This window comes from Microbacterium sp. CGR1 (genome assembly GCF_051062835.1).
Classification (GTDB): domain Bacteria; phylum Actinomycetota; class Actinomycetes; order Actinomycetales; family Microbacteriaceae; genus Microbacterium.
The window spans coordinates 1587758-1700274 of record NZ_JAOTPG010000001.1 but is presented as its reverse complement, the minus strand read 5'-3'; the positions used below and the strand labels follow the sequence as shown (position 1 = coordinate 1700274).

Here is a 112517-nt window from a genome sequence, read left to right as displayed (position 1 = left end):
ACGAGATGGTGCGCGTCTCCCGCGGCGAGTGACCGTCATCTGATCGTTGTCGGCGTCTCGCGTGTCGGGGCGTCGCCGTCCCTAGGCTGGGCGCATGCGACTGCGCTCTCTCCTCGTGCTCGGTACGGCCACTCTGCTTCTGGTCTCCGGATGCGCTCCTGAGCCGGCTCCGTCTCCGAAGCCGACGGCGTCCCCGTCGGCATCCGTGACGCCGACGCCCGACCCGATCGTCGATCCGGAATCGGCGTTCGACGTGACGTGCGACGATGTCGCCGCCGAGATGAGCGCGCTCGTGGGGGAGCCTGAGACGCCTGTCGAACCGGTGCTCTCGTTGCTGCCGGGGATGAGCTGGATCCCGGGACCCGCGCAGCACATGTTCCAGCGGGCGGGCGGAATCGCCTGTTCTGCGGGTGTGACGTATGAGCGCAGCTGGGAGGTCGTGCTCGTGCCGGGCGCGGAGGCCGTGATCGCGGGTGCGACCGAGCGACAGGGCTACCGGGGCGAGCAGGCGCGCTGTGAAGACGGGTCCTGCTCGTTCGAGTTCCCCGACGGGGACGTGCTGCTCACCGCTACTGTGTACGAGCCCGGACTCGGGAGCGCGGACACCGCACGGATGGAAGAGACGATGCGGCGTCTCGTCGCGTCGGCCGCCTCGACTCTCCACGAGGTCGAGTACCTCGACAGCGAGATCGTCGGCACCCCGTGCGAGCGGTTCATCACCGAGCAGGAGGTGAACACGCTGTTCGGCGTGTCGGATGCGCGGCTCATCACCGACTTCGGAGGGTGGAGCATCCCCGCAGAGGTGTACGAATACGTGAACGGATCGCGGATCTGCTATTTCCGGACTTCGGCGAGCGAATACGAAGGGGCGGCGTACCTGATGCTCACCATGCTCCCGGCGGGGGCATGGGCGTTCGAGAAGCTCGACGCCGCACCGGTTGAGGTCGAGGGAGCATATGCGGCCAAGGCGAGCTCCGGAGAGTACGGCGAGAACATCCTCGACGTGCGGGTGGGCATCGACTGGCTCAGATTCGTGACCTACGACAACGGCTCGGGGGCGGCTGATCCTGCTGCTCTCGCAACGACGGCTGTGCGCAATCTCACGGTCGGACACACCGCTCCGCAGTAGTCGGGGAGGGGTCGGCTAGCCTGGCCGCATGCCTGAGTGGACAGCGGACGTGCTCGGTGACGAGTTCGAGCAGCTGACGCTCGAGCTCGCTGCCGACGACGAGGGGCCTGTCGTCGCCACGCTCGTGCGGGCTCTGCCCCACGTGCAGGCATGGTGGGAGCGTCTACGGGGCAGCCGCCGCCTGCTCGAGGACATCGACGTGCTGTACGTGCACGGGTGGTCGGACTACTTCTTTCAGAAGCGGCTCGCGCGGTTCTGGACGGCGCGGGGCGCGCGCTTCTACGCGCTCGACCTGCGCAAGTACGGGCGCAGCCTGCGCGACGGCCAGACGCCCGGCTACATCACCGACCTGGCGGCCTATGACGAGGACATCGCCGCTGCCCTCGGGGCGATGGGGCGGGGCGCCGAAGGCACGACATCCGCCCGTCGTCTCGTGCTGCTGGGGCACTCCACCGGAGGGCTCACGCTGAGCCTGTGGGCGTCGCGACACCCGGACACCGCGGCCGCCGTGATCCTGAACAGCCCCTGGTTGGAGTTCCAGGTCGCGTCGGCGCGGCCGTTGATCGCGCCGGTGGCGGAGCTGCAGGCGCGCTGGGCCCCTCGGGAGGTCGCCCCGCAGGTTGATCTCGGCTTCTACACGCGCGCGCAGCAGGAGGTCGCGGATCCCGACGACCCCGTTGAGGTCAACCTCCTCTGGCGACCGGCGCAGACGATGGCCGTGCACGCCGGGTGGTTCCACGCCGTGCTGTCGGGGCACGCCGCGGTCGCAGCCGGCCTGTCGATCGATGCACCCGTCTGCGTGCTGCTCTCTGCCCGCTTCGCGCCTCCTACCCGGTGGTCAGAGGACCTCACCCGAGCAGACTCGGTGCTGGTGGTCGACGACATCGCCCGCGCAGCGCTCAAGCTCGGACCGTCGGTCACCGTCGAGCGCATCGACGGTGCGCTGCACGACGTCTTCCTCTCTCGCCATGAGGCGAGAGAGGAAGCGTATCGCCGCCTCGACAGGTGGGTCAGAGGATGGTCGGCAGCGCGCCGATGATGATCAGGCGCCGCGCCTCACCGCTCGATCAGACGTAGTGCATCTGGCGGACGAGGCGCTCGGCCTCGTCTGCATCACCGCTCAGCACCGCGGCCCGGAAGTCCCGATAGACCTGGAGCATGCGCTCTCGGTCGCTCTCGGGGACGTTCCATCCCCGCAGATTGCGGAACAATGCCAGGCTCGCGTCGTTGATCAGCACCTGGTGCTGGACGTTGCGGCTGCGCTCGCTGAGAAACGAGAACACCGACCACCGCGTGTTCGAGATGTGCACATCGTCGTCGAGCCCGATGTACATCTCCTCGACGAGCGCCGCGAGGCTCTCTCGTTCCTGTTGTGTCATCCTGGCGACGCCCATACGCGCCGCCATTCCCGCCTGGTATCCGGCGAACTCGAGAGTCTGCTCCACGGTCTCCGGTGTGACCGCGGTGACCTCGGTGTATCTGCTCGGGTACATCGTCACGAGACCGAGGCGCTCGAGGCGCTGTAACGCCTCTCGCACCGGAGTCCGCGACACATGCAGCTCTTCGGCCACATCGACATCGCGGATGCGATGCCCTGGTTCCAACACGCCGTTCACGATCTGCGCGCCGATGTGCTGGAACACCTCCTCTGCCAGAAGCTGCTTGCTTTCTCGGATACTCGTCATCGAGTTGTTGCTGTTCATGGACCGCCCCCAGTTACTTTCCAGATCCGGGCCCCCCATGATGTGCCCGGACGGCCACTACATCACGAAGTAGATCGCGATGCCAACAATCCACAGGCGCATTTCTCGGCAGGCGCATGGGCACTCGCCGGCAGTGCGTGATCTCGGGATTTGGTACAGAAGATTTTCTGTGGCCGGCGAGTGTTCAGAACACTCGCCGGCCACAGACGATGGCGTGCACGGAGCTGACTGCGCCCAGTCCCCACAAGGCGGGAACCGCGATCCGCGAAGCGCGGAACCGTGGTTCGGCAGCGCGTCATGCATCGCCGCATCGTCTGTCGCATCGGGACGCGACTCAGTCCAGTCTCGGGCACCCGCACCCATATATCAGAATGCGATTGGCGGGCACAGCGAAGGGGACGGAGGCCGAGCATCCGTCCCCTTCGTCCTCCGGGCTCAGCGGTAGTTGATGAACTGCAGGTCGAGGTCGAGGTCAGCGCCCTTGAGCAGTGCGATCACCGACTGCAGATCGTCACGGCTCTTGGACTGCACGCGCAGCTCGTCGCCCTGGATCTGGCTCTTCACGCCCTTCGGGCCCTCGTCGCGGATGAGTTTGTTGATCTTCTTCGCGTTCTCCGACGAGATGCCGTCCTTGAGCGAGGAGGTGATGCGGAACTCCTTGCCGCTCGCGAACGGCTCGCCGGACTCCAGGCTCTTGAGCGAGATGCCGCGCTTGATGAGCTTGGTCTGGAAGACGTCGAGAACGGCGTTCGCCCGCTCCTCGGTGCCGGCGATGATCAGGATCTGCTCGCCGCTCCAGGCGATCGACGCGCCGGTGCCCTTGAAGTCGTAGCGCTGCTCGATCTCCTTGCGCGCCTGGTTGAGGGCGTTCTCGGCCTCCTGGTGATCCACTTTCGAGACGATGTCAAAGGAACTGTCAGCCATGAGCAAAGTGTATCGATAGCAGTGTTCTCCTGCGCCTTTGGAAGCGTTTCCACAACGATCCGGTCAGAGGGGCCCGGTCACAGCTTGATATCGACGCGGGTCTCCGTTGCGATTCTCGCCGATCTCGTTGCATACTGTAAGCGCTTGCAGTCCTGCAGGTCACAGCATTCAGAGAGGCACACACCAATGAAGGTGAACAAGAGGGGCATCGTTGCCGCCGGAGCCATCGCGCTCGTTTCGACTCTTACCCTTGCCGGTTGCTCGACCGGCACCGACGGCGGCGACTCGTCGTCCGACGGTGAGAGCAGCGGCACGCTGACGGTCTGGGTCGACGCGGAGCGCGTCGACGCGCTGCAGAGCGCCGCCGACTCCTACGAGGACAAGACCGGGGTCAAGGTCGAGCTCGTCGGCAAGTCGGTCGACGACATGAAGGACGACTTCATCCAGCAGGTTCCGACCGGCAAGGGCCCTGATGTGGTCATGGGTGCGCACGACTGGCTGGGCGAGCTGTCGACGAACGGCGTCGTGGCGCCCCTCGAGCTCGGCGACTCGTCGTCCGACTACCTTCCCGTCGCCCTCCAGGCGGCGACGTACGACGGCACGGTCTACATGCTTCCGTACGCGGTCGAGAACATCGCCGTGCTGCGCAACGCCGACATGGTCCCCGAAGCCCCCACGAGCTTCGACGACATGGTCGCCAAGGGCACGTTCGTCGTCGAGCAGGGCACCGAGGGCAACCCGTACCACCTCTACCCGTTCCAGACGGCGTTCGGTGCTCCCGTCTTCGGCACCGACGACTCGGGCAGCTACGACTCGGCCGACCTCCAGCTCGGCAGCGCGGGCGGCACGGCATTCTCCGACTGGCTCGCAGCGCAGGGCGCAGCGGGCACGCTGAACACCGACATCGACGGCGAGATCGCCAAGCAGCAGTTCCTCGACGGCACCGCGGCCTTCTGGCTGACCGGTCCGTGGAACGTCGGAGCGGCCACCGAGGCGGGCATCAACGTCGCGATCGATCCGATCCCCAGCCCCACGGGTGAGACAGCCTCGCCGTTCGCCGGCGTGAAGGGCTTCTTCGTGAGCTCCGAGTCCAAGAACAAGGTCGCCGCGAACGACTTCCTCGTCAACTACATCGGCACCGAAGAGGTCCAGCTCGAGCTCTTCAAGGCCGGCAACATCCTCCCCGCCCTGACCGCGGCCGCCGACTCCGCGGCATCCGACCCGATCATCGCCGGCTTCCAGGCCGTCGGTGCCGACGCCGTGCCGATGCCCGCCATCCCGGCGATGGGTGCGGTCTGGGAGTTCTGGGGCGTCGCCGAGGCGGCGATCATCAACGGCTCGGATCCGGCGACGACGTGGCAGAAGCTCGTCGACGACGTGACCGCGGCGATCAAGTAACACACCCAGCACCATCCCTGCCGGGGCGGACGTCGTCCGCCCCGGCAGCTCGACGACGGGGACGAGATGACAGAACTCGCTGAGCCCACGGCTCCACTCACCACGCGCCAGCGCCAGGCGGCGAAGATCGCCGAGGCCGCATCCGGACCCATCGGCTGGATGCTGCTCAAGATCCTGCTGCTGGCGGTCGTCGACGCGATCGCCCTCTATGCGGCGTTCGTGCTCTTCGGCCAGCAGGAGTGGCTGGTGCTCGGCATCGTCGTCGCCGTCACCGTGCTGGTCAACTACATCTACTTCTCGCGCAGGCGGGTGCCGGCGAAGTACCTGACGCCCGGGATCATCTTCCTGATCGTCTTCCAGGTGTTCACGCTGCTCTACACGGGGTACATCGGCTTCACGAACTACGGCACCGGCCACAACGGCACGAAGGATCAGGCGATCTCCTCGCTCCTCGCCTCCGCCCAGGAGCGGGTCGAGGATTCCCCCACCTACCCGGTGACGGTCGTCGAGCAGCTCGGCACCTACGGCCTTCTCGTGACCGACCCCGATTCCGGTGACGCCCTGCTCGGCACGGCCGAGCAGCCGCTGCAGGAGGTCGACGCCGACTTCGAGGGCGGCCAGGCTGTGGCCGTCGACGGGTGGACGACGCTCCCGCTCGCAAAGGTCTTCACCCTGTCCGAGCAGCTCGAGAAGCTCTCGGTGCCGTTCAGCGACGACCCGAACGACGGCAGCCTGCGCGCCCCCGACGGGCAGAAGGGGTATCTCTACGTCTCGACCCTCGAGTACGACGCGGATGCCGACACCATCACCGACACCACGACCGGCACGGTCTACACCGACACCGGCGAGGGGGCGTTCACCGCCGAGAACGGCGAGGCGCTGCTGCCCGGCTGGCAGACGACGGTCGGCTTCGACAACTTCGTGCGGGCGGTCGCCGACGAGTCCATCCGCGGTCCGCTGATCTCGGTGACGATCTGGACCTTCGTGTTCGCCCTGCTGTCGGTCGCGACCACGTTCTTCCTCGGCTTGCTGCTCGCCCTCGTCTTCAACAACACGCGGATGCGGTTCCGCAACGGCTATCGGATCATCCTGATCCTCCCGTACGCGTTCCCCGCCTTCCTCTCCGCCCTCGTCTGGGCCGGGATGATGAACGAGAGCTTCGGATTCATCAACCAGGTGATTTTCGGGGGAGCGGACATCCCGTGGCTCACCGATCCGACGCTCGCGAAGGTGTCGGTGCTGCTGGTCAACCTCTGGCTCGGGTTCCCCTACATGTTCCTCGTCTGCATGGGCGCACTGCAGGGCATCCCCGAGGACGTCAACGAGGCGGCGGTGATGGACGGCGCGAACCCGTGGCAGGTCTTCCGTCGCATCAAGCTGCCGCTGCTGCTCGTGACCGTGGCTCCACTGCTGATCTCGTCGTTCGCGTTCAACTTCAACAACTTCAACCTGATCTACATGCTCACCAAGGGCGGACCGCGGTTCGACGACGTGAGCATCCCGGTCGGGCACACCGACATCCTGATCTCGATGGTCTACAAGGTGGCGTTCACGGGCCAGACCCGCGACTACGGCCTCGCATCCGCGTTCACGATCCTGATCTTCATCGTGGTCGCGACGATCTCGATCATCAGCTTCCGCAAGACCAAGGCCCTCGAGGAGCTGAACTGACATGAGCACCACGGACACTCGCGCCGCCGCCCCCGCCGCCCCCGTCGCGGTCGAGCGGAATCTCGGCCCCCGTCGCCGCTCCTTCGGCGGCTGGTTCGCAGACACCGGATGGCGACATGTCGTCGCCATCGTCGTCAGCGCGTTCGCGCTGTTCCCCCTGCTGTACGTCGTGTCGGCATCGCTGAACCCGCGCGGAACGCTGACGGGGTCCAATCAGCTGTTCTCCGCCTTCGGATTCGACAGCTACGTGCGCATCCTCAGCGACCCCCAGAATCCCTACGGACTGTGGTTCCTGAACACGCTGGTCATCGCCGTCGTCACCGGCGCCGTGACCGTCTTCATCGGCGCGCTCGCGGCATATGCCTTCTCGCGCATGCGATTCGCCGGACGTCGAATCGGGCTCGTCACGATCGTCGTCGTGCAGATGTTCCCGCAGTTGCTCGCCGTGGTCGCGATCTTCCTGCTCATGTCGACACTGGGGGACTGGTTCCCGGCCATCGGACTCAACACGCACACGGGTCTGATCCTCGTCTACCTCGGCGGCGCGCTCGGTGTGAACACCTACCTGATGTACGGCTTCTTCAACACGCTGCCCATGGAGCTCGACGAAGCCGCGCGCATCGACGGCGCAGGTCACGCCCGCATCTTCTTCACGATGATCCTGCCGCTGGTGGCGCCGATCCTCGCGGTCGTCGCCCTGCTGTCGTTCATCGGCACGGTCAACGAGTACGTGATCGCGAGCGTCATGCTCGTCGACGTCGAGCAGCAGACGCTGGTCGTCGGTCTCACGAAGCTCGTGGCCAACCCGCGCTACGCGGACTGGTCGGCGTTCTCGGCGGGAGCTGTGATGGCCGCCATCCCGGTGATGATCCTCTTCCTCTTCCTGCAGCGCTACATCGTCGGCGGGCTCACGGCGGGTGCGACGAAGGGCTGATCGGCGCGGATCCTCGGCGTTGCGACACGGTGGTTCGATCTGCCGGTCGTAGCGTGGAGGCATGGCACGGGTCGCAGGGCGCAACGTGGCGATCAGCTGGATCGCCGGTGTGCTGTGCACCGGCGTCGTGGGCGCTCTGATCTGGTTCGCGATCCCGATCATGCCCGCGGTGGCCTCTCTCGTCGGAGACACCCTTCGATCCACGCTGCCCTGACTCCCCGACTCCTCGATTCGCTCACGCGTCGCGGGTGCGCGGATATCCGCACGGACATGGGCTGAGCGACACGTCGGCACGCCTCCGGCAGTGGGCGCAGGGGCGGCGGTAACCTCGCAGAGCACACTTCCGATGAGAGGCGCACCCCATGAGTGACCCCGAGGTTCCACAGCCCGAGCGGCCGAAGGACGTCAACGACGTCGTCGACAGCGCGAACGCTGGACTCGACGCCGCCGCCGCAGCGGGTGCAGGTGTCTCCGGCACGCCCGCCGACACCACCGACCCTGCTGACGTGAAGCCGGCTGCGACGACGACACCTGCCGTCGACCCCGACCTCGCCGCGTTCGAAGCGGCCGAGAACGAGCACCCCGGCACCTTCGCCACGCGGGAGCTGAACGACCCCAAGTACCTGGATGACGACAAGGGCGCCACCACGACGTCCTGGAACACCGATGCCGACGCCACCGCGGCCTACACGCCGCCAGTCGCACACGAGCAGTCGGCTCTGGCCGGTGCCGCGTACTCATCGGTCGATGACACCGAGACGCGCATCGTCCCGTCGGAGCCCGCAGTCGCCGAGCCCATCATCGCCCCGCCCCTGCAGCAGCAGCCGATCTTCGTGCAGGCTCCCGAGCCGCCCCGCGAGCGCGGCAACCGTGGCACGGCGGGTGCCATCGGTCTGCTCGCCACCGTAGCCTTCGCCATCCTCTACCTCGGCGCCACGCTCGGCCTCGGTGCTTTCGCCGGCGACGTCACGGGCGAGAACATCGCTGAGTCGGCTCTCGCGCCGCTCACCACGTGGGGCTACTGGGTTCCCGTCGTGGTGTTCTTCCTGGGCTTCTGGCTGCTCGGCGCTTTCATCAACCGCGGTCGCTGGGGCCTCTGGGTGGTCTTCGGCATCATCGTCGGTCTGATCGCCTACGGCGGGCACATCCTCGGAGCTCTGTTCGAGGCGCCGTTCTGGCTGCTCAGCGCGCGTGAGGGCAACGAGCTCGTCGGCGCGCAGCTCTTCCACCCCCTCGCGATCGCCGCGTTCGTATTCGCTCGCGAGCTGACGATCTGGTTCGGTGCGTGGGTCGCACGCAGCGGAGCCCGCAAGACCGAGCTGAACGCCGAGGCGCAGCGCGAGTACGAGCGCACGCTCGAGGCCGGCCCGACGCTGTCGAGGTAGTCACGAACATGTCATCGCCGAACCCCCGTGGACCCGAGTCCGCGGGGGTTTCGGTCGTCCTGGCGTTGGTGCTCGCGGCGATCAGCTTCTTCGCCCTCGCCGTCTTCGGCCTCGGTGCGGTGAGCGTGGCGACCGACAGTGACATCATCTCGGTCCCCGGTCTCGGTCAGGTGCCGGGGGCTGCGGGCATGCTGGTCGCCGTGGTCGTCTTCGCTCTGACCCTCTGGTTCGCTCTGCGGCGATCGCACCCGACTTTCCTCGCCGTTCCCGGCATCGCGATCGCGACGGCGCTGGCGCATCTGATCGCCGTATGGATCGGCGTGGCCACGGCGCGAGGCGATCTCATCGTCGCGACGGCCGTGGCCGGTGACCTCGTGACAGGGGGGCCGAGTGCGGTACTCGTCCTCGCCGCCGCGATCGCGGCCTGGGGTGGCGTCGCGCTCCGGCGCACGCGCGCTCAGCATCCGCAGTGGCCCTGGGAGCGCGAAGACGAGGAGTGACGCCCCGCCGTCATGCGGAAATCGCGGCGTGCGTGCCGCGCGCGCCGTACGCTCTAGGTGTGGAGCGCTCGTTGGAGACGCAGGTCGACCAGGCCGTCGAGGCCTGGCTGCGCTGGGTGCCTCGGTGGGAGCCGGCCACCCATCGAGGAAGAGTCGCGCCCTGTCGGCGGTGTCTGGGGTCGCCGATCCTCTCCGCGGCGGGTATCGGCTCGAACACGCCGCACGGCGTGCAGCACGGACTCTCGACGCGGATCAAGACCATCGTCGACCATGCCGTGGCCGAGTACACCGCCCGGAACCTGCCGATGCTGCAGCGCGAGCTCGACCAGCAGGCCGCACGCAACCGCGCACGCAGCTACCGGCCCGCCGACGGGCTCGATCCCGAGTTCGACGGTCTGCCGCTGGACCCGGAGCCGATCCCCGGGGCGCCGTTCCTGTTCACGATCGCCGGCATGGCCGACGACGTGACGGCGGACCTCCCGCCCCTCCCGCCGCTGAGTGATGAGGCGAAGGTGGCGCTGCGGCAGGAGGTCGCGCTCGCCGACGAGTACGCCAACATGGTGGGGCGCGAGATCTGCAGCATCCTGCTCCGGCACCGCATCTACATCCAGGCCGCGATCTCGCAGCATGTCGAGCCGCAGATCGAGGCGCTGCTGGCCGAGCTCACCGACTCGCTCGACTCGCCGTTCGATCCCGACCTGCCGTAGATCGCGGCAATTCCAGCGGCCACCGGTGGCCGTTGCGCCGCTGCCTGCATATCCGCTGAGAGGTCGCCGTGGGAGTGGCGACGTCGCACGCCGCTAGGTATCGTTTTTCGATAGATACCCATTGGCGATCGATAGGGCCATTCATGCATCCTCGTGTCTCCCGCGTTCTCAAGGCGCTGATCATCGTCCTGCTCGGACTGCTGCTGGCCAGCCAGACCCTGGTCATTCCGGCGGTCGCGCGCATCACTGCGATCCGCAATCCCGACGTCGCGCAACTCGAGATCCCGGGGATCATCGGTGGCGTGGTCTTCATCGGCCTCATCGAGGTGACGCTGGTGTGCATCTGGTTCCTGCTGTCCCTCGTGCAGGAGGGGCGCATCTTCCGGGTCGAGGCGTTCCGCTACGTCGACATCATCCTCGGTGCCCTCATCGCCGCGGGAGCGATCATCCTCGTCTCCTACATCGTGATCGTCGCCAGCCGCGCGGTGTCGCTTTCGCTGTCGCTGCTGGCCGTCCTCGGGATCGTCGTGAGCGCGGCCCTCGCGCTGCTTCTGGTGGTGCTCCGGGGCCTCCTGCGCAAGGCGCTCGAGCTCGAGCAGGACATGTCGGAGGTCGTCTGATGCCGATCGTCATCGACCTCGACGTGCAGCTCGCCATCAAGAAGATGAGCGTGCAGGACTTCGCGGACGCCATCGGGATCACGCCCGCGAACGTCGCGGTGCTCAAGAATGGCAGGGCCAAAGCAGTGCGGTTCACCACGCTCGAGGCGATCTGCCGCGTGCTCGAATGCCAGCCGGGCGACATCCTGCGCTGGGTCCCCGAATCGGAGGAGCAGTCATGACCGTCACATCTGTGACCCCGTCGACACCCGGTTCGCACTCGACGACCTGGGGCGAGGTGCTCGCCCTGCAGCTCCTCGACCACACGAGCTGCCCCGTGTGCCGAGGGATGCTGGACGGCGGATGCTGCGCGCGCTGCGGCTCCGACCTGCGCGGCCCCGTCGGCACCGAGGTCTGGGAGGCATCGCTCGCAGCCGCCGCGGCGCTTCGCGCTCGCGACGAGACGCTCACCCGCGTCCCGCTCGTCACCGTGCCAGCCGTATCGGCATCCGCGTCGGCATCCGCGTCGGCGGGTGCGTCGGCATCCGTCTCCGTGTCCGTCGCCGTGCCGGAGACGCCGCATGCCGGGGCGTCTGCCGAGTCGCAGCAGCCCCCTGCTCCTCCGGGCGCAGGCAGCGGTGAGAAGACCCCGGCATCGCCGCAGAGCAGTGCGACGCTCCAGTCGGTCCTCGCGACCGCCGGCGCCGGCCTGTTCGCGGTCGCCGCGATCGTCTTCACCTACTTCAACCCCGACCTCGCCGATCGTGCCCTGCGCAGCGTGATCGTCGAACTCATCACCCTGCTCTTCCTCGGCGGGGCATGGTTGCTCTCCCGGCGGGGCCTGCGCTTCTCGGCCGAAGCGGTCGGTGGTCTCGGGCTGGTGTTCGCGGGGCTCGACGTGCACGCCGTCGCACAGCTCGCAGCGCCCGGGGTGGATCCCTGGCTCACGGCCGCGGTCGTCTCCGCCGTCGCCTCGATCGTGATGCTCGGCGCCGGCAGGCAACGAGGCATCAGGGTCTGGCAGTGGACGGCGACGGTCACGCTCGCGCTGATCCCGGCGATGCTGGGAGCGGCGGGAGCGAGCTCGATCTCGGGCGTGGCTGGCGCGATCGGCGTCGCCTTCGCCGCAGCGGCCATCACCGAGTTCCTCCGGCCGCCGATGGTCGAGCGCGTCACGCTCGTGGCCGTGCAGCTGATCGCGACTGCGAGCGCACTCGTGCTCGTATGGCGGATCGACCTCGCAAGTGAGACCGCGTCGCTGATCGCCATGAGCGGGATGCTCGCCCTGATCGCGGTGCATGCCGTGATCGCGGCTCGGCGGGTGCTCGGACCTGTCTGGGCCTACGTCGCGGGTGCGGCAGGCTCAGCGGCGATCGTGCTCGTCGTGTACGCCGTCCCCGGCATCCGGGAGCTCTCGATCTCGTGGTACTTCGCGATCATCCCCGCGGCGGCCTCCGTCGCGCTCGTGCTGATCGGCGCGGTGATTCCTCTTCCTGCGCGGGTGCCGCGTGGACAGGTCGCCGGGGGAGCACTGTCCGTGCTCGCTGTGCCGGCCCTCGCTCTGCTCGCCGACGCCCTGATCACCGGCGGCACCACCGTCACCGGCTTCCTCCGGCAGAACGACGGTGCCGGTGCTCTCGGCCTCGCGGGGTGGGGCACCCCCGCCGGACTCGCGGCCGTCTGCGCCGGTCTCGCGGTCTTCAGTCGCCTCGCCCGCGATCGGGACGGCATCCGCACACTCTCCGTCCCCGCCGCGCGGGTGTCCCTCGTGTCCGGCGCACTCGCGGTGCTCGTTCTCGGCTGCGGCGGTCTGCTGGTGCTGCCTGCGGCGATCGCCGTCCTCACGGGCGCCGTCGTCGCGGTCGCGGTGGTGATGGCCCGGACGCCGGAGCATACGGCGGGCAGAGGCATCGTCCCTCTCCTACTCATCGGCGCCCACGTCTCTCTCGTCGCCTCGGTGATCGTCGCCTGGCGCGACGCATCCGCCGTCCCGCTCGCGGGCATCGCGACGCTGATCGCGCTGGGCGCCCTCGCCGCCGTGCGGCCGGTCCGACTGCGCTTCCTCTCCGTCGGCGCGGGCTTCGCGTACGGGCTGATCCTCGTCGCGACGGCGCTGGCCGAGGGCGGGGTCGGCAGCATCGCGCAGCTCTGCCTGACAGCATCCGCGGGTCTGCTCGTCGCGATCTCGGCCACGTATCTTCCGCGCATCGGCGCGAGGTCGTGGCAGGCGATCCTCGTCGTCTCCGCGGTGCCCTTCGGCATCGGAGTCCTGCAGGTCGTCGAGGAGCGCAGCGGCTGGACCGCGCTCTCCACCGGGCTGATGTTCGTCCTCGCCCTGACGCTGCTGCTCACGCGCCGACCGGGACTCACGCGCCTCGTCCGCACAGCGGCGGCAGCGATGCTCGTGCCGACCCTCGCTGTCGTCGTGGTCTGCCTCGGGGCCCAGCTGCTCGCCTCGAGCGGGTCGCCGGTCGCCCTTCCGATCGTCGCGGTGCTCGTCGCCCTCGCCCTCGCGTCGTCCTCCTCGGTTCGTGGAGTGCTCGTCGCGAGAGGGCACGCCCCGGCGACGGCCGATGCCGCACGCATCGCGATCGAATCGTCGGCACTCCTGACCGGGCTCATCGCCACAGGCCTCGCGGTCGGTCGCGAGGCGGCGGGACTCGGCACCGCGCTGATCGTGCTCCTCGTGATCGGGCTCGGCGGCGTCGCCGCCGCTCTGTTCGCCGGTCGCCGCTACGCCTGGGCCGTCGCGGGCGCATCGTTCACCGGAGCACTGTGGTGCGTCTGGGGGATCGCCGGTGTCGACCTCCTCGAGGCCTATCTGCTCCCGCCGTCCCTCGGTGCGGCGCTCGTGGCCGTGGTCGTCACGGTCCGCGGCGGTCGGGCGACCGCGCTGTTCGCCGCCGGAATGCTCGTCGCGATCGGTCCGATCCTCGCCCTCGTCGCCCTCATCGAACCCGACGCGGTCGGTCAGACGGGCGTCTCGTGGCGAGTCGGAGGACTCCTCGCCGGTGCCTGGGTGCTGCTCGCCCTCGACGCTCTGGTCCGTCGCGCCCAGCCCGGATCGAGGCTGCACCGTCTCCGCGAGCTGCGCATCCCGACCCTCATCGTGGCGGGCCTTGCGGCAGTCGTCGGACCGCTCCAGGGCATCCGCATCGGACTCGGCTGGGACTTCGCGCAGTTGCAGGGGCTGGGCCTCTTCGTCGCCTGCCTCGGCGTGAGTGCGGTGGGCGCACTGGTGCTCGCTCTCGCCGCCCGCGCGCTTCGCGCCTCGGTGGGCGTCGACTCGGCGCTGCGGAGAACGCGTTGGCTGGGGGCTCCCGCCGCACTCGCTCTCGCCGCCGGCACCTGGCCCGCTATCGAGCGGGACTGGTTCTCGATCTGGCCGATGTGGATGCTGATGCTCGGCTACCTGATCGCGACGGTCGCGACCGCACGCAGGGTGAGCGTGCGGGCGACGACCGCCCCGCCCGTGTGGTTCCTCTTCGCCATCGCCTTCGTGACCGCCGTCGTGGCGTGGAGCCCGCGTGATCTGCGAGTCGAGTGGTTCTCGCTGCCGCTGGGCGCGTTCCTGCTGGTCGCCGGCGCGCTCGCCATGCGGCGGACCGACGGCGAGAGCACGGGAGAGCGCGGCACGCTGAACAGCTGGCCCGCACGGTGGACCGGCTCCTGGGCGCTGCTCGCGCCGGGCATCGTCACGATGATGATCGCGTCGATCGTCTCGACCTTCACGGACCCGCTCACCTGGCGGGCGATCCTGGTGATGGTGCTCGCTCTGGCGGCGATCCTCGTCGGCTCGCGCAACCGCCTCGCCGCGCCTTTCCTGCTCGGCCTCATCGTGCTGCCGATCGAGAACGTCTTCGTCTTCTCGGTGCAGATCGGCCGCGGTGTCGAGTCGATGCCGTGGTGGATCACGCTGGCCGTGATGGGAGCGGTGCTCCTCATCATCGCGGTCACCGCAGAGCGTCGCACGGGAGAGGGCGGCGGAGTCGCCGCGCGGATGCGGGATCTGCGCTGATCGGATGGCGAGGATGCCGGCGCTCATTTGACCGTCACGTTACGCGGCATTACACTTGGTCAGGTGTGTGCACGTCTCGGCGTGTGCGCTGGGCGTCGGCACCATGCCGGTCCGCCCCCACGGCATACCCACCACCACAAAAGCTCGTCGATTCCGGCGTGCCGGTGGGTCATGATGTGAAACCCATCACGCTGTCACCGTGCAGCATTATGAGGAGAGAACGTGCCAACCATTCAGCAGTTGGTTCGCAAGGGTCGCTCGCCCAAGGTCACCAAGACCAAGGCGCCCGCACTCAAGTCGAACCCGCAGCAGGCCGGGGTCTGCACCCGCGTCTACACCACCACCCCGAAGAAGCCGAACTCGGCGATGCGCAAGGTCGCTCGTGTGAAGCTCCGCAACGGCTCCGAGGTCACCGCCTACATTCCCGGCGAGGGCCACAACCTGCAGGAGCACTCCCTCGTGCTCGTGCGCGGAGGCCGTGTCAAGGACCTCCCCGGTGTCCGTTACAAGATCGTCCGCGGCGCCCTGGACACCCAGGCTGTCAAGAACCGTAAGCAGGCTCGCAGCCGCTACGGCGCGAAGAAGGGCTGAGTCCAATGCCTCGTAAGGGTCCCGCCCCCAAGCGTCCCGTCGTCAACGACCCGGTATACGGCGCTCCGATCGTCAGCCAGCTGGTCAACAAGATCCTGGTCGACGGCAAGAAGTCGCTCGCCGAGTCGATCGTCTACACCGCCCTCAAGGGCGTCGAGGCGAAGAACGGTCAGGACGCCGTCGCCACTCTGAAGAAGGCGCTCGACAACGTGCGCCCCACCCTCGAGGTCAAGAGCCGCCGCGTCGGTGGCTCGACCTACCAGGTTCCGGTCGAGGTCAAGCCGCACCGTGCGAACACCCTCGCCCTGCGCTGGCTCGTCAGCTACGCCAAGGGTCGTCGTGAGAAGACGATGACCGAGCGTCTGCAGAACGAGATCCTCGACGCGTCGAACGGTCTCGGCGCTGCCGTCAAGCGTCGTGAAGACACGCACAAGATGGCCGAGTCGAACCGCGCGTTCGCTCACTACCGCTGGTAAACAGCTTCGTCCGCCCCCGATCACACATCGGGGGCGGACACCCCCCTCTTCGCAGTACGACTGCACAAAAGATAAGGACACTCCTGTGGCACAAGACGTGCTCACCGACCTGAGCAAGGTTCGGAACATCGGCATCATGGCTCACATCGATGCTGGCAAGACCACCACGACCGAGCGCATCCTGTTCTACACGGGCGTCAACCACAAGCTCGGCGAGACCCACGACGGTGCATCGACCACCGACTGGATGGAGCAGGAGAAGGAGCGCGGCATCACGATCACGTCTGCCGCCGTGACCTGCTACTGGAACAAGAACCAGATCAACATCATCGACACCCCCGGTCACGTGGACTTCACGGTCGAGGTGGAGCGTTCGCTCCGCGTCCTCGACGGTGCCGTCGCCGTCTTCGACGGCAAGGAGGGCGTCGAGCCCCAGTCCGAGACCGTGTGGCGTCAGGCCGACAAGTACAACGTCCCCCGCATCTGCTTCGTCAACAAGATGGACAAGCTCGGCGCGGACTTCTACTTCACCGTCGACACCATCATCAACCGTCTCGGCGCCAAGCCGCTGGTCATCCAGCTGCCCATCGGTGCCGAGAACGACTTCATCGGCGTCATCGACCTCGTCGAGATGCGCGCGCTCGTCTGGGCGGGTGACTCCAAGGGTGACGTCACCATGGGTGCCTCCTACGAGATCCAGGAGATCCCGGCCGACCTCAAGGACAAGGCCGACGAGTACCGTCAGCAGCTCCTCGAGACCGTCGCCGAGACCGACGACGCGCTGCTCGAGAAGTTCTTCGGTGGCGAAGAGCTGACCGTCGCCGAGATCAAGGGCGCGATCCGCAAGCTCACCGTGGCTTCCGAGATCTACCCGGTCCTCTGCGGTTCCGCGTTCAAGAACCGCGGCGTCCAGCCGATGCTCGACGCGGTCGTCGACTACCTCCCGAACCCGCTCGACGTGGGCTCGATCGAGGCGCACGACCCCAAGGACTACGACACGATCATCGAGCGTCACCCCGACGCGAACGACCCGTTCGCAGCTCTCGCGTTCAAGGTCGCGGTGCACCCGTTCTTCGGTCGCCTCACCTACGTGCGCGTCTACTCGGGCCAGCTCGACTCCGGTGCCCAGGTCATCAACTCGACCAAGGGCAAGAAGGAGCGCATCGGGAAGATCTTCCAGATGCACGCCAACAAGGAGATCCCGGTCCCCTCGGTCACGGCGGGCAACATCTACGCCGTCATCGGTCTGAAGGACACCACCACCGGTGACACCCTGACCGACCCGGCCTCGCCGGTCGTCCTCGAGTCGATGACGTTCCCCGAGCCCGTCATCGAGGTCGCGATCGAGCCGAAGACCAAGGCCGACCAGGAGAAGCTGGGTGTCGCCATCCAGAAGCTCGCTGAGGAGGACCCGACCTTCCGCACGGAGCTCAACCCCGAGACCGGTCAGACGACCATCAAGGGCATGGGCGAGCTGCACCTCGACATCCTCGTCGACCGCATGAAGCGCGAGTTCAACGTCGAGGCCAACGTCGGCAAGCCGCAGGTCGCGTACCGCGAGACGATCCGCAAGGGCGTCGAGAAGCACGACTACACGCACAAGAAGCAGACGGGTGGATCGGGTCAGTTCGCGAAGATCCAGTTCAACATCGAGCCGCTCGACCTCGACGACGAGAAGACGTACGAGTTCGTCAACGCGGTCACCGGTGGTCGCATCCCGCGCGAGTACATCGGCTCGATCGATGCCGGCTTCCAGGATGCGATGAACGTCGGCGTCCTCGCCGGCTACCCGATCGTCGGCGTCAAGGCGACGATCGTCGATGGTGCTGCCCACGACGTCGACTCCTCGGAGATGGCGTTCAAGATCGCAGGATCGATGGGTATGAAGGAAGCCCTTCGTCGGGCGAGCCCGGCACTCCTCGAGCCGCTCATGGCGGTCGAGGTGCGTACTCCTGAGGAGTACATGGGCGACGTGATCGGTGACCTGAACTCGCGTCGTGGCCAGATCCAGTCGATGGAGGACGCCGCAGGCGTCAAGGTCGTCCGTGCGCACGTCCCGCTGTCCGAGATGTTCGGATACATCGGCGACCTGCGCTCGAAGACCTCGGGTCGCGCCGTCTACTCGATGGAGTTCAACAGCTACGCTGAGGTTCCCCGCGCTGTGGCGGACGAGATCGTCCAGAAGCACCAGGGCGGCGAGTAACAACTTCCTGGGAGCCGGGTTCCGGCCGGGCTCCCAGGTCCCCTACAACTTCACATTCCCTCTCTACTAAACTGAGAACCTAACCCGTAGAGATCCGGTCGCAATCCAGTGCCCGGTGACCTCTACACGACGTCCTGAGGAGGACCAAGTGGCTAAGGCCAAGTTCGAGCGGACCAAGCCGCACGTCAACATCGGAACGATCGGTCACGTCGACCACGGCAAGACCACGCTCTCCGCAGCGATCTCGAAGGTGCTTGCTGACAAGTACCCCTCCGACACGAACGTGCAGCGCGACTTCGCTTCCATCGACTCGGCGCCGGAAGAGCGCCAGCGTGGAATCACCATCAACATCTCGCACATCGAGTACGAGACCCCGAAGCGCCACTACGCGCACGTCGACGCACCCGGCCACGCCGACTACGTCAAGAACATGATCACCGGTGCTGCTCAGATGGACGGCGCGATCCTCGTGGTCGCCGCCACCGACGGCCCGATGGCTCAGACGCGTGAGCACGTGCTGCTCGCCAAGCAGGTCGGCGTGCCGTACCTGCTGGTCGCGCTGAACAAGGCCGACATGGTCGACGACGAGGAGATCCTGGAGCTCGTCGAGCTCGAGGTCTCCGAGCTCCTCGCCTCGCAGGGCTTCGCCGAGGACGCTCCTGTCGTCCGCGTCTCCGCTCTGAAGGCACTCGAGGGTGACGAGAAGTGGACCCAGTCCATCCTCGACCTCATGGAGGCCGTCGACAACAACGTTCCCGACCCCGTGCGCGACAAGGACAAGCCGTTCCTGATGCCCGTAGAGGACGTCTTCACGATCACCGGTCGTGGAACCGTCGTCACCGGCCGCGCCGAGCGTGGCACGCTGGCCATCAACTCCGAGGTCGAGATCGTCGGACTGCGTCCGACCGTCAAGACCACGGTCACGGGTATCGAGATGTTCCACAAGCAGCTCGACGAGGCATGGGCCGGCGAGAACTGTGGTCTCCTGCTCCGTGGCACGAAGCGTGAGGACGTCGAGCGCGGTCAGGTCATCGTCAAGCCGGGTTCGGTCACGCCGCACACCGACTTCGCGGGCACCGCGTACATCCTGTCCAAGGATGAGGGTGGGCGTCACAACCCCTTCTACACGAACTACCGCCCGCAGTTCTACTTCCGCACCACCGACGTCACCGGCGTCATCACGCTGCCCGAGGGCACCGAGATGGTCATGCCCGGCGACACCACCGACGTGACGGTCGAGCTGATCCAGCCGATCGCCATGGAGGAGGGCCTCGGCTTCGCCATCCGTGAGGGTGGACGCACCGTCGGCGCCGGTACGGTCACGAAGATCATCAAGTAAGCATCTGCTTCCTGAAAAAAGGGGTCGGGCCTTCGGGTCCGGCCCCTTTTTTCGTGCTCCCGCGACGCTCCGGCGTTTATGTTCTTGAATATAACGCGAAGTGTCATATGTCGTTGTGAGTGCTGCGTTCCGCGCAGTACGCACGCTCGTGCCCGAGGTCAAGGTCGGTCACGACACCGCTGATGCTCGGAGAGGCCCCACGCCCTCCTGAGCTCGCGAAGCGGTGCGCATGCGGATAGGGGAGTACCTGCACACCGGGGAGTGGCGTGCAGGGTTAAGGGGAATTCAGCATGCGTTCGACCCGCGGGTACCGAGGTCGAGTACACGCTCACGGTGCGCAACGACGGTCCTTCGGTCGCCGACGCGTTCGTCACGGATGTGCTTCCGGAGGGCCTCAGCGCGATCTCGATCGCCGGCGAGGGGTGGACATGCGACGATGCGAGCGAAAGCTGCTCGCAGGTGGGCCACCCGCTGGGCGACAGCACCATCACCGTGGTCGCTCTCGTCGTGTCGAACGTCCCGACGGGCACGGCCCTGACGAACACGGCGACCCTGTCGTGGTCGGACAGCCGGTCGGACTCGCCGCACGAGGACACCGACACGGCGGTGATCGACGTCACGACCGACGCCGATCTGCAGCTGATCAAGACGGCGATCGACGGCGAGGGCGCGGATATCTCCTCCGCGGTGGCGGGCGAGAGCGTCCGCTACCGGGTGGAGGTCGCCAACCTCGGTGCCAGCGACGCGGTCGGTCCTGTCACGGTCACCGACCGTCTTCCCGAGGGCGTGAGCTTCATGGCACTCGCGGGCGACGCCGCGACCGCTGCGACGCCCGTGATCGAACTCGATGCGCTGATCGACCCGACCGTGGTGCAGGGGGCGACGCTGACGAACACGGCCACGGTGTCATCCGGTACGCCGGACTCGAACTCCGACAACGACACCGACACTGCTGCCGTGACGGTGGATAGGGAGGTCGATCTCGCGATCACCAAGACGCATGATGCGGATGCCGTGCGCATCGGCGACCTGCTGCCGTTCACCCTCGAGGTGCGCAACAGCGGTCCGTCCGAGGCGACCGGGGTCGTGGTGACGGATCTCGTGCCTGCGGGTCTCGAGGTCACCACTCTCGTGGGCTACCGGGTGGGCGATGACTGGACGATCGACTCGATCGCGCCGGCCGACGCCGAGGATCCTCTCGCCGGAACCCTGGTGACCGCGCGCTACGCGCTGTCGCTCGCACCGGGAGAGACCGCCGCCCCGCTCGTTGTGACGACGCGGGTGCTGGTCGCGGCGTACTCCGAGGTCGTCAACGTCGCGGATGTCACGGCGACGGAGATCACCGAGGAGCACCCCGACCGCACGCCGGACGACAACCGCGCGTCCGACGCGGTGACGGTGCCTGGCCTCGCCGCGCTCGTGGTCACGAAGACCGCCGTCGGCGCCTTCCAGGTCGGCAAGGTCGGCGTGTACGAGATCGTGGTGCGCAACGACGGCCCGACCGCCGACCCCGGTCCCGTCACCATCACGGATGCCCTGCCCGCGGGGCTCACGTTCGACAGCTCGCCCGATCAGGGTGTGCGGGTCGACGGTCGTGTCGTGACGTGGACGCTCGAAGACGGTCGCGCCCTCGATGAGGAGGTCACTCTCACGCTGCGGGTGCGCATCGGCGAGCAGGCCTACCCGTCGGTCACCAATGCCGTCGTGGTGGATTCGCCGACCGAGCAGACCGATGAGGCGCAGCTCGTCGACGACGCGACAGTCGATGTGAAGGCGGCCGATCCGCTCGCGACGACCGGAGCCGAGACGGCCTGGAGCCTGATCGCGATGGCGCTGCTGATGCTCGTCTCCGGAGGGCTGTTCCTCGCGTACCGCCGTCGACGGGATGCCGTCACCGCCGAGTAGTCGCGGCAGGGAGGGGCGGTCTTCATGACCGCCCCTTTCGCGTCTCTTCCGCCGGGGCGCCGATCCGGGCAGAATGAACGTGCGTCGGGGATCCGCCGCATCCGATCGCATACAAGGGGGCCCGCATGGGTATCGAGGACACCGTCAACAAGGGCAAGGATCTGTACGAGCAGAACAAGGACAAGATCGCCGAGGCCGTCAAGAGCGAGCAGGCCGAGGACATCAGCGACAAGGTCCTCGACGGCGTCGCCGACTTCGCGAAGAAGCTCGCTCCGGGTGCCGCGGACAAGATCGACGAGATCCGCGACAGCGCCGACAAGGCCGTCGGCAACGAGTAACGCTCGCCACTGACACCGAGAGCGGCGGCTCCCTGCGGGGAGTCGCCGCTCTTTTGCATCCGGAACCAAGTATTCCGGGTGGCGGTATCGCGTTTAAGCGGCCTGTTCCCGTAGGATGGTTCTCGATCGCCTGGGGAACTTGCGATCAGGGATGTCGAAGGGGTTCGACATCCCGAATTCACGCGGTTCGCCGCGTCAAACTGGGGAATACGATTTTGGGGATCATCGTGCGACGCGCGCACTCTGTGCGCTCTGACGTCTTCCCGCCCGCGCGGCGGTCGCTTCGCCGCGCCCTCGGTCGAGGATCCCGGCGTCCCTTCACGCCGGTCTCCTCGCGTTCGGTGTGCCCCCTCGCACTGAACGCCCTCCCCAAGCGGGGCGAGGCATGGGGATGCCTCGCCCCGCTCTCCTCAGCGCGCTGAGGGGTCGTCGGCGGCGTCGATCAGAGACGCCGATCCGACGGCTGGGGCGTGCCCTCAGGAGATGCACAGCCGGCGCGACACGCCCGGGTTTGCGCAAGTGAAATCGGCCATGGCAGAATAGACAGGTTCGACATTCCGGCGTGCTCAGCGTGACCGGATCACCATCACGGCAGTGCATAGGCGGCGCAGACGCGCAGGGACCTAGGCCGCGGGTGGCAGAACGATCCCGACATCTTCATCATGAGGGCTCTGCCGTGCGCGGCGGAGGTCGGACATCCGCTCGTCGCGAGGCGTGCGGGATGACAGCAGAACAGTGGTGCAGCAGATCGACTCGCGAGAGCCGTTCGAGTGCCGAGGCGCGAACAGCGCCGACGTGCGTCCAATGCCCCTGGGTCACCCGGCCTAGGTCGGTAAGACGCTTAAAGAGAGAGAGCAGACAATGGCGGGACAGAAGATCCGCATTCGCCTGAAGTCGTATGACCACGAGGTCATCGACACGTCCGCACGCAAGATCGTCGACACGGTGACCCGCGCGGGCGCCACGGTCGTCGGCCCCGTGCCCCTTCCGACCGAGAAGAACGTCGTGTGCGTCATCCGGTCGCCGCACAAGTACAAGGACAGCCGCGAGCACTTCGAGATGCGCACCCACAAGCGTCTGATCGACATCGTCGACCCGACGCCCAAGGCTGTCGACTCGCTGATGCGTCTCGACCTTCCTGCCGATGTCAACATCGAGATCAAGCTCTGAGGTCGGACATGGTTGACATCAACTCCAAGATTTCCAAGGGCATGCTGGGCACGAAGCTCGGTATGACCCAGGTCTGGAACGAGAGCGGCAAGCTCGTTCCCGTCACCGTCATCGAGCTCGCCTCGAACGTGGTCACGCAGATCCGTACCCCCGAGAAGGACGGCTACAACGCCGTGCAGATCGCATACGGCCAGATCGACCCGCGCAAGGTGAACAAGCCGCTGACCGCTCACTTCGAGGCTGCAGGCGTCACGCCGCGTCGTCACGTCACCGAGATCCGCACCGCGGATGCCGGCGACTACTCGCTGGGCCAGGAGCTCACGGTCGACGGCACGTTCGAAGCCGGCCAGCTCGTCGACGTCGTCGGCACCAGCAAGGGCAAGGGCTTCGCCGGTGTCATGAAGCGTCACAACTTCAAGGGCGTCTCGGCTTCGCACGGTTCGCACCGCAACCACCGCAAGCCCGGCTCGATCGGCGCATCGTCGACCCCGAGCCGCGTCTTCAAGGGCATGCGCATGGCCGGCCGTATGGGTGGCGAGCGCGTGACCGTCCTCAACCTCACGGTGCACGCCGTCGACATCGAGAAGGGTCTGCTGCTCGTCAAGGGCGCCGTCCCCGGTGCTCGTGGCCGCATCGTCTACGTCCGCAACGCAGTGAAGGGTGCCTGATCATGGCTGACTCCACTCTCGCGCTTGACGTCCTCAAGGCAGACGGCAAGAAGGCTGGCTCGATCGAGCTTCCCGCCGAACTGTTCGACGCCAAGACGAACATCCCGCTCATCCACCAGGTCGTCGTCGCGCAGCTCGCGGCGGCTCGCCAGGGAACCCACTCGACCAAGCGTCGCGGTGAGGTCTCGGGTGCCGGCCGCAAGCCCTTCAAGCAGAAGGGCACGGGTAACGCCCGTCAGGGCTCCATCCGCGCGCCGCACATGACCGGTGGTGGAATCGTGCACGGCCCCAAGCCGCGCGATTACTCGCAGCGCACCCCCAAGAAGATGATCGCCGCCGCCCTCCGTGGTGCACTGAGCGACCGCTTCCGCGGTGACCGCATCCACGCCATCGAGTCGTTCGGCATCGACGGCACGCCTTCGACCAAGACCGCGGTGAACTTCCTCACCAACGTCGTCTCGTCGAAGAACGTGCTCGTGGTCATCGAGCGCAACGACGACGTGACGCTGAAGAGCATCCGCAACCTGTCGAACCTGCACGTGCTGACGTTCGACCAGCTCAACGCATACGACGTGCTCGTCTCCGACGACATCGTCTTCACCCAGGCCGCGCTCGAGGGCTTCATCGCCTCCAAGTCCGGCGCCAACCAGGAGGTCTCCGCATGAGCGAGCAGGCATCTGTTCTCCAGACGGCCCTGAACAAGGACCCGCGCGACATCATCCTGAAGCCGGTCGTGTCCGAGAAGAGCTACGGTCTCATCGACGAGGGTAAGTACACCTTCCTCGTGGACCCGCGCGCTTCGAAGACCGAGATCAAGCTCGCCATCGAGAAGATCTTCGGCGTCAAGGTCGCTGGGGTCAACACCCTCAACCGCGTCGGCAAGGCTCGTCGCACCCGCTTCGGCACGGGCAAGCGCAAGGACACCAAGCGCGCCATCGTGACCCTGAAGTCGGGCACCATCGACATCTTCACGGCAATCGGCTGATCCGGGGGATAAGGACAATAATGGCTATTCGCAAGTACAAGCCCACGACCCCGGGCCGTCGCGGCTCGTCGGTGGCTGACTTCGCCGAGATCACCCGATCGACGCCGGAGAAGTCGCTGCTGCGCCCGCTCTCGAAGACCGGTGGTCGCAACAACCAGGGCCGTATCACGACCCGTCACATCGGTGGTGGCCACAAGCGCCAGTACCGCGTCATCGACTTCCGTCGCAATGACAAGGACGGCGTGGACGCCAAGGTCGCTCACATCGAGTACGACCCCAACCGCACGGCACGCATCGCGCTGCTGCACTACTTCGACGGCGAGAAGCGCTACATCCTCGCGCCGGCGAAGCTCAAGCAGGGCGACGTCATCGAGTCGGGTGCAGGTGCCGACATCAAGCCGGGCAACAACCTCCCGCTGAAGAACATCCCGACGGGTACCGTCATCCACGCGATCGAGCTCCGTCCCGGTGGCGGCGCGAAGATGGCACGTTCGGCCGGTGCATCCGTCCGTCTCGTCGCCAAGGATGGCAACTTCGCTCAGCTGCGTCTGCCCTCGGGCGAGATCCGCAACGTCGATGCGCGCTGCCGCGCGACCATCGGCGAGGTCGGAAACGCCGAGCAGTCGAACATCAACTGGGGTAAGGCCGGCCGCATGCGCTGGAAGGGCGTCCGCCCGACCGTCCGTGGTGTCGCGATGAACCCGGTCGACCACCCGCACGGTGGTGGTGAGGGCAAGACGTCCGGTGGACGTCACCCCGTCTCCCCGTGGGGCCAGGCTGAGGGTCGCACCCGTCACGCCAACAAGGAAAGCGACAAGTACATCGTGCGTCGTCGTAACGCCGGCAAGAAGCGTAAGTAGGAGTAAGAGAAGATGCCTCGCAGTCTTAAGAAGGGCCCCTTCGTCGACGATCACCTGCTTCGCAAGGTGGTCGTGCAGAACGAAGCCGGCACCAAGAACGTCATCAAGACCTGGTCTCGCCGGTCCATGATCATCCCGGCCATGCTGGGTCACACGATCGCGGTCCACGACGGTCGCAAGCACATCCCCGTGTTTGTGTCCGAGACCATGGTCGGCCACAAACTGGGCGAGTTCGCGCCCACCCGCACCTTCCGCGGCCACGAGAAGGACGACAAGAAGGGCCGCCGCCGCTGACGCGGTGGCGATAGAGGAGAGAGAAATGGTGGAGTCCATCGCACGCGTGCGACACATCCGCGTGACCCCTCAGAAGGCTCGTCGTGTCGTCGCGCTCATCAAGGGCAAGCAGGCCCAGGAGGCTCTGGCGATCCTGAAGTTCGCGCAGCAGAGCGCCAGTGAGCCGATCTACAAGCTTGTCGCGTCGGCCATGGCCAACGCGCAGGTCAAGGCGGATCGTGACGGCGAGTACCTCGACGAGCAGGACCTGTACGTGGCTAACGCCTACGTAGACGAGGGCACGACGCTCAAGCGTTTCCAGCCCCGTGCACAGGGTCGCGCTTTCCAGATCAAGAAGCGCACGAGCCACATCACGGTCGTGCTCTCGACGCCTGAGGCAGCTCCGGCTGCGGCAAGCGACAGCAACAAGAAGGCGAGCAAGTAATGGGACAGAAAGTAAACCCGTACGGCTTCCGCCTCGGCATCACGACTGACCATGTGTCGCGTTGGTTCTCGGACTCGACGAAGCCGGGTCAGCGTTACGCCGACTACGTCGCCGAGGACATCAAGATCCGCAACCTGCTGAAGACGCAGCTCGACCGCGCCGGTGTCTCGAACATCGAGATCGAGCGCACCCGTGACCGCGTCCGCGTCGACATCCACACCGCCCGTCCGGGCATCGTGATCGGTCGTCGTGGAGCAGAGGCCGAGCGCATCCGCGGCGACCTCGAGAAGCTCTCGGGCAAGCAGATCCAGCTGAACATCCTCGAGGTCAAGAACCCCGAGGCCGACGCTCAGCTCGTCGCACAGGGCATCGCCGAGCAGCTCTCTGCTCGCGTGGCGTTCCGTCGTGCGATGCGCAAGGGTCTCCAGGGCGCGCAGCGCGCTGGCGCCAAGGGCATCCGCATCCAGGTCTCCGGCCGCCTCGGCGGCGCCGAGATGAGCCGTTCGGAGTTCTACCGCGAGGGTCGTGTGCCGCTGCACACGCTGCGCGCGAACATCGACTATGGCTTCTACGAGGCCAAGACCACCTTCGGCCGCATCGGCGTGAAGGTCTGGATCTACAAGGGCGACCTGACGGCGAAGGAGCTCGCTCGCGAGCAGGCCAACGCCCCCAAGGCTCGTCGTGATGACCGTGGTGGCGACCGTCGTCGTGCACCGCGCAACGAGGCACCCGTCGCAGAAGGAGCGTCTGCCTGATGCTTATTCCCCGTAAGGTCAAGTTCCGTAAGCAGCACCACCCCGGCCGTAGCGGCCAGGCGACCGGTGGCACGAAGGTCTCCTTCGGCGAGTACGGCATCCAGGCGCTCACGCCTGCTTATGTGACGAACCGTCAGATCGAGTCCGCTCGTATCGCGGTCACCCGTCACATCAAGCGTGGCGGAAAGGTGTGGATCAACATCTACCCTGACCGTCCGCTCACCAAGAAGCCTGCTGAGACCCGCATGGGTTCCGGTAAGGGTTCCCCCGAGTGGTGGGTCGCCAACGTCAAGCCGGGTCGCGTCCTCTTCGAGGTCTCCGGTGTGAGCGAGGAACTCGCTCGCGAGGCACTGACCCGAGCAATTCACAAGCTGCCTCTCAAGGCACGCATCATCAAGCGCGAGGAGGGCGACGCGTAATGGCGATCGGCACCAAGGAGCTCGCTCCGGCAGAGCTCGACACGTTCGAAGACCAGCGCCTCGTTGAGGAGCTGCGTAAGGCCAAGGAGGAGCTGTTCAACCTCCGTTTCCAGTCGGCCACCGGCCAGCTGGAGAGCCACGGCCGCATCCGCGCCGTCAAGCGCGACATCGCGCGCCTGTACACCGTGATCCGCGAGCGCGAGCTGGGCATCCGTGCCACGCCCGCTCCCGTCGAGGTTCCGGCCAAGAAGGCGACCAAGTCGAAGGCGAAGAAGGCGGACTCCGCCGACGACGCCGTGAAGGAAGAGGCTGAGTGATGGCCACCAAGAAGGAAGCCGCCGTCGAGGCTGAGCACGCCGCACACGACGTCCGCGATGCGGATGCCCGTGGGTACCGCAAGTCGCGTCGTGGCTACGTCATCAGCGACAAGATGGACAAGACCATCGTGGTCGAGGTCGAGGACCGCGTGAAGCACCCGCTTTACGGCAAGGTCATCCGCCGCACCTCGAAGGTCAAGGCGCACGATGAGGCGAACTCCGCCGGCATCGGCGACCTCGTCCTGATCAACGAGACCCGCCCGCTCAGCGCCACGAAGCGCTGGCGTCTGGTGGAGATTCTGGAGAAGGCCAAGTGATCCAGCAGGAATCCCGCCTCAAGGTCGCCGACAACACCGGCGCGAAGGAACTGCTCACCATCCGTGTTCTCGGCGGCTCGCGTCGTCGTTACGCCGGTCTCGGTGACACGATCGTCGCGACTGTCAAGGACGCGATCCCGGGCGGAAACGTCAAGAAGGGCGATGTGGTCAAGGCCGTCATCGTCCGCACGGTCAAGTCCACGCGCCGTCCCGACGGTTCGTACATCAAGTTCGACGAGAACGCCGCCGTGATCCTGAAGAACGACGGGGAGCCCCGCGGCACCCGTATCTTCGGACCGGTCGGTCGCGAGCTTCGTGACAAGAAGTTCATGAAGATCGTCTCGCTGGCGCCGGAGGTTATTTAAGTCATGGCGAAGATCAAGAAGGGTGACCTGGTTCAGGTCATCACCGGAGCGACGCAGGAGCGTGGCGGAGATCGCGGCAAGCAGGGCAAGGTCCTCGAGATCCTGGCCGACAAGAACCGCATCATCGTCGAAGGCGTGAACTACGTCACCAAGCACACGCGTGTCGGTCAGACGCAGCGTGGCACCAAGACGGGCGGCCTCGAGACTGTCGAGGCCTCCATCCACATCTCGAACGTCGCACTCGTCGACCCCTCGACCAAGAAGCCGACCAAGGTCGGCCACCGGGTCGAGGAGCAGACCAAGGACGGCGTCAAGCGCACCGTCCGTGTGCGGTACGCGAAGAAGTCAGGTAAGGACCTCTGATGGCAACCACCGACGCTGCGGTGGCTGGCAAGATCCAGCCCCGCCTGAAGGCGAAGTACAAGGCCGAGATCCAGCAGAAGATGCAGGATGAGTTCGGCTACACCAACGTGATGCAGATCCCCGGTCTGGTCAAGGTCGTCGTGAACACCGGTGTCGGTGAAGCGGCCCGTGACAGCAAGGTGATCGACGGCGCGATCGACGATCTCACCAAGATCACCGGTCAGAAGCCGCTCGTCACGAAGGCACGCAAGTCGATCGCGCAGTTCAAGCTGCGCGAGGGCCAGGCCATCGGCGCACACGTCACCCTCCGTGGCGACCGTGCGTGGGAGTTCCTGGACCGCCTCGTCTCGCTCGCTCTGCCCCGCATCCGCGACTTCCGCGGTCTGTCGGCCAAGCAGTTCGACGGCAACGGCAACTACACCTTCGGTCTCCAGGAGCAGAGCGTGTTCCACGAGATCGATCAGGACAAGATCGACCGGGTTCGCGGTTTCGACATCACTGTCGTCACCACCGCGAAGACGGACGACGAAGGTCGCGCACTTCTGCGTCACCTCGGCTTCCCCTTCCGTACGGAAGACGCCAAGGCGTAAGCGGTTTCGGGCGGGGCGCACAGCGCCCCGCCCGATCCCGTACAATTGAAGATTGCGTGTCATCGCAGGCCGTCTGTCGTGTAACGGCAGCCGGAACCTCATGAACAAAGGAAAACAACAATGACAATGACAGACCCGGTCGCAGATCTGCTGACCCGTCTGCGTAACGCGAACTCGGCGCACCACGATTCCGTGACCCTGCCCTCGAGCAAGCTCAAGACGCACATCGCCGAGATCCTCCAGCAGGAGGGCTACATCGCTGGATGGGAGACGACTGACGCTCGCGTCGGCTCGAACCTCACCCTTCAGCTGAAGTACGGCCCCAACCGCGAGCGTTCGATCGCGGGCATCAAGCGCGTGTCGAAGCCGGGCCTCCGCGTGTACGCGAAGTCCACCGAGCTCCCCAGGGTCCTCGGCGGCCTCGGCGTGGCCATCCTGTCCACCTCCTCCGGTCTTCTCACCGACCGTCAGGCAGAGCAGAAGGGCGTGGGCGGAGAAGTTCTCGCCTACGTGTGGTAATCGAAAATGTCGCGTATTGGACGACTTCCCATCGACGTTCCCGCGGGCGTGACCATCTCGGTCGACGGCCGTGAGGTCGCGGTGAAGGGCCCCAAGGGTGAGCTCACCCTGACGGTCGCAAAGCCCATCGAGGTCGCGGTCGAGGAGAACCAGGTTCTCGTCACCCGCCCCGACGATGAGCGCGAGTCCCGGTCGCTTCACGGCCTGACCCGCACGCTCATCAACAACAACATCATCGGCGTGACCCAGGGCTACACCAAGGGTCTCGAGGTTGTCGGAACCGGTTACCGCGTCGCTCAGAAGGGCAGCTCGGTCGAGTTCGCCCTGGGCTTCTCGCACCCGGTCCTCATCGACCCGCCCGCCGGTATCACGCTGACGGTCGAGGGCAACAACAAGCTCACGGTCAGTGGTATCGACAAGCAGGCTGTCGGCGAGGCAGCTGCGAACATCCGCAAGATCCGCAAGCCCGAGCCGTACAAGGGCAAGGGTGTGCGCTACGCCGGCGAGATCGTGCGTCGCAAGGCCGGAAAGAGTGGTAAGTAACCATGGCTCTCAAGTCAAAGTCTGACGCCCGCGCGCGTCGTCACGCCCGCCTTCGCAAGAAGGTCGTCGGCACCGAGGTGCGTCCGCGCCTCGTCGTCAACCGTTCGGCTCGCCACGTCTTCGTGCAGCTTGTCGACGACAGCAAGGGTCACACCGTCGCGTCGGCTTCGACGCTCGAGACCGACCTGCGCTCGCTCGAGGGTGACAAGACCGCCAAGGCCCGCAAGGTCGGCGAACTTCTCGCCGAGCGCGCGAAGGCTGCCGGCGTTTCCGAGGCAGTGTTCGACCGTGGCGGCAACCGCTACGCAGGTCGTGTCGCCGCCATCGCCGACGGCGCCCGCGAAGGGGGTCTGGCACTGTGAGTGACAACAAGGAGAACGAAGTGACCGAAGCGGCAGCTGCCACTTCCGAGACTGCCGCCGGCACCACGCAGGCCGAGCCGTCTCAGCGCGACAACCGCCGCGGCGGGGGTCGTGGTGACCGCAACCAGGGTGGCCGTGACCGCAACTCCCGCGACCGTGGGGACAACCAGTTCCTCGAGCGCGTGGTCACCATCAACCGTGTCTCGAAGGTCGTGAAGGGTGGTCGTCGCTTCAGCTTCACCGCTCTCGTGGTCGTCGGTGACGGCAACGGTCTGGTGGGTGTCGGCTACGGCAAGGCCCGCGAGGTCCCTCTGGCGATCTCGAAGGGTGTCGAAGAGGCCAAGCGCAACTTCTTCCGCGTTCCGCGCGTCGGAAGCACCATCCCGCACCCCGTGCAGGGTGAGGCCGCAGCAGGCGTCGTCCTGCTCCGTCCGGCCGCTGCCGGTACCGGTGTCATCGCCGGTGGTCCCGTCCGCGCCGTGCTCGAGTGCGCCGGTATCCACGACGTGCTGTCGAAGTCGCTCGGCTCGTCGAACACGATCAACATCGTGCACGCGACGGTGACGGCTCTGAAGCAGCTCGAGGAGCCCCGTGCGGTCGCCGCACGTCGTGGCCTCGAGTTCGACCAGGTCGCACCCGCGCGTCTCGTCCGTGCGGAGGCTGACGCCATCGCCGCACAGAAGGTAGGTGCCTGATGGCTGCGCGCCTGAAGGTCACGCAGGTCAAGTCCAAGGTGAGCGAGAAGCAGAACCAGCGTGACACGCTGCGCAGCCTCGGTCTGAAGCGCATCGGTGACAGCACCGTTCGCCCCGACGACGCGCAGACGCGCGGTTACGTCAAGACCGTCGCCCACCTCGTCAAGGTTGAGGAGATCGACTAATGGCTGAGAAGAACGAAGCCGTCGAGGCCGAGAAGGCCCCGAAGAAGGCTGCCGCTCCCAAGGCCGCAGCTGAGAAGAAGCCCGCCGCCAAGAAGGCACCGGCGAAGGCGACCGAGGCCAAGGCCGACGCCGTCAAGAAGCCGGCTGCCAAGAAGGCTGCGCCGAAGAAGGATGCTCCGGCATCCCGCCCCGGCGTGCTCAAGGTGCACCACCTGCGTCCGGTCCCCGGATCCAACACCGCGAAGACCCGTGTCGGTCGCGGTGAGGGCTCCAAGGGCAAGACCGCGGGTCGCGGTACCAAGGGTACGAAGGCTCGCAACACCGTTCGCGTCGGCTTCGAGGGTGGGCAGATGCCTCTGCACATGCGCACCCCGAAGCTGCGCGGGTTCAAGAACCCGTTCCGCGTGGAGTACCAGGTCGTGAACCTGGAGAAGCTCGCGGAGCTGTACCCCAAGGGTGGCGACGTCACCATCAGCGACCTCGTCGCCAAGGGTGCCGTTCGCAAGAACGAAAAGGTCAAGGTTCTCGGAAACGGCGACATCGCCGTGAAGCTCACCGTCGCGGTCGACAAGGTCTCGGGTTCTGCCGAGCAGAAGATCGTGGCGGCCGGCGGATCCGTCAAGTAACCACTTCATAAGAGGGGTCGGAGATTCTCCGGCCCCTCTTATGGGTTAGCCTGTTCTTTCAGCCGTCCCTCAGGGATCGGCAACCTTTTCAGGAGGACGTCCTTGTTTAGCGCCATCGCGCGGATCTTCCGCACGCCCGACCTGCGTCGGAAGATCGGTTTCACCCTCGCCATCGTCGCCATCTACCGGCTTGGCTCGAATGTCCCTGCTCCGTTCGTGAACTTCCCGAACGTCGAGGAGTGCCTGGCTCTGAACTCAGGCACAGAGGGACTCCTCGGTCTCGTCAACCTGTTCTCCGGTGGCGCGCTCCTCCAGCTCTCGATCTTCGCGCTCGGCGTCATGCCGTACATCACCGCGACGATCATCACCCAGCTCCTGCGGGTCGTCATCCCTCACTTCGAGGCGCTTCACAAGGAGGGTCAGGCCGGTCAGGCACGACTCACCCAGTACACGCGCTACCTGACGATCGCGCTGGCACTGCTGCAGTCGACGACCCTCGTCACGGTCGCCCGCAGCGGACAGCTCTTCGGCACGACCGACGTCGCCGCCTGCCAGAACCTGCTTACGAACGACGTGTGGTGGGCACAGCTGCTCATCATCATGGCGATGACCGCCGGCACCGGCCTCATCATGTGGTTCGCCGAGCTCGTCACCGAGCGCGGCATCGGCAACGGCATGTCGCTGCTCATCTTCACGTCGATCGCCGCGACCTTCCCCGGCGCCATGTGGCTCATCTGGGAGAGCAAGGGATTCGAGGTCTTCCTCCTGGTGCTGCTGGTCGGAATCATCGTGATGGGCCTCGTCGTGTTCGTCGAGCAGTCCCAGCGGCGTATTCCGGTGCAGTATGCCAAGCGCATGGTCGGACGCCGCACCTACGGCGGCACGAACACCTACATCCCGATCAAGGTGAACATGGCGGGCGTGATCCCCGTGATCTTCGCCTCGTCGCTGCTGTACATCCCGGCACTGATCGCGCAGTTCAACACCCCGCAGGACGGCTCCGAGCCCGCGGCGTGGGTCACGTGGATCAGCGCGAACTTCACCACGGGTAACCACCCGGTCTACATGGCCGCGTACTTCCTGCTGATCATCGGGTTCACCTACTTCTACGTCGCAATCACGTTCAACCCCGTCGAGGTCGCCGACAACATGAAGAAGTACGGCGGGTTCATCCCCGGCATCCGTGCTGGCCGTCCGACCGCCGAGTACCTCGATTACGTGCTCACACGCATCACGCTTCCCGGCTCGATCTACCTCGGCCTGATCGCGCTGATCCCGCTGATCGCTCTCGCCACCGTCGGCGCCAACCAGAACTTCCCGTTCGGTGGCGCGTCGATCCTCATCATCGTGGGTGTCGGTCTCGAGACGGTCAAGCAGATCGATGCGCAGCTGCAGCAGCGTCACTACGAAGGGCTCCTCCGATGACTCGATCAGCTCGTCTCCTCATCGTCGGACCGCAGGGATCGGGCAAAGGCACCCAGGGTGTCCGCATCGCCGAGTCCTACGGCATCCCGGTCGTGTCCACCGGCGACATCTTCCGGGCGAACATCAAAGAGGGCACGCCGCTCGGCCAGCAGGTCACGGCTGTCCTCGACCGCGGCGATCTGGTCCCCGACGAGCTGACCAGCGAGATCGTCCGCGATCGCCTGTCGCAGGATGATGCGGCAAACGGCTTCCTGCTCGACGGATACCCCCGTAACTCGGCTCAGGTGGCGCACCTCGACGCGTTTCTGGCGGAGCGCGGCGAGTCCCTCGACGCGGTGATCCTGCTCGACGTTCCTCGCGAGGAGAGCATCGAGCGTCTCAAGCTCCGCGCGGCGGAGCAGGGGCGGTCGGACGATACCGACGAGGCCATCGCGCATCGCCTGGACATCTACGAGCACGAGACGGCTCCGATCCTCGAGGTCTACGGCCCGCGAGGCGTCGTCGACCGCATCGACGGCGTCGGCAGCCTCGACGAGATCACCGAGCGCGTCTTCGCGGCGCTGACCGCACGCGGTCTGCGCCTCGCGGCCTGATCTGCGCACGATGTTCCGCAAGTCGATCTACAAGAGCGCCGCACAGCTGCGCGCGATGGTCGAACCCGGCCTCATCACGGCGGCGGCCCTCGAGGCCGTCCGTCCGCTGATCCGTCCCGGTGTCACGACGCTCGAGCTCGACGCCGAGGCGAACAGGGTGATCCTTGCTCGCGGCGCGGAGTCGAACTTCCAGCTCGTCCGCGGCTACCGCCACACGACCTGCATCTCGGTCAACGAGGAGGTCGTGCACGGCATCCCCGGCGAGCGGGTGCTGCAGGCGGGCGACATCGTCTCGATCGACTGCGGTGCGCAGTACCAGGGGTGGAACGGCGACAGCGCGATCACCGTCGTGGTGCCGGACGACAGCCGCCCCGAGCTGATCGCCCAGCGCGAGGAGCTCTCCCGGGTGACGGAGGGGTCGATGTGGGCCGGAATCGCCGCCATGGCGTCCGTCTCGCACCTGGGCGACATCGGTGCAGCCATTCAGGGCTACATCGAGGCACAGGGCCCGTCAGTGGTCTCCGGCGAGACCTACGGCATCCTCCGCGAGTACGTGGGTCACGGCATCGGCCGCAAGATGCATGAGGCGCCGAGCGTGTTCAACTACCGCACGCCCGATCCCGGCGCCGAGGTCAAGCCGGGGCTCGTGCTCGCCATCGAGCCGATGGTCACCGCCGGCGGCGACGAGACCTTCGTCGAGGACGACGACTGGACGGTCTCGACGGTCGACGGCACCGACGGCTCGCACTGGGAGCACAGCGTCGCCCTGCACGAGGGGGGCATCTGGGTGCTCACGGCCGTCGACGGGGGAGCGGCAGGCCTCGCACCCTTCGGCGTGAAGCCGACGCCGATCGCCTGATCCGGCGGATGCTGCGAGCGGCGTCCGGCGTCATGCGGAGGATCGTCACAACGCGCACATAGGTTTCTCCGGGCACAATGGGTGTATGGGTGCGCATGCGCCCGCAGACTTCAGGCCGGGTCCACCGCGAGTGGGCCTCGACAGAAACGGAAAACCATGGCAGCCGCGAAAGGCAACACCAACTGGTTCGTGATCGGCGTCTCGGCGGCAGTGGTGGTCGTTCTGGCCGTCCTCGCCTTCGTCGTCGTGTTCCTGAACAACCAGGCCACGTCACCCGGCACCGCGCCGCAGAGCTCGATCGTGAACGAGGAGACCGGTGCGATCTCGTTCGGTACGGGCGAGGACGAGATCGACACGTACGTCGACTTCATGTGCCCCGTGTGCGGCCAGTTCGAGGACGCATACGGCGAGCAGCTGCAGGCGGCAGCCGCCGATAACCAGATCACGCTGAACATCCACCCGGTCTCGATCCTCAACCGGTACTCGACGACCGGCCAGTACTCGTCCCTGTCGGCCGGCTCCATGTACTGCGTCGCCGCTGAGGCTCCCGACGCGACACTGGACTACTTCAACCTGCTCTTCACGAACCAGCCGGAGGAGAACTCCGCAGGCCTCAGCGTCGCGGAGCTCAGCGCCCTTGCCGAACAGGCGGGCGCGGGGGCGGCAGCCGACTGCATCGCCGACGGCACGTACACGAAGTTCGCCGACTCGCAGACGAAGGCCCACGAGATCACCGGAACCCCGACCGTCGAGGTCAACGGCACGCGCATCGACAACAGCGAGATCGCGACCGAGTTCGCCAAGATCCTCGGCTGATCCACTCACGTCCACCAACGGGAGTTCCGGCATCCTTCTCAGGTTGCCGGAACACCCGTTGTCGGATAACATAGATCCTTGGTGCCTTGCGCCTTGATTCGGCGTGTCTGAATCGGCAGAGGTATCGCAATCCAACCACCCACCGCAGATCGACCGGTCTGCAGAAGCGTCAGCGAGGCTATGGCTAAGAAAGACGGTGTCATCGAGATCGAGGGCGTGATCTCCGAGGCTCTGCCCAACGCGATGTTCCGCGTTGAGCTCTCCAACGGACACAAGGTCCTGGCAACGATCTCAGGCAAGATGCGGCAGAACTACATCCGCATCATCCCCGAGGACCGCGTCGTCGTGGAGCTCAGCCCCTACGACCTCACCCGCGGCCGTATCGTCTACCGCTACCGCTGATCGGTCGAGAAGTAACGGCCTGCCCCAGCTCGGGGCGGTACGAAGACAGCGAATAGGAACACATCATGAAGGTCAACCCCAGCGTCAAGCCCATGTGCGATCACTGCAAGGTGATCCGTCGCCACGGCCGCGTCATGGTGATCTGCAAGAGCAACCCGCGCCACAAGCAGCGCCAGGGCTAAGTGCTCGGTCGGAGGTTCGTCGGCTTCGCCGGCAGACCTCGCCAGATCTGACTCACAACTCAACACACACAACGGCAGGATCAGATTCCACGCGAGTGGAGGACACCTCGGGACAGAGGCCCGGGCACCGATCCTGCTCCACACCTCTACCAAACACAGGAGAACCGCATGGCACGTCTTGCCGGCGTTGACATCCCGCGCGACAAGCGCGTGGTGATCGCCCTTACCTACATCTACGGCGTCGGCCGTACCCGCTCCGTCGAGATCCTCAAGGCGACGGAGATCGACGAGAGCATCCGCGTGAAGGACCTCAGCGACGACCAGCTGATCGCCCTCCGCGACCACATCGAAGGTACCTACAAGGTGGAGGGTGACCTGCGCCGCGAGGTCGCCGCAGACATCCGCCGCAAGGTCGAGATCGGCTCCTACGAGGGCATCCGCCACCGTCGTGGCCTCCCGGTCCGTGGCCAGCGCACCAAGACCAACGCCCGTACCCGCAAGGGCCCGAAGCGCACCGTCGCAGGCAAGAAGAAGGCCCGCTAAGCGCGGCCCCCAGGGACTAGGAGAACACTTTCATGGCTGCACCCAAGGCCGCCGCGCGCAAGCCGCGCCGCAAGGAAAAGAAGAACATCGCGCTGGGCCACGCCCACATCAAGTCGACGTTCAACAACACCATCGTTTCGATCACCGACCCGTCCGGCGCTGTCATCAGCTGGGCATCGTCGGGTGGCGTGGGCTTCAAGGGCTCGCGCAAGTCGACCCCCTACGCCGCTGGTCTGGCCGCCGAGTCGGCCGCCCGCCAGGCGCAGGAGCACGGCGTCAAGAAGGTCGACGTCTTCGTCAAGGGACCGGGCTCGGGTCGCGAGACCGCGATCCGTTCGCTGACGGCCGCCGGCCTCGAGGTCGGTTCGATCCAGGACGTCACCCCGCAGGCGCACAACGGCTGCCGCCCGCCGAAGCGTCGCCGCGTCTGATCCGGCTCGTCGAGCCGCTCGTGCCTCAGGGCTCGAGCGGCTCGACGCCCGCCAGCGGGCATCGACTCACAAAAACTCAAGACCTCACCCCACCACATGTCATATAGCGGGCATGTGATCGAAAGGAACACAGAGTGCTTATTGCACAGCGTCCCACACTGACCGAGGAAAAGATCGTCGAGAACCGGAGCCGGTTCATCATCGAGCCTCTGGAGCCCGGCTTCGGATACACGATCGGCAACGCGCTTCGTCGCAGCCTGCTGTCGTCGATCCCCGGCGCCGCGGTCACCAGCGTTCGCATCGACGGCGTGCTGCACGAGTTCAGCACCATCCCCGGCGTGAAGGAGGATGTCACCGAGATCATCCTCAACATCAAGCAGCTCGTCGTCTCGTCGGAGCGCGACGAGCCGATCACGGCGTACCTGCGCAAGACCGGTTCGGGCGAAGTGACCGCCGCTGACATCTCGGCTCCGGCCGGTGTCGAGGTCCAGAACCCCGAGCTCGTCATCGCAACCCTCAACGAGACCGCGAAGTTCGAGCTCGAGCTCACCATCGAGCGTGGACGTGGCTACGTCTCGGCGACGCAGAACCGTAACGAGTACGCAGAGGCCGGTCAGATCCCGATCGACTCGATCTACTCGCCGGTCCTCAAGGTCAGCTACCGCGTCGACGCCACCCGTGCCGGTGAGCGTACCGACTTCGACAAGCTCGTCCTCGACGTCGAGACCAAGTCCGCGATCAGCCCCCGCGACGCCGTCGCGTCGGCAGCCAAGACGCTCACCGAGCTGTTCGGTCTCGCCCGCGAGCTGAACGTCGAGGCCGAGGGCATCGAGATCGGCCCGGCGCCGGTGGAGGCAGTGAACTCCAGCGAGCTGTCGATGCCGATCGAGGACCTCGACCTCTCGGTCCGCTCGTACAACTGCCTGAAGCGTGAAGGCATCAACACTGTTTCGGAGCTCGTCGCCCTCTCGGAGACGCAGCTCATGAACATCCGCAATTTCGGCCAGAAGTCGGTCGACGAGGTGCGCGACAAGCTCATCTCGCTCGGTCTGTCGCTCAAGGATTCGGTGCCCGGTTTCGACGGCGCCCACTTCTACGGCGGCAGCGAAGACGAGTCCTTCTGACCCACCCGGATTGTCAGCTGGCAGAGGCCAGCTGACCCGACCTTTCCTGACCAGGAGTGAGATATGCCCAAGCCCACTAAGGGTCCCCGCCTCGGAGGCGGCCCCGCACACGAGCGCCTGCTGCTTGCCAACCTCGCGGCGCAGCTCTTCATCCACAAGTCGATCAAGACGACCGAGACCAAGGCCAAGCGCCTGCGTCCGCTCGCGGAGCGTCTCATCACGCTCGGCAAGCGCGGCGACCTGCACTCGCGTCGTCGTGCGATGACCGTGCTGCGTTCCAACAAGGATGCCGGACACGTGCTCTTCACCGAGATCGCTCCGCTCGTCGCAGACCGTGAGGGTGGCTACACCCGCATCACGAAGGTCGGCAACCGCAAGGGTGACAACGCCCCCATGGCCGTGATCGAGCTCGTTCTCGAGCCCGTCACCCCTAAGGCGAAGTCCACCAAGAAGGCTGCCAAGGCTGAGAAGCCCGCCGAGGTCGTCGAGGAGGCTCCGGCAGAGGAGACCACCGACGCCGGCGCCGAGTCGCAGGTCGAGGGAGAGGCAGCCGAGGCTGCCGCCGAGGACGCTGTCGAGAAGAAGTCCGAGTAAGCACTTCGCTCGTTCGAAGAAGCCCGCCGCCCCGAAAGGGACGGCGGGCTTCTTCGCTGATACGGCTCGGGATTCAGAGGGTGCGCAGATCCTTGCGCAGGATCTTTCCGGATGCCGACTTCGGAATGGCGTCGATGAATTCGACCTGCCGCACCTTCTCGTGGGGGGCGACATGTGCTGCGACGTGGGCCATCACGGCGGCCGCGTCGAGCTCCGCTCCCTGCTGCACCACCACGAACGCCTTCGGCACCTCTTGCCCGTCGGCGTCGGGGGCACCGATGACGGCCGCATCGGCGATGGACGGATGCTCGAGCAGCACCGCCTCGAGCACGGCGGGGGCCACCTGGTATCCCTTGTACTTGATGAGCTCCTTGAGGCGGTCGACGATGCGGAAGATCCCGTCGTGCGTGACGGTCGCGACATCACCGGTGTGCAGCCACCCGTCGGCGTCCAGCATCTCGGCCGTGGCATCCGGTCTGTTCAGATAGCCCTTCATCACCTGGGGTCCACGGATCAGCAGCTCGCCCGGCGCGCTGGCGCCGTCTGCCGGCACCTCGATGTCGGTTCCGTCGTCGGCGACGAGCCTCGCCTCGGTGTTCGCCAGCAGCATGCCGACCGACGAGCGGTCGATGTCCGCGCGGTCGTAGGGGATCGCATGCGTGACGGGGCTCGTCTCGGTCATTCCGTAGCCCTGGCAGACGATGCATCCGAGGCGGCTCGCGACGGCTGAGGCGAGCGTGCCGTCGAGAGGAGCGGCGCCCGAGAAGATGACCTTGATCGCCGAGGTGTCGTACTGATCGATCAGCGGATGCTTCGCCAGCGCGACGGCGATCGGCGGGGCGATGAACACCCAGGTCGTGCGGTGCTCCTGCACGACGCGGAGGAACTCGGCGAGATCGAACTTCGGCATGGTGACCAGCGCGGCGCGCTGCCGCAGTGCGAAGTTCAACAGCACGGTCATTCCGTAGATGTGGAAGAACGGCAGCACGGCGAGCACGCGGTCGTCATCTCCGAGAGAGATCGTCGAGCGGCACTGGCTCACGTTCGCGATCAGGTTACGGTGCGTGAGCATGACACCCTTGGGGCGCCCGGTCGTTCCGGAGGAGTACGGGAGCACGGCCAGGTGCGTCTCCGGGTCGAATGAGACCTCGGGTGCAGAGCGACCTTCGCCGAGCAGCGCGGGCAGAGACGGGTGGCCCTCCGCGCCGTCGAGGACGATCACGTGGTCGTCGTCGAGGCCGAGGGCTGCTGCTGCGGCCTTCGCTCCGGGAAGAAGCGGGGAGACGGTGACGAGCCAGGTGGCCTCGGCATCCGTCAGCTGGTTCGCGATCTCCTCGGGGGTGTAGAGGGAGTTGATGGTCGTCGCGGTCGCTCCTGCACGCAGGATGCCGTGGAACACCGTGGCGAATGCGGGGACGTTCGGGCACAGCACGCCGACCTTCGTGCCGACTCCGACGCCACGCGCGGCGAGGGCGCCCGCGAACAGGTCGATCTGTCCGATCAGCTGACGATAGGTCGTCGTCGCGCCGCTGACGCCGTCGACGATCGCGACCGCGTCGAGCCGGTGCTCCTCGACATCTCCGAACAGGAACTCGTGGATCGAGACCGCAGGGATCTCGACATCGGGATAGGAACTGCGCACCATGAGATCTCCTTCGATCCGGTGAGGCGACGACGCCGTCTGATGCGATCCAGTGTCGCACACCAAGGCACCGAGTCCCAGGGTCTGCGTGCGACCCGTCACCGGGCTCGGATACCCGGGAGTAGGCTGAACCGGTGACTGATGCAGAGACCCTGAGCAGAGGGCCTCGCGCCTATACGGCATTCATCGGGATCGGGCTGATCGCCGGGCTCCTCTCGGGCCTCTTCGGAGTCGGCGGCGGCACGGTCATCGTCCCGCTCCTCGTGCTGTTCCTGCACTTCAACCAGCGTCTCGGTGCCGGCACGTCCCTCGCTGCGATCGTCCCGACGGCGACGGTCGGCGTCATCTCCTATGCGATCAACGGCTCCGTGGCCTGGATCCCCGCACTGATCCTCGCCGCAGGCGCGGTCGTCGGTGCGCAGATCGGCACCCGACTGCTGCCGAAGATCTCGCAGACCGTCCTGCGGTGGTTCTTCGTGGGCTTCCTCCTGGTCGTGATCGTCAGCCTGTTCCTCGTCGTTCCCTCGCGTGACGCCGAGTTCGAGCTGCAGCTGCTCAACGGACTCGGACTGCTCGCGGTCGGTGTCGGGACCGGCATCCTCGCCGGCCTGATCGGTGTCGGTGGGGGCGTGATCGTGGTCCCCGTGCTGATGCTCGCATTCGGCACGAGCGATCTCGTGGCCAAGGGCACGTCGCTGCTCATGATGATCCCCACCGCGATCTCGGGCACGATCGGCAACCTCCGCAATCACAACGTCGACCTCCTCGCCGCAGCGATCGTCGGGATCTCCGCCTGCACGACCACCGCACTCGGAGCCTGGCTCGCCACCCTGATCGACCCGCTCGTGGGCAACATGCTCTTCGCGGCATACCTCGTGGTGATCGCGGTGCAGATGGCGATGAAGGCGATCAAGGGGCGCAAGAAGAAGGACTGAGCGGTCTTTGATCCGGCCGCAGGGCACCGCGCTCCACGACCGAGAAAGTAGGATCGAGGGGTGGCAGTGAATCAAGAGCTTGTCGGTCGTGAGTTCCCCCCGTCCGCCCCCTACCTCGTCGGCCGAGAGAAGGTGCGCGAGTTCGCGCGTGCCGTCTTCGCCGACGCACCGCAGCACACCGATGTCGAGGCCGCTCGCGCAGCGGGCTTCGACGATGTCGTGGCGCCCCCGACCTTCGCGATGGTCATCCAGGACCACACGCTTCAGCAGCTGCTCGCCGAGCCGGATTCGGGCATCGTGCTCGCGCGCACGATCCACGCCGAGCAGAAGTTCTCGTACTCCCGACCCATCGTCGCGGGCGACGAGCTCATCGGGCGGCTCAGCGTCACCGGCATCCGCATGATGGGCGGCAACGCCATGATCACGAGCGCCGCCGAGATCACGGATGCCGCGGGTGCACACGTCGTCACCGCCACCAGCGTGCTGCTGGTCGGCGCCGAAGAAGGAGCCGCGTGATGCCGTTCGCTGTCGGAGACGTCGTCGCGGAGCGCACCGTCCACCTCACTCGGGAGTCGCTCGTCCGGTACGCCGGTGCCTCCGGCGACTTCAACCCGATCCACTACCGTGACGACATCGCCGCGTCGGTGGGACTGCCCGGTGTCCTCGCGCACGGCATGCTCACGATGGGCATCGCCTCGTCCGTGGTCGTCGCGGCTCTCGAGCCGGGCGCGCAGATCCTCGACTACGGTGTGCGTTTCACCAAGCCCGTCGTCGTCGACCCCGCCGACGGAGCCGATCTGCACGTGCTCGCCACCGTGGGAGCGGTCGACGAGGCGTCGACGAGGATCGACCTCAAGGTCACGTTCGGCGAGACGACCGTGCTGGTCAAGGCGCAGCTGCGCATCGCCTCCTGATGGGTGACCGCGTGGTGCACGAGATCAAGCCGCTGCAGCTCTCGACGCTGACGACGCTCCGCACCGGGGGAGCGCCCGAGCGGATGCTCGAGGCCTCGACCACGGAAGAGCTCGTCGGCGCCCTCACCGAGGTGTGGTCGCGCGACGAGGAGTGGTTCGTCCTCGGTGGAGGCTCCAACCTGTTCATCGGCGATGAGCCGTTCGAGGGCACGGTGATCCGCGTCCTGACTCGGGGCATCGAAGAGCTTCCGTCTCCGCACGCAGGTCGCGTCCGGCTGCGGGTGCAGGCGGGGCACAGCTGGGACGACCTCGTCGGCTACGCCGTCGAGCACGGCTATGCCGGTCTCGAGGCGATGAGCGGCATACCCGGCACCGTCGGCGCGGCTCCTGTGCAGAACATCGGCGCCTACGGCCAGGAGATCCAGGAGACCCTCGTCGAGGTCGAGCTGATCGACGAGGCGACGGGCGAGGTCTCCGTGGTGTCCGCCGCCGATCTGGGCCTCGGATTCCGCACATCCGTGCTCAAGCACCACTACGGCAGCGTGCCGCAGCGACGAGCCGTCATCCTGTCGATCACGGTCGATCTGGTCGTGGCCGAAGAACGTGTCGTCCGCGGAGAACAGCTGCGTCGGGCTCTCGCACTCGACTCGGATGCTCCGGTCCCGCTCGCGTGGGTGCGTGAGCGCATCCTCGCCACGCGGGCGTCGAAGGGCATGCTGCTCGACGAGAACGACCCAGACACGCACGGGGTCGGCTCGTTCTTCCAGAACGCGATCGTGCCCGATGCCGTGGCGCGCGCGCTGCCGCCCGAGTGTCCTCGCTGGCCCGTGGCCCCCGACCTCGATGCCGTGACGGTCATCCCGCTCGCGTCGTACGACGGATTCGTGCCGCCGGTGAAGACCGAGGCTCCGGACGTCAAGGTGAGCGCCGCGTGGCTGATCGAGCAGGCCGGGATCCGCAAGGGCTTCAAGCTGCCTCGTTCGCGTGCGTCCGTCTCGACCAAGCACGCCCTGGCGCTGACCAACCGCGGCGGCGCGACCGCCGCCGAGGTCTCGGAGCTCGCACGCTTCATCCAGAGCCGGGTGCACGCCGAGTTCGGCCTGGTGCTGCAGCCCGAGCCCGTGCTGCTCGGCGTCGAACTGTAGGAGCCCCGTGCTCGAATGGCTCCAGGCCGAGTGGCCTCAGGTTCTCGGCTTCGTCACGGGAGCGGTCTGCGTGTGGCTCGCCGGGCGTCGGAACGTCTGGAACTACCCGATCGGCATCGCTAACAACGTGGTGCTGTTCGTCGTCTTCATCGGCGCGGGGCTCTATGCCACGGCTGCGCTGCAGGTCGTCTATCTGCTGATGGGCGTGCACGGCTGGTGGCGCTGGACGCACGGCGCCGAGCAGAGCCGCACGTACGTCGTGAACACTCCGCGCCGAGCGTGGCCGTGGCTGGCGCTCGCTGCGATCGCCGGCGCTGCCGTGCTGGTCTGGGTGCTCACGACTTTCACCGACTCGCAGGTGGCGATCCCGGATGCCGCGACGACCGCCGCAAGCCTCGTGGCGCAGTACATGCTCAACCGCAAGTGGATCGAGAACTGGTTCGTCTGGATCGGGGTCGACATCGCATTCGTCGGCCTCTCGATCGTCGCGGGCCTCTGGGTCATCGCTGCGCTCTACGTCCTCTTCATCGGACTCTGCATGATCGGCTACCGCTCGTGGCGTCGGGCTGCGAGCGGCGATCGTGATTCCGCTCCCATCGGCGCGACGTCCGCTTCCTCTCGGGCTTGAGGTGGCGGGCATGAGCGGTCACGGACTGGTACTGGGCAAGTTCTACCCTTTCCACAGCGGGCACTCGCATCTCATCCGTCAGGCGCAGCGCGCGAGCGACCGGGTCACCGTCCAGGTGCTCGGCGCCTCGGTCGAGTCGATCCCGCTCGAGGTGCGCGCCGACTGGATCCGCGAGTCGCACCCCGGCGTGCGGGTGGTTGCGGCGATGGATGACGCTCCCGTCGACTTCGAGTCGGAGGCGGCGTGGGACGAGCACATGGCGCTGATCGGGTCGCTGCTCGATGAGCCCGTCGACACCGTGTTCTCGTGCGATGCGTACGGAGGGGAGCTGGCGAGACGACTCGATGCCCGCTGGGTGCGGATCGACGAGGGGCGACGCATCAACCCCGTCTCGGGCACCGCGATCCGCGCCGATGTCGCCGGCAACTGGCATGAGCTCGCGCCGGCCGTGCGCGCCTGGCTGGCCGCCCGCGTCGTGGTGATGGGAGCGGAGTCCACCGGATCCACGACTCTCGCTGCGGCGCTCGCCGAGAGGCTGGGAACGCTGTGGGTGCCGGAGTACGGTCGCGAGCACTCCGAGATCCGCGAGGGGTGCCTCGACGCGCCGTGGCGCAGCGATGAGTTCGACCTGATCGTCGATCGGCAGATCGCTCTCGAACAGCGCGCTCTGCGGGAGGTGCCGGTGCCGGTGCTCGTGTGCGACACCGACGTGCTCGCGACAGCTCTGTGGCACGAGCGCTACGTCGGCTCGACGGCCGCGCGCCTGTACGAGGCCGCGGCCGCGCATCCGCCGCTGCTCTACATTCTCACGGGCGACGAGATCCCGTTCGAGCAGGACGGGATGCGCGACGGCGAGCATATCCGCCATGGCATGCAGCAGCGCTTCCGCGATGTGCTGGCGGCGCAGGACGTGCCCTGGCTCGAGGTGCGCGGCGATGTGCCGACACGGGTCGCGGCCGCGGCATCCGCTCTTCAGGAGCTCCTCGCCGAGCACCTGAGCTTCGCGGTTCCGCTCGAGGCGAGGCCGCTCGACGAGCAGCGCGCGCTCCAGCAGCGCGTCCGATCGACATCGTTAGGATGATCGCATGCCCGACCGCTGGAACAGAGTCTCCGCCTCGCCCACGAACCCCGGCAGCGGACACGGCGTCGAGGCGCTGACCGCCGACGACCTGTTCCGTCCTGCCGCACGGGCCGCGGTTCCGCTGGATGAGAAGCTCCGCCAGGTCTACTACTGGATCGTCAACCGCGCGGTGATCTCGCCCTATTACGACATGGAGTTCTCGCACGGCGAGCCGCTCTCGATAGGTCTGGGCGACGCGGGGGCTGCCGTATCGCTGCCGACCCAGGCGTCGTTCTCGTCCAACGTCCTCGTGCCGCTGCTCACGTTCGCGGTCGGCGGCAAATGCCTGCTGATCGGCGGACCCGGTCGTGGCAAGACCACCGTCGCCGTGCTCATGGGGGTGCTCGCGGGCACCTCGTCGGCGGATGTCAGGCGGGCCGTGCAACAGGGGCAGCCGCAGCTCACGGTCAGCGATCTCGTCGGCATCCCGCTGCCGCGCGATCTCGTCGGAGCAGAGCGGCTGACCGACATCCGCATCGCGTGGCGCGACTGGCTCGGGCTTCCCGTCAAGATCATCGACGAGTACAACCGCATCCCCACCAAGACCCAGTCGGCGCTGCTGACGATGGTCGCGGAGGGGTACGTCGAGAGCCACGACCAGATGCGCCGCACCGCGCCTGATGGGGGAGTGGAGAGCTGGTTCTTCACCGCGAACGACGACGCGGGCGGTGGCACCTTCCCCGTCATCCAGGCGCTGCGCGACCGCATGGACGTCACCGTGCAGGCGGCCGGGTTCAACAGTCGGTTCTTCGACGAGCTGATCACCCGGGTCGAGGCGGGGGAGAAGCCCGAGGAGCACGTGCCGGCCGAGCTCTCGTTCGACGCGGCGCAGCAGTCCGAGATGCGCGCGCAGATCCGCGCGGTGCCGATTCCGGATGCCGTGCGCGAGCGGCTGCGGTTCTTCCTCAGCCACTTCGAGTTCGTGCAGCACGGCGGGCGCCGCTTCGAGTACCGCACCAAGGACGTCGTGACGACTGCGGGCGGACGCGTCGGCGAAGTCATCGAGGCGAACAGCGGTGCCGATCTCGAGGTCGATCTCGGGGCGCAGACCCGCAACGGACTTTCGGTGCGCGCTCTGCAGACGCTCATCATGTACGCCAAGGCCATGGCCTGGTTCCGAGGCGTGGACGCCGTCGAACTCGACGACGTCGCGGCGGTCCTGCCGTTCGTGCTCCGTGGCAAGCTGCTGCCCAACGCCACGCATCCGCGGTTCGACGTCGGAGCGGAGCGCGAGCTCAGCACCGACACCGTCAGCTGGCTGGCCGATCTGTTCGCCCAATCGTGCCGGCAGTATGACGCGCTCGGACGCGACACCGACGACGAGGTGGCTGCGCTCCTCAGGGAATTCGACCGAGGCCTCGACGGTCTGCCGGCACTCGAGGCCTCTCGTCGCATCACCGCGGTCGAGGCGCAGCTGCGCCGGATCGCCACGGTCGGCAAGCTGTACGGCCGCGACTTCGATGACGTCATCGCGTTGAAGTACCTGCATCAGCGCTACACCGCCTACGTGCGATGGCAGGAGCTGCGCGGGTGAACCGCGTCCCGGTGCAGCTGGCGAACGTCTCGGCGCCGTTCCCGCCCGCGGAGCTTCCCGATCTCTCGGTCGCGGGGCTCGATGCGGCACTTGCGGCGGAGTCCGTGCGGGGCGCCCACGGTGATCCGATGCTGTTCGGTCGCGCGCTCGCCGCGGGCATCGCGCTCGACCCAGCAGCGCTCGCCGACCGCGATCGCGCGCTCGACCTCGTGGCGATCGCCGCGTGGCGTGCGGGCGCGCTCGGGCTGCGCGCCGATGCGCTCACGAGGCTCGACGATCTCGACTCCGCAGAGCAGCGAGTGTCGGCCGCCGCGGCCCTCGGTGTCGGCGTCGACCTGCTCGACGAGTTCCGCCGCCGGCAGCGCAGCGATCGCTTCTGGTGGCCGGGCCGGGCCGATCAGCGGGGATACGTCCTCGCCACCGGTGGGTTCCGAGGCCTCGGCGGCGCGTGGATCCGTCCCCCCGAGCGTGTGGAGCCGCTGCCGGATGACGGTGCCTTCGCGTTTCTCGTGGCCGGCGCCTGGTGGCGTCTCGACAGTGATGTGTGGGGCGCGAGGCTCTCGCTGCTGCCCGAGCAACCGACGACGGCCGAGCCAAGCGATGACGGGGTGACCATCGTGATCGGGCCGGACACGCACCTGGCCTGGGTGCACGTGCGGGAGCAGGTGTGACGGCCCTCCCCGATCGGGTCGCGCTGCCCGATCGGGTCGCGCTCACCGACGACGCGCGATCGGCGTGGGAGCGGGCGCTCGCCCTGTGGCGCGTGCGCCTCGACGACCCGGCCATCCGTCCTGGGGCCGCTGCGACGCACGGCGCGCCCGCATGGTTCTCGTTCCCCCCATCGGTGACCGTCGACCCGCACTACCTCGCCGACCGCGGGCTCGCGGACGAGCTGTGGAGCATGTTCGCCCACGAGATCGGGCACCACGTGCTGGCGCCGAGCACACGCATCGACTCGCTCAAGATCGACCACCAGATGGCACGCGCGATCACCGCAGCCACCGCGCGCGTGAATGCGGGGGAAGGTGCGCGGAGACTCTCGAACCTGTGGAGCGATCTGCTCGTGAACACACGCGTCGCCCAGCTGCAGCGGGCGGAGCAGACCGGCGCCCCCATCGCCACCCGGGATCTCGGCATCGTCCGGCTCGGTCTCGCCCTCTATCCGGCGCCGGCGGGCAGCGCCGACCGTCTCTGGTGGGTGTACTGCCGCGCATACGAGTTGCTCTGGCAGCTGCCGGCAGGCACCCTGTGCCCGCTCGAGCCGCCGCCCCGACCGGAGCGCGCTCGCGTGCAGACGACCCTCGTGCCGCTCAGCCAGATCCCCGAGAAGCACCGTGAGAAGGAACGCCTGCTGCGTGCAGCCCAGACCGAACGCGAGCGTGTGGCGGCGGAGCTCGCCGGAGCGACAGCGACGAACCCTGCGGTCGACGCCGCTCTCGTAGCGGATGCCGTGCGCTCGTTCGCCACCGACCCCGTCTCGGGTGCCGCGCTGTTCGGCGTGATCGCGGCCCCCTATCTCGCCGAGCAGGCGGGAGCGCCGGAGGGCGCTGGCGAGCCACGCGTCGGATGCGGAGTCGACGACGCCCCCGCCTCGGCAGACGAGCTCGGCCGCATCCTCGCCGACCAGCGCCTGCGCGGCGATCTGCCGCGGCACCCCGGCATGGTGAGGGACCCGGACGGAGAGGGCGATCCGGAGGACACGACCGACGACGGCAGGAAGAAGGACGGGCAGCGGCTGACGATCGCGCGCACTCTCGCGCTGTACCGCGAGAGCGGTGAGGATGCCGTGCTCGCCGCCTGGTATCGCAACGAAGCAGCCGCATGGGTGCGCCCGTACACGCGCCCCGCGCCCTCGACGCCGACCGGCGGCATCCCCGGTCCCGTGGAGCTGTGGGAGGTGGGAGATGCACTCTCCGATCTCGACTGGCCGCTGACCCTGCGGTCGGGGACGGTGATCCCCGGCGTCACGACCCGTCGCCGCTCGGAACTCGACGACGAGCCGATCACCCGCGAGACGAGTCTCGAGCTCGACCTCTACATCGACTCCTCGGGGTCGATGACGCATCCACGAAACGGGTCGCCCGCCGTGCTCGCCGGCACGATCCTCGCGCTGTCGATCCTGCGCGGAGGAGGACGGGTCAGGGTCACGAGCTTCTCGGGCACGGGTGAGGTCGCGGGGATGCCGCGGTTCGGCCGCGACCCCGCCGAGATCATCGGCGCGATCTCGCTGTTCTTCGGCAGATCGACGTCGTTCCCGCTCGACCTCTACGCCACCAGGTACGCGGGGCTCCCTCCGGCGGGCGACGACGACCAACGTCATGTGGTGGTGCTCTCCGACGACGGACTGGTGTCGATGTTCGGCGTGGGCAACGAGCCGTACGAGGGCGTCGCCCGCACCGTTCGAGGCGTGCTCACGACCGGTACGCTCGTGCTCATGGACCGCAGACACCAGGTCGCGCAGCTCGCCGAGCACGACGGCTACGACGTGGTGTATCTGCAGACGATGGCTGACGCACCTGCCGCGTGCGCGGCCCTGGCGGCGACTCTGCATGGCTGACACCGAGGCGCTGCTCGCCGCGTGGAGCGAGCGCTCCGGCGGAGAGGCCGAGGCCTGGGCGCGCACGAGACCAGGGCCCTCGCTCGAGTCGGTGGCCGCCCGCATCTCCCGCGTGCCGCAGGAGTTCCTCGACGAGCGGATCTCGCTGCGTGCCCTGGCGGGAGACGTCCTGGGCGGTCAGATCGTCGCCGCCCGGTTCGACGACGACCCTCGCGTACGCCAGGGAGCCGCGATCGGTCTGTGGCTCGTCGCCAGCGAGGGCCTCATCGAGCCGCTCGATCCGGCGCTCTCGACCGGATGGGCGGCCCTCGCCGTCGATGCGCTCGCGTTGCGCGTCGCCCCGGTCGCCGCACCAGCGGCATGGACCTCGGATGACGAGCGGCGCACCGAGGCCGCCCGCACCTTCCTGCTCTGGTGCGGCTTCGTTCCCGCAGGGGAGGACGCTGCGACGGCCGCGTCTCTGCTCGCCGCGTGCGACTCGCTGGCCCGTGATCGGGCGCTCGCCGAGGCATATGAGGGCCACAGGCACCGCGCCGACATCGCCCGCAAACTCGAAGAGGCCCGCCGCAAGGAGGCAGCGGCGCGGTACTCCAGTGAGTGACCCCGACCTCAGAGGTGCGCTGACCCTCGCGGAGTACGCACCAGGAGAGGCTGCGGTGCTCACCGACGCGGAGCGCTGGCCGACCATCGATGCCGAGGGAGTGACGAGGCTCACGCACTGGCGTGCGCATGCGGATGCTCCGCGGTGGACCCACGCGACCGGCGACCGCCTCACCGCCGAGCAGGCCGAGCGGGTGCGGCATCCGCTCTCCACCGACGACTGGCTCCGCGAACACCTCGTGGCCGCGAAGCGCACGCTGCGCTACCGGGCAATGTCCGAGGACGCCACGCTCGAGGACTTCCCGACGATCGCACGTGCCGATCTCGTCGACGATCTCGCAGCCTTCGTGCCGCTCGATGCGGACCTCTCGCGCATGCTGCACGGCACGAGCTCGGGCTCGACCGGAGCGGCACTGCTCATCCCCGACGACGTCGAGGAGGTCGCGCGCGGCTTCCACCTGCTCGTCGCGCTCGCCGCATCCGCCGGGGCCACGGTCACCACGGACGGCGAGCGGATGGCGGTGGCGAATCTCGTCTTCCAGAGGCAGGCGTTCACCTACGTGTCGGTGATCTCGAGCTTCGCGCATCGCGCCATGGCACGCCTCAACCTGCATCCCTCAGCCTGGGACGACGTCGACGCACGGGCCCGATTCCTCGCGGAGGCGGATCCGCAGATCCTGAGCGGACATCCGACGAGCCTCGCCGAGCTTCTGGATGCGGGACTCGGCGCCGTGCTGCACCCTGCCGTGATCTTCTCAGGTGCGATGGCGCTCTCCTCGCCTCTGCGTGCGCGCCTGGAGGCGGCGTTCGGCTGCCCGGTGATCGACGTGTACGGGCTCCACGAGACGCGCCCGATCGCCGCGCGGACCGACGACGGGCCGTTCCGGATCCTGGACCGGCGAGTGCACGTCGAGGTCCTCGAGCCGCGCCGCGACGTCGCCGTGCCCTCGGGGAGCATGGGAGAGATCGTGGTGACCGCGGGGGAGAACCCGCTGCTGCCGCTGGTGCGATACCGCACCGGCGACTTCGGGAGGCTGGTGCGCCTCGACGACGGCGCATTCGGCATCGCCGACCTCGAGGGGCGTGACAACACGCGCTTCCGCGCGGCCGACGGCACACTCGTGCCGTGCGTCGAGCTGACGCAGCAGCTGCAGGCTCGGGGTGCGCTGGGGTGGTCGATCGAGCAGGGCGAGGACGGACGGGTGCGCGCGGCGATCGCGGGCGGCGACGAAACGGGCATCCGCACGGCCCTTCAGGCGCTGCTCGGGATGCCGGTGGAGCTGCACCGCGTCGCGCGCCTCATCGACCTCGGCGAGGGCAAGCCCCGGCGCTATCGCAGCAGCGTCCCCGACTGACGGCATCGCATCGACTGACGACGCCGGCCTGACTGACAACGTCACCCGTTCGCCGTACACTCGCGGCATGAGCGGACTGATCCCCTACCTGCTGTTCCCGGGAAACGCGGCCGAGGCACTGGAACACTACCGCTCCGTCTTCGGCGGCGATCTGCAGCTGCTCGACTACTCGCAGGCGGGTCGCCACGACGGCCCCGGCGACGCTATCGCGCACGGACAGCTGTCCGGCCCGGTCGAGCTGGCAGGTGCCGACGCCGGAGCCGACGACGACGCCGTGCAGATGAGTGGCATGTTCCTCTCTCTGCTCGGCACGGCCGACGCATCCACCCTGACCAGCTGGTTCGATCAGCTGTCCCTGGAGGGTCGAGTGCTCGACGCCCTGCAGAAGCGACCGTGGGGCGACTACGACGGCACCCTCGTCGACCGCTACGGCATCCGCTGGCTCATCGGTTTCCACGACGAGGAGTGACAGCGGCCACCCATCGCCGACGGGGGTCAGCTGAAGAGCCGCTGCAGGCGCTGTACGCCCTCGAGGAGCTGGTCGTCGCCGAGTGCGTACGACATGCGGATGTATCCGGACGGGCCGAACGCCTCACCCGGGACGACGGCGACCTCGGCTCGCTCGAGGATGAAGTCCGCGAGTTCGAGCGAGGTGGTCGGCGTCACTCCGTCCCAGGTGTGGCCGAGGAGGCCCTGCACATCGGGGTACACGTAGAACGCGCCGAGCGGGTTCGGTACGACGAGGCCGTCGATCTTCGACAGTTCCGACACGACCAGGCGGCGTCTGCGGTCGAAGGCCTCGCGGAACTGCTCGGCCTCGGTCTGGGGGCCGTTGAGGGCTGCGATCGCGGCCTTCTGGGCGACGTTGTTCACGTTGCTCGAGAGGTGCGACTGCAGGTTGCCCGCGATCTTGATGGCATCCGCGGGGCCGACCATCCAGCCCACACGCCATCCGGTCATCGCGTAGGTCTTCGCGACGCCGTTGACGAGGATGGTCTGGCCCGCGAGAGCAGGAACGGCCTCGACGATGGAGGTCGCCTTGACGCCCTCGTAGGTGAGGTTCTGGTAGATCTCGTCCGAGATCACCCAGATGCCGTGCTCGAGTGCCCATTCGCCGATGGCTGCGGTCTCTTGGGCTGTGTACACGGAGCCGGTCGGGTTGGAGGGCGAGACGAACACGAGCACGGTCGTGCGGTCGGTGCGAGCGGCCTCGAGCTGCTCGACGGTGACCTTGTAGTCCTGGTCGGCGCCGGCGAATACCTCGACCGGGGTGCCGTCGGCGAGGCGGATCGCCTCGGGGTAGGTGGTCCAGTACGGCGCGGGCAGCAGCACCTCGTCGCCCGGGTTAACCACGGCCTGGAAGGCCTGGTACACCGACTGCTTGCCGCCGTTGGTCACGATGACCTGGCTCGGCGAGACCTCGAGCCCCGAGTCGCGCAGCGTCTTCGCGGCGATCGCCTCGCGGAGCGCCGGCAGGCCGGGCGCCGGGGTGTACCGGTAGCTCGCGGGGTCTGCCAACGCCTCGGCGGCGGCATCCACGATGAACTGGGGCGTCGCGAAGTCGGGCTCGCCCGCGGCATACGAGATGACGGGCTTGCCTTCGGCCTTGAGGGCCTTCGCCTTGGCATCGACCTTGAGGGTCGCCGATTCGGCGATGGCGGACAGCTTGCGAGAGAGAGGAGCGCGTTCGGTCACGATTATGAGCGTACTCGGGTCGACGCTGTCGATGACGGGTCGGATGCCGTCAAGAATCGCTGTTCTTGACGGCACTCGACCGCAATGCCGGTCACGCCGTGGCGAAGCCGTGCGCGCGGGCGACGGCATCCAGTGTGATGCGACCAGCCTGCACGTTGAGGCCCTTGCCGAGGGCGGCGTCGTCCGCTGCGGCTCGCTCCCATCCCTTGCCGGCGATGGCCGACACATAGGGGAGTGTGGCGTTGGTGAGGGCGCGGGTGGCCGTCTCGGGCACGGCGCCGGGCATGTTGGCGACGCAGTAGTAGATCGAGTCGTGCACCGCGAAGGTGGGGTCGTCGTGCGTGGTCGGACGCGAGCCTTCGAAGCATCCGCCCTGGTCGATCGCGATGTCGACGAGCACCGATCCGGGTTTCATCGCCGCGACCATGTCGTCGGTGACGAGCTTGGGTGCGGCGGCACCGGGGATCAGCACCGAGCCGATCACGAGGTCGGCCGTCGCCAGCTCCTCGGCGATGTCGTACCTGCTGGACGCGCGGGTCTGCAGAGCGCCGCCGTAGCGATGCTCGAGCTCGCGGAGACGCGGCAGAGAGATGTCGATCACGGTCACCTGAGAACCGAGCCCGAGTGCGTTCGCCGCCGCGTGCTCCCCGGCGACACCGCCGCCGATCACAACGGTCTTGGCGCGAGGAGCGCCGGCGATTCCCCCCATCAGCACGCCTCGTCCGCCCGCTGACCGCATCAGGGAGTATGAGCCCATCGTCACCGACAGGCGGCCGGCGATCTCGCTCATCGGCACGAGCAGCGGCAGGCTGCGATCGGGCAGCTGCACGGTCTCGTAGGCGACGGCTGTGGTTCCCGCATCGACGAGCGCGGTGGTCAGGGCGCGATCGGCCGCGAGGTGCAGGTAGGTGAAGAGAGTGAGGTCCGAGCGCAGGAAGCCGTATTCCTGCGCGATCGGCTCCTTCACCTTGATGAGCAGTTCGGCCTCGCCCCAGGTCTCTTCGGCTGTGTCGACGATCTCTGCTCCGGCCAGGCGATAGGCCTCGTCGGAGATCCCGGAACCGACGCCCGCGCCCGACTGCACGAGCACGCGGTGCCCCTCGTGCACCAGACGGTCGGCGCCCGCAGGCGTGAGCGCGGTGCGGTTCTCGTTGTTCTTGACCTCTGTGGGCACGCCGATCTTCATCGATCCTCCAAGTGACGGTTGCGTGGGTACATCTCAGAATCGCAGAAACGTCGACCGATCGACAGAATGCTTGAAGAACATTCGCTCTTCTCGGAGATCCTGCATAATCGTTCGCATGGATACGTCGTCGGAGGCCACGCAGTCGAACACTCTTCGGGCCCCTGCGCTCGATCCGATCGACGCGCGAATCGTACAGCTGCTGAGCGCCGACGGGAGGATGACGAATGCCGAGCTCGCCGGCCACCTCGGTGTCGCGCCGTCGACTGCTCACGCGCGTCTGCGCGCCCTCGTCGAGCGAGGAGTGATCAGCGGCTTCCACGCGAGCGTCGACGAGCGGATGCTGGGCGCGGGCCTGCAGGCGGTCATCGGTGTGACTCTGCGGCCCAGCGGCCGCAGGGAGAGCATCGTCGAGTTCGCCGACCGCGTGCGGGTGCTGCCGCAGGTGATCCAGGTGTTCTTCCTCGGGGGAGACGACGACTTCCTGCTGCACATCGCCGTCGCCGACTCCTCGGAGATGCGCGAGTTCGTGCTGGAGCATCTGTCGGCGCAGTCGAGCGTCGCCTCGACCAGGACCAGCATCGTGTTCGACTATCACCGCAACTCGGTGGCGGCGTCGTTCCGCTGAGCGTCCCTGCCCGCCGCTGTTTCCCGTCGCTGTCGCCCGTTTGCGTTCCTTGTCGCTGTCCCTGCCTCCGCACGAATGTATATTGCTCGGTTTTCGCAGCGTCCCTAGGGTGAGGGCGGGGACGGAGCGGTCGCCGCGGATGCGGCGCGCATCCGATGGGGGTTGCCATGGAACGAGTGCTCGACGATGCGGAGTTGACCGCCTGGCTCGGTCGGCTCGCCGGCGGATCCTGGTCGCCGTCGGATCCTGAGCCGCAGGGAGCGCCGCCCGACTGGTTCGTGGCGGAGGTGATTCGTCTCGATGGTCGGCTCGGCATGATGCAGCTGTCGAACTTCGGATCGATGACGGCAGACGATCCCGATGCGTTCGAGGCTGCGCTCCTGCGCCGATCGATCGGCGCGACCATGCTCTACAGCACACTCGAAACAGCGCACACGGTGAGATACGACCACGCCACGCCCGAAGACGAAGACATCGTCATCATCGGGATGGTGGGTCAGGGCGGGCAACGCCTGCACACCGCGTCAGGCGTCCAGCTCATGAGCGTGGGGCGGGTGGGCTTCATGTCGAGCCTCGGCGCGTCGGCGGTCGAGCAGTTCGGCGTGACGAACACCACGGGCGTCGTGGTGCCCGCAGCCGCGATCGCCGGTTACCGACACGTGCTGGCCAGGGGAGCGGACATGTTCCCGGACACCCCGCTCACCAGGGCTGCGGGTGCGGCTCTTGCGAGGATGCTGTTCGAATGGGCTCAGGACCCCGATCAGGGGGTAGGGGCGCTCGCCGGCACCGAGGCCGCGCTCCTCGCACTGGTGCGCGGGTTGTTCCGGCAGTTCCCCGGTGACGGCGAGACGGACAGAGCGAGCGAACTGCGGGCCGAGGCCGGCAGGATCATCGAGCGGCGCCATCGCGATGCGGCATTCGGGATCGAGGAGCTCGCCGCCGAGCTGCACGTCAGTCGACGCCAGTTGTTCCGGCTCTACGCGGGAACCGACGAGAGTCTCGCGTCGAGGCTGTTGCGACGGCGGCTGGTGACCGCTCGAGAGGAACTGCTGTCGGTTCCCCCGCAGGACCTCACCACGGTCGCCGAGCGATCCGGATTCACCGACGCAGCGGCGCTGCGCGCCCAGTTCTCGCGCCATGTCGGCCACAGCCCCAGTGCTTTCCGTCTCGCCGCGCGCGCCCGGCCGCCGCGCCTCGCAGAGGCCATGCTTCTCAGCGACGAGCAGGCAGGGTCATCGCTCTGATCCGATCGTCTGCTCGACGTGGCTTCAATGAGCAGCCGGAGTGAGCGGACAGGGGTGTTCGGCGCGCCCGCAGATCATTGTCGACGAGGCGTGCGCAGGGTGACGGGTGATCGCGAATCTCGTGCCAACGCGAGTGCTGAGTGCCGCGTAACGCGCAGCATGTGACGTAACGCGCTCCTGCACTTCGAGAGCGGGAAGCGCGGCTCTAACCTGGGCCTGCCCGTGTCCCCAGGCGGGTCATGACGGCAGATGGCGACGGAGCTCCGGCTTCGGGTTCGTCGGCTGTCACGGCTTCCGGACGCGGTGGACCGCCCGTCCGGAAGCTCGGGGACAGGCGCGAGAGCGCCGGGCAGGACGGACCGCCCGCGGGAGAGCGGGTGGACGTGCGGGTGCTTCGGTCGGGGGGACCGAGGCACCCGCGAACCTCAGGGTTCGCGTCAGGCGCCGAACGACGAGGGAAGTGCGCAGTAATCAGCGAAGCGCCGGGTCGGGTTCGCGGGGTCGGTCACGTCGACGAGCGCCGAGGCGATCGCATGCGGGGCCTCGTCTCCGGCGAGCTGCCACACGATGAAGTTCCAGAGCCCGCGCGCGGTCTCGCTCAGCAGCGCGGGCGGACCCGAGACCACGAGCACGCTGCCGCCGTCGGGGGACTCTCGGAACGGAGCGATGACGTCGGTGCGCAGAACCCGCTCGTCGCCGTCGGCCGTGTGCCGACGCTCGACCTGCTGGCCCGCGGCGGTCAGAGCCGCGGCGAGCCCATCGGCCGCGTGGCGTGAACGCTCGGCATCCGCTCCCGCGACGACGAGCAGGCGACGTCCGCGCGGGTACAGGTGCAGGAACTCGGCGGAGATGTCGGACCAGGCGTCGCTCATGATCTCAGGCTACGCCCGCCTGCGATCGCAGGCGCCGCCGGTCAGAACATGGTCAGGATGCCGGCGAGCAGGGAGGCGACCATGAGAAGCACGGGCATCGCCAGCAGCACTGTGGACGTGCCGGCTGTGAGGAGCGCTGCCACCCCCAGCTGCACGGGAAGTCTCGGGCGAGGGGAGCCTGAAGGCGGCAGGTTCCCGCCGAGCACGAGTCCGACCGCGCCGGCCACTGTCGAGATGGTCTGCGATGGGCGCACGAGCTCGAGGGGGACATGGACGATCGCAGTCTCGTCGAAACCGAACACGACCAGGGCGATCGGGATCGCCGTCAGCAGGGTGAGGGCGAGCGATGCGGAGCTGAGGCTCAAGGAGACGGTCCGGCGGACGCGGTGTGCGTGTTCGGAAAGGGGCGTAGGTGTCGACATCCCGCGAGCGTAGGGCGGGGCGGAGGCGCTCGAACCCGGTTGTCCACAGGGCGGAACGGCAGAGCCCCTCGGATGCCGGATCGCGGCATCCGAGGGGCTTCTGTGCAGTGCGAGTCAGTCCTCGTCGACGAGGAACCGGCTGTAGGCGCCGAGCGTCAGGAACGCCGGGAACTCCTCCTGCAGGGCGACGTCGCGGAAGATCTCGGCCGCGTCGTCGAACCGGTCGCCGGCTGACCGGGTCGCCTGTGCGAGCACATCGCGGATCAGGCTCTCGATGTACTCGGCCGTGATCGGTGTGCCGTCTTCGGTGGTGCGGTCCTGGTGGATCCACTGCCACACCTGCGAGCGGCTGATCTCGGCGGTGGCGGCATCCTCCATCAGGTTGTCGATGGCGACGGCGCCCAGGCCGCGCAACCACGCCTCGAGGTAGCGGATCGCGACCGAGACGTTGTCGCGCACGCCCCGAGCCGTGATCGGCCGCCCGATGTGCACGTCGAGCAGCTGCGCCGCGGTCACCGTGACCTCGGAGCGCTGACGGTCGACCTGGTTCGTCCGCTCCCCGAGCACGGCATCGAACTCCGCCTGTGCCGTGGGGATCAGATCGGGGTGGGCCACCCACGTGCCGTCGAATCCGTCGCCGGCCTCGCGCTTCTTGTCGGCGGACACCTTCTCGAACGCCCGCTCCGTGACCTCGGGGTCGCGACGGTTGGGGATGAAGGCGCTCATGCCGCCGATCGCGTACGCGCCCCGCTTGTGGCAGGTCTGCACGAGCAGTTCGGTGTAGGCCCGCATGAACGGCACCGTCATCGTCACCTCGCTGCGATCGGGGAGCACGAAGCGTGCGCCGCGGCCGCGGTAGTTCTTGATGATCGAGAAGATGTAGTCCCAGCGTCCGGCGTTGAGGCCTGCGCAGTGGTCGCGCAGCTCGTACAGGATCTCGTCCATCTCGAACGCCGCGGGCAGCGTCTCGATGAGCACGGTGGCGCGGATCGTGCCGTGCGGGATGCCGATGTACTCCTCGCTGAACGAGAACACGTCGTCCCACAGCTTCGCCTCTTCACTCGATTCGAGCTTCGCGATGTAGAAGTACGGGCCGCGCCCGTTCGCGATGAGCTCCTTCGCGTTGTGCAGGAGGTAGAGGCCGAAGTCCACGAGCGAACCGGATGCCGCGGTGCGGCGCCCCGCCCGATCGGTGAACTGCAGGTGCTTCTCCGGCAGGTGCCATCCGCGGGGGCGCATCACGATGGTGGGCGTGCGTTCCGCGGTGACGCGGTACTCCTTGCCCGGCCCCGACTCGGTCGACGGGCCCGTGAAGGAGAGCTCGCCGCGGATCGCGTCGCGGAGGGACAGCTGACCCTCGATGACGTTCTTCCATGTGGGGCTGGTCGCATCCTCCTGGTCGGCGAGCCAGACGCGAGCGCCCGAGTTCAGGGCGTTGATCGTCATCTTCGGGTCGGTCGGACCGGTGATCTCGACGCGGCGGTCCTCGAGGCCGGGGCCCGCGCCGGCGACGCGCCACTCGGCATCCTGGCGGATGTGCGCGGTGTCGTCGCGGAATCGGGGGTCGTGGCCGTTGCCGATCTCGAACCGCCGGCGCATGCGGTCGGCGAGCCGGTCGTGACGACGAGCGGCGAAGCGGTGGTGCAGCTCGGTGAGGAACGCGATCGCCTCGGGCGTGAGGATCTGGTCGTAGCGCTCACGCAGCGGGCCGGTGACGCTGATGGCGGGGCCCTGCTGCGTCGTCTGGATCGGCGCGGTGGTCGGGGGAGCGGTGGGAGTGGTCATGATCGGAGTCCTTTGGAATGGCTTAGTGGAACTGCGAGGCTTCGGTGGAGCCTGCGAGGGCGAGGGTCGCGCTGTCGGGGTTGAGCGCGGTGGAGATGACGTCGAAGTAGCCGGTGCCCGCCTCGCGCTGGTGCTTGGTGGCGGTATAGCCGTTCGCCTCGGCGGCGAACTCGGCCTCCTGCAGCTCGACGTAAGCGCTCATGGCGCGCTCGGCGTAACCGCGGGCGAGGTCGAACATCGAGTGGTTCAGGGCGTGGAAGCCGGCGAGCGTGATGAACTGGAATCTGTAGCCCAGGTCAGCCAGCTCCTGCTGGAACGTCGCGATCTCGGCGTCCGACAGGTGGCGCTTCCAGTTGAAGCTCGGCGAGCAGTTGTACGCGAGCAGCTTGCCGGGGAACTGCGCGTGGATCGCCGCGGCGAACTCACGGGCCAGCTCGATGTCGGGCTCACCCGTCTCGACCCACAGCAGATCGGCGTACGGAGCGAACGCGAGACCGCGGCTGATGACCGACTCGATGCCGGGGCGGATGCGGTAGAAGCCCTCGGTCGTGCGCTCGCCGGTGGTGAACTGCTGATCGCGCTCGTCGACGTCGCTGGTGAGCAGATCGGCGGCGAGAGCATCCGTCCTGGCGATGATCACGGTCGGGACGCCGGACACGTCGGCCGCGAGGCGTGCGGCGTTCAGCGTGCGGATGTGCTGCTGGGTGGGCACGAGCACCTTGCCGCCGAGGTGGCCGCACTTCTTCTCGCTCGCGAGCTGGTCCTCCCAGTGGATCGCCGCGGCGCCCGCCTGGATCAGCGACTGCGCGAGCTCGTAGGCGTTGAGCGGCCCGCCGAACCCGGCCTCGGCGTCGGCGACGATCGGGGCGAGCCAGTCCTGGGTGACGTCGCCCTCGGCGTGCTCGAGCTGGTCCTGTCGGATCAGCGCATTGTTGATGCGACGCACGACCGCCGGCACCGAGTTGGCGGGGTACAGAGACTGGTCGGGGTAGGTCTGCCCGGCGAGGTTGCCGTCGGCCGCGACCTGCCATCCCGAGAGGTAGATCGCCTTGAGGCCCGCACGAACCTGCTGCACGGCCTGGCCGCCGGTGTAGGCGCCGAGAGCCCGCACGTAGTCCTCGGTGTGCAGCAGGTTCCAGAGGTTCTCGGCTCCGCGGTGGGCGAGGGTGGAGTCCTCGCGGACCGACCCGCGGACGCGGATGACGTCTTCGGCCGAGTACGTGCGCTCGACGCCGTCCCAACGGGGGTCGGTCTCCCAGATCTCCCGGAGCTCGGCCGCCGTCTGAACCTGGTCGCCGGCACGCAGACCTGCGGGGCGGGGGGTGTGGTTCTGAGCGGTGTTCGTCATGGTGTCTCCTCCGTTGGATGCCCGGACCGTGAAGCCGGGTGGCGTGTTTCCACTGTGGGTGAAGAAGCCGCGCCCATACGGTCGATTCGCATGTGAAGATCGAACGAAATTCTGTTTCTGTGACAGAATCGGCCGCATGAGCACCTCAGCGGTCGAAGAAGACGCCGACGCCCTCACGATCGGGCGGCGCATCCGTCAGCTGCGCACGGCGCGCGGGATGACCCTCGACGACCTCGCGGCGGCGGTCGATCGAGCCCCGAGTCAGATGTCGATGATCGAGACGGGCAAGCGCGAACCGAAGCTCACCCAGCTGCAGGTGATCGCACGTGCCCTCGGTGTCACGATCGACGCGCTTCTCGAGGGAGAGCCGCTCGACGAGCGCAGCGCGATCGAGATCGCCCTCGAACGCGCGATGAAGGGCCAGACATTCCAGGCCCTGGGGATCGAGCCGTTCCGGATCGCCAAGAGCATGCCGACGGATGCCCTGAAGGCGCTGCTCGCGCTGCACGGCGAGATCGATCGACTCAAGGACGAGCGGGCCGCCACCCCGGAGGAGGCCCGGCGTGCGAATGTCGAGCTGCGTCACCTGATGCGCCGGCAGGACAACCACTTCGCGGACCTCGAGCAGAAGGCCGCTGAGATCCTCGCGGCGGTCGGGCACCCCGGCGGCCCGCTCACCCAGCGGACGGCATCCGAGATCGCCGCCTACCTCGGGTTCACCCTGCACTACGCGCCCGACCTGCCGCAGACCACGCGCAGCGTCGCCGACCTCGCGAACGGGCGGCTGTACCTGTCGAGCAGTGTCCCGGCGAAAGGCGATGCGAGGACGGCCGTGCTCCAGGCGCTGTCGAGCCGCATCCTCGGCCATTCGGAGCCACGCAGCTATGCCGAGTTCCTGCGCCAGCGCGTCGAGACGAATTACCTCACGGGGGCGCTGCTCGTGCCCGAGGCACATGTGGTCCCGGCGCTGAAGGACGCGAAAGCACGCAGGGCGATCTCGATAGAGGATCTGCGGGATGCCTACTCGGTCTCATACGAGACCGCGGCGCACCGCTTCACGAACCTCGCGACCCGTCATCTCGACATCCCCGTGCACTTCCTCAAGGTGCATGAGTCGGGCACGATCACGAAGGCATACGAGAACGACGACGTGAACTTCCCGACCGACCGGTTGGGCTCGATCGAGGGGCAGATGTGCTGCCGGCGCTGGACCAGTCGCGTCGTGTTCGACGAGGACGACCGCTTCAACCCGTACTACCAGTACACCGACACCGGCAACGGCACCTACTGGTGCACGGCCCGCGTCGAGGCCTCGAGTGAGGGCCTTCACTCGGTCAGCGTGGGCGTGCGATTCGATGACACCAAGTGGTTCGTCGGTCGTGACACTGCGCACCGAGGAGTCTCGAAGCACTCGGTCGAGGTGTGCTGTCGCAGGGCGCCGGCTGACCTCGAGGGGCGGTGGCGCGAGAACTCCTGGCCGAACGTGAAGACGCCCCGCACCCTGCTGGCGACGCTGCCGACCGGGGCGTTCCCGGGTGTGGACACGACGGATGTGTACGAGTTCCTCGAGGCGCACGCGCCGCGCTGAAGTGCGTCGGGCGCGTTGAGCGCTAGACCGCGTTCCACCGCATATCCCGCGCGGTGCGGAACTCGTCGATCACCGACGACGCGTCTCCGACCGGGAAGAGGGTGACGAGGAGGGGCGCGTCTCCGTGCGCCGGGGCGACCTCGTACGCGAGGGCAGACGGGCCGCGATCGGCGCTGAAGGCGACTCGGGTCGCGCGTCCGTCGATCGTCCGGGCGGCAGACGTAGCAGGCGATCGGAGAATCGCCGCAGCCGCGGATGTCGCCCGCGCGAGCAGAGTCGTGTCGTCGACCCAGGGCAGGAAGGCGTCCGGATGCAGTCCGCACGCCTGCGCGAGCTCGCCGTGCAGCCATCGGTCGCGCTTGAGTCCGTAGGGGGTCGCCTCGAGGGACAGCAGGTACCCGTAGCAGTGCAGCAGCCCGGCGTTGCCGACGGGCCACGAGGCCGCGATCCCCGCGCGGCCGTGCAGCACGTCGAAGAGTGCTCCCGAGATGACGGCGGTGCCGGTGTTCTCGTCGATCGCGGTCGAGTGTCCCCAGGCGTCGAATCGGCGCGCGGCGCTGTCGTCGTCGATCGCGCTGCCGAGCCAGGGGATGGAGTCGAGCGCGGCTCGCGCAGAGGTGAGGGTATCGGCGCGGGCGAGGGTCGCCGCGTGGCTGAGTCGATCGATTTCGGACACGGCGCTCACCATACGTGACCAGCGTGGACGGAATGTTCACGCGGTGTTTACGCAAGATGGTCGTTCTGTCCACATCTATTGATCACACTGGACGGAGCGTCCACACAGAAAGAATCCCGTGAACTCCATTCTCCTCTTCGACTTCGATGGCACGATCGCGCTCGGCGACGGTCCCGTTCTCGCCTACGCCGTGCAGGTGGCGACCGCACTCGGTGACGACGGCAGCTTCGTCGAGTCGATCCGCACCGCGCTCGCCGCATCCGATGGCGAGGCGCTCGACGGCTACGACGCCGTGCGGCGGGCGGCCACACAGCGAGGAGCCGGCTCGCGACTCCTCAGCGCCGCCTACCGGGCGAGCCGCGAGCAGCTCGCCACGCCCGCCGCGCCGATCATCGCGCCCGAGGGGCTTGCCGACTTCCTGACCGAGGCGGCGGCGGCGGATGCCGAACGGGTGCTCGTCACCAACGCCCCGGCGACCCGCATCGACGCCGCGCTCGATGCCCTGGGGCTCGCGGGACTGTTCGACCGCATCGTCACCGGAGCGGGCAAGCCCGCCGGACTCGAAGCCGTGCTCGCGGGGCTTCCGGACGACGCCCGAGTCCTGAGCATCGGCGACATCTGGCACAACGACCTGGCTCCGGCCCACGCCCGTGGCCACGCGACCGCACTGATCGGCGGATTCGCAGACCCGGACGCGAACCCCACCTACCGCGCTGCCGACTTCGCGACGCTGATTCCTCAGCTCACCGCGTGGCTGCGCCCCTGAACCCGCATCTCCCCACCCTCCCTCACACCCACCACCCCATCGAAGGATGACAATGCGTACCTCCCCCTTCCGCCGGACCGCCGCGGGACTCGTCGCCGCGGGCGCCCTGCTCGCCGTCGTGCTCACAGGATGCTCGACCGACACCGCTGCACCGGGCGAGTCCGCCGCTCCTGCTGCCGACCCCGAGTCGCTCGTGCTCGCGCTCGTCCCCTCGCAGGACCAGGACGGCCTCGTCGACACCGCGGCGCCACTCACGGACTACCTCACCGAGGAGCTCGGCATCGAGGTGACCGGTGTGGTCTCGAAGGACTACCAGGCCGCGGTCGAGGCGATGGGGGCCGGTCAGGCGCAGATCGGATTCCTGCCGTCGCTGCAGCTGTGGCAGGCCAACGACATGTACGACGCGTCGGTCGTGCTGCAGACCGAGCGCAACGGCAACATCACCTACCCTGCGCAGTTCATGACGAACAACCCCGACAAGTACTGTGACGACGAGCCGGTCGAGCGCGACGGGATGCTGTTCTGCAACGGCGCCGACGCCATGTCGGGTCCCGCCGGTCTCGACAGCATCGACAAGGTAGAGGGAGCGAAGGTCGCCCTGCTCGGACCCGGCTCACCCGCCGGCTACATCTACCCGGTCCTCGCGCTGCAGGAGGCGGGACTCGACACCGACACCGACATCCAGCAGATCCCGGTGACCGCGAACGACGCCTCGGTGCTGGCGGTCTACAACGGTGACGCCGAGGTCGGCTTCAGCTTCTGGGACGCGCGCACGATCGTGCAGAAGGACACCCCCGACGTCGGTCAGAAGGTCGTGGTCTTCGCCCTGACCGAGGAGATCCCGAATGACGGCGTCGCGCTGTCGTCTGACCTGTCGCCTGAGCTGCAGGACCGCATCTCCACGGCTCTCGAAGACTTCTCGAACACCGAGGAGGGCTCCGAGATCCTCACGAGCATCTACTCCATCACGAAGCTCGCGCCCGCCGATCCCGACTCCCTCGACGTCGTCGCCCGCGCCGCCCAGGCACTGGGGCTCCAGTAAGTTGTCCGATCAGATCCAGCACGTGGACGCCGCAGCTCAGGTTGCGGCGTCCACGCCGTGGTCCATCCGTCTCGATGGCGTCACGGTGCGATACCCGAATGGGACGATCGGCCTCGACCGGGTCTCCCTTGACATCGACGCCGGAGAGATGGTCGCCGTCGTCGGACTCTCCGGCTCGGGCAAGTCCACGCTCATCCGCACGATCAACGGCCTCGTTCCCGTGATGGGCGGAACGCTCGATGTCGGCGAGCACCGCGTCAGCGGTTCCTCGCCCCGCACCCTGCGGCGCCTGCGCGGCGACATCGGGATGGTGTTCCAGGGGTTCAACCTCGCAGGCCGGGCGAGCGTCCTGCAGAACGTGCTCGTCGGGCGTCTCGCCCACACGCCCCTGTGGCGCACCCTGCTGGGCGCCTACCCCGACACCGACCGGCAGCTGGCCTACCAGGCGCTCGACCGTGTCGGCATCCTGCCTAAGCTCCACTCGCGCGCATCCGACCTCTCGGGTGGGCAACAGCAGCGCGTCGCCATCGCACGCGCGCTGGCGCAGGAGCCGCGCATCGTCTTGGCGGACGAGCCGGTCGCGAGCCTCGACCCGCCCACCGCGCACGGTGTCATGAACGACCTCCGCCGCATCAACCGCGACCTCGGCATCACCGTGCTGGTCAACCTGCACCTGCTCGACCTCGCCCGCGAATACGGAGCGCGGATGATCGGGATGCGCGCGGGCAAGATCGTCTACGACGGGCCGGCCGCGAGCGCGACGGATGCCGACTTCGAGAGCATCTACGGTCGATCCCTCACCGCCGACGATCGGCTCGACACATGACCGAAGCGACACCGGCACCGCTCGAGATACCTCGGCGGCCGTCCGGCGCGTGGCGTGGGCCCGTGATCCTGCTGGCCATCGTGATCATCACCGTGGTCATGTGCCTGCCCGGCGTCGGCATCGGGGTCGACCTCTCGGCGATCGCACGCAACTGGCAGAACGGCGCCGACAAGATCATCAAGCTGCTGATGCCCGACTGGAGCTTCTTCCCGCGCACGCTCCCGCCGCTCATCGAGACACTCCAGATGGCCGTCATCGCGACGGCGATCGGCGCGGTGATCTCGCTGCCGCTGAGCTTCTGGGCGGCTCGCGCCACCAACCCGAACACTCCGGCGCGCATCGCCGTGCGCGGCATCCTGAACGTCATCCGCAGCGTCCCCGACCTGCTGTACGCGGCGATCCTCGTCGCGATGGTCGGTGTCGGTGCGCTCCCCGGAATCCTCGCGCTGCTGCTGTTCAACGTCGGAATCATCGTCAAGCTCGTCTCGGAGGCGATCGACACCAACGATCGGGGTCCGCTCGAGGCCGGGCGCGCGGTCGGCGCCACCCAGGCGAAGATCAACCGCACGCTGGCCCTGCCAGACGCGTGGCCGGCGTTCGCCAACCAGACGCTCTACGTCTTCGAGCTCAACGTCCGCGCTTCCACCGTGCTCGGCCTGGTCGGAGCCGGCGGCATGGGCCTGCTCATCGACGCCGTGCGCACGTTCTACCGCTACGACCAGCTCTCGCTCATCATCCTGGAGATCCTCATCGTCGTCATCGTGATCGACGTCGTCTCCGACGCCATCCGACGGAGGCTCGTATGACCGCCGTGCTCCCTCCGCCTCCTGCCATCACGATCATCCCCGACAGGCCGCGGCGCCCCTGGCTCGCGGCCTCCTGGATCATCGTCACCGGCATCGTCGTGCTGGCCTTCTGGTCGATCGACATCAACTGGGGCCGTCTCGTCGACCTGCCCGCCGAGATCGTGCGGTACACCGTGCTGATGTTCGGCAGCCCGAACTGGGAGAAGCTGCCCGAGGCGCTCTGGCAGACCTGGCGCAGCATCGAGATGGCGTGGGTCGGCACGATCCTCGGCATCCTGCTCGCGACCCCCATCAGCCTGCTCGCCGCGCGCGGATTCGGCCCCGCCTGGCTGCGCGCGCTGCTGCGCGGTCTGTTCTCGCTCATCCGGGCTGTCCCCGAGATCATCATCGCGATCGTGATCCTGTCGGTCACCGGGCTCACGCCGTTCACGGGTGCGCTCGCGCTGGCGATCAACGGCATCGGCACCCTCGGCAAGTGGGGATACGAAGCGGTCGAGGCCGTGCCGCGCGGGCCGATCGAGGCCGCACGCGCCGCGGGTGGCGGCACCCTGCAGGTGCTGCGCTGGGGTGTCTGGCCCCAGGCCGAGCCCGCGTTCTGGTCGTTCTGGCTGTATCGCTTCGAGATCAACGTGCGCTCGTCGGCCGTGCTCGGTCTGATCGGCGTCGGCGGAATCGGTGACATGCTCACTTCCTATACCCAGTACCGTGAGTGGTCGACGGTGGGCGTCCTGCTCATCGTGGTCGTCGCTGTCACGATGCTGATCGATGCCGTCTCCGGCGCGATCCGCCGCCGGATTATGGAGGGAGCCCGCACCCGTGTTCTCTCCTAGCGCCCCGCCGACCGCTCGAATCGCCGCGGTGCTCAACACCCTGCAGCCCGCAGAACGCCGCGTCGCCGAGCTGATCGTCGAGTCGGCGGAGGCTGTGGTCGAATGGACGGCGCAGGAACTCGCCGAACGAGCAGGCGTCGGGCGCGCGACGGTCGTGCGCACCTGCCAGACGGTCGGCTACCGCGGATACCCGCAGCTGCGCGTCGCGCTCGCCGCAGAGCTCGGCGGCGGCTCGGGCGATACGGCGATCGACCACGGCCCCGGCGTGCTCGGTCGCATGCGGGGCGAGATCGATCGTCTCGCGGCTTCACTCCCGGCGCTGGCGAGTCTGCTCGACGCGGATTCGATCGACGAGGCGGTGCGGCTCGCGGCATCCGCTCGTCGTCTGCTCGTGCTCGCCAACGGCCTCTCCTCGCCGATAGCCAACGACCTGGCCATGAGGCTCACGGCCTCGGGGCGCTCGGCGGAGTTCATCGCGGATGCGATCGCGCAGCAGATCGCCGCCCGCCATCTCACCGCAGAGGACGTCTGCCTGGTGGTGAGCGGATCGGGCGCGAACGAGGCGAGTCTGCGCGTCGCGACCGCGGCGGCCCGAGGTGGTGCGACGGTGATCGCCCTCACCTCCTTCGCCTCGTCGGCGCTGACCGAGGCCGCCACCCTGTCGCTCGTTATTGCTCCGACCGGGGTGAGCTTCCGCGACGAGCTCGAGCACACCTCGCGGGTCGCCTACCTCGTGTTCGCGGAGGTGTTCGCGGCCGCGGTCACGACGGAGCGGGGCGCGGAGGCGGTGCAGGCGCGTGCGCATGCGCTCGAGGTCGTCTCCGACAACCTTGGCGAGGGTGTGGACGAGTAGCAGCACTCTCGTCGTCAGCCCCGCGCCGAGGTGCGAGCGAGGGCTGGCTAGGATGATTCCGAACCCAGGGGGGATCAATGGAGATTGTGGCGCAACAAGAGCTGCCGCCGGTGTTGTATGTGCCGGCTGAGGTCGCGGATGCTGATCGCGCCCGTATCGCGGTGCGCGAGCTCGCGAACGGTCAGAGGGCGGTCATCGCGTACACCGCGCTCGACCGATTGCATCGCGGCGCGGGAGCTCAGACACCGTGGATGCTGCTGCCATCGGCCCAGCTCATCGAGCTCGCCAGCCAGCAGCGCATTACCCGGCTGCTGCTGGATGTCGACCGATCCGGGGGTCAGCCGGTTCGGCGGTGGGGCGCGTGAGTCGCATCGAGGCCGATCCGGAAGAATTGATGACGATCGCACGGGGTATGCGGCTGGATGTGGAAGCGGCCCAGATCGCCGTCGACTCGATGCCGGACGGGGCCGATGGAGGGGTCGCGAGCGTACCGATCGCGGACGTCGCTGAGCGGCTCTCCCGCTGGCTCGGCGTGCTGGGGCAGTCGCACGCGACGTTGGCGTACATCGTCGACGACATCGCTGCGGGAGTCCTACGGGACGAAGAGGAGATCTCCGAAGATCTCCTCAAGGTGGCACACAGCGTCGAGGTGAACGACTGATGCCTGACTCCTTCACGATCGCAGTCGGCGGAAGTCCGTCTTCGCTCCGCTCCGCGGGCGAGTGGTTCAGACACAAGGCGGAGAGCGCGGGAGACGCGATCGACTACACCAGCGGGCTCAATGTGTCAGGTCCGCGGAGTTGGAGTGGAAAGGCCGCGGAGGCATTCAGTGACGTCTCACGAGCGATGGTGGATGCGGCCCGTCAGATCACAGACATCGCAGGTCCCTTCGCAGAGATACTCCACGCGTATGCCGGGCGCTTGGAGAGGATGCAGGAGCACTTCGAGGGTCTTCTCCGCCACGCATCCGAGATCGGTCTGGCGGTGTCAGGGACACAGGTCTCCGTTCCGACGTGGAACGGCGGGGTTCCTCAATCCCGAGACGACCACGACTTCGAGGCCTGGCGGCAGTTCACAGAGCTCCGGCGCGAGTGTCAGCGTATCCAGATCGATGTCGCGGAATGGCATGCGGGCAATGAAGGGTGGGTCTTCGAGAACATCATCACCTTCGTGGCTGGCTTGCCCGCGAGCAGCTTGGCAGAGGACCTGTTGAGCGCTCTGAGCAAGACGGCCGGGTTCGGCAAGGGGATCGCGGAACCGCTTCTCGACCGCTCGTGGGAGATAAAGGTGGAGGCACTCCGAAGCAAGGCGCTCAATTGGCTTGAGTGGGCGGAAGAGATGCGCCGCAAGGCCGGAGCCACCAACGATCCCGCGCTGAGAGCGATTCTCGAAGAGAAGATCGCGGCGAAGCTGCCGGAATCCATGAAAGCGGTTGCGGGCCATTCCGACACGATCGCGGACATCCTCCGCAGTTCGCGCAAGGTGCTCCCGGTCGTCGGCTCTGCGATCGACGTCGGGCTCGGCATGTGGGACATCTCGCGCGGCGACGAGCCGGTCGATGTCGCAGTGGGGTGGGGGGCTGCCGCCGCCGGCGGGGCCGGCCTGGGCGCGGGGGCCGTGGCCGTCGGAATCGGCACGGGTGGCGCAGCCGTGATAGCCGCAGCAGGCGCATGGGTCATAGGCGACACCGCGGTGGATCTCTGGACATCCACGCCCGCTTCATGGCGCGAAGGCATCTACTCGTGGACCGCCGACGGGTTCATCATCGCCGGCGACATCGGAGAAGAGGTCGGAGACTGGTTCGTCGACCGGTGGTCGGACATGACCGGAAGTGTGCCGCAGTGAACGAGGCGGCGTCCCCTGACCGTCGGAAGGCGTACATAGGTCGGGCCCCAGAGGACTCTGACGACGGTCGTGGATCGCGGGATGCGCCCGGGTGGGTGGTGCCCGTCATTTTCGTGGTCTTCTTGGTCGCCGCTCTCCGTCTGGCGGCGGAAGGTGGCGTGCTGGCAATCGGACTCGTCGTCCTCCCCGCCATCGCCGTCGCGCTCGCCGAGTTCGAGCGGCGGCGTCTGCGATCAGCGAGCTTCGGCTACCTGGACGCCCGGGTGGCACCCGGCGAGATGACCTTCGTGTCTGCGCGTGGCGCGGTGTGGGTGGGAGTCGGTGTGATCGCCCTGGGCGGAGTGTCGCTGCTCATCTTCTTGATCGTGCTCCCCGACCTGGCCGAGGGGTTCGCGCGTCGCGGAGGCACCGGTCTGCTCCTGGTCGCCGCGCTGGTCAGCGTCGGAATCGGAGTCAGAATCCTCTGGTTGGCCTTGGCGTCGTCGTCGACCGTCGTCATCGATTCGAGCGGCGTGGCGGTGGGCGAGGGCCGCCGTCGGCGTGTCGTCCGGTGGGAAGCCGGCATCTTCGCCGATGCGCACGGAGGGAAGCTGACCCTCGCGTCGGGCTCGGGGAGTGTCTCAGCGCGGGTCCTCTACCTGCGCACCGATCCTGTGATCGTGGCCGGTATCATCAACCGCTGTTCGGCGGATCCGGCGCTGCGCGCGCGACTCGGCGGCGAGATGATCGATGCGCTGAAGTCCGAGGAGCCGTGGCGGCGCAACCGGCCGACGCGGGCGAACTCGTGAACCCGCAGCACGCTGCGCGCGACCGAACTACTACATTCAGTGTCGAGGATCACGGATGGCAGCCGAGACCCCGGGCGCGATGATCCGCCGTGAGGTCTTCGTCGGTCGGTCACCCGTCGGAACACACCACGACTCGGGCCCGGGGTCCGCGGCGGATTGGGCCTACACGGGCATGGCCGTGCTGCTGGCCCTCACCGCGGTGTACCTGGCGTTCCGGGGTGATCTGCTCGTCACCGTCGTGTTCATCGCGGCCGGTGCCTCGATCGCGGCGGTCGAGATCGATCGCCGCCGTATCAGGCCCTCGAATCGTGGCCTCCTCGACGCTCTCACCGGTGCGGACCAACTGGTTTTCGTGTCGCGGCGTGGTGCTGCTCGTTATGGAGTCCTCGCTGTGGCGTCCGCTCTCATCGGTCTCGGCGCCTTCGTTTTGGCCGTCGCGACGCCCACGGCTTCGCCTGTGCGGGGTTTCGCACTGTTCGCGCTCACGTCGGTCCTGGCGCTGGTTCAGGGGGTTCGGATCATCCGAGCATCGGCGACGGCCGCGCAGTTCCGCCTCGATCGTGCGGGTGTGGCTTTCCGTTCCGGAGCCCGTGGAGGCGAGGAGTCGGTGCGTTGGGACGACCTCCGCGGCCTGGAGTACCGACGTGAAAGGCTCTCGATACGGATGGCCGATGGTCGTGTCCGAACGCTTCAGGTCGGGTACCTGCTCAGCGATCCGGCGATCGTCGCCGAGATGCTGTCTCGGTTTGCAGACGATCCCGGGTCCAGGGCGCTCGTGGGCGAGCGGGTGTTGCACGCGCTCGGTGCGTCACCGAGGTGGGGCGTCGGAGCCACGTCGGACAGCTAGTCCCGCGCCGTCTGCAGCAGCGCCCACAGCTCTGCGCGGGCGGGGAACGATGACAGATCGCTGCCGAGCAGGGCACCGGCCTGCGTGATCCGCGACCGCAGCGTGTGACGGTGCACGCCGAGAGCAGCGGCCGCCGGATCGGACTTCGCATCGTGCTCCAGCCACGTGCGCAGGGAGCGTTCGAGGTCGCCGCCCGATCGCGCATCGTGGTCACGGAGAGGCGCGAGGCGCGACTCGGCGACCAGGCGTGCCTCGTCGGTGGCGAGTGCGCTGAGGATGCTGGATCCCGCGGCGTCCGCGAAGTGGAACACCCCCGCATCCGACTGCTGGCGCAGTGCCGCGAGGGCCTGTGCGTGCGCGCGCGAGAACGCGTCGTACGATTCCGACCCCGAGGCGCCGATGCGGATACCGAAGCGGGTCGCGATCTCGTCGAGCAGCGCCTCATCGGTCATCGACAGGCAGAGCACGACGCCCTCCGCCGATTCCGCGAGAAAGCTCGCAGTGCCGTGCTCGGAGCGCCGCCGCTCCCACCAGTCGGTCAGAGGGCCGGCTGGGGCATCGGCGGCGATCGCCACCACGACGGGCGCCGCGGGCATACTGCCGAGCACCCTCCTGGCGAGGGACGGGTCGTCGTCGAGCAGCGAGCTGAGAAGCTGAGAGTTGAGCTTCCGCCTACTGCGGGCGAGCTGGTCGCTCTGCTCGAGCGCGAGCCCCGCCATCGCGATGACCGATGTCACGACCGTGCGGGCCTCGGAGTCGAGGGCGTCGACCGCGAGTGCGATCACGCCGCGCAGCTGCCCGCCGCGGCCGACCGTGAACAGCATGAACGTCTGCTCGTCGATCGTGAGCGACTGCCCTGCTTCGAGTCCGCGGGTGAGGATCTCGGTGGCGCGCTCGCCGAGTGCTGTCAGGCGATCCGTCGAGACGGACGCCCGGGGATGCGACAGCTGCAGGGCACCGGATGCGTCGTACATGCCGACCCAGACCCCGAGGCGGCGGCCGAGCTCGGCGACGGTCGCGTCCAGTCCGTGCGGGCGGAGCGCGGCGAGTGCCAGTGCGCGCTGCGTGTCGAGCGCCCATGACCTGCGGGCGTACGCCTGTGCCGCGATCGCCTCGGAATGTGCACGGGCGACGGCGATGAACGGCGTGCGGTAGGGCACCTCGAACAGCGGGATCCCTCGGCGCGCGCACTCGGTGACGAGCTCGTCGGGGATGCCGGCGCGGTGCACGTCCGTGCCGAATCCGAGGCCGAGCACACCTCGGTCGGACAGGCGCCCGACGTACAGCTCGACGTCGATGCCGGCGTCGAACTGAGTGCCGGTCGTCAGCAGTGCGAGGTCTTCCGCGAGGAAGGGCGTGGGGTCGGCGAGGTCGGAGCTGTGCACCCAGCGCAGTGGGCGATCCACCGCGCCGAGCGGGAGATCGGTCTCTGCCGAGACGAGCCCCAGACCGAGGTCGCGACGGCTGAGGAGTGCGCGAAGAGTGGGCTGCTCTGCGGCATCCATGCGGGTTCTCCATCTCCATCGCATAACCGGTCTTTGTACGGCTCGGCGATGATCTCGATCAGATTGTACAGGTGGGCGAATGCGGCACCCACTGCTCCGGTCGTACGCTCGCCCACATGGCACTCCTCGACAACGCAGCTGTTGCAGTTCCCCTCGGCGGACCCGAGCTCCCCCAGGAGCGTCGCCTCGTGACAGACCTTCCCGGCCCCCGGTCGGCGGAGATCCTCGCACGCAAGGCGGACGCCGTGGCAGCGGGCGTCGGACACACGGTCCCCGTGGCGGCCGTCGCCGCCGGCGGCGGAGTGGTCGTCGACGCCGACGGCAACTCGCTCATCGACCTGGGATCCGGCATCGCCGTGACCACGGTCGGCAACGCTCACCCCAAGGTCGCCGCAGCCGTCGCCGCACAGGCCGCGCAGTTCACCCACACGTGCTTCATGATCTCGCCGTACGAGTCGTACATCGGCGTGGCCGAGGCACTCAACCGCCTCACCCCCGGCGACTTCGCGAAGAAGAGCGCGCTGTTCAACTCCGGTGCCGAAGCCGTCGAGAACGCGATCAAGATCGCCCGCAAGCACACCGGTCGCCAGGCGGTCGTCGCCTTCGACCACGGCTACCACGGCCGCACCAACCTCACCATGGCGCTGACCGCGAAGTCGATGCCCTACAAGAGCGGGTTCGGCCCGTTCGCGCCCGAGGTGTACCGCGCTCCGATGTCGTATCCGTTCCGCGACGGGCTCGCGGGCCCCGAAGCGGCATCCCGCGTCATCCTCCAGCTCGAGAAGCAGATCGGTGCCGACAACCTCGCCGCCGTGATCATCGAGCCGATCCAGGGCGAGGGCGGCTTCATCGTCCCCGCCGAGGGCTTCCTGCCGGCGATCGCCGAGTGGTGCCGCGCCAACGGCGTCGTCTTCATCGCCGACGAGGTGCAGACGGGCTTCGCTCGCACCGGCCACATGTTCGCGAGCGAGATCTTCGGCGTCGAGCCCGACCTCATCACCACGGCCAAGGGCATCGCGGGCGGCCTGCCGCTCGCCGCCGTCACCGGCCGCGCAGAGATCATGGACGCCTCGCACTCGGGCGGCCTCGGCGGAACCTACGGCGGCAACCCGATCGCGTGCGCGGCAGCCCTCGCGGCGATCGACGTCTTCGAGAACGACGGTGTGATCGAGCGGGCGCGCGAGATCGGGGAGATCCTCACGCAGCGCCTCGGCGCCATGCAGGAGAAGGACGCCCGCATCGGCGACATCCGCGGACACGGCGCGATGATCGCCGCCGAGTTCGTCGATCCCGAGACCAAGGCACCGGATGCCGCGCTCACCGCGGCCGTCGCCAAGGCGTGCGTCGCCCAGGGCGTCATCGTCCTCACCTGCGGCACCTACGGCAACGTCATCCGCTTCCTGCCGCCGCTCGCGATCGGCGACGACCTGCTGAACGAGGGCCTCGACGTCGTCGCTGCGGCGCTCGCCGCGGCCTGACATGTCGACCGAACCGGAATCGCAGTGGGATCGGCCCGTCTCTCCTGAGACGTCGGCCGGTTTCGCCGGCGCGAACCCGCGCACGAAGAAGCTGCGGTCCCGTCACGTCACGATGATCACGCTCGGCGGGATCATCGGCGCGAGCCTGTTCGTCGGGTCGGGCAACGTCATCCGCGCAGTGGGGCCGGCCGCTGTGCTGTCGTACCTCATCGGCGGTCTGCTGGTGTTCCTGGCGATGCGCATGCTCGGCGAGATGGCGGCATCGCGTCCGGCCATCGGATCGTTCATGGAATACGCGAGGGTCGGCCTCGGCAACTGGGCCGCCTACCTCGTGGGCTGGCTGTACTGGTACTTCTGGGTCGGCGTGCTCGCCTACGAGGCGGTGCTCGGCGGCGAGACGATGGCCAGCTGGTTCCCGGTGGTGCCGTCCTGGGCCTGGTCGCTGATCCTCATCGGGATCTTCGTCGGGACGAACGTCATCTCGGTCCGGACCTTCGGCGAGGTCGAGTTCTGGCTCGCCAGCATCAAGGTGCTCGCGATCGTCGTCTTCCTCGGAGCCGGGCTGCTCTTCGCCTTCGGACTCTGGCCGAACTCCGAGGTGTCGGTCTCGAACCTGTGGGAGCACGGCGGCTTCGCCCCGAACGGCTACGGCGTCGCCTTCACCGGTGTCGCGCTGGTGATCTTCTCGTACTTCGGCACCGAGATCGCCGTGATGGCATCGGCCGAGTCCGAGGACCCCGCGAAGGGCATCCGTCAGGCGACCAGCACCATCATCTGGCGCATCCTGCTGTTCTTCGTCGGCTCCGTGCTCATCATCGTCACCGTCGTGCCGTGGGACGAGCTCCCCGTGCCGACCGATGTCGCGAATGCGCCGTTCACCTACGCGCTCGAGCAGTTCGGCATCCCCGGCGCGAGCATCATCATGCAGCTCGTGATCTTCACCGCCGTGATCTCGGTGCTGAACTCCGGCCTGTACTCCGCCTCGCGCATGTTCTCGGCGCTCGCCGAGCAGGGCTTCGCGCCGAAGATCATGACGAAGAAGTCGAAGAGCGGCGTGCCCGTCATGGCGCTGCTCGCCTCGACCATCGGCGGCCTGATCGCCACCCTCGTCAACTTCTTCACGCCCGGCTCCGGCATCTTCGACTTCATCATGAACTCGGCGGGTCTCGTCGCGCTGTTCGTCTACGTCTTCATCGCGTTGACCCAGTGGCGCCTGCGTCAGAAGATGACGCCGGAGGAGGTCGCGAACCTCAAGCTGAAGATGTGGCTGCATCCGTGGCTCAACATTCTGCTGATCACCTGCATCGCCGCGGTGCTCGTCGTCATGCTCACGACCGAGGGCGGACGCACCCAGGTCTGGACGAGCCTCATCGCCACCGGCGTGCTCGTGCTCTTCTGGCCGTTCGTGCGCCGCAACCTCAAGAAACGCAACGCCGCACAGGCGACCGAGACATCGGGAAGCGACACCGTCGCGACCTGAACACACGTCCGGTCGCGATTCGTATCGGGGGATTTCGGATCGCGACCGGCACTACCCCTTTCCAACGAAGGAGAAGCAGATGGCTGAGATCACCCGTGACGTGCTGATCGTCGGTGCGGGAGCCGCAGGGCTCACGGCGGCGAACGACCTGCGCAAGGCCGGCCTGTCGGTCGCCGTACTGGAGGCCCGCGACCGCGTCGGAGGCCGTCTGTGGACCGACGTCATCGACGGCGCCATGCTCGAGATCGGCGGACAGTGGGTCTCGCCCGATCAGGACGCGCTGAAGGACACCATCGAGGAGCTGGGGCTCGAGACCTACAGCCGCTACCGCGAGGGCGACAGCGTGTACGTCGGCCCCGACGGCCAGACGCACCGCTTCACCGGGGAGATGTTCCCGGTGTCGGCTGAGACCGAGGCGGTCATCGCCGAGATCACCGAGCGTCTCGACGCCATGGTGGCCGAGATCGATCCCGATCGTCCCTGGGAGCACGCGAACGCGGCCGAGTGGGACTCCGTCACGTGGGATGCCTGGCTGCGGGCGCAGACCGACGACGACGAGGCCGTGCGCAACCTGGCCTTCGCCACCGGATCCGCGATGCTCACCAAGCCCACGCACTCCTTCTCGCTGCTGCAGTCCCTGCTGATGGCGGCATCCGCCGGTTCGTACTCGAACCTCGTCGACGCCGACTTCATTCTCGACAAGCGTGTGGTCGGCGGCCTGCAGAAGGTGCCGCTGCTGCTCGCCGAGCGCCTCGGCGACGACGTCTACCTGAACCAGCCGGTGCGCTCGCTCGAGTGGGGCGCAGATGGGGTGACCGCCACGACCGACGAGCTCACGGTGCGTGCACGGTTCGCGATCCTGGCGCACGCTCCCGTGCTCTACAGCCGTATCGCCTTCGTTCCGCCGTTGCCGCGTCGCCAGCACCAGATGCACCAGCACATCTCGATGGGCTTCGTCATCAAGGTGCACGCCGTCTACGACCGCCCGTTCTGGCGCGAGCAGGGTCTCAGCGGCACCGCGTTCAGCCCGTACGAGCTCTCGCACGAGGCGTACGACAACACGAACCACGGAGACGAGCGGGGCACGTTGGTCGGGTTCGTCAGCGACCAGAACGCCGACGACCTCTTCGCGCTCACGGCCGAGGAGCGCAAGGAGCGCATCCTCGAGTCGCTGTCGCACTACTACGGACCCGAGGCCAAGAACCCCGTCGTCTACTACGAGAGCGACTGGGGCACCGAGGAGTGGACCCGCGGCGCGTACGCGGCGAGCTTCGACATGGGAGGCCTGCACCGCTACGGCGCAGACCTGCGCTCGGCGGTCGGCCCGATCCACTTCGCGTGCAGCGATCTGGCGGGAGCCGGATACCAGCACGTCGACGGAGCGATCCGCATGGGTCACCTGGTGGCCTCGAACATCGTCGACTCGAGCAGGACGTCCGGCGACACGGCCGAGGTCGGCTGATGACCGGCGCAGTCGTCGTCGGCTACACGGCGACGGATGCGGGAGCGGATGCCGCGGCTCTCGGCGCGCGGCTCGCCCGCAGCCTCGGGGCGGTCCTGCACCTCGTGATCGTGCTGCCCTCCGAGGGCACCCGAAGCGCAGCCGTCCCTCCGGAGCGCGCCTACGAAGACCACATCCGCCGCCAGGCGAAGGAGTGGCTCGAGGATGCGGTCGTGCGTCTGCCGCAGGAACTGACCCGCACGGGTCATGTGCGTTTCGGAGAGTCCTTCGCCGAGGGGCTGATCGCGGCGGGCGAGGAGTTCGACGCCCGGGTGATCGTGGTCGGCACGGCCAACGGCAGCATCTTCGGTCGCCACCGTCTCGGCAGCGTCGCCTCCGAGCTGCTGCACTCGTCGACGATCCCGGTGGCGCTCGCTCCGGCGGGGACGGCGGCCGAGGACGACCACATCCTCCCGCGGGTGACCGTCGCGATCGGCACGCGCCCCGGCGCCGACAACCTGCTCGACGAGGCGGCCGCGATCGCGACCGAGTCGCGAGTCGGTCTCCGCCTGGTCTCGCTCGTGCCGTTCGATGTGCCACCCGGCCTCGACACCGGCGCGATCCGCGTGGTGGGCGACCAGCACGCGCATGACGTGCTCTCTCGCGCGAAGGGCCTCCTCCCTGAGGAGCTGCACGCCGAGGTCGAGGAGGCCCCCGGCGACACCGTCGAAGACGCGGTCGCGAACCTCTCGTGGCTCCCCGGCGAGGTCGCTCTCGTGGGCTCCAGCCGCCTGGCGCAGCCGCGCCGCCTGTTCCTGGGCTCGACCGCAGCGAAGATGCTGCACGAACTGCCCGTACCCATGATCGTCGTCCCGCGCACCCGCGCCGAAGCAGGAGTCCGCTGATGAGCAGCTCGAACCGGGCGACGGAGCCCGAATCCGGTGTGACGACCGGCATCTCTCAGAAGGGGCTCAGCGCAGGAGCCGTCGGCGTCCTCGGAGCCGTCGTGATCGGCGTCTCGACCATCGCGCCCGCCTACACGCTCACCGCCTCGCTCGGTCCGACGGTCGCGGTCGTCGGCACCCAGGTGCCCGCGATCATGCTCGTCGGCTTCATCCCGATGCTCCTGACGGCGTTCGGGTATCGCGAGCTCAACCGGATGATGCCGGACTCCGGCACCTCGTTCACCTGGGGTGTGCGGGCTTTCGGCCCCTGGATCGGCTGGATGACCGGATGGGGCCTGATCGCCGCCACCGTCATCGTGCTGTCGAACCTCGCCGGCATCGCCGTGGAGTTCCTCTTCCTGCTTATCGCCCAGGTCAGCGGCAACCCCGGCATCGCGGACCTCGCGTTCAACCCCATCATCAACGTGGTCGTCTGTCTGCTCTTCATGCTCGGAGCGACGCTGGTGTCGTACCGCGACATGCAGACCACGCAGAAGTTCCAGTACATCCTCGTCGGCTTCCAGGTGCTCGTCCTCGTCGTCTTCGCGACGGTCGCGATCGTCAAGGCCGTCTCGGGTGACGCCCCCGAGCCCACCGCGTTCTCGTGGTCGTGGTTCAACCCGTTCGAGGTGCCGTCGTTCAGCGCCTTCGCCGCTGGTCTCTCGCTGTCGATCTTCATCTTCTGGGGCTGGGACGTCGTCCTCACCATGAACGAGGAGACCAAGGACCCGGCGAAGACCCCCGGCCGCGCGGCGATGGTCACCGTCGTGGTGGTCGTGGCCCTGTACCTGCTGCTCGCGATCGGACTGATCATGTTCGCCGGCGTCGGCACGGGCGAATACGGCCTCGCGAACGAGGACATCTCGGCGAACGTGTTCTTCGCGCTGTCCGATCCGATCCTCGGCCCGCTCGCGTTCCTCGTGTCGCTCGCGGTGCTGTCGAGCTCTGCGGCGTCGTTGCAGTCGACGGCGGTGGGCCCCGCCCGGACGCTCCTGGCGATGGGTCACTACGGCGCCTTGCCGAAGAAGTTCGCGCGGGTCAGCCCCCGGTTCTTCACACCCGGCTACTCGACGATCGTGTCGGCGGTGGTGGCATCCGTGTTCTACGCGGTGATGCGCCTGCTGAGCGAGAACGTGCTCACCGACACGATCCTGTCGCTCGGCATGATGATCTGCTTCTACTACGGACTCACCGCGTTCGCCTGCGTGTGGTACTTCCGCAAGCAGTGGTTCGATTCGGCCAGGAGCTTCTTCTTCACGTTCCTGTTCCCGCTCGTCGGCGGCGCGATCCTCGCGGTGCTGTTCGTGACGACGCTCATCGACTCGATGGACCCGGCCTACGGCAGCGGTTCGAGCATCGGCGGTCTCGGCCTCGTGTTCGTCCTCGGCGTCGGCATCATCGTGATCGGCATCGTGATCATGATCTGGCAGGCGATCAAGCGTCCGGCCTTCTTCCGCGGTGAGACCCTCGGCGTCGATGCGCCGCCGAGCGCCCGCCGCCGCTGACCTCACCCCCACGTCCCCACAGAAAGAGATTCCATGAGCACTCAGACAGAGCAGGCGCTGCTCGACAGCATCCCCACCGGCCTCTTCATCGGGGGAGAGTGGATCGACGGCGAGACCGGCGGCACGTTCGACGTGCAGGACCCGGCGACCGGTGCGGTCATCCGCACGATCGCGGATGCGACCCCCGCAGACGGCATCCGTGCCCTCGATGCGGCCGTCGCAGCCCAGGACGAGTGGGCTGCCACGGCTCCCCGCACCCGCAGCGAGATCCTGCGCCGCGCGTTCGACCTCGTGCAGGAGCACAAGGAGGACCTCGCGCTGCTGATGACGCTGGAGATGGGCAAGCCGCTCGCCGAGGCCCGCGGAGAGGTCGCCTACGGCGGCGAGTTCCTCCGCTGGTTCAGCGAGGAGGCGGTGCGCATCAGCGGCCGCTACGGCATCAACCCCGAGGGCACCGGCCACATGGTCGTCTCGCAGCGTCCGGTCGGCCCGTCGTTCTTCGTGACGCCGTGGAACTTCCCGTTCGCGATGGCGACCCGCAAGATCGCGCCGGCCCTCGCCGCCGGTTGCACCGTGGTCATCAAGCCCCCGGCACTCACGCCTCTGACGACGATCTTCTTCACGTCGCTGCTCGAGAAGGCGGGCCTTCCCGCCGGAGTCGTCAACGTCGTGCAGACGTCGAAGTCGTCGGCGCTGTCCGCTCCGATCATCGCCGACCCGCGCCTGCGCAAGCTGTCGTTCACCGGTTCGACCGAGGTGGGACGCAAGCTCATCGCGCAGGCCGCCGAGGGCGTGCTGCGCGTGTCGATGGAGCTGGGTGGCAACGCCCCGTTCGTCGTGTTCGACGACGCCGACCTCGACAAGGCCGTCGATGGCGCTCTCGCCGCGAAGTTCCGCAACATCGGCCAGGCGTGCACCGCCGCCAACCGCTTCATCGTCCACAAGGACGTCGCCGAGGAGTTCGCCCGCAAGGTCACCGAGCGGGTCAACGCCATGAAGATCGGTCGCGGTACCGAAGAGGGCGTCTCGATCGGACCGCTCATCGATGAGGGCGCTGTGGCGAAGGCCGGAGAGCTCGTCGACGATGCCGTCGAGCGCGGCGCGACGCTGCTCGCCGGCGGCAAGGCGCTCGAGGGCACCGGCACGTTCTACGAGCCCACCGTCCTCACCGATGTCGTCGCGGGCTCCGCGATCCTCCGCGAGGAGATCTTCGGACCGGTGCTCGCGATCGCGACCTTCGACACCGAGGACGACGCGGTCCGTCTCGCGAACGACACCGAGTACGGACTCGTCTCGTACGTGTTCACCGAGAACCTGCAGCGCGGTCAGCGCATGATCGACAAGCTGGAGACCGGCATGATGGGTCTCAACGTGGGCGTGGTGTCCAACGCCGCGGCACCCTTCGGCGGCGTCAAGCAGTCGGGCGTCGGCCGCGAGGGCGGTCTCGAGGGCATCCACGAGTACCTGTCCACCAAGTACACGCTGATCCCGGTCTCCTGACCGGTCGGCCCAGAGGAGGAGAGAACATGACCGATTACGCCGTCATCAACCCCGCCACCGGAGAGACGCTGGCGTCCTTCGACACCTTCACGGATGCGCAGATCGAGGAGGCGGTCGCCGCCGCCGACGAGGCGCACCGCGAGTGGTCGCGGTCCTCGACCGTCGCGGAGCGCGCAGCGCTGCTGCGCCGTGCGGCCGAGCTGCACCGCGAGCGCCGTGAGGAGCTCGCCGATGTCTTCGTGCGCGAGATGGGCAAGCCCCGCGAGGCCGCTCTCGGAGAGGTCGACTTCGCCGCCGACATCGCCGAGTACTACGCCGACCAGGCCGAGGCGATCATGGCCGACCAGCCGATCGCGATCCTCGGTGACGGCTCGGCGATCGTCCGCCGCTCGTCGCTCGGACCGCTCGTCGGCATCATGCCGTGGAACTTCCCGGCGTATCAGATCGTGCGTTTCGCAGCGCCGAACCTGATCGTGGGGAACACCATCCTCCTCAAGCCCGCCCCGCAGTGCCCGGAGTCCTCCACCGCCATCGAGGCGATCTACCATGACGCCGGATTCCCGAAGGGCGCGTACCAGAACGTGCTCGCGACGAACGACCAGATCGCCGACATGATCGCCGACCCGCGCGTGCAGGGCGTCTCACTCACGGGATCCGAGCGCGCCGGCGCCGCGGTCGCCGAGATCGCCGGGCGCAACCTGAAGAAGGTCGCGCTCGAGCTCGGCGGTTCCGACCCGTTCATCGTGCTCTCGACCGACGACCTCGACGCCACGGTGCAGGCCGGCGTCGACGCACGACTCGACAACAACGGTCAGGCCTGCAACGGCGCAAAGCGCTTCATCATCGTCGACGATCTCTACGACTCGTTCGTCGAGAAGTTCACCGCGGCGATGGCGTCCGTGACGGCGACCGACCCGACGCTCGACGACACGGTCCTGGGCCCGGTCTCGTCCGAGACGGCGGCTGAGAACCTGCAGAAGCAGATCGACCAGGCCGTCGAGCAGGGCGCGACGCTGCTCACCGGCGGCACGCGCGACGGGGCGTTCTTCGCTCCGACCGTGCTCGCCGACGTGACGCCCGAGATGAACGTCTACCGCGAGGAGCTCTTCGGCCCCGCGGCCGTCGTCTACCGGGTCGCCGACGAGGATGCCGCGGTCGCCCTCGCGAACGACACGACCTTCGGGCTCGGGTCTTACGTGTTCACGACCGACGCGGCACAGGCCGAGCGCGTCGCCGACAACATCGAGGCGGGCATGGTCTACGTCAACCTCGTGCTCGCCGACAGCCCGGAGCTGCCGTTCGGCGGCATCAAGCGCAGCGGCACCTCGCGTGAGCTGGGCCACCTCGCCGCGGACGAGTTCGTCAACAAGAAGCTCATCCGCATCGGCTGAGCGCCTGCGACACGAGGGGCGGATGCTTCGGCATCCGCCCCTTCGTCGTCTCCGGGGCGGAGCCGGGCACAGCCCCCGGGCGTAGGTTGGAGGCATGGCAACCGTCGCAGCGAACATCGTCAAGACTCTCCGCGCGAATGGGATCGACCGTGTCTACGGCCTCCCGGGTGACTCCCTCAACGGGTTCACCGATGCGCTCCGCAAGGACGGCGGCATCCGATGGGTGCACGTGCGACACGAGGAGTCCGCGGCCTTCGCGGCGGCGGCGGATGCGGCGCTCACGGGCGATCTCGCGGTGGTCGCCGGTTCATGCGGCCCGGGCAACCTGCACCTGATCAACGGGCTCTATGACGCCAACCGCTCGCGGGTGCCGGTGCTGGCGATCGCGGCCCACATCCCGACCACCGAGATCGGCACCGGGTACTTCCAGGAGACCCACCCGCAGGAGCTCTTCCGCGAGTGCAGTGTCTACGTCGAGTACGTCGCCGACCCCCAGCAGATGCCGCGCCTTCTCGAGATCGCGATGCGTGCGGCCATCGAGCAGCGCGGTGTCGCGGTGCTCGTGATCCCCGGCGACGTCGCGCTCTCGGAGATCCCCGACGACCGCGCCGTCGTCATCGAGCGCGCCCGCCCGGTGATCGTGCCGAGCGGTGATGAGCTCGAGCGCGCCGCGACCCTGCTGAACGCCTCGAAGAAGACCACGATCCTCGCGGGTGCGGGCGTCGAGGGCTCGCACGACGAGGTCATCGCGCTCGCCGACCGGCTCGGCGCTCCGATCGTGCACGCCCTCCGCGGCAAGGAGTTCATCGAGTACGACAACCCGTTCGATGTCGGCATGACCGGACTTCTCGGCTTCGCCTCCGGCTACCGGGCGATGGAGTCCGCCGACACGCTCCTCGTGCTCGGCAGCGACTTCCCGTACGAGCAGTTCTACCCCGAGCACGCCACGACGATCCAGGTCGACATCCGCGGGTCGCAGCTGGGCAAGCGGCATCCGCTCGATCTCGGCCTCGTCGGTGACGTCGGAGCGACCGCCGCGGCTCTGCTGCCGCGGCTCGCGGCGAAGAGCGATCGCGATCACCTCGACGACTCGACCGCGCACTACCGCAAGACCAGGGCGAAGCTCGACGACCTCGCGACCCCGACGAAGGCGGGCCGTCCCATCCACCCGCAGTATCTCGCCCGACTGCTCGACGAGCAGGCGGCGGACGATGCGATCTTCACCGCAGACGTCGGCTCTCCCACGGTGTGGGCGGCGCGCTACCTGTCGATGACCGAGAACCGTCGATTGATCGGATCGTTCACGCACGGGTCGATGGCCAACGCCCTGCTGCACGGCATCGGCGCACAGGTCTCGCATCCCGATCGGCAGGTGATCGCCCTCGCCGGTGACGGCGGTCTCGCCATGATGCTGGGGGAGCTGCTGACCCTCACGCAGAACAGGCTGCCGGTGAAGACGATCGTCGTGAACAACTCATCGCTGAACTTCGTCGAGCTCGAGATGAAGGCTGCGGGCTTCGTGAACTACGGCACGTCTCTCGACAACCCGAGCTTCGCGGCGATCGCGGAGGCCATGGGCATCTTCGCGCGCCGCGTGGAGAACAGCGAGGACCTTCCGGATGCCGTGTGCGAGGTGCTCGCCCACGACGGGCCCGCGCTGCTGGATGTCGTCACGGAGCGCCAGGAGCTGTCGATGCCGCCGGCGATCGAGGCCGCGCAGGTCAAGGGCTTCGCGCTGTACGCGATCCGCACCGTGATGTCGGGCAAGGGAGACGAGCTGCTCGACCTGGCGCGGGCCAACTGGCGGCAGTTCCTCTGAGCCTCCGGGCCGTCAGCTGTCGAGCAGCGCGCGTACCTCGGCTGCCTCGACCTGGCGACCGAGCGACTCGAGCACGTCACCCAGCTCGAGGGCCGACACCTGACGGAGCGGCGGATGCTCGGTCGCGTGTTCGAGTGCGCTGCGGTAGATGGGCACGGCATCCGCTGCGCGCTCGTCGCCCGCGAGCAGACGGGCGGCGAACAGCTCGGAGCCACCGGCGGAACCTGCATCCCCGATCGATGCGAACCCGTCGGCTGCGGTCAGCGCCGCAGCCACGGCCTCATCCGTACGGCCGAACTGCGCGAGCGCGCGCCCGCGCGAATCGGTGACGTCCGCGAGCAGCCAGCCGGCCCCGTGCTCCTGGGCGAGCGCTGCGACCTCGTCGAAGAGGGCGAAGGCGCGGTCGTCCTGCCGCGCGCCGTAGGCCTGCCCCAGGTTGTGCAGGACGTCGGCGAGGGCGCCGACGGCATCCGGGGCCTTGCGGACGATCTCGGCTGCCGTCTCGAGCGACTCGATCGCCTCGTCGTTCTCGTCGAAGCGGGCGAGGATCTTCGCGCGCTCGGTCAGCGCCACGGCTTGGTCTGCGTGCTCCTCCGCCTCGCCGAAGAGCTGCGCGGCGTACCCGAACGCGCCGACGGCCTGCCCGAACTCCCCGGATGCACCCAGCGCGCGGGCGAGGAGGGATGCCGTCATCGCCCGCGACTCCGGCGCGACCTGGGCCTGCTCCTCACTCTCGAGCACCTGTCCGAACAGCTCGGCGGCGACCTCGGCATCGCCCGCCGCGAGCATGGCCCTCGCGAGACGGAAATCGGCCCCCGCCTGGTCGCCGCCCTCCTGAGCGACGAGACGCGAGGTGACGCGGTAGCGGGTGACGGCCTTCTCGGGGTCGCCGGCGTCCTCCCAGAGCGCTCCGGCGAGCAGGTGTGCCGCAGCGAGGGCTGTGGTCGCTCCGAGGCCCGCCAGCAGGCGCGACGCCTCGTCGGCGTCTGCTGCACCCTCCACGAACGCCTCGCTGCCGCCGCGCACCCTGGCTCGGGTCTGCAGCGCCTGTGCACGGTGGCCGGTGCTGAGGTCGTCCTGGGCGAGGAAGCGATCCAGCAGAGCGGATGCCGCCTCGATGTCGCGCTTCTGAAGCACGGCGGCGATCGCGATGAGCGTCGTGGTGTTGGACAGGCGCGCGTCGTCGGCCTCGGCGAAGGCGCGCGCCGCGATCTCTGCCATGTCGAGGGCGGCGCCGGGCTCCTCGGCGTGCATGTGCAGCGAGGCACGACTGATCGCGAGGTCGCCGCGTGACCAGGCGGGGAGGGATGCAGCGGTCGCGAGCTCGTCCTCGAGGGCGGCAGCCGCGTCGGGGGTGTTCAGCCCGAAGGTCGCGAGTCCGAGCCGCTGCTCGAGGTCGGCCTGCACATCGAGCCCCGCGGCCCGGAGCGCGTCGATCCGCGCGGGGAGCAGGTCAGCGGCTTCGTCGGCGCGATCGAGCGCGATCAGGATGCCGAGGCGCATCGACATGAGCTGGGCGAGCTTCGACGGATCCTCGACGGCGAGCGCGTGGGGGAGCGCCTGCAGCGTCTCGTGCTCGGCCCCGAACTGTGCGAGGTCCATCACGCGATCGAACCAGGCGTCCGCGTCAGCGGGCATCGCGGCGTCGGGGGCGGCTGAGAACGCATCCGATCTGATCGGAACGTCGTACTGCTCGGTGGCGAGGGCGCGCGTGCGGGCGAGGGTGCGCGAGTGTCCCTCGGTGCCGTCCCGGCGATCGAAGTCGGCACCGATGCGCTCGGCCGCGGCCCAGGAGGCGGCGGCGAGATCTGCGGCGCCCCAGGTGCCGTCGTGCTCGCCGAAGAAGGCGGTGAGCGCGGGAGCGTCGGCTCCTCGCACCGGGGTGTCGCCGTGGCCGGTCGCCGCCACGCGGTCGAGCGCGAACGCGAAGGCGGCGAGGGCGGCGAAATGCGCGTCGACGTTGAGACCGTCGTGGGCAAGCCAAGAGATGTGGCGCTCGACCTGAGCGAGAGCGCGGGCCTCATTGCCGGTCAGAGCCGAGAACACGATGTTGTTCGCGACGATGCGCAGGTTGTCGGGGTTGTCCTTCGCGAGGCGATAGCTGCGCAGGTGCGCGCTCTTCGCCTCGTCGAGACGCCCGGCACGCAGGTACGGCACGAGCACCCGTGAGAGCGCGTGCTCGGGTTCCTCACCGCAGGAGAATCCTCCCTCGAGCATCTCCTCGATGAGCCGGATGGCCTCCGCGTCGCGATCGGTCTCGGCGAAGAAGCCGGCGACCTGACTACGACCGCAGGCATCGCAATGGCTGTGGTCGTCTCGCGGAGTCGCCTCCAGCTGCACGCGCAGCGCCTCGGCCTCGTCGATGCGGCCGGCGTCCCAGGCATCCTCGAACCGAGCCGTGAGCACCCCGCTGAGACCGAGCCCCGCCGTGCGGTAGTGCGACTCCATGTCGTCGAGGACGGCGGTGATCTGCTCGACCGAGAACGCGGGTGAGGACCGCAGCGACGACGCCATCCACTTGAACTGCCACATGAGGTCGGCGCCGCCGTATTCGAGGTCGGCGGGGAAGCGCTGCGGATCGGCGTCGTGCCGGGCGAGGCACCACGCGAACGAGTTCAGCATCACATCGGTCGCGCCGTTCATGTTCGCCGAGGCGGTCTGGCGCATGCGCGCCTCGTACTCGAGCCGTTCGTCGCCGATCTCGACGGCGAGGGCGACGGCTTCCGCCACGAGTGCCTGCTCTGCCGGGCCCCAGGGGGTGCGGTCGATCTCCTCGATGAGCTGCGTGAAGCGCTTCTGCGGACGTGCCATGCGGGGTTCCTTCGAACGGAGTGCGGATCAGAGCGCGTCGCCGAAGGGGACCGAGTCCTCTTCGACGCCGGCCGAGAGCGAGACGAGGTCGGCGAGCGCCGTGGACATGAGGGCGCGGTCCGCGTCGGAGAGCGGGTGGTGCCCGGCAAGGAGCGCCTGGATGTAGAGCAGCTGCACCGTGCGGGCGAACACCGCGTCGTCCTGCACCCGCACCAGGGCGCGCACGACCCGATTGGACCAGTTCAGACACAGGCGGGCGCTCAGATCGTCGTCGCGCGATGCCGAGAGCGTCGAGTCGATGCGGTCGAGCACCCCGCCCCACAGCGCGCCGGTGATGCCCTTCGTGCGGCCGCGGTCGATCTTTCGCAGCACATCGGGGTCGGCCACGTAGAGAGCGGCGAGTTCGGGCTGGTCGATCGAGCGCACCGTGACCGAGCATCCGGATGTCGTCAGCACGGCTCCCGCGCGGGCCTCGAGCGCCATCGCTGCGTCGCGGTCGTCGAGTGGAGGAGGGTCCAGGCGGTCGAGCTCTCCGGTCACGTCGACGAGCTCGACGGTGATCTGCGGGTAGAGATCCGGCAGCATCCGCACGAGGTCGGCGTCGTACAGGTATCCGCCGTTGACCAGCACTTCCGAGCTGGGGGAGATGCCGGCGACCTGACGGAACTCGTCGACAGACGGGGCGAAGCGCACGTGCGGATACCGCTCCACGAGATCGCCGATGCGCATCGTGCCGTGCGTGGTCTCGAGGGTCAGCCAGCGGGTGATGAACCGCGCGAGCTCTTCGTCGTGCCGCACGAGCGACTTCAGTCCGACCTCGTGGATCGCGACGAACTGGGCGAGCCGGTGCGGTTCGCGAAGGCCCAGCTCGAGGATCCAGCGACGGATGCCGGCGCCGAACTGCTCGCGCACGCGCTCCAGCGCCGCATCGTCGACCAGGGACTCGCGGCTCGCGGTGGGGGCGAGACCGGTCGAATCGACGACCGCCCGCACGAAGAAGGCCCACTCGGGAAGCACGTCGTCGACGCGCTCGCCGAGCAGCATCCTGCCGAGGTACATGCGCGTCGCCTGACGCGCTCCGGGCGGGGGAGCGTACGGGAGCACGTACGCGAGTCCGCGGGTGCCGGTCGCGGGCTCGGCGAGCTCGATGACGTCGAGAGGTGACGCCCCGAGCAGGTCGCGTCCGTACTGCACCGCCTCGTCGACGTTCTCGGCGGCATCGAGGAACGGCGCGCGGCGGGTCACGTCGACGTCGCCGTTCGGAGTGTCGATCGTGACGCGAACGGGGAGGAACTCGGCGAAGGTCGACGCCAGCTCGCGAACTGCCGCCGGACGCAGCAGGTCATCGGCATCGAAGCGGGGCACCAGATGCACGCTCGTGCCGATCGGCAGGTCGTCGTCGATCTCGACCACGCGGAACGTGCCGTCGGCGCTGCCCGTCCACTCGACGGCCGATCCGCCCCGCGCGCTGCGCGAGCGGATCACGATGGTGTCGGCGACCATGAAGCAGCTGAGCAGGCCGATGCCGAACTGGCCGAGGTAGTCGCTGCGGGGAAGGTCGAAGATGTCGCGCTTCGAACTGCGTCCCACCGTCGCGAGCAGGTCCGCCACCTCGCCGGCGGTCAGCCCCACACCGTCGTCTCGCAGGACGAACTCGCCGGAGGTCTCCGTCAGCGGGGTGATGCGGATGCGTCCGCCCTCGCCGTCGACCTCGCGTCGGGCCGTGATCGCGTCCCTGGCGTTCTGCAGGAGCTCCCGCAGGTACACGCGAGGGCTCGAATAGATGTGGCGACTCAGAAGGTCGACGACCCCGCGCAGGTCCACCTGGAACTGCTGCACGTCAGCGCTCACTGCGCTCCCTCCGGTTGCATCCGCCCGCCGAGCCTAACAACAACGCCCCGGCCGGGCCCGGTTCGGCACCGGCCGGAGGATGCCGTATGCTTGTCGAGCAGTTGTTTTCTGCATTCTTTCGCCGTGCCCCGGTCCTTCCGGTCCGGTTGCGGTGGCAGGATGAAGACGACACCCCGAGACCTCCCGGTCTCTAGGGCGGTAGCTCAATTGGCAGAGCAGCGGTCTCCAAAACCGCAGGTTGCAGGTTCGATTCCTGTCCGCCCTGCGCGTCAGCACACGCTGACACACGAAAGGTACATTCAGGATGGATCAGGACGAACCGCGCGGCGAGGTCGTCGCGTCAGGAGCCACCCGCGAGAAGAAGCGTGGAATCGCAGGCTTCTTCGGAGGCATCGCCCTGTTCTTCCGTCAGGTCATCGCAGAGCTGCGCAAGGTCGTCACACCGACCCGCAAGGAACTGGTCAAGTTCACCGCAGTGGTGCTCGTCTTCGTTCTGATCGTCATGGGCATCGTCTATGGACTGGACACCCTGTTCGCCTGGGTGACGCACATCGTCTTCGGGGTCCCGGGCGCCTGACGCCCACGCGGCCCCGGCCGCAGTGATTGGAAAGAAACAACGTGTCTGAAAGATATTCCGACGACGCCGACTGGGCGACGGCTGCCGAGCAGTCCAGCGAAGAGGACGAAGCCCAGGAGGGCAACGTTCTCGCCGCGGAGGAGAACTCGGTCACCTCGGCCGAGCACGTCGCCCTCCACATCGAGGACGTCGACGGCGAGGACGAGTCCGACACGCAGGACGACACCGACATCGAAATCGACGACCCGGAGGCTGACGCGATCGTGAACGACGCTCTCAACCTGGACGAAGCGGCTGAGTCTGAGGCTGCCGCTGAGGTCCTCAACGACTCTGTGGCGGAAGAGACCGCCGAGCTCGAGGCCGCTGAGGCGGACGAGGTCACCCCGTACGACGGGCCGGATGTGAACGGCGACGATGACGCCGAGTCCGACGAGGACGACGACGCCGAGGAAGACCCGTACGAGGCGTTCCGCCTCGACCTGCGGATGCTCCCGGGCAAGTGGTACGTCATCCACTCGTACGCCGGTTTCGAGCGCAAGGTCAAGGCGAACATCGAGCAGCGCAAGTCGACGCTCGAGGTCGAGGACGAGATCTACCAGATCGAGGTCCCGATGGAGGACGTCGTCGAGATCAAGAACGGCCAGCGCAAGATGGTCACCCGCGTGCGCATCCCGGGTTACGTGCTCGTTCGCATGGAGCTCACGGAAGACACCTGGTCTGTCGTGCGCCACACGCCCGGTGTCACCGGCTTCGTGGGCAACGCCCACAACCCGACCCCCCTGCGTTTCGAAGAGGCCTTCAACATGCTGAAGTCCCTCGTCGAGGTCAAGGACGTCCCGACCGCGAAGAACATCGCGTCGAAGGGCGGCGTCGCCGTCGCTCGTCCGCTGCCGGCCGAGGTCGACTTCGAGGTCGGCGAGACCATCACGATCAAGGAGGGCTCGTTCGCGGGTCTTCCCGGTTCGATCAGCGAGATCAAGCCCGAGAGCGGCAAGCTCACGGTGCTCGTGTCGCTCTTCGAGCGCGAGACCCCGGTCGAGCTGTCGTTCGACCAGGTCACCAAGATGGTCTGACACACGCTTTCACGAGAACGGCCGTCCCATTCGGGGCGGCCGTTCTCGCGTTCCCGGCATGCCTACCGATCAGGTAGACTTGTCTGGTTTGTGTGCCGCTTCGGCGTGCGCGCAGACGACCGCAGTCCGGAGATGCCGGATTCGCGGGAGAGCGGATGCACCCGCATCCGTTCGATGAAAGGAAGAGGATATGGCACCGAAGAAGAAGGTGACCGGCCTGATCAAGCTTCAGATCAACGCCGGTGCAGCCAACCCGGCGCCGCCGATCGGCCCCGCGCTCGGTCAGCATGGCGTCAACATCATGGAGTTCTGCAAGGCGTACAACGCCGCGACCGAGTCGCAGCGCGGCAACGTCATCCCCGTCGAGATCACCGTCTACGAGGACCGCAGCTTCACGTTCATCCTGAAGACCCCGCCTGCTGCGGAGCTCATCAAGAAGGCCGCCGGCGTGCCCAAGGGCTCGGCGACGCCTCACACGGTCAAGGTCGCGAAGATCACCAAGGACCAGGTCCGTCAGATCGCCGAGACCAAGCAGGCCGACCTGAACGCTAACGACATCGAGGCTGCCTCGAAGATCATCGCCGGCACCGCCCGTTCCATGGGCATCACGGTCGAGGGCTGAGGAGAATAATCATGGCTACGAAGTCCAAGGCTTACAAGGCTGCCGCCGAGAAGATCGAGGCAGACCGTTTCTACACTCCGACCGAGGCAGTCGCCCTCGCCAAGGAGACCGGCTCGTCGAAGTTCGACTCGACCGTCGAGGTCGCGCTGAAGCTCTCGGTCGACCCCCGCAAGGCAGACCAGATGGTGCGCGGCACCGTCATCCTGCCCCACGGCACCGGTAAGACCGCCCGCGTCATCGTCTTCGCCACCGGCCCCGCGGCCGAGGCAGCGATCGCCGCAGGTGCAGATGAGGTCGGCGGCGCCGAGCTCATCGAGAAGGTCGCCGGCGGATGGACCGCGTTCGACGCGGCCGTCTCGACCCCGGAGCTCATGGGCCAGGTCGGTCGTCTCGGAAAGGTCCTGGGTCCGCGTGGACTCATGCCGAACCCGAAGACCGGCACCGTGACCCCGAACGCTGCCAAGGCAGTCGAGGAGATCAAGGGCGGAAAGATCGAGTTCCGCGTCGACAAGCACGCCAACGTGCACTTCGTCGTCGGCAAGTCGTCTTTCTCCGCTGAGCAGCTCGACGAGAACATCGGCGCAGCGCTCGAGGAGATCGTCCGCCTCAAGCCGTCGAGCTCGAAGGGCCGTTACATCCAGAAGGGCGCCGTGTCGACCACGTTCGGCCCCGGCATCCCGCTGGACGTCAACTCCATCTGAGTGTGATTCCTGAAAGGCCCCCGCAGTTCGCGGGGGCCTTTCTGCATGCCCGGACGACATCGGGCGTCATCCGATGTTGGGATGCGGGGCGGATGCCACGTACTGTGGGTGAGTTCCGCGCCACAGCACTCGCGCCTCACACCGCACCCCAGGAGGGTCACATGTCCCGTCGCCTCATCGCCGTCACCGCACTGGTCGTCGCCGCCGCCGCACTCACCGCCTGCAGCGGAAGCACCGCACCCGCAGAGAGCAGCTCGAGCGAAGAGGGCGCGGGCGACGGCTTCGGCCTCGTCAAGGACGGCGTCCTCACGGTCGCCACCGAAGGCACCTATCGTCCGTTCAGCTTCCACGCCGACGGCGGCACGGGCGACCTCACCGGGTTCGACGTCGAGATCATCGAGGCCGTGGCCGAGAAGCTGGACCTCGAGGTCGAGTTCCAGGAGACTCAGTGGGATGCGATCTTCGCGGGCCTCGACGCCGGCCGCTTCGACGTGATCGCCAACCAGGTCAGCATCAACGACGAGCGCGAGGAGAAGTACCTGTTCAGCACTGCGTACACCGTCTCGCCCGGCGTGATCGTCGTCCCCGAGGACGACGACTCGATCTCGTCGTTCGACGATCTCGAAGGCAAGACCACCGCGCAGTCGCTCACGAGCAACTGGTACGAGCTGGCGACCGAATCGGGCGCCACGGTCGAGGGCGTCGAGGGTTGGGCCCAGGCGGTCGAGCTCGTGCGCCAGGGTCGCGTCGACGCGACCGTCAACGACAAGCTGACCTTCCTCGACTACGAGACCACCAACAGCCCCTCCGGTCTGAAGATCGCCGCCGAGACCGACGACGCCGGGAAGCAGGCGTTCGTGTTCACGAAGGACAAGACGTCTCTCGTCGAGGCGGTCGACGGCGCTCTCGAGGAGCTCCGCGCCGACGGGACCCTGGCGGAGATCAGCGACAAGTACTTCGGCGAAGACGTCACGCAGTAGTCCATGGAGAATCCCTGGCAGCTGTTCCTCGACTCGCTCGGGCCCATCGCCCTGGCGGGGGTGACGGTGACGGTTCCGCTCGCGCTGATCTCGTTCGCGGTGGGTCTCGTCATCGCCGTCGGGGCTGCGCTCATGCGGATCTCGGTGAATCCGATCGTCTCGGGCATCGCCCGGTTCTACATCTCGGTGATCCGGGGCACGCCGATGATCGTGCAGCTGTTCGTGATCTTCTACGGCCTCGGGTCGATCGGACTCAAGATCGACCCGTGGCCGAGCGCGATCATCGCGCTGTCACTCAACGTGGGCGGCTATGGCGCCGAGGTCGTGCGCGCCGCGATCATCTCGGTGCCGAAGGGTCAGTGGGAGGCTGCGTACACGGTCGGCATGAACCGCACGCGCACGCTGACCCGGATCATCCTGCCGCAGGCCGCCAGGGTCTCGGTGCCGCCGCTGTCGAACACGTTCATCTCGCTGGTGAAGGACACCTCGCTCGCGTCGCTGATCCTGGTGACCGAACTGTTCAAGGTGGCGCAGCAGATCGCGTCGGCGACCTTGGAGTTCATGGTGCTCTATCTCGCCGCAGCGCTGGTCTACTGGGTGCTCTGTCTCGTGCTGTCGTTCGGGCAGAGCGCGCTCGAGAGGAGGCTCGACCGAAATGTCGCCCACTGATCCCGCACACTCGGCAGACGCCGCACACTCGGGTGAGCCCACGACGGACGCCCTGCTGACCGCGCGCGGCCTGCACAAGCGCTTCGGCGACAACGAGGTGCTCCGCGGCATCGACCTGACGCTGCACCGCGGCGAGGTCGTGGTGCTGATCGGTCCGAGCGGATCGGGCAAGACGACGGTGCTGCGGGCGCTCAACGGCCTCGAGACGCCGGACTCGGGCACGATCGTCGTGGCCGGGGGCCCCGACGTCGACTTCGCACCGGATGCGCCGGTGAAGCCGCGCGTGCGCAAGCAGAAGCGCCTGGCGCTGCGCGACCGCTCGGCGATGGTCTTCCAGCATCACAACCTTTTCCCGCATCTCTCGGTGATCGAGAACGTGATCGAAGGGCCGTGGCGCGTGCAGGGGCGCCCGAAGGCCGAGGTGATCGCCGAGGCTCGTGTGCTCCTCGCCAGGGTCGGACTCGCCGACAAGGAGAACGCGCGTCCGCACGAGCTCTCCGGCGGGCAGCAGCAGCGGGTCGGCATCATCCGCGCGCTCGCACTGCGCCCCGACCTTCTGCTGTTCGACGAACCCACCAGCGCGCTCGACCCCGAGCTCGTCGGCGAGGTGCTGCTCGTGATCAAGGAGCTCGCCGATGAGGGGTGGAGCATGGTGGTCGTCACGCACGAGCTGAGCTTCGCGCGCGAGGCGGCCGACCGGGTGTTCTTCATGGACGCGGGAGTGGTCGTCGAAGAGGGGCCGCCCTCCGAGATCTTCGGGGCTCCGCAGCACGAGCGCACCCAGAGGTTCCTGACCCGCATCCTGCGTCCGCTCGACGGGGACTGACGATCGGTCGGTGTTCGATCAGGGCGTGAGCACCGGCAGTACCAGGCTCACGGCGAGCGTGATCATCACGACGGCGATCAGCGCGTCGAGGACACGCCACGACCGCTCGGTGCGCAGCCAGCGGCCGACGTAGCGCGCGCCGAAGCCGAGAGCGGTGAACCACAGGATGCTGGCGGCCATAGCTCCTGCGGCGAACAGCCAGCGTTCGTCACCGTGGGTGGCGGCGATCGAGCCGAGCATCAGCACGGTGTCGAGGTAGACGTGCGGGTTCAGCCAGGTGAGCGCGAGCACGGTCGCGATCACGGGGCCGAGGGATATACGGGTGCCGGTGCGCGTCGCCGTGGCGACGCGCCCGGCATCCGGAGCGGGGGAGATGCCCTCTCGAGGCTCAGGATCCGCTCGCAGTTCCGCGCCACCGCGCCACGCACGGCGCGCGGCGATGATGCCGTACGCGAGCAGGAACAGGGCTCCGGCCCAGCGGGCCACGATCACGAGCCAGGGGGCCGCGGAGATGACGACTCCCAGCCCCGCGACTCCGGCGGCGATCAGCAGTGCGTCTGAGAGGGCGCAGATGATCACCACGGGCAGGACATGCTCGCGGCGGATGCCCTGGCGCAGCACGAACACGTTCTGAGCCCCGATGGCGACGATCAGGGAGAGGCCGAGTCCGAGGCCTGCGAAGACGGAGAGCATGGTCCCACGCTAGGGATCGTCGAGCATCAGCACCAGCGAGGATCACTGTTGAACCATTAGCATCACTAATGTGAAGATCGATCCCGAGCTCGCCGCGACCGTCGCCGCCGTCGCGGATGAGGGAACCCTCGATGCGGCGTCCCGCGCCCTGCGCGTGACCCCTTCCGCGGTCAGCCAGCGACTCAAGTCACTGGAGGAACAGCTGGGACGCGTGCTGGTCGTGCGCACGAAGCCGGTGCAGCTGACCGAAGCGGGGGAGGCGGTGGTGCGGCTCGCGCGACAGGTCGCCCTGCTCGAGCATGACGCTCTCGCCGGGTTGGGGCTCGAAGGCGGTGAGGCTCCGCGCACCCGCATCCCTCTCGCGGTCAATGCCGACTCGATGGCGACCTGGTTCCTGTCCCCGCTCGCGCGGCTCTCTGCTGCTCACGACCTGGATTTCGATCTGCATCGGGATGACCAGAACTTCACCGCGCGGCTCCTCGAATCGGGCACGGTGATGGCGGCGGTCACGAGTGAGGCGGAGCCGGTGGCGGGATGCTCGGTCGCACCGCTCGGCGTGCTGGAGTACCACGCGATGGCCGAGCGCGGATTCGTCGAGCGCTGGTTCGGCGCGGGCGTGGGCCCCGAGACTCTGGCGGCGGCGCCTTTCGTCGACTTCGATCGCCGCGATGCGCTGCAGCATGAGTGGCTCGCGTCGATGGGCGTGCCGCATCAGGGGGTGCCGAGACACTACGTGCCGGCCTCCGCGGACTATGCGCTGGCGGTGCGCCTCGGACTGGGGTGGGGCATGGTGCCGCTGCTGCAGCGCGACGACGGGCTCGTGCCCCTCGGTGGACCCCCGCTGCGAGTGCGGCTCTACTGGCAGCAGTGGAACCTGCGCTCGGCGCTGCTCGACACGATCGCCGCCGAGATCGCAGCCGAAGCGCGGCGCGTTCTCGCGAACTGACGGCTCGGGGCCGGGTCGACGTACGTCGGCCGCTCGACAGATTCACAAGACACCTGGACGTTTATCGCCCTGATTACGCCTCAGATGTTCAATCGTGATCCGGATGCCCTTGATTTGCGCGCAGGCGTGGACAAAACTGACCCGAACGAACTGAACACGCAGATGCAGGCCACTGAGGGGCGGCCGTTCCCAGGCATCTGCGCGTCGGAATTCCTGAGGGGGAATGTGCAATGTCAACGAAGGACACGCAACGCAAGGTTCTCGCAGTGCTGGCCGGAGGGCTCGTGCTCGGAGTCGGAATCGGGGTGACCCTCGCGGCGTGGAACGACTCGGAGTTCGCCACAGGCACCTTCACCGCCGGTTCGTTCAATCTCGAAGGGTCCACGACCAGCGCGACGGGAGGGTACGCCAGCCACAACGTCGACACGGGCGGCGCGGCCGCGACGCTCGTCTTCCAGCTTCCGGCCGTGGCGTCGTCCATGGCACCCGGTGACGTCGTGTACGCACCGTTCTGGGTGCGTCTCGACAGCACGACGACCAACAACGCCACGCTGCTGCCGACGGGGGTCACCGCGGGTACCGGAGGCAACGAGGCCAATCTCTCGTACGTCGTCACCGCGATCGCACCGGGGGCCACGTGCGGCGCGGGTGCGACGGGCACCGTCGTGGCCACGGGTACGACTCTGAGCGCCCAGACCGCTCCCACGTCGGTGCCGCTCACGAAGGGAGCCACCGCGGGTACAGCCGGGACGGCCGTCCAGCTCTGCTTCGCCGTCACCGGAGGCGCAGGACTCACCCAGGGCACATCGGCCACCGCGACCTGGAAGTTCACCGCCACCTCGACCGCGAACTGATCATGGCCGACACCCGCAGAAGCATGCGGGAGAGGAAGCGACTGCGCTCCCGTCGGATACGCGCCCTGCTCGCGGGCGGGCTCGTGTTCGGCGTCGGTGCGACGATGACGCTCGCCGCATGGAACGACTCGGAGTATGCCAGCGCGACCTTCACCGCGGGACGGTTCGACATCGTCGGGTCGACCGATGGGACGACGTTCTCGAGCCACCCCGTCGGCACCCCGGCGGCGCTGTCGTTCAGCGCGCCCTTCAATGCCATGGCACCGGGCAACACCGTGTACGCACTGTTCAGTGTGCGCACGGCGAATCCTTCGGTCGCGGGCACGCTGCAGCTGAGCGTGACGTCGACCGCGGGCACCGGACTCGGGACGTATCTCCGCTACGGCGTCCGCTCGATCACCGGGACGACCTGCAACGGCACCACCTACTCGGCGGGCACGGCCGTCGTGCCGGACAACTCGACGATGGCGACAGGGGGCACCGGCACCCAGGCGGTCGCGGCGAACGCCGGGACGACGGTGAACTACTGCATCGCGGTGACGCTCCCGTCGACAGCCGCCAACGGTGCGCAGGGTCTGACGGCGATCCAGACCTGGCAGGTGGCCGGCACATCGTCGTGACGGCGGCGAGCGGCAGCACGAGAGAAGGGGGAGAGCGTCGATGAGCACACCGACGAGGCGGAGCCTGCGCGAGCAGGCCGCGTCCCTCGGCGAGCCCGCGGGGCTGACCGCCGCTCCCGTGCCATCGGGCCCGGTGTCGTCGGTCCCGACGCGAGGGGCGCGGCGAGGTGTCGGTCGGGTGCTCGCCGACATCCTGCTGTGGATCGCGGCGATCGCCGGCGTCGTCTGCATGGTGCTGGTCGTGCTCGCGCTGACCGCGAACATCACCCTCATCATGTTCCGCACCGGATCCATGTCGCCGACGATCCCCGCCGGATCCGTGGCGGTGGTGCAGCAGATTCCGGCCTCCGAGATCGAGGTCGGCGACGTGGTCACGGTCGACCGCCCGGGCGACCTTCCGGTCACCCACCGCGTCACCTCGATCTCGGCGGGGGCGACCGACGCCGAACGGGTCATCACCATGCGGGGAGACGCCAACGCGGGCGACGATCCGTACCCGTACACGGTGCAGACGGTGCGGGTCGTGCTGCTCTCGGTGCCGGGGATCGCGTCGGTGATCGTCGCGATGGGCAACCCCTACGTGCTGGGTGCGCTCACGGTCGCCGCGACGATGCTCGTCGTGTGGGCGTTCTGGCCGCGCTCGTCGACTGTCCGTCGCCGACGCACATCACTGGAGCCGGGCTGATGACGTGGCGGACCGGGCGAGCGGTGGTCGTCGCGACGCTCGTCGTCGGCGTCGTCATCGCGGCGTCTCCCGCCTGGGCCGCTCCCTCGACGCAGGTCGTGCAGGGCGACGTGCTCCGTCTCGTCTCCGTCGCCGATTGGGATGCGGCGTCGAGCCTGCTGCCCGGCCAACCTGTGCAGTGGGATGTCACGGTGAGCGCCGACGCTCCGGATCCGGGAACCGTGACAGTGAGCATCAGTGCCAGCGGCGACGCGCCATTGGTGGTCGACGCTCTCGAATGCGCGGAAGCATGGGATGCGAGCGGATGCGCGGCAGGAGAGGTGTCGCTGAAGGAGGGCTGGGCGGTGCCGCGTGACGGCGTCGAGGTGCAGCTCCTCCAGACCACAGACACCGAGGTCACCCATCTGCGGTTCGTCATCGCGCTCGCCGGGGACGAACCCGGCAGCACGCAGGTGCGCGTGCACGCGCGGGGCGCGGGGGAGTCCGCTGTGATCGGGCCCGACGGCGGCGGCGGACTCGCGACCACCGGTCTGCCGCCGGTCATTCCGTGGTTCGTCGCCGGAGGCGTCGTCCTGCTCGGTGCGGGGCTCGCATCGACGGTCGCGCATCGTCGTCGGATGCCGGCTCGTGAGGCTGTCGTCGGCGAGGGCGAGTCATGAGTGTGAGGCGGCGGCATCGCATCCTCGCCGGCGTCGCGGGTATGGCGCTTCTCATCGGCGTCGGGACGGCGCCGGCCGCACAGGTCACGGATGCCGCGTTCACGGACTCCGAGTACGGGCGCGCGACGATCACGGCGTTCACCGTTCCCCCGCCGACCGTGATCGCCTGCGCCGTGACCAACAACGGCCTGGGCATCTTCCAGAGCGTCAGGATCGACTGGACATCGCTCTATCCCGCGACCGGTGTGAGGCTCACGCTCACGCAGGGGGCGACGACGGCGACTGTGCCCGCCAGCAACATCACGACCTCCGGGCCCGCCGCCGGTCTATACACGCACTCGGCGGTGCTCACGCAGGCCCTGCTCACGAGCCTCATCTCGAATCTGCTCGGCAGCACGACCACGCTGACGGCGACGAACCTGCTCGTGGGCACGTCATGGGTGTCGGCGGGGTCATCCCGTCAGCTGTCGATCGCGCTGCTCGGACTCAACGCGTCCTGCACCTGAGATCGGGCGGGCGGAGTCAGTCGGCGAGGGCGAGCGCACGGAAGGCGTCGCGCTCACGGAGATGCTCGCGGCGGCTGGCCGCTGCCGCGGCCGTGGCCTCCGCGATACGCGCCGGCACCTGCAGGCCGGTGGTGCGGCGGTACAGCTCGTCGATCAGGTCGGTGGCGAGGCCGACGAGCTTCGCGATCTCACGGTCGTCGCGATCGATCCACACACAGCGCGGCTCGTCGTGGATGGGAGCGAAGTCGACGTGCTCCTCCCAGACGAACAGCGTGCGCTCGGCGCCGAGCACGTGCTGCTGCCACCACACCTGACGGAGGTAGGTGCGGGGGATGCCGCGGAAGGCCTTGTTGGTGGTCTTGATCTCGGCGAGCTTGACGCGTCCGTCGGCGTCGACGGCGATGCCGTCGGGAGTCGCGAGGTGACGGTGCTCGACCTCGGCGCGGAACAGGGCGGAGGAGGGGAGGATGCCGTGCGTCGCCGCCACCCAGGCGGCGATCTCGGGCTCGCGGCGCCGGCCGTGGTCGGTGTACGCGTTGCCGCCGAAGCGGGGGCCGCCACCGAGCTTCGAATCGGCGGCTCGGATGATCGACCTCTCGCTGGTGAGTCCGGCCACATCCGTCGCGGTGATCCCGCGTGAGCGGGCTCGCATCCAGGCCACGCGGTCGCGGGAGTCCGCGACGATGCGAGCTTGGAGTTCCGGGGTCACCTATCGAGCGTAACCCCGGTCGCGGACTCTCGTTCCCCGTACACGCCGCGCCCCGGCATCCCTTCCGGATCGGGCCCGCTCTCAGCCGAGTGCCGGCCAGCCCTCGGGGCCGGACGAACCTGCGACGTAGTCCTCGAGCGGAACCTCGTCGCGCCGCCACGCCTCGAGGATCGGTGCGACGATCCGCCAGCACTGCTCCGCGGCGTCTCCCCTCACGGCCAGCATCGGGTCGCCGTCGAGGACGCCGGACAGCACTTCGGCATAGGCCTTGAGAGCGCCCTCGCCGAGTTCGGCGGACAGGGTCGCGCGTTCGAGCTCGAGCGGGTCGTCCGACGCGTTGAGGTTCAGCTCGAGCGACATCCGGTCGGGGCCGAGGGAGAAGCGGAGGACGGCGCCGTCGGAGGTGCCGGTGAGTCCGCGGGGAAGGTGGCGTACAGGACGGAAGCGCACGACGATCTCCCGGGCGGGCGTCCCGAGAGCTTTGCCGGAGCGGAGCCGGAACGGGATACCCGCCCAGCGGGCGTTGCGCACCTCGAACGTCGCCTCGGCGAGGGTCTCGGTCTGGCGCGCGGGGTCGACCCCCGGTTCGTCGACGTACGACGGCTTCGCCGTGCCGTCGATGTCTCCGGCCGTGTACCTCGCCCGACGTGACGATGCCCCCGGGTCGTCGCCCCACACCGAGGTCGCGCGGAGCACTGCACTCGTGGCTTCGCGGAAGTCGACCTCGTCGAGCGTGGCAGGCTCCTCCATAGCCAGCACGGCGAGCACCTGCAGCAGGTGGCTCTGGATCATGTCGACCAGGGCTCCGGCGGCGTCGTAGTAGCCGGCGCGTCCCTCGAGCGCGAGCGATTCGTCGTAGACGATGTCGACCGACTCGATGCTCTCGGCAGACCAGAGGGGTTCGAGGATGCGATTCGCGAAGCGCGCTCCGAGAAGGTTGAGGGTGGTCGATCTGCCGAGGAAGTGGTCGACGCGGAACACCTGGCTCTCCGGGACCAGCGCCGTGAGCGTGCGGTTCAGCGCTCGCGCGCTCTCCTCGTCGGTGCCGAACGGCTTCTCCATGACGAGCATCGCCCCATCCGGCAGCATCTCGGGTGTCAGCGCCTCGATGGATGCCGAGGCCACCGCCGGTGGCACGGCGAAGTAGATCGCGACCTGCCCTGTACGATCCTGCAGCAGCGCGCGCAGGTCGTCGGGTCGGGTGATGTCGGTGCGCACGTAGGACACGTCGACCCGGGAGGCCGCCTGCTCGGCATCCATCGACGCGAACGAGGTGCGGACCACGGACTCGAGATCCGCGTCCGTCCAATCCTCTCGGTCGGCGCCGATGACGCGCACCGCGCGGGAGGGCTCCCGCGTCAGCAGCTGTCCCAGCGCGGGAAGGAGGAGCCGGGAGGTGAGATCGCCACCGGCTCCGAGGATCACGAGCGTCGTCGCATCGGCCATGGTCCCACCGTAACCCGTCCGCCCCACCGAGAGTCGTGTCATGATCGGTCGATGCCCGCTCCCATCGAGGACTATGCCCTGCTCAGCGACTGCCGCACCGGTGCGCTCGTCTCGAAGGAGGGCAGCATCGACTGGCTCTGCCTGCCTCGCTTCGATGCGCCGTCGCTGTTCGGAGCGCTGCTGGGAGACGCGAGCAACGGATGCTGGAGCCTGCGTCCGCTCGACGATGCGGCGACCGCACAGCGCCACTACGTGTCGGACACGTTCATCCTGGTCACCCGCTGGGAGACCGCTGACGGCGTCGCCGAGGTGCACGAGTTCATGCCGTTGCATTCTTCACGCAGCGATGTCGTGCGTCGGATCGTCGGCATCTCGGGCCATGTCGAGTTCGTCACCGAACTGCGGCTGCACTTCGACTACTCACGCCGGCTGCCGTGGGTGCGACAGGTGGGCACGAGCGAGGAGCCGGCGCTGCGCGCGACGGCCGGGCCGGAAGCGGTGATCGTGCGCGGTGTGCGGCTGGTCGCCGAGGATCACCGGCACAGGGCGGAGTTCACCGTCTCTGCAGACGAGGTCCGTGATCTGACCCTCAGCTGGTTCCCCTCGCACGAGCATTCACCAGCTGCTCTCGACGTCGACGACGCCATCGTCGCCACGCGATCGTGGTGGCAGGGGTGGGCGAGCGGGATCCAGCACGAGGGCGCGTATCGCGGCGAGGTCGTGCGGTCGCTGCTGGTGCTGCGGGCTCTCACCAACAAGGACACCGGCGGGATCGTCGCCGCCGCCACGACGTCGCTCCCCGAGGAATTCGGCGGCTCGCGCAACTGGGACTATCGCTTCGTCTGGCTGCGGGATGCCGCGCTGACCCTCGAGGCGCTCATCGCGCACGGCTTCCTCGCCGAGGCGCACCACTGGCGGCGATGGCTGCTGCGCGCCGTGGCAGGTGAGCCGGACGAGGTGCAGATCATGTACGGGATCGCGGGGGAGCGCGACCTGATCGAGCGCGAGCTCACGAGCCTGCCGGGCTACGGAGGTGCGGCCCCGGTGCGTATCGGCAACGGCGCGGTCGACCAGTATCAGGGCGACGTGATCGGCGAGGTGCTGGTCGCGCTGGAGTCTGCGCGGATCGCGGGCCTCGAGGAGGGCGACTTCTCGTGGCCTCTGCAGCGGGCGCTGATCGAGCAGGTGATCGCATCGATCGACCGGCCGGACAACGGCATCTGGGAGATCCGGGGCGAGCCGCAGTGGTTCACCCACTCCCGGGTCATGATGTGGGCAGCCCTCGACCGCGGCGTGCGCGCAGTGCGGGAGCACGGCCTCCCAGGCGACGCCGATCGGTGGTCGGTGGTCCGCGACGGACTGCGCCGCGAGATCGACGAGCGCGGGGTGGATGCCGATCAGGGGTATTTCGTCCAGCACTACGGCTCGACCGAGGTCGATGCCTCGTTGCTCGTGCTGCCGCAGGTCGGGTACTGCGCTCCGGACGACCCGCGGATGCTGCGGACGGTGGAGCAGATCGAGCGCACTCTGCTCACGGGCGGATTCCTCCGGCGCTACCGCACGGAGTCCGGTGTCGACGGACTCGACGGGGGAGAGCATCCCTTCATCGCCTGCAGCTTCTGGCTGGTCGAGCAGTACGCGACGAGCGGCCGTGTCGACGATGCCCGTGGCCTGATGGCGCGGCTGATCGAGATGACGAACGACCTCGGCCTGCTGTCGGAGGAGTACGACGTCGCGAACACGCGGCAGGCGGGCAACACCCCGCAGGCGCTCTCGCACCTGAGCCTCATCCGCGCCGCCGACGCACTCGGGGGCCATGGGGGCCGCGCGGCGCATCGACGCTGATCCCGCCTGATTTGGGGAGAGCGGATGCGGTGAGGTACAGTGGGATCAACCGAAGACCGCTGGTCATCGTCATGCGCGCAAGCGCAAGAGGATTGAAGCTCTGCTCAGCAGGGGCCCGCGCAGGACACGAACTTTCCAAAGCTCCGTGCGCTTGCGCCGGAGCTTTTCTGTTGCCAGGGGTCGGACCCGGTGCCTCACCGCCGTGAGGCACCTCGTACACACCAAGGAGTGACCATGGCGCAGAAGGATGCATCGGTCGCCGAGCTCACGAAGTCATTCGAGAACTCGACTGCCGTTCTGCTGACCGAGTACCGCGGTCTGACGGTTGCCCAGCTCAAGGAGCTGCGCAACAGCATCCGTCAGGACGCTGAGTACGCCGTGGTGAAGAACACGCTGACCAAGATCGCCGCCAACAAGGCTGGCATCACCGCGCTGGACGACGACCTCAAGGGTCCGTCGGCCGTCGCGTTCGTGCACGGTGACTTCGTCGCCACTGCCAAGGCTCTTCGTGACTTCGCCAAGGCCAACCCGCTTCTCGTGATCAAGTCGGGCATCTTCGAGGGCAACGCCCTCTCTGCCGACGAGGTCAACAAGTACGCCGCGCTCGAGAGCCGTGAGGTTCTGCTGGCGAAGGCTGCGGGCATGATGAAGGCCACGATGGGCAAGGCTGCCGCCACCATCGATGCTCTTCGCGAAAAGCTGGAGACCGCCGAGGCCGCGTAAGCGACCTGACGTTCTCGTTCAACAAACCCCATCTATCTAGGAGATACATCATGGCTAAGCTCACCACTGAGGAGCTGCTCGAGCAGTTCGCAGGCCTGACCCTCATCGAGCTCAACGACTTCGTCAAGGCGTTCGAGGAGAAGTTCGAGGTCACCGCTGCTGCCCCCGTCGCCGTCGCAGGTGCCGCTGGTGCTGGCGCAGGTGCCGAGGCTGAGGAAGAGAAGGACTCCTTCGACGTCATCCTCGAGGCTGCTGGCGACAAGAAGATCCAGGTCATCAAGACCGTCCGCGAGCTCACCTCGCTGGGTCTCGGCGAGGCCAAGGCTGTCGTCGACGGTGCTCCCAAGGCCGTGCTCGAGGGCGCGAACAAGGAAGCAGCCGAGAAGGCCAAGGCTGCCCTCGAAGAGGCAGGCGCCACGGTTACCCTCAAGTAATCCGTTCCAGGTCGCGGCCTAGTGCCTCGCCCTGGATGCGTCTGAACGCTTCACGAAAGCCCCGGGTTCGCCCGGGGCTTTCGTGCGTCCTGGGCGCGACGGAGCGACACGACGCTCAGCGTCGACCGGCGGTGGAGCTGCGCACGACCAGAGCGGATGCCGTGAGCGTGCGCTCCCGCGGAGCATCCGGGCGGTCGATCTGCTGCTGCAACAGACGCACGGCCTCGTGCCCCTGCTCGCGCGGCGATTGCTTGATGGTCGTGAGCGCGAACATCTCGGCGTGCTGGTGGTCGTCGACGCCGACGATGCTCAGCTCGGTGGGCACCGCGATCCCCAGCCGACGCGCGGCGATCATCGCTCCGATCGCGGCCTCGTCGCAGACGCCGATGATCGCGGTGGGGCGGCCTCGGCGGTCGCCGAGCAGCTCGACAGCGGCGGCGTAGCCACCGGGCATGGTCGGGGGAGAGTCCGCGATCCGCGCGACCGCCTCGAGTCCGGCCGCGGCCAGGGCCTCCAGATATCCTTCGACGCGCTGGGCATCGCCGAAGCTGAGGTCGTCGGGGTCGGCGGACCCGCCGACGAAGGCGATGTCGGTGTGGCCCAGTTCGATCAGGTGCTCGGTGGCGATGCGCGCGGCGGCGACGTCGTCGATCGACACGGCACTGGACCCTTCGCTGTACGGTCCGACGCTGACGAGCGGGCGCTCCGAGCGGTGCAGACGCTCGAGTTCCTGCGCGCTCGGCTGGATGCCGACCGCGATGATCCCGTCGAAGCGTCGACCGGGGAGCACGGCGTCGAACAGTCGCTCACGCGTCTCGGTCCCCTCGCGGATCCCGTACAGGGCGAGCTCGTAGTCGAGGGCGAACAGCGATTCCTGGATGCCGGCGAGCAGCTCCGAGAAGAACCAGCGGTCGACAGGGGGCATGATCACGCCGACGGTCTGGGTGCGTCCGGTCGCGAGGCTGGTGGCGGAGGAATGAGCGACATAGGCCAGCTCATCGGCGGCATCCGCCACTCTCCTGCGGGTGTCCTCCGAGACGTACCCGCGGCCGCTGAGTGCTCGACTCGCCGTGGCCTTCGACACGCCGGCACGCGCCGCGACGTCCGCGATCGTGCTCATCGGTCCTCCTCGACCATGCGTGTGACGCCTCAGCCCCTCCTGCGCGCCGATGTCAGCGTAGCCCGTGTCCGGGCTGAAAGGAACCGGTTCCACACGAATCGTGAGGGAGCGCTCCCATGCATCGTGCGTGAACCATCGGAAAGGTTGCCGTGTTGTGATCCTGGCTTATTGTGCCGCGGTATCGGACCCCGATAGGTTGTCCTGGAATCGGTTCCCGATTCTGCGCCCAGGGGCGGCGCAGAACACGGCGGGAGCCGTGAAACTCGAAGAGGAGAATTCACATGGGTCTGTCACAGCGTTCGCGGCGTTACGCGCCGATCGCCCTGCTGGGAGTCGCGGGCATCGCGCTCGCCGGTTGTGGTGCTCCTGGTGGCACGGACGGCGGAGGCAGTGGAGGTGGCGGCGACAACACCGTCACGATCTACGGCACGATCGTCGAGGGTGAGGCGGAGCTCCTCGCGGAGTCGTGGGCGGACTTCGAGAAGGAGAACGACATCACGATCAAGTACGAGGGCAGCCAGGACTTCGAGACGCAGCTCGGCACCCGCGCACAGGGCGGCAACCCGCCGGACATCGCGATCTTCCCCCAGCCCGGTCTGTTCGCGGACTACGCGGCACGGGACTACCTGAAGCCGGCACCCGACGCGGTCGAGAAGAACGCGAAGGAGTACTGGACTCAGGGATGGGTCGACTTCGGCACGTACGAGGACGAGTTCTACGGCGCACCGCTGATGGCCAGCGTCAAGGGCTGGGTCTGGTACTCGCCCAAGAAGTTCGCCGAGTGGGGCGTCGAAGAGCCCACGAGCTGGGACGAACTGCTCACCCTCACACAGACCATCCAGGAGAAGAGCGGCAAGGCTCCCTGGTGCGCCGGCTTCGAGTCGGGCGTCGCGACCGGCTGGCCCGGAACCGACTGGATCGAGGACCTGGTGCTGCGCAACTCCGGCGCCGACGTCTACGACCAGTGGGTCAAGAACGAGATCCCGTTCACTGACCCCCAGATCAAGGAGGCGTTCGACGCCACGGGTGAGCTCCTGCTCAACCCTGCCTACGTCAACGCCGGCTTCGGTGACGTGCGATCGATCAACTCGACCGCATTCGGCGATGTGGCACCGGCGGTCGCCAGCGGCGAGTGCGCGCTGACCCACCAGGCGTCCTTCCTCTCGGGCTTCTTCCCCGAGGGAACCGACATCTCCGAAGAGGGTGACGTCTGGGCCTTCCTGCTTCCGAGCCAGAGCGAAGACGAGACCTTCATCACCGGTGGTGGCGAGATCGTCGGCGCGTTCAGCGACTCCGAGGCGACGCAGAAGGTGCTCGAGTACCTCTCGAGCCCCGAGTGGGCCGACAAGCGTCTGGCTCTCGGCGGCGTGACCTCCGCGAACAAGGGCGTCGACATCGAAGCCGTCGAGAACCCGATCCTCCAGGAGTCGATCAAGCTGCTGCAGGACGACTCGGTGACCTTCCGCTTCGACGGCTCCGACCAGATGCCGGGTGCTGTCGGCTCGGGAACGTTCTGGAAGGGCATGGTCGCCTGGATCAACGGAACCTCGACCGATGAGGTGCTGACGCAGATCGAGACCGGCTGGCCCTCCAGCTGACCGGATGAGGTGGGCCGCCCGACGGGCGGCCCATCTTCTCATCTCCCACTCGGTCCGCGCATGGTCGCGCGGACCGCTGATCAGCTCCGTCTCATGAAGGGGAATCCATGAACGCGACTGTGTTCTTCCAATGGATCGGGTCACTGCCCCCGATCGCCCAGGCTCTCGCCGTCGTCATCGCCTTCGCGGTGGTGGTCGTCGTCATCCTGCTTCTCGTCGACATCGCGCCCCGCAAGGGCGCCCTCTACACCGGCATCCGCCTCGCGATGTGCCTCCTCATCCCGTTCGCGGTGATGTGGTTCTTCAACTCCTACTACTGGGCGATGGGAGTAGCGGTCGCCGTCGGTGCCCTGTTCTTCTTCCTGGACTACCGATCGCGTGACGGTGTGGGGTACCTGATCCAGCTGGTCGCCTTCATGGCCCCGGCGATCCTGCTGCTGCTGGCAGGCCTGATCCTCCCGTCGATCCAGACCGTGTACGCATCGTTCTGGAACTCGACCGGCAGCGACTTCGTCGGCTTCTCCAACTACCTGTGGATCTTCACGCAGTCCGACGGCGTCACCTCGGTCGTGAACACGATCGTGTGGGTGCTGCTGGTGCCGACCCTCTCGACGATCGTCGGTCTCGCCTACGCGGTGTTCATCGACAAGACCCGCGGAGAGAAGATCTACAAGCTCCTGGTGTTCATGCCGATGGCGATCTCGTTCGTCGGCGCGAGCATCATCTGGCGCTTCGTCTACGCCTACCGCGGTCCCGAGTTCGAGCAGATCGGTCTTCTCAACCAGATCCTCGTGTGGTTCGGCGGCGAACCGCAGCAGTTCCTGCTGAACGGACCGTGGAACAACCTGGCGCTCATCGTCGTGCTGATCTGGGTGCAGACCGGTTTCGCGATGGTCGTGTTGTCGGCGTCCATCAAGGGCGTCCCGACCGAGCTCCTCGAAGCGGCAGAACTTGACGGCGCGAATGCCTGGGAGCGATTCCGCTCGGTGACGATCCCCTCGATCAGGCCGGCTCTCATCGTCGTGCTCACCACGATCTCGATCGCCTCGCTGAAGGTGTTCGACATCGTCCGCACGATGACCGGTGGAAACTACGGCACGTCGGTTCTGGCGAACGAGATGTACACCCAGTTCTCCAAGTTCGAGGCGGGACGCAGCGCTGCGCTCTCCGTCATCCTGTTCATCCTGGTGCTGCCGATCGTGATCTACAACGCACGCCAGATCAAGAAGCAGCGGGAGATCCGATGACCGACACCGTGAACTCAGACACCGGCCAGAGCACGAGGGCGATCACCACCGCCGGACGCTTCGAAGCCTCGGCCGGCCGCGCACGCAAGCGACTCAGCCGCCCATGGGCGACCGTCGCCTCGATCGTCATCGCCGTCCTCTGGACGATCCCGACGCTCGGACTGTTCATCTCGTCGTTCCGTGAGAGGGACGCGATCGAGACCACCGGGTGGTGGACGTTCTTCACCAACCCGCAGTTCACGCTCGACAACTACGCGGCCGTGCTGCAGTCGGGCACCACGCAGCTGACCATCCTCGAGTCGTTCTTCAACTCGATCGTGATCACGATCCCGGCCACGATCATCCCGCTGATGATCGCCGCGATGGCGGCGTACGCGTTCTCGTGGATCGAGTTCAAGGGGCGCAACGCCCTGTTCATCTTCGTATTCGCGCTGCAGATCGTGCCGATCCAGATGGCGCTCGTTCCTCTGCTGTCGTCGTTCTCTCGCGGAATCAACCTGTTCGGTCTGCAGGTCACCCAGGGGCTCGATGTGTCGGGTGGCTACGCGCAGGTGTGGATCGCGCACTCGATGTTCGCGTTGCCGCTGGCGATCTACCTGCTGCACAACTTCATGTCGGAGATCCCCGGCGAGATCATCGAGGCGGCCCGCGTCGACGGTGCATCCCGCGGTCAGATCTTCTTCCGGATCGTGTTGCCGCTGACGATGCCGGCGATCGCATCGGTCGCGATCTTCCAGTTCCTGTGGGTCTGGAACGACCTGCTGGTCGCTCTCGTGTTCGCCGACGGTGCAGCGTCGCCGATCACCAAGGTGCTCGCCGAGATCACCGGACGCGGTGAGGGCTGGTACCTGCTCACAGCCGGAGCGTTCGTGTCGATCATCGTGCCGCTGATCGTGTTCTTCTCGCTCCAGCGCTACTTCGTGCGAGGACTCCTGGCGGGTTCGACGAAGGGCTGATCAGTTCTCACAGAGCTGCGGAACACACGATGCCGCGACCGGGTGCAACACAACCCCGGTCGCGGCATCGTCGCACGTACGCTGTGAACATGAAGTACGCAGACTCCATCGTCGACCTCGTCGGCAACACGCCCCTCGTGAAGCTCCAGCACGTCACCGAGGGCGTGGAGTGCACCGTGCTCGTGAAGCTCGAATACCTCAACCCCGGCGGATCCGCGAAGGACCGCATCGCCTCGCGCATCATCGACGCGGCCGAGGCCTCGGGCGACCTGCGACCCGGCGGCACGATCGTCGAGCCGACGAGCGGCAACACCGGGGTGGGCCTGGCGCTCGTCGCCCAGCAGCGCGGATACAAGTGCGTGTTCGTGCTGCCCGACAAGGTCGGCGAGGACAAGATCGACGTCCTCCGCGCCTACGGTGCCGAGGTCGTCGTCACACCGACCTCGGTCGCGGCAGACAGCCCCGAGTCGTATTACAGCGTGAGCGACCGGCTCGCCCGCGAGATACCCGGGGCGTTCAAGCCCAATCAGTACGAGAACCCGAACGGCCCTCGCAGCCACTACGAGACCACGGGTCCCGAGATCTGGCGAGACACCGACGGCACGATCACGCATTTCGTCGCGGGAGTCGGCACCGGCGGCACGATCACGGGCACGGGACGGTACCTGCGCGAGGTCTCGGACGACCGCGTGCGCATCGTCGGCATCGATCCGGAGGGCAGCGTCTACAGCGGCGGCACCGGACGGCCGTACCTGGTCGAGGGGGTCGGCGAGGACATCTGGCCCGGCGCCTACGACCCGAAGATCCCGCACGAGATCGTGGCGGTCGGCGACGCCGAGTCGTTCGCGATGACCCGCCGCCTCGCCCGTGAAGAAGGCATCCTCGTCGGCGGATCGAGCGGCATGGCCGTGGTCGGCGCGCTGCGCGTCGCCCGCGAGCTGCCTGCCGATGCCGTCATGGTGGTGCTGCTCCCCGACGGCGGGCGCGGCTACCTCAGCAAGATCTTCAACGACGGATGGATGCGGTCCTACGGGTTCAGCGAGGTGGAGGAGGGCGAGACGGTCGCCGACGTGCTCGCTGCGCGCTCGTCACGCCTCGGCGACGGCATCCCCGATCTCGTGCATGCGCACCCGACCGACACCGTGCTCGAGGCCATCGGCATGATGACCGAGTACGACGTGTCGCAGCTGGTGGTGCTGAGCGCCGAACCGCCGGTGATGATGGGCGAGGTCGTCGGCACCGTCGATGAGAAGGGGTTGCTCGACCTGCTGTTCCGGGGCGACGCGAAGCCGGCGGATGCCGTGGGCGATCATGTGGGGGAGCGTTTGCCGCTCATCGGCATCCACGCTCCTCTCGCGCAGGCGCGGGCCGCGCTCGCCGAGGTCGACGCCCTGCTCGTGACCCTCGACGGCAAGCCGCACACCGTGCTCACCCGACAGGACCTGCTCTCGTACATCTCGCGTTGACGCAGCGCTGACGTCGCGCTGACGCAGGGCGTAACAGGTGCGGATGCCCCGGGTGAGGCGGACGTAGGCTGAGTCACATGTCCGAGCATGCCTTCGCCACCCGAGCCATCCACGCAGGTCAGGCGCCTGACCCGACCACGGGGTCGATCATCCCGCCGATCTATCAGGCCTCCACGCACGTGCAGGACGGCATCGGCGGATTCCGTGACGGGTATGAGTACAACCGTGCGGGAAACCCGACGCGTTCCTCGCTCGAGACCCAGCTCGCCGCTCTCGAGGGCGGGGCGAACGCGCTGTCCTTCGCCTCGGGTCTCGCCGCGGAAGACGCGCTGCTGCGCGGCATCCTGAAGCCCGGCGATCACATCGTGATCGGCAACGATGTCTACGGCGGCACCTACCGTCTGCTCACCAAGGTGCTCGCACCGTGGGGCATCGAGACCACGACGGTCGAGCTGTCGGATGCCGATGCGCTGCGCGCCGCGATCCGCCCCGAGACCCGGATCGTCTGGGTCGAGACGCCGAGCAACCCGCTGCTGAAGATCGTCGACATCGCGCTCATCGCCGAGATCGCGCATGCAGCCGGAGCGATCGCCGTCGTCGACAACACCTTCGCATCTCCCGCGCTGCAGCAGCCGCTCTCACTCGGCGCCGACCTCGTCGTGCACTCCACCACGAAGTACCTCGGCGGGCACTCCGATGTGCTCGGCGGTGCCGTGGTCTTCGGAGACGACAGGTTCTACGAGCAGATCAAGTTCCAGCAGTTCGCCGTCGGTGCCGTGTCGGCACCGCTCGATGCGTGGCTCACGACGCGTGGCATCAAGACGCTCGCCGTGCGGGTGCGCCAGCACTCCGAGAACGCGCAGGCGATCGCCGAGTGGGCGGCTGCGCGTCCCGAGTTCGCGACCGTCTACTACCCGGGTCTCGCCTCGCACCCGGGCCACGACATCGCTGCTCGCCAGATGAGCGGATTCGGCGGGATGCTCTCGCTCGGCCTCTCCGCCGGCGCGAACGCGGCGAAGGCCTTCGCCGAGTCGACCGAGCTCTTCCAGCTCGCCGAGTCGCTCGGCGGGGTCGAATCCCTCATCGGATACCCGCCGGACATGACCCATGCGTCGGT

121 protein-coding genes and 1 tRNA gene (2 of these 122 running past the window's edge) are annotated in these 112517 nt (G+C 67.8%); 105 read left to right on the top strand and 17 right to left on the bottom strand.

What is annotated here, in order from left to right:
* The 3 genes from OD997_RS08465 to OD997_RS08455 all read left to right on the top strand — a co-directional run.
* Window positions 1–32 carry the end of an FAD-dependent oxidoreductase gene (locus OD997_RS08465; RefSeq protein ID WP_434331177.1) on the top strand. It extends 1363 nt beyond the left edge of the window, so the window shows 32 of its 1395 coding nt (coding positions 1364–1395); its start codon lies off the left edge, out of view; the stop codon is at window positions 30–32.
* A 62-nt stretch (window positions 33–94) separates the two neighbouring features.
* On the top strand, window positions 95–1129 hold the full coding sequence (locus OD997_RS08460; RefSeq protein ID WP_434331176.1) for a hypothetical protein: 1035 nt from the start codon (window positions 95–97) through the stop codon (window positions 1127–1129).
* A gap of 28 nt (window positions 1130–1157) precedes the next feature.
* The gene (locus tag OD997_RS08455; protein WP_434331175.1) at window positions 1158–2168 is read left to right on the top strand and encodes an alpha/beta hydrolase; all 1011 of its coding nucleotides are present in this window, start codon (window positions 1158–1160) and stop codon (window positions 2166–2168) included.
* A 28-nt stretch (window positions 2169–2196) separates the two neighbouring features.
* Here the strand turns inward: OD997_RS08455 and OD997_RS08450 are convergent, their stop codons facing one another.
* On the bottom strand, window positions 2197–2832 hold the full coding sequence (locus OD997_RS08450) for a GntR family transcriptional regulator (RefSeq protein WP_434331174.1): 636 nt from the start codon (window positions 2830–2832) through the stop codon (window positions 2197–2199).
* Between the two features lie 435 nt (window positions 2833–3267).
* Window positions 3268–3756: a YajQ family cyclic di-GMP-binding protein gene (locus tag OD997_RS08445; protein ID WP_434331173.1), complete on the bottom strand. Its 489-nt coding sequence runs from the start codon at window positions 3754–3756 to the stop codon at window positions 3268–3270.
* A gap of 186 nt (window positions 3757–3942) precedes the next feature.
* Between OD997_RS08445 and OD997_RS08440 the strand changes: the two genes are divergently transcribed.
* From OD997_RS08440 to rplQ, 46 genes are all read left to right on the top strand, one after another.
* The gene (locus tag OD997_RS08440) at window positions 3943–5154 is read left to right on the top strand and encodes a sugar ABC transporter substrate-binding protein (protein WP_434331172.1); all 1212 of its coding nucleotides are present in this window, start codon (window positions 3943–3945) and stop codon (window positions 5152–5154) included.
* A gap of 66 nt (window positions 5155–5220) precedes the next feature.
* Window positions 5221–6825: an ABC transporter permease subunit gene (locus tag OD997_RS08435; protein ID WP_434331171.1), complete on the top strand. Its 1605-nt coding sequence runs from the start codon at window positions 5221–5223 to the stop codon at window positions 6823–6825.
* A 1-nt stretch (window position 6826) separates the two neighbouring features.
* Window positions 6827–7759, top strand: a complete 933-nt coding sequence (locus tag OD997_RS08430) for a sugar ABC transporter permease (protein WP_434331170.1) — start codon at window positions 6827–6829, stop codon at window positions 7757–7759.
* A gap of 61 nt (window positions 7760–7820) precedes the next feature.
* A complete protein-coding gene (locus tag OD997_RS08425) occupies window positions 7821–7973 on the top strand; it encodes a hypothetical protein (protein WP_434331169.1) in 153 nt (50 codons plus the stop codon).
* 148 nt (window positions 7974–8121) lie between these two features.
* Complete coding sequence (locus OD997_RS08420; protein WP_434331168.1) at window positions 8122–9144, top strand: ABC transporter; 1023 nt, start codon at window positions 8122–8124, stop codon at window positions 9142–9144.
* 8 nt (window positions 9145–9152) lie between these two features.
* Window positions 9153–9644 (top strand): hypothetical protein, encoded by a 492-nt coding sequence (locus OD997_RS08415; RefSeq protein WP_434331167.1) that lies wholly within the window; start codon window positions 9153–9155, stop codon window positions 9642–9644.
* 59 nt (window positions 9645–9703) lie between these two features.
* Window positions 9704–10351 carry a spermidine/putrescine ABC transporter substrate-binding protein gene (locus OD997_RS08410; protein ID WP_434331166.1) on the top strand — a complete coding sequence of 216 codons (648 nt, stop codon included), beginning with the start codon at window positions 9704–9706 and terminating at the stop codon, window positions 10349–10351.
* A 143-nt stretch (window positions 10352–10494) separates the two neighbouring features.
* Window positions 10495–10971, top strand: coding sequence for a DUF2975 domain-containing protein (locus OD997_RS08405; protein WP_434331165.1), 477 nt, complete (start codon window positions 10495–10497; stop codon window positions 10969–10971).
* Window positions 10971–11192, top strand: a complete 222-nt coding sequence (locus OD997_RS08400; RefSeq protein ID WP_434331164.1) for a helix-turn-helix domain-containing protein — start codon at window positions 10971–10973, stop codon at window positions 11190–11192. The genes OD997_RS08405 and OD997_RS08400 overlap by 1 nt, the downstream gene beginning before the upstream one ends.
* Window positions 11189–14968, top strand: a complete 3780-nt coding sequence (locus OD997_RS08395; protein WP_434331163.1) for an SCO7613 C-terminal domain-containing membrane protein — start codon at window positions 11189–11191, stop codon at window positions 14966–14968. Before OD997_RS08400 ends, OD997_RS08395 begins: the two co-directional genes overlap by 4 nt.
* Before the next feature lie 222 nt (window positions 14969–15190).
* The gene (gene rpsL, locus OD997_RS08390) at window positions 15191–15559 is read left to right on the top strand and encodes a 30S ribosomal protein S12 (protein ID WP_056223944.1); all 369 of its coding nucleotides are present in this window, start codon (window positions 15191–15193) and stop codon (window positions 15557–15559) included.
* 5 nt (window positions 15560–15564) lie between these two features.
* On the top strand, window positions 15565–16035 hold the full coding sequence (gene rpsG / locus OD997_RS08385) for a 30S ribosomal protein S7 (protein WP_056117669.1): 471 nt from the start codon (window positions 15565–15567) through the stop codon (window positions 16033–16035).
* Between the two features lie 85 nt (window positions 16036–16120).
* Window positions 16121–18238 (top strand): elongation factor G, encoded by a 2118-nt coding sequence (gene fusA, locus OD997_RS08380; protein WP_434331162.1) that lies wholly within the window; start codon window positions 16121–16123, stop codon window positions 18236–18238.
* A gap of 148 nt (window positions 18239–18386) precedes the next feature.
* A complete protein-coding gene (gene tuf, locus OD997_RS08375; protein WP_053097508.1) occupies window positions 18387–19577 on the top strand; it encodes an elongation factor Tu in 1191 nt (396 codons plus the stop codon).
* 261 nt (window positions 19578–19838) lie between these two features.
* Window positions 19839–21482, top strand: a complete 1644-nt coding sequence (locus OD997_RS08370) for an LPXTG cell wall anchor domain-containing protein (protein WP_434331161.1) — start codon at window positions 19839–19841, stop codon at window positions 21480–21482.
* Between the two features lie 125 nt (window positions 21483–21607).
* The gene (locus OD997_RS08365) at window positions 21608–21820 is read left to right on the top strand and encodes a hypothetical protein (RefSeq protein WP_056312873.1); all 213 of its coding nucleotides are present in this window, start codon (window positions 21608–21610) and stop codon (window positions 21818–21820) included.
* A gap of 861 nt (window positions 21821–22681) precedes the next feature.
* Window positions 22682–22990: a 30S ribosomal protein S10 gene (gene rpsJ / locus OD997_RS08360; protein ID WP_017201594.1), complete on the top strand. Its 309-nt coding sequence runs from the start codon at window positions 22682–22684 to the stop codon at window positions 22988–22990.
* Window positions 22991–22998: 8 nt separating this feature from the next.
* Window positions 22999–23658, top strand: coding sequence for a 50S ribosomal protein L3 (gene rplC / locus OD997_RS08355; RefSeq protein WP_056312872.1), 660 nt, complete (start codon window positions 22999–23001; stop codon window positions 23656–23658).
* Window positions 23659–23660: 2 nt separating this feature from the next.
* Window positions 23661–24323 carry a 50S ribosomal protein L4 gene (rplD, locus tag OD997_RS08350; protein WP_045253843.1) on the top strand — a complete coding sequence of 221 codons (663 nt, stop codon included), beginning with the start codon at window positions 23661–23663 and terminating at the stop codon, window positions 24321–24323.
* Complete coding sequence (gene rplW / locus OD997_RS08345; protein WP_017829206.1) at window positions 24320–24643, top strand: 50S ribosomal protein L23; 324 nt, start codon at window positions 24320–24322, stop codon at window positions 24641–24643. The genes rplD and rplW overlap by 4 nt, the downstream gene beginning before the upstream one ends.
* Before the next feature lie 20 nt (window positions 24644–24663).
* Entirely contained in the window at window positions 24664–25503 is an 840-nt protein-coding gene (rplB, locus tag OD997_RS08340; RefSeq protein WP_045253842.1) for a 50S ribosomal protein L2, read from the top strand.
* A gap of 12 nt (window positions 25504–25515) precedes the next feature.
* Window positions 25516–25797 carry a 30S ribosomal protein S19 gene (gene rpsS, locus OD997_RS08335; RefSeq protein WP_017829205.1) on the top strand — a complete coding sequence of 94 codons (282 nt, stop codon included), beginning with the start codon at window positions 25516–25518 and terminating at the stop codon, window positions 25795–25797.
* 25 nt (window positions 25798–25822) lie between these two features.
* On the top strand, window positions 25823–26221 hold the full coding sequence (rplV, locus tag OD997_RS08330; RefSeq protein ID WP_053097482.1) for a 50S ribosomal protein L22: 399 nt from the start codon (window positions 25823–25825) through the stop codon (window positions 26219–26221).
* Window positions 26221–26976 carry a 30S ribosomal protein S3 gene (rpsC, locus tag OD997_RS08325; protein WP_017201587.1) on the top strand — a complete coding sequence of 252 codons (756 nt, stop codon included), beginning with the start codon at window positions 26221–26223 and terminating at the stop codon, window positions 26974–26976. The genes rplV and rpsC overlap by 1 nt, the downstream gene beginning before the upstream one ends.
* The gene (rplP, locus tag OD997_RS08320; RefSeq protein ID WP_056312870.1) at window positions 26976–27395 is read left to right on the top strand and encodes a 50S ribosomal protein L16; all 420 of its coding nucleotides are present in this window, start codon (window positions 26976–26978) and stop codon (window positions 27393–27395) included. The genes rpsC and rplP overlap by 1 nt, the downstream gene beginning before the upstream one ends.
* Window positions 27395–27712 carry a 50S ribosomal protein L29 gene (gene rpmC / locus OD997_RS08315; RefSeq protein WP_045278747.1) on the top strand — a complete coding sequence of 106 codons (318 nt, stop codon included), beginning with the start codon at window positions 27395–27397 and terminating at the stop codon, window positions 27710–27712. The genes rplP and rpmC overlap by 1 nt, the downstream gene beginning before the upstream one ends.
* Entirely contained in the window at window positions 27712–28029 is a 318-nt protein-coding gene (rpsQ, locus tag OD997_RS08310; protein ID WP_042538763.1) for a 30S ribosomal protein S17, read from the top strand. Before rpmC ends, rpsQ begins: the two co-directional genes overlap by 1 nt.
* Window positions 28026–28394, top strand: a complete 369-nt coding sequence (rplN, locus tag OD997_RS08305; RefSeq protein WP_053097479.1) for a 50S ribosomal protein L14 — start codon at window positions 28026–28028, stop codon at window positions 28392–28394. Before rpsQ ends, rplN begins: the two co-directional genes overlap by 4 nt.
* Window positions 28395–28397: 3 nt before the next feature.
* On the top strand, window positions 28398–28757 hold the full coding sequence (gene rplX, locus OD997_RS08300) for a 50S ribosomal protein L24 (RefSeq protein WP_042538767.1): 360 nt from the start codon (window positions 28398–28400) through the stop codon (window positions 28755–28757).
* Window positions 28757–29347, top strand: a complete 591-nt coding sequence (gene rplE / locus OD997_RS08295; protein ID WP_056312866.1) for a 50S ribosomal protein L5 — start codon at window positions 28757–28759, stop codon at window positions 29345–29347. Before rplX ends, rplE begins: the two co-directional genes overlap by 1 nt.
* Before the next feature lie 120 nt (window positions 29348–29467).
* Window positions 29468–29866, top strand: coding sequence for a 30S ribosomal protein S8 (gene rpsH / locus OD997_RS08290; RefSeq protein WP_045253835.1), 399 nt, complete (start codon window positions 29468–29470; stop codon window positions 29864–29866).
* A 6-nt stretch (window positions 29867–29872) separates the two neighbouring features.
* Window positions 29873–30409: a 50S ribosomal protein L6 gene (gene rplF / locus OD997_RS08285; RefSeq protein ID WP_431071059.1), complete on the top strand. Its 537-nt coding sequence runs from the start codon at window positions 29873–29875 to the stop codon at window positions 30407–30409.
* 2 nt (window positions 30410–30411) lie between these two features.
* A complete protein-coding gene (gene rplR, locus OD997_RS08280) occupies window positions 30412–30771 on the top strand; it encodes a 50S ribosomal protein L18 (RefSeq protein ID WP_029260926.1) in 360 nt (119 codons plus the stop codon).
* A complete protein-coding gene (gene rpsE / locus OD997_RS08275) occupies window positions 30768–31466 on the top strand; it encodes a 30S ribosomal protein S5 (RefSeq protein ID WP_056514163.1) in 699 nt (232 codons plus the stop codon). The genes rplR and rpsE overlap by 4 nt, the downstream gene beginning before the upstream one ends.
* On the top strand, window positions 31466–31651 hold the full coding sequence (gene rpmD / locus OD997_RS08270) for a 50S ribosomal protein L30 (RefSeq protein ID WP_042538783.1): 186 nt from the start codon (window positions 31466–31468) through the stop codon (window positions 31649–31651). The genes rpsE and rpmD overlap by 1 nt, the downstream gene beginning before the upstream one ends.
* Window positions 31651–32277: a 50S ribosomal protein L15 gene (gene rplO, locus OD997_RS08265; protein WP_082478091.1), complete on the top strand. Its 627-nt coding sequence runs from the start codon at window positions 31651–31653 to the stop codon at window positions 32275–32277. The genes rpmD and rplO overlap by 1 nt, the downstream gene beginning before the upstream one ends.
* 102 nt (window positions 32278–32379) lie before the next feature.
* Window positions 32380–33702: a preprotein translocase subunit SecY gene (secY, locus tag OD997_RS08260; protein ID WP_056514161.1), complete on the top strand. Its 1323-nt coding sequence runs from the start codon at window positions 32380–32382 to the stop codon at window positions 33700–33702.
* Entirely contained in the window at window positions 33699–34295 is a 597-nt protein-coding gene (locus OD997_RS08255; protein ID WP_056312860.1) for an adenylate kinase, read from the top strand. Before secY ends, OD997_RS08255 begins: the two co-directional genes overlap by 4 nt.
* A gap of 10 nt (window positions 34296–34305) precedes the next feature.
* Entirely contained in the window at window positions 34306–35154 is an 849-nt protein-coding gene (gene map / locus OD997_RS08250) for a type I methionyl aminopeptidase (protein ID WP_434331160.1), read from the top strand.
* Window positions 35155–35310: 156 nt separating this feature from the next.
* Window positions 35311–35970 carry a DsbA family protein gene (locus OD997_RS08245; protein ID WP_056312856.1) on the top strand — a complete coding sequence of 220 codons (660 nt, stop codon included), beginning with the start codon at window positions 35311–35313 and terminating at the stop codon, window positions 35968–35970.
* 180 nt (window positions 35971–36150) lie between these two features.
* Window positions 36151–36372, top strand: coding sequence for a translation initiation factor IF-1 (gene infA, locus OD997_RS08240; protein WP_017201569.1), 222 nt, complete (start codon window positions 36151–36153; stop codon window positions 36370–36372).
* A gap of 65 nt (window positions 36373–36437) precedes the next feature.
* Entirely contained in the window at window positions 36438–36554 is a 117-nt protein-coding gene (gene rpmJ / locus OD997_RS08235; protein WP_033106073.1) for a 50S ribosomal protein L36, read from the top strand.
* Between the two features lie 168 nt (window positions 36555–36722).
* Window positions 36723–37097, top strand: coding sequence for a 30S ribosomal protein S13 (rpsM, locus tag OD997_RS08230; protein WP_056312854.1), 375 nt, complete (start codon window positions 36723–36725; stop codon window positions 37095–37097).
* A 32-nt stretch (window positions 37098–37129) separates the two neighbouring features.
* Window positions 37130–37528, top strand: coding sequence for a 30S ribosomal protein S11 (rpsK, locus tag OD997_RS08225; RefSeq protein ID WP_042538796.1), 399 nt, complete (start codon window positions 37130–37132; stop codon window positions 37526–37528).
* A 134-nt stretch (window positions 37529–37662) separates the two neighbouring features.
* Window positions 37663–38652, top strand: coding sequence for a DNA-directed RNA polymerase subunit alpha (locus tag OD997_RS08220; RefSeq protein WP_042538798.1), 990 nt, complete (start codon window positions 37663–37665; stop codon window positions 38650–38652).
* 63 nt (window positions 38653–38715) lie between these two features.
* A complete protein-coding gene (gene rplQ, locus OD997_RS08215) occupies window positions 38716–39246 on the top strand; it encodes a 50S ribosomal protein L17 (RefSeq protein ID WP_434331159.1) in 531 nt (176 codons plus the stop codon).
* A 73-nt stretch (window positions 39247–39319) separates the two neighbouring features.
* Here the strand turns inward: rplQ and OD997_RS08210 are convergent, their stop codons facing one another.
* Window positions 39320–40891 carry an AMP-binding protein gene (locus OD997_RS08210; protein WP_434331158.1) on the bottom strand — a complete coding sequence of 524 codons (1572 nt, stop codon included), beginning with the start codon at window positions 40889–40891 and terminating at the stop codon, window positions 39320–39322.
* Between the two features lie 131 nt (window positions 40892–41022).
* On the opposite strand from OD997_RS08210, the gene OD997_RS08205 reads away from it, so the two are divergent.
* The 12 genes from OD997_RS08205 (at window position 41023) to OD997_RS08150 (ending at window position 52145) form a co-directional block, all read left to right on the top strand.
* Complete coding sequence (locus OD997_RS08205) at window positions 41023–41823, top strand: sulfite exporter TauE/SafE family protein (protein WP_434331157.1); 801 nt, start codon at window positions 41023–41025, stop codon at window positions 41821–41823.
* Between the two features lie 60 nt (window positions 41824–41883).
* Window positions 41884–42339: an FAS1-like dehydratase domain-containing protein gene (locus OD997_RS08200; protein WP_434331156.1), complete on the top strand. Its 456-nt coding sequence runs from the start codon at window positions 41884–41886 to the stop codon at window positions 42337–42339.
* Window positions 42339–42737, top strand: a complete 399-nt coding sequence (locus OD997_RS08195) for a MaoC/PaaZ C-terminal domain-containing protein (protein WP_434331155.1) — start codon at window positions 42339–42341, stop codon at window positions 42735–42737. Before OD997_RS08200 ends, OD997_RS08195 begins: the two co-directional genes overlap by 1 nt.
* 14 nt (window positions 42738–42751) lie before the next feature.
* A complete protein-coding gene (locus OD997_RS08190) occupies window positions 42752–43882 on the top strand; it encodes a UDP-N-acetylmuramate dehydrogenase (protein ID WP_434332355.1) in 1131 nt (376 codons plus the stop codon).
* Window positions 43883–43889: 7 nt separating this feature from the next.
* A complete protein-coding gene (gene pnuC / locus OD997_RS08185) occupies window positions 43890–44510 on the top strand; it encodes a nicotinamide riboside transporter PnuC (RefSeq protein WP_434331154.1) in 621 nt (206 codons plus the stop codon).
* Between the two features lie 10 nt (window positions 44511–44520).
* Window positions 44521–45591, top strand: coding sequence for an AAA family ATPase (locus tag OD997_RS08180; RefSeq protein ID WP_434331153.1), 1071 nt, complete (start codon window positions 44521–44523; stop codon window positions 45589–45591).
* Between the two features lie 4 nt (window positions 45592–45595).
* Window positions 45596–47164 (top strand): AAA family ATPase, encoded by a 1569-nt coding sequence (locus OD997_RS08175; RefSeq protein WP_434331152.1) that lies wholly within the window; start codon window positions 45596–45598, stop codon window positions 47162–47164.
* The gene (locus tag OD997_RS08170) at window positions 47161–47835 is read left to right on the top strand and encodes a potassium transporter Kef (protein WP_434331151.1); all 675 of its coding nucleotides are present in this window, start codon (window positions 47161–47163) and stop codon (window positions 47833–47835) included. The genes OD997_RS08175 and OD997_RS08170 overlap by 4 nt, the downstream gene beginning before the upstream one ends.
* Window positions 47832–49721 carry a VWA domain-containing protein gene (locus OD997_RS08165; RefSeq protein ID WP_434331150.1) on the top strand — a complete coding sequence of 630 codons (1890 nt, stop codon included), beginning with the start codon at window positions 47832–47834 and terminating at the stop codon, window positions 49719–49721. The genes OD997_RS08170 and OD997_RS08165 overlap by 4 nt, the downstream gene beginning before the upstream one ends.
* Window positions 49714–50322 carry a phosphohydrolase gene (locus OD997_RS08160; protein ID WP_434331149.1) on the top strand — a complete coding sequence of 203 codons (609 nt, stop codon included), beginning with the start codon at window positions 49714–49716 and terminating at the stop codon, window positions 50320–50322. Before OD997_RS08165 ends, OD997_RS08160 begins: the two co-directional genes overlap by 8 nt.
* Complete coding sequence (locus OD997_RS08155; RefSeq protein ID WP_434331148.1) at window positions 50315–51676, top strand: AMP-binding protein; 1362 nt, start codon at window positions 50315–50317, stop codon at window positions 51674–51676. The genes OD997_RS08160 and OD997_RS08155 overlap by 8 nt, the downstream gene beginning before the upstream one ends.
* 67 nt (window positions 51677–51743) lie before the next feature.
* Entirely contained in the window at window positions 51744–52145 is a 402-nt protein-coding gene (locus OD997_RS08150; RefSeq protein WP_434331147.1) for a VOC family protein, read from the top strand.
* Between the two features lie 26 nt (window positions 52146–52171).
* Here the strand turns inward: OD997_RS08150 and OD997_RS08145 are convergent, their stop codons facing one another.
* Window positions 52172–53371, bottom strand: coding sequence for a pyridoxal phosphate-dependent aminotransferase (locus OD997_RS08145; protein WP_434331146.1), 1200 nt, complete (start codon window positions 53369–53371; stop codon window positions 52172–52174).
* 91 nt (window positions 53372–53462) lie between these two features.
* Entirely contained in the window at window positions 53463–54557 is a 1095-nt protein-coding gene (gene ald / locus OD997_RS08140) for an alanine dehydrogenase (protein WP_434331145.1), read from the bottom strand.
* Window positions 54558–54672: 115 nt separating this feature from the next.
* Here ald and OD997_RS08135 point away from each other — a divergent pair, with 115 nt between their 5' ends.
* Window positions 54673–55182, top strand: a complete 510-nt coding sequence (locus OD997_RS08135) for an Lrp/AsnC family transcriptional regulator (protein WP_434331144.1) — start codon at window positions 54673–54675, stop codon at window positions 55180–55182.
* 167 nt (window positions 55183–55349) lie between these two features.
* Window positions 55350–56426 (top strand): helix-turn-helix domain-containing protein, encoded by a 1077-nt coding sequence (locus tag OD997_RS08130; protein ID WP_434331143.1) that lies wholly within the window; start codon window positions 55350–55352, stop codon window positions 56424–56426.
* A gap of 437 nt (window positions 56427–56863) precedes the next feature.
* Here the strand turns inward: OD997_RS08130 and OD997_RS08125 are convergent, their stop codons facing one another.
* The 4 genes from OD997_RS08125 to aceA all read right to left on the bottom strand — a co-directional run bounded on the left by OD997_RS08125 (window position 56864) and on the right by aceA (window position 60853).
* Window positions 56864–57298 carry a hypothetical protein gene (locus tag OD997_RS08125; protein ID WP_434331142.1) on the bottom strand — a complete coding sequence of 145 codons (435 nt, stop codon included), beginning with the start codon at window positions 57296–57298 and terminating at the stop codon, window positions 56864–56866.
* Window positions 57299–57339: 41 nt separating this feature from the next.
* Window positions 57340–57663, bottom strand: a complete 324-nt coding sequence (locus tag OD997_RS08120) for a hypothetical protein (protein ID WP_434331141.1) — start codon at window positions 57661–57663, stop codon at window positions 57340–57342.
* A 171-nt stretch (window positions 57664–57834) separates the two neighbouring features.
* The gene (gene aceB, locus OD997_RS08115; RefSeq protein WP_434331140.1) at window positions 57835–59505 is read right to left on the bottom strand and encodes a malate synthase A; all 1671 of its coding nucleotides are present in this window, start codon (window positions 59503–59505) and stop codon (window positions 57835–57837) included.
* A gap of 22 nt (window positions 59506–59527) precedes the next feature.
* Window positions 59528–60853, bottom strand: a complete 1326-nt coding sequence (gene aceA / locus OD997_RS08110; protein WP_434331139.1) for an isocitrate lyase — start codon at window positions 60851–60853, stop codon at window positions 59528–59530.
* Window positions 60854–60989: 136 nt separating this feature from the next.
* Here aceA and OD997_RS08105 point away from each other — a divergent pair, with 136 nt between their 5' ends.
* Entirely contained in the window at window positions 60990–62441 is a 1452-nt protein-coding gene (locus OD997_RS08105; protein WP_434331138.1) for a helix-turn-helix domain-containing protein, read from the top strand.
* Window positions 62442–62463: 22 nt separating this feature from the next.
* On the opposite strand, the gene OD997_RS08100 is transcribed toward OD997_RS08105, so the two are convergent.
* Window positions 62464–63117, bottom strand: coding sequence for an amino acid deaminase (locus OD997_RS08100; protein WP_434331137.1), 654 nt, complete (start codon window positions 63115–63117; stop codon window positions 62464–62466).
* Window positions 63118–63235: 118 nt separating this feature from the next.
* Between OD997_RS08100 and OD997_RS08095 the strand changes: the two genes are divergently transcribed.
* From OD997_RS08095 to OD997_RS08045, 11 genes are all read left to right on the top strand, one after another.
* On the top strand, window positions 63236–63883 hold the full coding sequence (locus tag OD997_RS08095; protein WP_434331136.1) for an HAD family hydrolase: 648 nt from the start codon (window positions 63236–63238) through the stop codon (window positions 63881–63883).
* A 52-nt stretch (window positions 63884–63935) separates the two neighbouring features.
* Complete coding sequence (gene phnD / locus OD997_RS08090; RefSeq protein WP_434331135.1) at window positions 63936–64925, top strand: phosphate/phosphite/phosphonate ABC transporter substrate-binding protein; 990 nt, start codon at window positions 63936–63938, stop codon at window positions 64923–64925.
* A 22-nt stretch (window positions 64926–64947) separates the two neighbouring features.
* On the top strand, window positions 64948–65751 hold the full coding sequence (phnC, locus tag OD997_RS08085) for a phosphonate ABC transporter ATP-binding protein (protein ID WP_434331134.1): 804 nt from the start codon (window positions 64948–64950) through the stop codon (window positions 65749–65751).
* Window positions 65748–66557 (top strand): phosphonate ABC transporter, permease protein PhnE, encoded by an 810-nt coding sequence (gene phnE, locus OD997_RS08080; RefSeq protein ID WP_434331133.1) that lies wholly within the window; start codon window positions 65748–65750, stop codon window positions 66555–66557. The genes phnC and phnE (OD997_RS08080) overlap by 4 nt, the downstream gene beginning before the upstream one ends.
* Window positions 66554–67387 carry a phosphonate ABC transporter, permease protein PhnE gene (gene phnE / locus OD997_RS08075; RefSeq protein ID WP_434331132.1) on the top strand — a complete coding sequence of 278 codons (834 nt, stop codon included), beginning with the start codon at window positions 66554–66556 and terminating at the stop codon, window positions 67385–67387. Before phnE (OD997_RS08080) ends, phnE (OD997_RS08075) begins: the two co-directional genes overlap by 4 nt.
* Window positions 67388–67415: 28 nt before the next feature.
* Window positions 67416–68240, top strand: a complete 825-nt coding sequence (locus tag OD997_RS08070) for a MurR/RpiR family transcriptional regulator (protein WP_434331131.1) — start codon at window positions 67416–67418, stop codon at window positions 68238–68240.
* A gap of 77 nt (window positions 68241–68317) precedes the next feature.
* Window positions 68318–68605 carry an SAV_915 family protein gene (locus tag OD997_RS08065; protein ID WP_434331130.1) on the top strand — a complete coding sequence of 96 codons (288 nt, stop codon included), beginning with the start codon at window positions 68318–68320 and terminating at the stop codon, window positions 68603–68605.
* Entirely contained in the window at window positions 68602–68901 is a 300-nt protein-coding gene (locus OD997_RS08060) for a hypothetical protein (RefSeq protein WP_434331129.1), read from the top strand. The genes OD997_RS08065 and OD997_RS08060 overlap by 4 nt, the downstream gene beginning before the upstream one ends.
* A complete protein-coding gene (locus OD997_RS08055; RefSeq protein ID WP_434331128.1) occupies window positions 68901–70085 on the top strand; it encodes a hypothetical protein in 1185 nt (394 codons plus the stop codon). Before OD997_RS08060 ends, OD997_RS08055 begins: the two co-directional genes overlap by 1 nt.
* A 98-nt stretch (window positions 70086–70183) precedes the next feature.
* Window positions 70184–70873: a hypothetical protein gene (locus OD997_RS08050; RefSeq protein ID WP_434331127.1), complete on the top strand. Its 690-nt coding sequence runs from the start codon at window positions 70184–70186 to the stop codon at window positions 70871–70873.
* Window positions 70874–70928: 55 nt separating this feature from the next.
* A complete protein-coding gene (locus tag OD997_RS08045) occupies window positions 70929–71720 on the top strand; it encodes a hypothetical protein (RefSeq protein WP_434331126.1) in 792 nt (263 codons plus the stop codon).
* Here the strand turns inward: OD997_RS08045 and OD997_RS08040 are convergent.
* Window positions 71717–73225 (bottom strand): PucR family transcriptional regulator, encoded by a 1509-nt coding sequence (locus OD997_RS08040; RefSeq protein ID WP_434331125.1) that lies wholly within the window; start codon window positions 73223–73225, stop codon window positions 71717–71719. The two genes, OD997_RS08045 and OD997_RS08040, sit on opposite strands and share 4 nt — an antisense overlap.
* Window positions 73226–73341: 116 nt before the next feature.
* On the opposite strand from OD997_RS08040, the gene gabT reads away from it, so the two are divergent.
* The 8 genes from gabT (at window position 73342) to poxB (ending at window position 84783) form a co-directional block, all read left to right on the top strand.
* Window positions 73342–74703: a 4-aminobutyrate--2-oxoglutarate transaminase gene (gene gabT / locus OD997_RS08035; protein ID WP_434331124.1), complete on the top strand. Its 1362-nt coding sequence runs from the start codon at window positions 73342–73344 to the stop codon at window positions 74701–74703.
* A gap of 1 nt (window position 74704) precedes the next feature.
* A complete protein-coding gene (locus tag OD997_RS08030; RefSeq protein ID WP_434331123.1) occupies window positions 74705–76183 on the top strand; it encodes an amino acid permease in 1479 nt (492 codons plus the stop codon).
* Window positions 76184–76262: 79 nt separating this feature from the next.
* Window positions 76263–77645 (top strand): flavin monoamine oxidase family protein, encoded by a 1383-nt coding sequence (locus tag OD997_RS08025; RefSeq protein ID WP_434331122.1) that lies wholly within the window; start codon window positions 76263–76265, stop codon window positions 77643–77645.
* Window positions 77645–78529, top strand: coding sequence for a universal stress protein (locus OD997_RS08020; protein ID WP_434331121.1), 885 nt, complete (start codon window positions 77645–77647; stop codon window positions 78527–78529). The genes OD997_RS08025 and OD997_RS08020 overlap by 1 nt, the downstream gene beginning before the upstream one ends.
* Window positions 78529–80073 (top strand): APC family permease, encoded by a 1545-nt coding sequence (locus OD997_RS08015; protein WP_434331120.1) that lies wholly within the window; start codon window positions 78529–78531, stop codon window positions 80071–80073. The genes OD997_RS08020 and OD997_RS08015 overlap by 1 nt, the downstream gene beginning before the upstream one ends.
* 33 nt (window positions 80074–80106) lie before the next feature.
* Complete coding sequence (locus OD997_RS08010) at window positions 80107–81573, top strand: NAD-dependent succinate-semialdehyde dehydrogenase (RefSeq protein WP_434331119.1); 1467 nt, start codon at window positions 80107–80109, stop codon at window positions 81571–81573.
* 26 nt (window positions 81574–81599) lie between these two features.
* A complete protein-coding gene (locus OD997_RS08005) occupies window positions 81600–82964 on the top strand; it encodes an NAD-dependent succinate-semialdehyde dehydrogenase (protein WP_434331118.1) in 1365 nt (454 codons plus the stop codon).
* 94 nt (window positions 82965–83058) lie between these two features.
* A complete protein-coding gene (poxB, locus tag OD997_RS08000; protein WP_434331117.1) occupies window positions 83059–84783 on the top strand; it encodes a ubiquinone-dependent pyruvate dehydrogenase in 1725 nt (574 codons plus the stop codon).
* 12 nt (window positions 84784–84795) lie between these two features.
* Here the strand turns inward: poxB and OD997_RS07995 are convergent, their stop codons facing one another.
* Window positions 84796–87594 (bottom strand): hypothetical protein, encoded by a 2799-nt coding sequence (locus tag OD997_RS07995; protein WP_434331116.1) that lies wholly within the window; start codon window positions 87592–87594, stop codon window positions 84796–84798.
* A gap of 27 nt (window positions 87595–87621) precedes the next feature.
* A complete protein-coding gene (locus OD997_RS07990; RefSeq protein WP_434331115.1) occupies window positions 87622–89445 on the bottom strand; it encodes an HSP90 family protein in 1824 nt (607 codons plus the stop codon).
* Between the two features lie 192 nt (window positions 89446–89637).
* Here OD997_RS07990 and OD997_RS07985 point away from each other — a divergent pair.
* From OD997_RS07985 to OD997_RS07950, 8 genes are all read left to right on the top strand, one after another.
* Window positions 89638–89710, top strand: a tRNA-Trp gene (locus OD997_RS07985).
* A 39-nt stretch (window positions 89711–89749) separates the two neighbouring features.
* The gene (gene secE, locus OD997_RS07980; RefSeq protein ID WP_434331114.1) at window positions 89750–90022 is read left to right on the top strand and encodes a preprotein translocase subunit SecE; all 273 of its coding nucleotides are present in this window, start codon (window positions 89750–89752) and stop codon (window positions 90020–90022) included.
* Window positions 90023–90063: 41 nt separating this feature from the next.
* Window positions 90064–91095 (top strand): transcription termination/antitermination protein NusG, encoded by a 1032-nt coding sequence (gene nusG / locus OD997_RS07975; protein WP_434331113.1) that lies wholly within the window; start codon window positions 90064–90066, stop codon window positions 91093–91095.
* 190 nt (window positions 91096–91285) lie between these two features.
* Entirely contained in the window at window positions 91286–91717 is a 432-nt protein-coding gene (rplK, locus tag OD997_RS07970) for a 50S ribosomal protein L11 (RefSeq protein WP_056312763.1), read from the top strand.
* 11 nt (window positions 91718–91728) lie between these two features.
* The gene (gene rplA / locus OD997_RS07965) at window positions 91729–92418 is read left to right on the top strand and encodes a 50S ribosomal protein L1 (protein WP_311244595.1); all 690 of its coding nucleotides are present in this window, start codon (window positions 91729–91731) and stop codon (window positions 92416–92418) included.
* A 161-nt stretch (window positions 92419–92579) separates the two neighbouring features.
* Entirely contained in the window at window positions 92580–93398 is an 819-nt protein-coding gene (locus tag OD997_RS07960) for an amino acid ABC transporter substrate-binding protein (RefSeq protein WP_434331112.1), read from the top strand.
* 3 nt (window positions 93399–93401) lie between these two features.
* Window positions 93402–94067 carry an amino acid ABC transporter permease gene (locus tag OD997_RS07955; RefSeq protein WP_056312758.1) on the top strand — a complete coding sequence of 222 codons (666 nt, stop codon included), beginning with the start codon at window positions 93402–93404 and terminating at the stop codon, window positions 94065–94067.
* Complete coding sequence (locus tag OD997_RS07950) at window positions 94054–94893, top strand: amino acid ABC transporter ATP-binding protein (protein WP_434331111.1); 840 nt, start codon at window positions 94054–94056, stop codon at window positions 94891–94893. The genes OD997_RS07955 and OD997_RS07950 overlap by 14 nt, the downstream gene beginning before the upstream one ends.
* A gap of 18 nt (window positions 94894–94911) precedes the next feature.
* Here OD997_RS07950 and OD997_RS07945 read toward each other — a convergent pair whose 3' ends face one another.
* On the bottom strand, window positions 94912–95586 hold the full coding sequence (locus OD997_RS07945; RefSeq protein WP_434331110.1) for a LysE/ArgO family amino acid transporter: 675 nt from the start codon (window positions 95584–95586) through the stop codon (window positions 94912–94914).
* 70 nt (window positions 95587–95656) lie between these two features.
* On the opposite strand from OD997_RS07945, the gene OD997_RS07940 reads away from it, so the two are divergent.
* From OD997_RS07940 to OD997_RS07915, 6 genes are all read left to right on the top strand, one after another.
* Complete coding sequence (locus OD997_RS07940) at window positions 95657–96532, top strand: LysR family transcriptional regulator ArgP (protein ID WP_434331109.1); 876 nt, start codon at window positions 95657–95659, stop codon at window positions 96530–96532.
* 230 nt (window positions 96533–96762) lie between these two features.
* Window positions 96763–97386, top strand: a complete 624-nt coding sequence (locus tag OD997_RS07935; RefSeq protein ID WP_434331108.1) for a SipW-dependent-type signal peptide-containing protein — start codon at window positions 96763–96765, stop codon at window positions 97384–97386.
* 23 nt (window positions 97387–97409) lie between these two features.
* A complete protein-coding gene (locus OD997_RS07930) occupies window positions 97410–98006 on the top strand; it encodes a SipW-dependent-type signal peptide-containing protein (protein ID WP_434331107.1) in 597 nt (198 codons plus the stop codon).
* A gap of 40 nt (window positions 98007–98046) precedes the next feature.
* Window positions 98047–98691, top strand: a complete 645-nt coding sequence (locus OD997_RS07925; RefSeq protein WP_434331106.1) for a signal peptidase I — start codon at window positions 98047–98049, stop codon at window positions 98689–98691.
* Complete coding sequence (locus tag OD997_RS07920; protein WP_434331105.1) at window positions 98691–99350, top strand: hypothetical protein; 660 nt, start codon at window positions 98691–98693, stop codon at window positions 99348–99350. The genes OD997_RS07925 and OD997_RS07920 overlap by 1 nt, the downstream gene beginning before the upstream one ends.
* Window positions 99347–99856 carry a hypothetical protein gene (locus OD997_RS07915; protein WP_434331104.1) on the top strand — a complete coding sequence of 170 codons (510 nt, stop codon included), beginning with the start codon at window positions 99347–99349 and terminating at the stop codon, window positions 99854–99856. The genes OD997_RS07920 and OD997_RS07915 overlap by 4 nt, the downstream gene beginning before the upstream one ends.
* A gap of 16 nt (window positions 99857–99872) precedes the next feature.
* Here the strand turns inward: OD997_RS07915 and OD997_RS07910 are convergent, their stop codons facing one another.
* A complete protein-coding gene (locus OD997_RS07910) occupies window positions 99873–100565 on the bottom strand; it encodes a YqaJ viral recombinase family protein (RefSeq protein WP_434331103.1) in 693 nt (230 codons plus the stop codon).
* Between the two features lie 81 nt (window positions 100566–100646).
* Entirely contained in the window at window positions 100647–102011 is a 1365-nt protein-coding gene (locus OD997_RS07905; protein WP_434331102.1) for a glucose-6-phosphate dehydrogenase, read from the bottom strand.
* Window positions 102012–102062: 51 nt separating this feature from the next.
* Here OD997_RS07905 and OD997_RS07900 point away from each other — a divergent pair, with 51 nt between their 5' ends.
* The 3 genes from OD997_RS07900 to rplL all read left to right on the top strand — a co-directional run bounded on the left by OD997_RS07900 (window position 102063) and on the right by rplL (window position 105013).
* Entirely contained in the window at window positions 102063–103856 is a 1794-nt protein-coding gene (locus tag OD997_RS07900) for a glycoside hydrolase family 15 protein (RefSeq protein WP_434331101.1), read from the top strand.
* 234 nt (window positions 103857–104090) lie between these two features.
* A complete protein-coding gene (gene rplJ / locus OD997_RS07895; RefSeq protein ID WP_053097428.1) occupies window positions 104091–104579 on the top strand; it encodes a 50S ribosomal protein L10 in 489 nt (162 codons plus the stop codon).
* Between the two features lie 50 nt (window positions 104580–104629).
* Window positions 104630–105013 (top strand): 50S ribosomal protein L7/L12, encoded by a 384-nt coding sequence (gene rplL / locus OD997_RS07890; protein ID WP_056514013.1) that lies wholly within the window; start codon window positions 104630–104632, stop codon window positions 105011–105013.
* 115 nt (window positions 105014–105128) lie between these two features.
* Here the strand turns inward: rplL and OD997_RS07885 are convergent, their stop codons facing one another.
* On the bottom strand, window positions 105129–106133 hold the full coding sequence (locus OD997_RS07885) for a LacI family DNA-binding transcriptional regulator (protein ID WP_434331100.1): 1005 nt from the start codon (window positions 106131–106133) through the stop codon (window positions 105129–105131).
* Between the two features lie 281 nt (window positions 106134–106414).
* Here OD997_RS07885 and OD997_RS07880 point away from each other — a divergent pair, with 281 nt between their 5' ends.
* From OD997_RS07880 to OD997_RS07860, 5 genes are all read left to right on the top strand, one after another.
* Complete coding sequence (locus OD997_RS07880) at window positions 106415–107731, top strand: ABC transporter substrate-binding protein (RefSeq protein WP_434331099.1); 1317 nt, start codon at window positions 106415–106417, stop codon at window positions 107729–107731.
* 107 nt (window positions 107732–107838) lie between these two features.
* Window positions 107839–108978, top strand: a complete 1140-nt coding sequence (locus OD997_RS07875; RefSeq protein WP_431071187.1) for a carbohydrate ABC transporter permease — start codon at window positions 107839–107841, stop codon at window positions 108976–108978.
* Window positions 108975–109934 (top strand): carbohydrate ABC transporter permease, encoded by a 960-nt coding sequence (locus tag OD997_RS07870; RefSeq protein WP_120494123.1) that lies wholly within the window; start codon window positions 108975–108977, stop codon window positions 109932–109934. The genes OD997_RS07875 and OD997_RS07870 overlap by 4 nt, the downstream gene beginning before the upstream one ends.
* 89 nt (window positions 109935–110023) lie before the next feature.
* Complete coding sequence (locus OD997_RS07865) at window positions 110024–111400, top strand: cystathionine beta-synthase (RefSeq protein WP_434331098.1); 1377 nt, start codon at window positions 110024–110026, stop codon at window positions 111398–111400.
* A 77-nt stretch (window positions 111401–111477) separates the two neighbouring features.
* On the top strand, window positions 111478–112517 hold the 5' portion of the coding sequence (locus OD997_RS07860) for a cystathionine gamma-synthase (RefSeq protein WP_434331097.1). The gene runs 112 nt beyond the window's last position; 1040 of the gene's 1152 nt are visible here — the first part of the coding sequence; the start codon lies at window positions 111478–111480; its stop codon lies off the right edge, out of view.

Bases quoted from the DNA above. Each gene is read 5' to 3' on its own strand.
- OD997_RS08460 (WP_434331176.1), top strand. From the start codon at position 95: ATGCGACTGCGCTCTCTCCTCGTGCTCGGTACGGCCACTCTGCTTCTG.
- OD997_RS08455 (WP_434331175.1), top strand. From the start codon at position 1,158: ATGCCTGAGTGGACAGCGGACGTGCTCGGTGACGAGTTCGAGCAGCTG.
- OD997_RS08450 (WP_434331174.1), bottom strand. From the start codon at position 2,832: ATGAACAGCAACAACTCGATGACGAGTATCCGAGAAAGCAAGCAGCTT.
- OD997_RS08445 (WP_434331173.1), bottom strand. From the start codon at position 3,756: ATGGCTGACAGTTCCTTTGACATCGTCTCGAAAGTGGATCACCAGGAG.
- OD997_RS08440 (WP_434331172.1), top strand. From the start codon at position 3,943: ATGAAGGTGAACAAGAGGGGCATCGTTGCCGCCGGAGCCATCGCGCTC.
- OD997_RS08435 (WP_434331171.1), top strand. From the start codon at position 5,221: ATGACAGAACTCGCTGAGCCCACGGCTCCACTCACCACGCGCCAGCGC.
- OD997_RS08430 (WP_434331170.1), top strand. From the start codon at position 6,827: ATGAGCACCACGGACACTCGCGCCGCCGCCCCCGCCGCCCCCGTCGCG.
- OD997_RS08425 (WP_434331169.1), top strand. From the start codon at position 7,821: ATGGCACGGGTCGCAGGGCGCAACGTGGCGATCAGCTGGATCGCCGGT.
- OD997_RS08420 (WP_434331168.1), top strand. From the start codon at position 8,122: ATGAGTGACCCCGAGGTTCCACAGCCCGAGCGGCCGAAGGACGTCAAC.
- OD997_RS08415 (WP_434331167.1), top strand. From the start codon at position 9,153: ATGTCATCGCCGAACCCCCGTGGACCCGAGTCCGCGGGGGTTTCGGTC.
- OD997_RS08405 (WP_434331165.1), top strand. From the start codon at position 10,495: ATGCATCCTCGTGTCTCCCGCGTTCTCAAGGCGCTGATCATCGTCCTG.
- OD997_RS08400 (WP_434331164.1), top strand. From the start codon at position 10,971: ATGCCGATCGTCATCGACCTCGACGTGCAGCTCGCCATCAAGAAGATG.
- OD997_RS08395 (WP_434331163.1), top strand. From the start codon at position 11,189: ATGACCGTCACATCTGTGACCCCGTCGACACCCGGTTCGCACTCGACG.
- rpsG (WP_056117669.1), top strand. From the start codon at position 15,565: ATGCCTCGTAAGGGTCCCGCCCCCAAGCGTCCCGTCGTCAACGACCCG.
- OD997_RS08365 (WP_056312873.1), top strand. From the start codon at position 21,608: ATGGGTATCGAGGACACCGTCAACAAGGGCAAGGATCTGTACGAGCAG.
- rpsJ (WP_017201594.1), top strand. From the start codon at position 22,682: ATGGCGGGACAGAAGATCCGCATTCGCCTGAAGTCGTATGACCACGAG.
- rplC (WP_056312872.1), top strand. From the start codon at position 22,999: ATGGTTGACATCAACTCCAAGATTTCCAAGGGCATGCTGGGCACGAAG.
- rplD (WP_045253843.1), top strand. From the start codon at position 23,661: ATGGCTGACTCCACTCTCGCGCTTGACGTCCTCAAGGCAGACGGCAAG.
- rplW (WP_017829206.1), top strand. From the start codon at position 24,320: ATGAGCGAGCAGGCATCTGTTCTCCAGACGGCCCTGAACAAGGACCCG.
- rplB (WP_045253842.1), top strand. From the start codon at position 24,664: ATGGCTATTCGCAAGTACAAGCCCACGACCCCGGGCCGTCGCGGCTCG.
- rpsS (WP_017829205.1), top strand. From the start codon at position 25,516: ATGCCTCGCAGTCTTAAGAAGGGCCCCTTCGTCGACGATCACCTGCTT.
- rplV (WP_053097482.1), top strand. From the start codon at position 25,823: ATGGTGGAGTCCATCGCACGCGTGCGACACATCCGCGTGACCCCTCAG.
- rpsC (WP_017201587.1), top strand. From the start codon at position 26,221: ATGGGACAGAAAGTAAACCCGTACGGCTTCCGCCTCGGCATCACGACT.
- rplP (WP_056312870.1), top strand. From the start codon at position 26,976: ATGCTTATTCCCCGTAAGGTCAAGTTCCGTAAGCAGCACCACCCCGGC.
- rpmC (WP_045278747.1), top strand. From the start codon at position 27,395: ATGGCGATCGGCACCAAGGAGCTCGCTCCGGCAGAGCTCGACACGTTC.
- rpsQ (WP_042538763.1), top strand. From the start codon at position 27,712: ATGGCCACCAAGAAGGAAGCCGCCGTCGAGGCTGAGCACGCCGCACAC.
- rplX (WP_042538767.1), top strand. From the start codon at position 28,398: ATGGCGAAGATCAAGAAGGGTGACCTGGTTCAGGTCATCACCGGAGCG.
- rplE (WP_056312866.1), top strand. From the start codon at position 28,757: ATGGCAACCACCGACGCTGCGGTGGCTGGCAAGATCCAGCCCCGCCTG.
- rpsH (WP_045253835.1), top strand. From the start codon at position 29,468: ATGACAATGACAGACCCGGTCGCAGATCTGCTGACCCGTCTGCGTAAC.
- rplF (WP_431071059.1), top strand. From the start codon at position 29,873: ATGTCGCGTATTGGACGACTTCCCATCGACGTTCCCGCGGGCGTGACC.
- rplR (WP_029260926.1), top strand. From the start codon at position 30,412: ATGGCTCTCAAGTCAAAGTCTGACGCCCGCGCGCGTCGTCACGCCCGC.
- rpmD (WP_042538783.1), top strand. From the start codon at position 31,466: ATGGCTGCGCGCCTGAAGGTCACGCAGGTCAAGTCCAAGGTGAGCGAG.
- rplO (WP_082478091.1), top strand. From the start codon at position 31,651: ATGGCTGAGAAGAACGAAGCCGTCGAGGCCGAGAAGGCCCCGAAGAAG.
- OD997_RS08255 (WP_056312860.1), top strand. From the start codon at position 33,699: ATGACTCGATCAGCTCGTCTCCTCATCGTCGGACCGCAGGGATCGGGC.
- map (WP_434331160.1), top strand. From the start codon at position 34,306: ATGTTCCGCAAGTCGATCTACAAGAGCGCCGCACAGCTGCGCGCGATG.
- OD997_RS08245 (WP_056312856.1), top strand. From the start codon at position 35,311: ATGGCAGCCGCGAAAGGCAACACCAACTGGTTCGTGATCGGCGTCTCG.
- infA (WP_017201569.1), top strand. From the start codon at position 36,151: ATGGCTAAGAAAGACGGTGTCATCGAGATCGAGGGCGTGATCTCCGAG.
- rpmJ (WP_033106073.1), top strand. From the start codon at position 36,438: ATGAAGGTCAACCCCAGCGTCAAGCCCATGTGCGATCACTGCAAGGTG.
- rpsM (WP_056312854.1), top strand. From the start codon at position 36,723: ATGGCACGTCTTGCCGGCGTTGACATCCCGCGCGACAAGCGCGTGGTG.
- rpsK (WP_042538796.1), top strand. From the start codon at position 37,130: ATGGCTGCACCCAAGGCCGCCGCGCGCAAGCCGCGCCGCAAGGAAAAG.
- rplQ (WP_434331159.1), top strand. From the start codon at position 38,716: ATGCCCAAGCCCACTAAGGGTCCCCGCCTCGGAGGCGGCCCCGCACAC.
- OD997_RS08210 (WP_434331158.1), bottom strand. From the start codon at position 40,891: ATGGTGCGCAGTTCCTATCCCGATGTCGAGATCCCTGCGGTCTCGATC.
- OD997_RS08195 (WP_434331155.1), top strand. From the start codon at position 42,339: ATGCCGTTCGCTGTCGGAGACGTCGTCGCGGAGCGCACCGTCCACCTC.
- OD997_RS08180 (WP_434331153.1), top strand. From the start codon at position 44,521: ATGAGCGGTCACGGACTGGTACTGGGCAAGTTCTACCCTTTCCACAGC.
- OD997_RS08175 (WP_434331152.1), top strand. From the start codon at position 45,596: ATGCCCGACCGCTGGAACAGAGTCTCCGCCTCGCCCACGAACCCCGGC.
- OD997_RS08160 (WP_434331149.1), top strand. From the start codon at position 49,714: ATGGCTGACACCGAGGCGCTGCTCGCCGCGTGGAGCGAGCGCTCCGGC.
- OD997_RS08150 (WP_434331147.1), top strand. From the start codon at position 51,744: ATGAGCGGACTGATCCCCTACCTGCTGTTCCCGGGAAACGCGGCCGAG.
- ald (WP_434331145.1), bottom strand. From the start codon at position 54,557: ATGAAGATCGGCGTGCCCACAGAGGTCAAGAACAACGAGAACCGCACC.
- OD997_RS08135 (WP_434331144.1), top strand. From the start codon at position 54,673: ATGGATACGTCGTCGGAGGCCACGCAGTCGAACACTCTTCGGGCCCCT.
- OD997_RS08130 (WP_434331143.1), top strand. From the start codon at position 55,350: ATGGAACGAGTGCTCGACGATGCGGAGTTGACCGCCTGGCTCGGTCGG.
- OD997_RS08125 (WP_434331142.1), bottom strand. From the start codon at position 57,298: ATGAGCGACGCCTGGTCCGACATCTCCGCCGAGTTCCTGCACCTGTAC.
- aceB (WP_434331140.1), bottom strand. From the start codon at position 59,505: ATGACCACTCCCACCGCTCCCCCGACCACCGCGCCGATCCAGACGACG.
- aceA (WP_434331139.1), bottom strand. From the start codon at position 60,853: ATGACGAACACCGCTCAGAACCACACCCCCCGCCCCGCAGGTCTGCGT.
- OD997_RS08105 (WP_434331138.1), top strand. From the start codon at position 60,990: ATGAGCACCTCAGCGGTCGAAGAAGACGCCGACGCCCTCACGATCGGG.
- phnD (WP_434331135.1), top strand. From the start codon at position 63,936: ATGCGTACCTCCCCCTTCCGCCGGACCGCCGCGGGACTCGTCGCCGCG.
- phnE (WP_434331133.1), top strand. From the start codon at position 65,748: ATGACCGAAGCGACACCGGCACCGCTCGAGATACCTCGGCGGCCGTCC.
- phnE (WP_434331132.1), top strand. From the start codon at position 66,554: ATGACCGCCGTGCTCCCTCCGCCTCCTGCCATCACGATCATCCCCGAC.
- OD997_RS08065 (WP_434331130.1), top strand. From the start codon at position 68,318: ATGGAGATTGTGGCGCAACAAGAGCTGCCGCCGGTGTTGTATGTGCCG.
- OD997_RS08055 (WP_434331128.1), top strand. From the start codon at position 68,901: ATGCCTGACTCCTTCACGATCGCAGTCGGCGGAAGTCCGTCTTCGCTC.
- OD997_RS08045 (WP_434331126.1), top strand. From the start codon at position 70,929: ATGGCAGCCGAGACCCCGGGCGCGATGATCCGCCGTGAGGTCTTCGTC.
- OD997_RS08040 (WP_434331125.1), bottom strand. From the start codon at position 73,225: ATGGATGCCGCAGAGCAGCCCACTCTTCGCGCACTCCTCAGCCGTCGC.
- gabT (WP_434331124.1), top strand. From the start codon at position 73,342: ATGGCACTCCTCGACAACGCAGCTGTTGCAGTTCCCCTCGGCGGACCC.
- OD997_RS08030 (WP_434331123.1), top strand. From the start codon at position 74,705: ATGTCGACCGAACCGGAATCGCAGTGGGATCGGCCCGTCTCTCCTGAG.
- OD997_RS08025 (WP_434331122.1), top strand. From the start codon at position 76,263: ATGGCTGAGATCACCCGTGACGTGCTGATCGTCGGTGCGGGAGCCGCA.
- OD997_RS08020 (WP_434331121.1), top strand. From the start codon at position 77,645: ATGACCGGCGCAGTCGTCGTCGGCTACACGGCGACGGATGCGGGAGCG.
- OD997_RS08015 (WP_434331120.1), top strand. From the start codon at position 78,529: ATGAGCAGCTCGAACCGGGCGACGGAGCCCGAATCCGGTGTGACGACC.
- OD997_RS08010 (WP_434331119.1), top strand. From the start codon at position 80,107: ATGAGCACTCAGACAGAGCAGGCGCTGCTCGACAGCATCCCCACCGGC.
- OD997_RS08005 (WP_434331118.1), top strand. From the start codon at position 81,600: ATGACCGATTACGCCGTCATCAACCCCGCCACCGGAGAGACGCTGGCG.
- poxB (WP_434331117.1), top strand. From the start codon at position 83,059: ATGGCAACCGTCGCAGCGAACATCGTCAAGACTCTCCGCGCGAATGGG.
- OD997_RS07995 (WP_434331116.1), bottom strand. From the start codon at position 87,594: ATGGCACGTCCGCAGAAGCGCTTCACGCAGCTCATCGAGGAGATCGAC.
- secE (WP_434331114.1), top strand. From the start codon at position 89,750: ATGGATCAGGACGAACCGCGCGGCGAGGTCGTCGCGTCAGGAGCCACC.
- rplK (WP_056312763.1), top strand. From the start codon at position 91,286: ATGGCACCGAAGAAGAAGGTGACCGGCCTGATCAAGCTTCAGATCAAC.
- rplA (WP_311244595.1), top strand. From the start codon at position 91,729: ATGGCTACGAAGTCCAAGGCTTACAAGGCTGCCGCCGAGAAGATCGAG.
- OD997_RS07960 (WP_434331112.1), top strand. From the start codon at position 92,580: ATGTCCCGTCGCCTCATCGCCGTCACCGCACTGGTCGTCGCCGCCGCC.
- OD997_RS07955 (WP_056312758.1), top strand. From the start codon at position 93,402: ATGGAGAATCCCTGGCAGCTGTTCCTCGACTCGCTCGGGCCCATCGCC.
- OD997_RS07950 (WP_434331111.1), top strand. From the start codon at position 94,054: ATGTCGCCCACTGATCCCGCACACTCGGCAGACGCCGCACACTCGGGT.
- OD997_RS07945 (WP_434331110.1), bottom strand. From the start codon at position 95,586: ATGCTCTCCGTCTTCGCAGGCCTCGGACTCGGCCTCTCCCTGATCGTC.
- OD997_RS07935 (WP_434331108.1), top strand. From the start codon at position 96,763: ATGTCAACGAAGGACACGCAACGCAAGGTTCTCGCAGTGCTGGCCGGA.
- OD997_RS07930 (WP_434331107.1), top strand. From the start codon at position 97,410: ATGCGGGAGAGGAAGCGACTGCGCTCCCGTCGGATACGCGCCCTGCTC.
- OD997_RS07925 (WP_434331106.1), top strand. From the start codon at position 98,047: ATGAGCACACCGACGAGGCGGAGCCTGCGCGAGCAGGCCGCGTCCCTC.
- OD997_RS07920 (WP_434331105.1), top strand. From the start codon at position 98,691: ATGACGTGGCGGACCGGGCGAGCGGTGGTCGTCGCGACGCTCGTCGTC.
- OD997_RS07915 (WP_434331104.1), top strand. From the start codon at position 99,347: ATGAGTGTGAGGCGGCGGCATCGCATCCTCGCCGGCGTCGCGGGTATG.
- OD997_RS07905 (WP_434331102.1), bottom strand. From the start codon at position 102,011: ATGGCCGATGCGACGACGCTCGTGATCCTCGGAGCCGGTGGCGATCTC.
- OD997_RS07900 (WP_434331101.1), top strand. From the start codon at position 102,063: ATGCCCGCTCCCATCGAGGACTATGCCCTGCTCAGCGACTGCCGCACC.
- rplJ (WP_053097428.1), top strand. From the start codon at position 104,091: ATGGCGCAGAAGGATGCATCGGTCGCCGAGCTCACGAAGTCATTCGAG.
- rplL (WP_056514013.1), top strand. From the start codon at position 104,630: ATGGCTAAGCTCACCACTGAGGAGCTGCTCGAGCAGTTCGCAGGCCTG.
- OD997_RS07885 (WP_434331100.1), bottom strand. From the start codon at position 106,133: ATGAGCACGATCGCGGACGTCGCGGCGCGTGCCGGCGTGTCGAAGGCC.
- OD997_RS07880 (WP_434331099.1), top strand. From the start codon at position 106,415: ATGGGTCTGTCACAGCGTTCGCGGCGTTACGCGCCGATCGCCCTGCTG.
- OD997_RS07875 (WP_431071187.1), top strand. From the start codon at position 107,839: ATGAACGCGACTGTGTTCTTCCAATGGATCGGGTCACTGCCCCCGATC.
- OD997_RS07870 (WP_120494123.1), top strand. From the start codon at position 108,975: ATGACCGACACCGTGAACTCAGACACCGGCCAGAGCACGAGGGCGATC.
- OD997_RS07865 (WP_434331098.1), top strand. From the start codon at position 110,024: ATGAAGTACGCAGACTCCATCGTCGACCTCGTCGGCAACACGCCCCTC.